We start from the raw sequence: 115,343 nt of genomic DNA, 5'->3' as shown, positions 1-115,343 counted from the left end.
AATGCGCAGAAGTTCTCTCTGCGGGATTTGTTAAGGCAGCCTCTTTATACTTATGAGTATAAAAAGACGGCAGAGCTGATGGTGGAGATGAGGAAAACCTCCAACAATATTATTATTGTTCTGGATGAATACGGCGCTACAGCAGGTCTGATTACTTTGGAGGATATGCTGGAGGAGATTGTTGGTGATATCCGGGATGAGTATGATGAGGACGAGGAGGACGAGGTAAAGGAGATTGCTCCTGACGAATATCTGGTCAGTGGTTCCGCTAAGCTGGATGATTTGAACGATCGTTTGGGCCTGGAACTGGAATCAGAGGACTACGACTCTATCGGTGGTCTTGTAATTGGTCTTCTGGAACACCTTCCGGAGGAGGGAGAGGAAGTTTCCTGTGAGAATATCCGCCTTGTGGTAGAGCATGTAGAGAAAAACAGAATTGATAAGATCCGGCTGTTTATTGAGCGGGAGGCAGAGAGTGAAGAGAAAAACAGACAGTCTGAGAGGGCTGCTGTTCATAGCATGGCAGGCGAGGCATAAAGCCCCGCCTGCTTTTGTGTCATAGGGAAAGTGTGTCCTATGACATAAAAACGTTCCGCGAGGATCGCCATAGGAAATTATGTTCTATGAGAACAAAAACGCTCTGTGGGGAAGCACGTGCGGTGAAAAAAGAGGTTTTTCCGAAAAGTGTCCACAGCCATATTCAGGTATGGAGATGTGCTAAGGACCCTGTAAAAAAGGTTTAGCTGAGGATTCCGCCAATAGCGCCTGCAGCGGTGCAAAGAAGCATCACGGTGGCTGTCCGGCTGGAAATAGGAGAAGCACCGTGACTTACTGCCTGGGAGAGAACAAAGAGTACTGCAAAATAAAGCAGTCCGCTGGAAAGTCCCCAGAAAAATCGTCGGCTTCCAGTTATTTTTCCGCATACAAAACCACCCGTCAGACAGGCAATGCCATAGACAGCGAAAACGGCCTGGTTGATTTGAGCCTCCTTTAGCTTTAATCGGTAGAGTGCGAAGGAAAGGGCTAAAAGCAGAAGGCCCGATACCATGTAGGAAACAAGAAGAGCGCGTATGAGCGCTCCTGTTTTGGAAGAATTCATGTAAGCAGCTTCCTTTTTGGGAGATTTACTTGATTTTATTCCAGGATGTCCCTGTTTATGACGGGGAAAGAAGGCACAAGGGGCTGAACGGAATTAAGATGTAAAAAAATGAAAAAGTATCTTGACAGCCATTTATAATCCGGATATAATGATATGGCGTGCAAAATCGCTTATATTTTTGCGCGTAAAAGCTGAAAGAAAAGAAACAGCAACCAACAGACAATATCACAGGAGGTGAAAAGAATGCCAACATTCAACCAGTTAGTGAGAAAGGGAAGACAGACAGCAGCAAAGAAGTCTACTGCACCGGCTCTGCAGAGAGGTTACAACTCCTTACAGAAGCGTGCTACTAACACTTCTTCTCCTCAGAAGAGAGGCGTCTGCACCGCAGTTAAGACTGCTACCCCGAAGAAGCCGAACTCTGCACTTCGTAAAATCGCCAGAGTACGTCTTTCCAACGGTATCGAGGTAACCAGCTATATTCCGGGTGAGGGTCACAACCTTCAGGAGCATAGCGTAGTTCTGATCCGCGGAGGAAGAGTAAAAGACTTACCAGGTACCAGATACCACATCATCAGAGGTACCCTGGATACCGCAGGTGTAGCAAACCGTAAGCAGGCTCGTTCCAAATACGGCGCTAAGAGACCGAAAGCAGCTAAGAAGTAATCAAAAGCTGCAAAGCTTCTGCGCAGCGTAAGCGCAGGAACGCAGGTTCCCGTTTCCGCCTTCTGGAGGAAAGTCAGGGAATGAATTGTACCACTAACGCAAGTAAAAAGTGATTGCGGAAGGCTTTTGGCGTTCCGTTATGTGCTGGAAGTTGATATTGACCTGTAGGTTGCAGGAAATATAAAATTACCGCACGAACACATTTTATGGAAACATGTGAGTACCGATGAGCTAATCAATTATTTATGATTAAGGAGGGAAGTAACGTGCCACGTAAAGGACATATTCAGAAAAGAGACGTATTGGCAGATCCTTTATACAACAACAAGGTTGTAACCAAGCTGATCAACAACATCATGCTGGATGGTAAGAAGGGTGTAGCCCAGAAGATCGTATACGGCGCATTTGCCCGTGTGGAAGAAAAGAGCGGCAAGCCGGCCCTTGAGGTCTTTGAAGAGGCTATGAACAACATTATGCCGGTTCTGGAAGTTAAGGCAAAACGTATCGGCGGCGCTACCTATCAGGTGCCGATCGAGGTTAAGCCGGAGAGAAGACAGACCCTGGCTCTGCGCTGGATCACCATGTTCTCCCGTAAGAGAGGCGAGAAGACCCAGGTTGAGAGACTGGCAAACGAGATTATGGATGCTGCAAACAATACCGGTGCATCTGTAAAGCGTAAAGAAGACATGCATAAGATGGCAGAGGCTAACAAGGCCTTCTCCCATTTTAGATTCTAATAGGAGGACAAAGCTTTGGCTGGAAGAGAATATCCGTTAGAGAGAACCAGAAATATCGGAATCATGGCTCATATCGATGCTGGTAAGACTACCACTACCGAGCGTATTCTGTATTACACTGGTGTAAACTACAAGATCGGTGATACTCATGAAGGTACCGCTACCATGGACTGGATGGCACAGGAGCAGGAGAGAGGTATTACCATTACTTCTGCAGCTACCACCTGCCACTGGACCCTGCAGGAAAACTGCAAGCCGAAAAAAGGCGCTCTGGAGCATCGTATCAACATCATCGATACTCCTGGACACGTAGACTTCACCGTAGAGGTTGAGCGTTCTCTGCGTGTACTGGACGGCGCTGTCGGTGTTTTCTGTGCTAAGGGCGGTGTAGAGCCTCAGTCTGAGAACGTATGGCGTCAGGCTGATACCTACAATGTACCCCGTATGGCATTCATCAATAAGATGGATATCCTGGGTGCAAACTTCTATGGAGCTGTAGAGCAGATTAAAACCAGACTGGGCAAGAATGCTATCTGCATTCAGCTGCCTATCGGTAAAGAAGATGAATTCAAAGGAATCATTGACCTGTTCGAGATGAAAGCTTACATCTACAACGATGATAAGGGCGACGACATCTCCATCATTGATATCCCGGAGGATATGAAGGATGACGCAGAGCTGTACCGCACTGAGCTGGTAGAGAAGATCTGCGAGCTGGATGATGACCTGATGATGCAGTACCTGGAAGGCGAGGAGCCGGCTGTTGAGGATTTAAAGAAAGTACTGCGCAAGGCAACCTGCGAGTGCGCAGCTGTTCCGGTATGCTGCGGTACTGCATACAGAAATAAAGGTGTTCAGAAGCTTCTGGATGCTATCGTAGAATTTATGCCGTCTCCGTTAGACATCCCGGCTATCAAGGGTGTTGATATGGATGGCAATGAGATCGAGAGACATTCCTCTGATGAGGAGCCTTTCTCCGCTCTGGCATTTAAGATTATGACTGACCCGTTCGTAGGTAAGCTGGCATTCTTCCGTGTGTACTCCGGTACCATGAATTCCGGTTCCTATGTTCTGAACTCTACCAAGGGTAAGAAAGAACGTGTTGGACGTATTCTGCAGATGCATGCAAACAAGAGACAGGAGCTGGAGAAGGTTTACTCCGGAGATATCGCAGCAGCTGTTGGTTTCAAGACCACCGGTACTGGCGATACCCTCTGTGACGAGCAGCATCCGGTAATCCTGGAGTCCATGGAGTTCCCGGAGCCGGTTATCGATATCGCTATCGAGCCGAAGACCAAAGCTGGTCAGGGCAAGATGGCAGAGGCACTGGCAAAACTGGCAGAGGAGGATCCGACTTTCCGTGCATCCACCAACCAGGAAACCGGCCAGACCATCATTTCCGGTATGGGCGAGCTGCATCTGGAAATTATCGTAGACCGTCTGCTGCGTGAGTTCAACGTAGAAGCAAACGTTGGTGCTCCGCAGGTAGCATACAAAGAGACCTTCACCAAGGCTGTTGATGTAGACAGCAAATATGCAAAGCAGTCCGGTGGACGTGGTCAGTATGGTCACTGTAAAGTACACTTTGAGCCCATGGATGCCAACGGCGAAGAGTTGTTCAAGTTCGAGTCTGCCGTTGTCGGCGGTGCTATTCCGAAGGAGTACATCCCGGCTGTCGGCGCTGGTATCGAAGAGGCTTCCAAGTCCGGTATCCTTGCTGGATTCCCGGTACTGGGTATCAAGGCTACTGTATACGATGGTTCCTACCACGAGGTAGACTCCAACGAAATGGCATTCAAGATTGCCGGTTCTATGGCATTCAAGGAAGCTATGCAGAAAGCAGGTCCTATTCTGCTTGAGCCGATCATGAAGGTAGAAGTAACCATGCCTGAGGACTACATGGGTGATGTTATCGGTGATATCAACTCCCGCCGTGGCCGTATCGAGGGTATGGATGATGTAGGCGGCGGTAAGATCGTAAGAGCGATGGTTCCGCTTTCCGAAATGTTCGGTTACTCCACAGACCTGCGTTCCAGAACTCAGGGTCGTGGTAACTACTCCATGTTCTTCGAGAAGTACGAGCCGGTTCCGAAGTCCGTACAGGAGAAGATCATCAGCGAGCATAAAAATTAATAGATTGTAATGCTTTGAGCAGCAGTCCGGAGGAAGCTGCAGGAAAAATATTCTTTCTCCGGCAGACTGCCGGCAGTACAAAATAGGCTTGAAAATATTGCAGAAATAGCATATAATAAAAAACAGCCTAACTATAAATTAAGCCCAAGAAGGGCCCAATTAAGGAGGACGTCATAAAATGGCAAAAGCAAAGTTTGAAAGAAACAAAGCGCATTGTAACATTGGTACCATCGGACACGTTGACCATGGTAAAACTACTCTGACCGCTGCTATCACCAAAGTTCTGTCTGAGAGAGTTGCTGGTAACACCGCTACCGATTTCGAGAATATCGATAAGGCTCCGGAAGAGAGAGAGCGTGGTATCACCATTTCTACTTCTCACGTTGAGTACGAGACCGAGCACAGACACTATGCACACGTTGACTGCCCAGGACATGCTGACTACGTTAAGAACATGATCACTGGTGCTGCTCAGATGGATGGCGCTATCCTGGTTGTAGCTGCTACCGATGGTGTTATGGCTCAGACCCGTGAGCACATCCTGCTGTCCCGTCAGGTAGGCGTACCGTACATCGTTGTATTCATGAACAAGTGCGATATGGTTGACGACGCTGAGCTGCTTGAGCTGGTTGACATGGAGATCCGTGACCTGCTGAACGAGTACGAGTTCCCGGGCGATGACACCCCGATCATTCAGGGTTCTGCTCTGAAGGCTCTGGAAGATCCGCACGGTCCGTGGGGCGACAAGGTTATGGAGCTGATGGATGCAGTTGATAGCTGGATTCCGGATCCGCAGCGTGAGACCGATAAGCCGTTCCTGATGCCTGTAGAGGACGTATTCACCATTACTGGTCGTGGTACTGTAGCTACCGGCCGTGTAGAGCGTGGTGTTCTGCATCTGAACGACGAGGTTGAGATCGTTGGTATTAAGGAAGAGACCAGAAAGACCGTTGTAACCGGTATCGAGATGTTCCGTAAGCTGCTTGACGAGGCTCAGGCTGGTGATAACATCGGTGCACTGCTTCGTGGTGTTCAGAGAACTGATATCGAGCGTGGTCAGGTTCTGTGTAAGCCGGCTTCCGTTAAGTGTCACAACAAGTTTACCGCTCAGGTATACGTTCTGACCAAAGACGAGGGTGGCCGTCATACTCCGTTCTTCAACAACTATCGTCCGCAGTTCTACTTCAGAACTACCGACGTTACTGGCGTTTGCGAGCTGCCGGCTGGCACCGAGATGTGCATGCCTGGTGATAACGTAGAGATGACCGTAGAGCTGATTCATCCGGTTGCTATGGAGCAGGGTCTGCGTTTCGCTATCCGTGAGGGTGGCCGTACCGTTGGTTCAGGCCGTGTAGTTTCTATCGTTGAATAATATCAGATAGAATATACTGAATTTTATAAAATCTAGATTTTAAAAGGGCTTTCCGCGTAAGCGGGAAGCCCTTTTTTAGGGCTCTTTGTCAAGAGTTGGGGTAAATTTATTTTTCGAGAGAGTGATGTGATGGTAAATTGTAAGGAAACTTCACAGATTTTTCAAACCACATCGGGTGAAACTGTGGTATACTTAATTACGCTGTCGGAATTCAGTCAGAATGTCTGGCAGCGTAAAAGAATTTTTCCGGAATGGAGAATCAGATAAATGAGAATACACAGATTGATGCCGGGTGTGCGGCGTTTCCTTCTGACCGTCCTTGCAGTGGGACTGCCCCTGACTTTTTCAGAGCCTGCCCATAAGTATGATTTTTCTATCCGCGTCTTTGGACCCGGCGAGGAAAATCTCTCTGTTAAGGATCCTTATGCCCGCTATCAGTGGGCACTGAAAAATGACGGAGAGCTTCAGTATGTAGAGATTAAAAACCGTTTTGAGGACAGCAATCCGGAATTGGCAGCTCATATTGATATGGCGAATAAGCTGGGACTTCCAGCCCCGGTTTCCGGACCGGACGCTTATAAGCAGGCGAAAATCACAGCGAGAAAAGGCGTTGATATTAATGTGCTTCCGGCCTGGAATCAGTATGATGCCAGTACAGAGCCCCGTCGGCCGGTAACGGTAGCTGTGATTGATACAGGAGTAGATGTAAGTCATCCGGATCTGCAGGGAAGCATCTGGGTCAATGAGGATGAGATACCGGATGATGGCATTGACAATGATCAGAATGGTTTTGTGGATGATGTAAATGGCTGGAACTTTTTTGACAACAGTAATCAGATTTACACAGGGAAAGAGGATACCCACGGAACCCATGCAGCAGGGACGATTGCAGCAACGAGAAAGGGAACGGGAATTGCCGGAATTGCGGACAATCAGTATGTAAAGCTGATGGTTTTGAAGGCTCTTGGCACAGAGTTTGGCGTAGGAGAAGAAGAGGATGTGATCAATGCCATCCGGTATGCGGAGGCTAACGGAGCAGAGATCTGCAATCTCAGCTTTGGGACAACTCATTATTATCCGGAGCTGGAAAAGGTGATGAGGGAGTCGAAGATGCTGTTTGTTGTAGCTGCCGGAAATGGTGATGAAGATGGAAATGGCATTGATATTGATGCAAATCCGGACTATCCCTCTTGCTTTGGCTTGGATAATGTGATTTCAGTTGCTAATCTGATCTTTGACGGGAATCTGGAACAAACCTCAAACTATGGGGTAAATAATGTGGATATTGCGGCTCCGGGAACTTATATTGTCAGCACAACAGCAGATAATTCCTACGGCTTTATGACAGGAACTTCCATGGCCGCTCCTATGGTAACGGGAGCAGCAGCATTTTTGTATTCCTATCGGACAGATATAGCCCTGGCAGATGTGCGCAGGATTCTGATGGAAACTGCCCGAAAGCTTCCAGGGCTGGAGGGAAAGATTCAGTGCGGCGGTGTAGTTAATGTATACAGTGCGATAAATTACGGGAAATAAGGGGTTCGTGCTTTATTGAGAGGCAGGAGAGAATCGCTGTACAGAGCTGTTCCTGAGATATGCTAAAAAGGAAAAAAGAATCTCCGGTAAATATCCGGCGCAGAGAAAGCGCAGAAATTTACCGGAGATTCTTCTTTGCGTAACTGGATTACCAGTTCTTTACAGTTTCGATTGCTGCTTTGATATCATGATACAGCTGAACCAGCTTCGGATCATCCAGAGCAACAGGAAGGAAGGGGAGTCTGGGATCTCCCATGGGACATCCATCCAGAGAAATAATTCCCTTTACTGCGCCATGCATGGATGGGAAGGAGCAGAGACGGTAAATCAAGGGTGTTACCAGGTTCTGAACCTGAGCAGCTTTTTCCCACTCTCCACGGTCAATCAGCTCATCAATTTTCATATACAGCTCTGGCATTGCACCGTAGGTTCCGCCGATTCCGGCATCAGCGCCAAGAAGTCTTCCGGCTGCATACTGCTCGTCCGGGCCGTTAAATACGATAAAATCTTTTCCGCCGGCCTGCTTGAAGCGAAGAATATCCTGAGCAGGATCAGAGGAACACTTAATGCCAGCAACCCGCGGGTTTTCCAGCATCCGGTTAAACAGATTCATAGAAAGATTGAAGCTGGTTAACTGGGGAATGTTGTAAATGAAAAATGGAAGATCTGCAGCTTCTGTGATAGCGGTCCAGTGACGGTAAACACTTTCCTCGCCCAGATGATAGTAAACGCAGGGAACTGCAGAGGTAGCAGCTGCGCCTATTTTTTCTGCATGGGCAGCCAGCTCGCAGGAATGACGGGTATCTGGGCATCCTACATGAACAATAATGTTCATATCCTGACCTACTTCATTTACAACTGTTTCGGCAACCAGCTTGCGTTCTTCGGTATCCAGCAGGAAGCCTTCACCGGTGCTTCCGCAGACATACATCTGCTTGATTCCTTTATCGCGGAAATAGCGGGATACAGCTTTTACAGCATTGACATCAACACTGCCGTCAGAGGTAAATGGTGTGTTAAGTGCAACAGTTACGTGTTTGAATTTGCTCACATCAAATTTGGACATGTTTTTCTCCACCTTTTTGATATAGTATTGGCAACAGTTCAGCCTTGCAAGGCTGAATTATTGCTAGTATTGCGGTTACGCTTTGCTTCTAGGGACATCATATCACCATTGAAAAGAGAAATCAATAAAATAAAAAAATATTTTTATATATTTGAAATTGGTTGAAAATATTTTTTTAACATGATATATTAAATCTAAGATATATTGGCAATTATTAATAGAATTTTTGAAAAAGGAGGAAGATTTTTTATGAATCAGTCAAATCAGGCAATCTTAAACCGGATCAAAGGAGGACTGGTGGTTTCCTGTCAGGCACTGAAAGAAGAGCCTCTGTACAGTTCTTATATTATGTCAAGGATGGCTTATGCAGCGATGCTGGGAGGAGCAGTCGGCATTCGGGCTAATACCATTGCAGATATTACGGAAATTAAGAAAACAGTAAGCCTTCCAATTATCGGAATTATCAAAGAAGTGTACGGAGACTGTGACGTTTATATTACACCTACCATGAAAGAAGTAGATGCGTTAGTTGAATGCGGAGTTTCTATTATTGCAGCAGATGCGACAGATTCTGATAAGCGGCCGCGCCCGGATGGAAAATCTCTGGATGAATTTTTTGGAGAAGTACGTGAAAAATATCCGGATCAGCTTTTTATGGCAGATTGTTCCAGCTATGAGGAGGGAATGCATGCCGCGGAAATAGGATTCGATCTGATTGGAACTACAATGAATGGCTATACGGCTTATACGAAGGGGACAGAGCTTCCCAATATAGAATTGATGAGACAGCTGGCAAGAGACTGTGGGAAACCGGTGATTGCAGAGGGTGGAATCTGGCTTCCAGATCAGCTGAAGGCAGCTTTGGATGCAGGTGTGCATGCAGCGGTAATCGGAGGTGCGATTACGAGACCGATGGAAATTACCAAGCGGTTTGTAGCAGCGATTCAGTAAGGAGTGAGTACCTATGGGAAAAATAGTGGCAGCACTGGATATTGGAGGGACCTCCATAAAATCCGGTCTTTGGAACGGAAGTGAGCTTCTCCGGACAGAGGAGTGGGATACCAACGCAAAAAATGGCGGTACCTATGTTATAAAGCGTGCCATAGAAATTCTGCGAAGCTATCAGCCCTTTGATGCGATTGGAATCAGTACCGCCGGTCAGGTGGATTCGTCTCGCGGATGCATTCGCTATGCGAATGAAAACATTCCCGGATATACAGGAATGGAAGTACGAAAGATTTTAGAAGAAGAGTTTCATGTTCCTGTTGCAGTGGAAAATGATGTAAATGCAGCAGCGATCGGAGAAGCAGCTTTTGGCGCAGGAAAAGAAGCAAAGGATTTTCTTTGTATTACCTATGGAACTGGAGTAGGCGGAGCGATTGTTATCAATGGAAGTGTCTACACAGGAAGTGCTTTTTCAGCTGGTGAATTTGGTGGGATTCTGGTTCATCCGGAGGCACGAACAGTGGGAAATCCGTTCAGCGGCTGTTACGAAAAGTATGCTTCAGCAACCGCATTAGTCGAAGCGGCAAAAAAATTTGATCCAGCTTTGGACAGCGGACGGAAGATATTTTCAAGATTTGAGGAGAATTCAGTCAGAGAGCTGATAGATGCCTGGATTGACGAGATTGTTTACGGACTGATAACGGTAATTCATATTTTTAACCCTTCCTGCATTGTGCTGGGCGGCGGTATTATGGCTCAGCCCTATGTAACAGAGCAGGTGGGAAAACGGATCCACAGTGAGATTATGGATAGCTTTTCCAATGTAAGAATTTGTCAGGCCCAGCTGGGAAATCAGGCAGGAATGCTTGGAGCAGCCAGTCTGGCCTGGAAGCTTTTGGATTTGGATAAGAGAGCATAGAAGCGGTGGAAGGAATGACAGATATACAGACATCATGAAGAGACAGGCTCTGTAAAAACGGAGCAAGGGAAAGGGGAATAAAACAATGGAAGGAGATTTCCTTATCAAGGTTCGGTCAGCCTATAATCAGCTGACAAAAGCAGAAAAGAAGGTCGCAAGTTTTATTATGCAGAATCCAAAGCAGGTTTTGTTTATGTCTATTACAGATTTGGCAGAGGCCTGCAGCGTGGGAGATACCAGTGTGTTCCGATTCTGCAAGACGATGGATTTGAAAGGGTATCAGGAATTTAAGATGATGCTGTCCTTGAGTCTCAGGGAAAGTGAAGAAGAGCCGGGGATGGAGGGAGACATTAGTCTGGATGACTCTTTCACAGAGGTTGCCAAGAAGGTATTGAATACCAACATGAACGCCTTGACAGAAACCTACTCTCTTCTGGATGAGAATTCCTTTTTTCAGGCAATTGATGCACTTCACCAGGCGAAGAGAATTTATTTTTTCGGTGTGGGTGCCAGTCTTCTGACAGCCTTGAAGGCGATGAATAAATTTCTGCGGATTGAACCGAAGGTATACTGTGTGCAGGATAGTCATATGCAGGCTATGGTAGCCTCGATGATGGGACCGGAGGATGTGGCAATGGTATTTTCTTATTCTGGTGCAACGAAGGATACCATTCATGTGGCAGAACTGGCAAAACAGGCGGGAGCGAAGATAATCTGCCTGACCAGGTTTGTGAAATCTCCGTTGACGTCATTCTCTGATATAACACTTCTTTCCGGCGCCAATGAAGGTCCTCTGCAGGGAGGCTCTACTTCTGCAGAGATCAGCCAGTTATTTTTGATTGATTTAATGTATACGGAATACTATCGCCGTTATTATGATGAATGCAGCAAAAATAACAAAAAAACATCTGGCTCAGTCATCGAAAAAATGTGTTAATAAAAAAAGTTTCCAAAAAGAAAATTGAAAAGAAATTTTTTTCATAAATTATTGACAAAAGAAAATTCCTATTCTATAATGGCTTTAGTGATTTTGATACGGATCTAAAAAGACATCTCAAAGGAGGAAATGTAATGAAAAAAATTTTATCAGTGGCATTGGTAGCAGCATTGGCAGCATCTACTCTGGCAGGCTGCGGAGGCGGAAAGGCAGAGGAAACAACAGCTGCCCCGGCAAAAACAGAGGCAGAAGCAGACAAGACAGAGGCGCCGGCCGCTTCTGAGGGTGCAGCAGCAGAGGCAACAGAAATTACCTGGTGGGCTTTCCCGACTTTTGGTGTAGATACTGGGTATGAGCAGGAGCTGGCTGATGCATTTACCGCAGCTCATCCAGAATATAAAGTTAAGGTAGAGTATATCGACTTTACCTCCGGCCCGGATAAGCTGACAGCAGCTCTTACCTCCGGGACAGCGCCAGATGTTCTGTTTGATGCTCCTGGACGTATTATTGAATTTGGTAATGCAGGATATCTGGTACCACTTGACGATATGTTAGATGAGCTGAAATCCGATTTAACCAGTGAATCTCTGGTTGAGACCTGCGTAGGTGCAGATGGTACTGCCTGGATGTATCCGATTTCTTCCTCGCCGTTCTATATGGGACTGAACAAAGAGGCACTGGAAAAGGCAGATGCTCTTCAGTATGTAAATCTTGAGGGGGATCGCACCTGGACAACTGACAATTTTGTAAAGATGTGCGAGGCCTTAAGAGATGCAGCTCCTACCCAGGTTCCGGCAATTGTTTACTGCGGCGGACAGGGCGGCGATCAGGGTACCCGTGCTCTTGTAAATAACTTATACAGCTCCTCTATCGTTGGTGAGGATGGCAAATGGAATATTGATGAAAATGGTGTAAAAGCTCTGGGACTGTTAAAGAGCATGTATGACAGTCAGGCGCTGGATGCAGGTTTTGATATGGCAGCAGCCGATGAACTTCAGAAATTCCAGCAGGAAACCTGTGCAATGACTTTCTGCTTTGGTACTTCAAATGAAGTAACCTATGCATCTGAGGACTTTACTCAGATTGCAGTTCCGTTCCCGTCCGAAGATGGAAAGCCGTCTCTGGAATATCTGGTTAACGGTTTCTGCGTATTTGATAACAAGGACGAGGCTCGTGCCGAGGCTTCCAAAGAATTCATCAAATTTGTATGTGATGATGCAGAATGGGGTCCCAAGAGTGTAGTAAAGACCAATGCATTCCCGGTACGTAAATCCTTTGGCGATCTGTATGAAGGCGATGAGCATATGGCACTGTTGGCTTCTTGGAGTCAGTACTATGGACCGTATTACAATACCAGGGCTGGTTTTGCAGCAATGCGTCCTCTGTGGTTCAATATGCTTCAGCAGGTATTTAATGGTACAGAACCGCAGACAGCAGCTGATGAGTTCAATACCTCTGCCAATGCAAACTGATTAAACTGACATTCTGATTGGCATCATATTTGCACTTGGAATCCTTTCCTCTGCTGAGTGCGGAGGAAAGGATTTTTTACCTTAATAAGCGCACAGGCCTCAAAAAAGAGACTGCGGCTTATGCTTTCGAAGAAAGGAAGAGTGGGAAAATGTCTAATAAAAAGCAAAAGGCTCCTGCCCGCAGTCTGGTTCTGCAGCGTCGGGAAACCATCGTTTCTTATCTGTTTTTACTTCCGGCACTGTTCTTTTTTGTAGGCTTTGTAATCACTCCTATGGCTATGGGGGTAATTACCAGCTTTACAGATGCAAGCTTTTCCAATCCCAAGGGACAGTTTGTGGGACTGAGAAACTATGCCCGGTTGTTTCAGGATAAGATTTTTATTAAGTCCGCGATTAACACCGTCATTATCGTAGTCGTTTCTGTGCCAGTAGTTACCGCATTTTCACTGTGGGTTGGTTCAGCCATTTATAAAATGAAATCAGGCGTTCGCTCTTTCTATCGCTGTGTATTTTATCTTCCGGTTGTTACTGGTTCTGTAGCAGTAACGGTTGTATGGAAATGGATGTTTGACAAATATGACGGCCTGCTGAATTACATCATTCGTGCTTTTGGCGGACAGCCGCTTCCCTGGACTTCCGGAGAAAATATGGCATTATGGTGTATTATCCTGATTCTTTTGACTACCTCCATTGGTCAGCCCATCGTTCTTTATGTCGCTGCATTAGGAAATGTGGATGTATCCCTGGAGGAAGCGGCGCGAGTAGATGGAGCAAATGATCTTCAGGTATTCTGGAGAATTAAATGGCCGTCCATTATGCCGACAACATTGTATGTAGCAGTTATCACCACGATTAACAGCTTCCAGTGCTTTGCACTGATTCAGCTTTTGACCTCCGGCGGTCCAAACTACAGTACCAGCACAGTTATGTATCTGCTTTATGAAATTGCCTTTAAGACAACGAAAGAATTTGGCTATGCAGATGCCATGGGTGTCGTTTTAGCGATTGTAATTGCTCTGTTCAGTGCCCTGCAATTTAAGGTCATGAACGGTGGAACTACAGAATAAGGAGGAGGGAGACAGCATGAAAAAGAAGAACACTTTGACACCATATCGTGTGATTTGCGCAGTGATTCTGGCTGTGCTCGCAGTATTTTTCCTCTTCCCCCTGTATTGGATTATTACAGGCTCTGTAAAGGAAAAAAGTGATATTATTATTAAATCCGGTGAAATGGTAAAATGGATTCCGACAACTATTACCTGGGATAACTATCAGAGATTGTTTAAAACAGGAACAGAGCTGTTTGGTATTGGAATGCCGATGGCGATTCGATGGCTGTTCAACAGTGTGTTTATTTCTGTTGTAGCGATGGGACTGACCTGTGCCACCTCTTCTCTGGCAGGATATGCCCTTGCCAAGAAGCGCTTCTGGGGAAAAAGTTTGATTTTTGGCCTGTTTGTGTGTGCAATGGCTCTCCCAAAGCAGGTTATTTTGATTCCCCTGATGTCAGAGATGTCCAATCTGGGTCTGTTAAAGAGCGTATGGGGCTCCATGTTTGCAGTTATTTTCCCGGTAGTAGGATGGCCCTTTGGCGTATTCCTGATGAAGCAGTTCTCAGAGAATATTCCAACCTCGTTGTTGGAGGCGGCCCGGATTGATGGGGCGAATGAATTCCGTACCTTCATTGAGATTGCATTTCCGATTATCAAACCAGGATTCGGTGCACTTGCTATTTTTACCTTCATCAATTCCTGGAACGAGTATCCGTTGCAGTTGGTTATGTTGACACAGAATGAGGCAAAAACGATTTCTCTTGGTATTGCCAGTAAGTTAAGTGAGATGTCCAATGATTTTGGCCTGATTATGGCTGGAGCAGCATTGGCAGCAGTTCCGATTATTATCGTATTCCTGTGTTTCCAGAAATACTTTACACAGGGAATTACTATGGGTGCAGTAAAGGGTTAATTATCATTCTGACTGATTGAAAACAGGTTTGATACAAAAGATTCTATCTGAAAAAAGACGGATTATTTTTCAGATAGAATCTTTTTTCATTAAAATCCAGTTAAAATACATGGCAGGTTTTCATTTTTGTCCGAACAGAAAGAAATATTATGTTACAATAGAAGCAGTCAGTATGAAAGCGGTTATTTATAGCAGCAATCTGTATGAAAACAGGAGGAGACGATATGTTATTTGAAATGCCGAAATACCATCACCCGGATTTTACAAAGCCGGAGTTTGTGAATGCGCCAGATGTAAAAATCGCCATTGCAGAGCAGGATGGAGTTGCACCGGAATATTATCACAGCACATCCATGTATCCGGAATATTTCAAAATTAACGGAAGATGGATTCTTGCAGAGGAAAGCCGCATGGATTCCAGTGTGGTTCTCTGTGATGACGGTCATCTGGAGGTAGTGGAAAATAGAAATATCAAAAAGGGCGATCAGGTGATTCTGGGGCGGACGGAAAAATGTGAAGAAGGGATCTATATGCACTGTCATGGATTTATAGACGAGACAGAGGCGTTGGAGGATCAGTTTGTCTTTCGTCAGGGACGAAGCCGGGAAACCTCTTATGCGCGGGATTATGATCGGCTCATGAGCTTGCTCAAATATGAAAAGGAACACGGTGGAAATGTAGTATGGGTTATGGGGCCGGCCTTTGCTTTTGATTATGATGCAAGAAGGGCTATGCAGGCAATGGTTGAGCATGGCTACGCTCAGGGGCTTCTGGCAGGAAATGCTCTGGCAACTCATGATTTAGAAGGCGCGCTGCTTCATACAGCATTGGGACAGGATATTTATACGCAGAAATCCCAGCCAAACGGACATTATAATCACCTGGATGTGATTAATAAAGTCAGACGCAGCGGTTCGATTGCACAGTTTATAGAAGACTACCACATTGACAACGGAATTATGTACAGTATTGTAAAAAATAAAATTCCTTTTGTCTTAACTGGATCCATTCGGGATGATGGTCCTTTGCCGGAAGTATATGGAGACGTATATGAGGGAGCGGCAGCTATGAGAGAACTGGTCAAAAAATCCACAACGGTTATCTGTCTGGCAACAATGCTTCACACCATTGCCACAGGCAATATGACACCGTCCTTCCGCGTTCTTCCAGGGGGAGAGATTCGTCCGGTATATCTTTATACTGTTGATGCAGATGAGTTTGTTGTGAATAAGCTGCTTGATCGAGGAAGTTTGTCTGCAACAACAATTGTTACTAATGTACAGGATTTTATTACCATAGTAGCAAAGGGTCTTGGGGTAATTGACTAGAGAACGAGTGCTTTATATAAAGTAGGGAGGAGCAAATGGGGGTTCACGTAAAAAGTGAAATAGGAACATTAAAGCGTGTTATGCTGCATCGTCCAGGAAGAGAACTGGAGCAGTTGGTTCCAGGGGAACTGGAACGGCTGTTATTTGATGACATTCCTTATTTGAAAACGGCAAGACAGGAGCATGACCAGTTTGCGGAGCTTTTGAGAAGAAATCATATAGAGGTTTTGTATCTGGAAGACTTGATGGCGGAGACATTAAAGCTAAATGAGCATTTAAAAGAGAAATTTATCGAGGAATTCATTTGCGACAGTGGAAATAATGCATATCTGAATAAGAAGGTATTAAAAAAATATCTAATGTCTATAGCTGATGAAAAAACACTGGTGGAAAAGACCATGGAAGGCATTTTTTTTGATGAAATTGCATCAGAAGGAAAAAATCCATTGGTAGATATGGTTCGTAATCACAAGCGCTTTCTTACGGATCCAATTCCTAATTTATATTTTACGCGAGATCCTTTTGCAATCATAGGAAATGGTGTAAGTATCCACAAAATGTATTCAGGTACGAGACGCAGAGAAACGATTTATGGAAAATATATTATGGAGCATCATCCTGATTTTGCAGGAACAGTGAATCAGTATTACAAGAGAAATGATTTGTTCAGTATCGAGGGCGGAGATATTTTGAATTTGAGCAATCGGGTTCTGGCAATTGGAATTTCTCAGAGAACAACGCCCGAGGCTATTGAATTGCTGGCAAAGAGGATCTTTGCAGATGAATATTCAGAGGTAGAAACAATTCTGGCATTAGATATCCCTAATATCCGTGCGTACATGCATTTAGATACAGTATTAACACAGGTGGACTATGATAAATTCACGGTTTATCCCGGTATTTTAGGAAGTCTCAGAATTTATGAAATTTGTAAGGGAGATAAAGAAGAGACATTAAATGTGTCAGAGTTAGAACAGAGTCTGGCAGTTATTTTAGCTACACATTTGGGATTAGATAAAATCACACTGATTCATTGCGGCGGTAAAAACGGCATAGCTTCTGAACGTGAACAGTGGAATGACGGTTCGAATACGTTAGCCATTGCTCCCGGAAAGGTGGTTGTGTATGATAGAAACAATATTACAAACCAGATTCTCCGGGAACATGGACTGGAGGTATTGGAAATTGCCAGCTCAGAGCTTTCAAGAGGAAGAGGAGGCCCGCGCTGCATGAGTATGCCGTTGGTGCGGGGAGATATTTAAAAGGAGGATTATTATGGGTGTAAATATTCGGGGAAAAAATTATCTGAAGCTTTTAGACTATACATCAGAGGAAATTAGATATCTTTTGGACTTATCAAAAAACTTTAAACAGATGAAAAGAACAGGCGTTTCTCATCGATATTTAGAGGGGAAGAATATTGTTTTATTATTTGAAAAAACCTCAACGAGAACAAGATGTTCTTTCGAGGTAGCTGGTATGGATTTGGGAATGGGGGTAACTTATCTAGATCCGGGCAGCTCTCAAATGGGGAAAAAAGAAAGTATAGCGGATACAGCACGAGTACTAGGTAGAATGTATGATGGAATTGAATATCGTGGATTTGATCAGGAATTGGTAGAGACTTTAGCAAAATATGCAGGAGTGCCTGTTTGGAATGGCTTGACTGATCAGTTTCATCCAACGCAGATGCTGGCTGATTTGTTAACCATTGAAGAAAAATTTGGATATTTAAAAGGTATTAATTTTACCTTTATGGGAGATGCCAGAAATAACATGGGAAATTCGCTAATGATTGCCTGTGCAAAAATGGGATTGAATTTTACAGCCTGTGCACCAAAGGAATTATTTCCAGCAGAAGAATTGGTAAAAATAGCAAGACAGATAGCAGAAGAAAACGGATGTAGTATTACTTTAACAGATGATGTAGAGAAAGGTACTTATAATGCTGACGTAATTTATACAGATATTTGGGTATCTATGGGTGAAGCCGATGAAATATGGGAAACTCGTATTAATCTTCTGAAAAAATATCAGGTGAATAAAGCGGTAATGGAACATGCCAAGAAAACAGCAATTTTTATGCATTGTCTTCCCTCTTTTCATGATACTAATACAACAATAGGTCAGATGATTGCACAGAGATTTGGCTTAAAAGAGATGGAAGTTACTGACGAAATATTTGAATCAAAGCAGTCAGTTGTATTTGATGAAGCAGAAAATCGCATGCATACCATTAAAGCCGTTCTTTATGCTACTCTCTGTTAAAGGGGGCAGTTTTATGAAAAAAAAGAGAATTGTAGTTGCATTAGGGGGCAATGCTCTGGGAAATTGTCCGGGTGAACAGATTCTTGCTGTCCGAAAAGCTGCAGAGGTCATAGCACTTTTAGTAGAACAGGGACATGAGGTTATTATTGGGCATGGAAATGGTCCACAGGTGGGAATGATAAATTCAGCTATGAATTATGCATCGGAATCAGATGATAAAATTCCAGCTATGCCATTTCCAGAGTGCGGAGCAATGTCTCAAGGCTTTATTGGTTATCACCTTCAGCAGGCATTAAATGAAGAATTATTGAAGAAAAAAATAAGCAAAACCGTAGTAAGTATTATTACTCAGGTTCTCGTGGATAAAAATGATAAGGCATTTCAGGATTATACAAAGCCGATTGGACGTTTTTATACAAAAGCTGATGCAGAAAAATTATCAAAAGAAAAAGGGTATTATTTTATAGAGGATTCTGGACGAGGTTATCGTCGGGCAGTACCGTCTCCGGTACCTCAGAGAATCATAGAGCTTTCTGCAATACGTCGTATGATTCAAAGCGGATTGATAGTGATTGCAGTAGGCGGAGGAGGCATTCCAGTTATTGAAGGAGAAGAGGGACTTCAGGGCATTGATGCAGTAATCGATAAAGACAGAGCATGTGAAAGACTGGCTATTGATTTAAAAGCGGATATTCTATTGATACTTACGGCAGTGGACTATGTATGCATTAATTATAATAGTCCCAATCAAACAGAATTGAAAAAACTGACAGAGTTAGAGGCAGAACAGTATATCAGAGAAGGTCAGTTTGGAAATGGAAGTATGCTTCCTAAGGTACAAGCGTGTCTTGGGTTTGTACATAGTTTACCAGGGAGAATGGCAGTAATTACATCATTAAATAATGCCGGTTTGGTTTTTAAGAACGATGTTGGTACAAGATTTTTTTCTGATCGGAATGTACTACAGAAGCCAGAGAAATCTATGGATGATTACGTAGTTTGTCTGGATAATATTTAATAATAAAAGATGATAAAAGGGCAAAGAGGAGAGAAACTTTGCCCTTTTTTATGGTAAAAAATCAGGAAATATTTTGTATGAACAAAAGTACAAAATCCTAAAAGAAAAGTGGGTTTTCGTACAATTGAAAAAAATAGTGTTTTTGATAAAATAAAAATATGTAAATATTCACAAAAAACAATGTTAAAAATGGTCGTGGTATGTTATTTTTGTGAAAAAAGTATCTATTTCAAAGAAAGGAAAAAAGATTATGAAAAGATGGAAAAAATTGATTAGTATTGGAATGGTAGCAACAATAGCTTTTTCTGCGACAGGATGCAGTGGCGGAAGTAAGGTAAAAGATGACAAAATTGTGTTGGGGTATATTGGACCATTAACAGGTGAATCAGCACTGTGGGGAGAGGTAGAATCCAATACTTTGAAGATGCTGGTAGAGGAAACGAATGCCAATGGTGGAATTATTGGAAAACAAATTGAATTAAAGATATATGACAATCGTGGTGATGCAGTAGAAACTACAAATGCGGCAAGAAAAGCATTACAGGCTGATGGTGTTGTTGCATTTATTGGCCCAGATAGTTCTTCAGGTGCTATTGCATTGGATGAGGTCTGTGAAGAGTATAAAGTTCCACATATTACAACTACTGGAACGAATTATAAAGTAACGCAGAAAGAAGATGATGGATCGGTACGCCCTTATGCATTCCGTGTTTGCCTTTCTGATCCACAGTTAGGTGATATTATGGGAGGATATGCCTTTGATAAATTGGGATATAAAAATGTTGCTATTCTTTATGAGATTAGTAGTGAATATTCATTAGGAATTACTCAAAATTTTACGGAGGCTTTTGAAGCAAAAGGCGGAAAGGTGACGATTACAGAAGCATACAAAACAGGCGATGTTGATTTTAGAGCACAGCTTTCTAAGATTAAGGAAATGGGTGAATTCGATGCGTTTATGGTTCCTGCAAATTATAAAGAAGTTGGCTTGATTGCAAAGCAAGCAAGAGCTTTAGGAATTGAACAGCCATTTCTTGGTGTAGATGCATGGATGATGCAGGATCTATTTGAAGTAGCGAAGGAGGAAGTTCAGGGTGCTGTGTTCCCGTGTGCAATGGATGTAAATGATCCGAATCTGCAGGAATTTAAGACCGCTTATCAAGAAAAATGGAACATGGATCCGGATAAGGGTGGTACAGATGCATATTTAGCATATGATTGCTTTGAACTTATTAAATACGCGATTGAAAAGGGCGGAGAAGCAACTCCGGAAAAGATTCGTGAGAATTTAGAAAATGCAAAAGATGTTCCCTGTCTGACCAGTGTAATTTCTATTGATCCGGAAACACATAACCCTGTTCGTACAGCAAGTATATTCAAAATTGAAGGTACGGAATTTGCGAAACTGGATGAGTATCGATTTGAATAATAGTCACCTGAAATGATACCAAGCTGCCACAGGGAGAGCATTATCTATGTGGCAGCCATTTGACTTTTAAATAGTAAAGGAGGAGAAAATTTGTTTTTTCAACAGTTAGTGAATGGTTTATCCATAGGAAGTATTTATGCATTGATGGCAGTTGGATATTCTTTGATATACAGTCTCTTAAATTTTACGAATTTTGCTCATAGTATTACAGTAACTATAGGAGCATTCTGTGCATTTTTCTTTTTAAGTAATTTGGTGCAGAATCTGTATTTAGGAATTGCCATTGCCGTGTTGGTTGCAGGCGGTCTGGCCATGCTGATAGAACTATTAGGCTATCGACCATTGCTTCAGAAAAAAGCCCGTCGAATTTATCTTTTGATTACTGGTTTGGGAATTTCTACTATGTGTGAGAATTTAATTATTATTTGTTTTTCCAGCCGTTTTCGAGTTTATCCGATAAACTTTTCTAATGAAAGTATCAATATTTTAGGAGCAAGTGTGGGACAAATTGATTTAATTATTTTCGTTGTCAGTATGATAGCTCTGATTGCAGTAGAATTATTTATTAGAAAATCCCGTGCAGGTCTTGCTATTCGAGGAGCGTCTTTTGATTTGGAAGCAACCTCGTTGATGGGAGTAAATGTACAGAAACTTATTTTAATTGTATTCATGATTGCAGGTTCCTTAGCAGGCTTAGCTGGAGCCTTGTTAGGTGCAAAATACACAGCATTTCCTACACTTGGAACAGCGATGACGAATAAAGCGTTTATAAGCTCTGTATTTGGTGGACTTGGAAGTATTCCGGGAGCTGTATTAGGAGCTATTTTACTGGGAGTGGGGGAAACAATGATTGCTAGTTATGTTTCTTCTTCTATGAGAGATATATTTGCATATTTACTTCTGGTGATTGTCCTATTTGTTCGTCCGTCTGGATTAATGGGGAAAGAAGCGGAAGATAAAGCTTAGGGAGGTGAAGATATGAATTATTGGCTTGGAGTTGCAACATTGACGGGAATTTATATGATTGCCATACTGGGAGTTTCTATTTTAACAGGTTTTACAGGACTTTTTTCTATGGGACATGCAGGCTTTATGGCTATAGGTGCCTATACATCTGCCCTGGTTACAAAGACTTTTCACCTTCCGGTTTTAGTGGGTGTATTTTTGGGGATGTTTACAGCGTTGGCTGTGGGATTATTAATCGGATATCCTACTTTAAAACTAAAAGGAGATTATTTTGTTATTGCTACATTAGGAATTGGTGAAGTAACAAAGCTGCTTATAGAAAATTTACCAAGTGTAACAGGCGGCGCCAGAGGTTTGACAGATGTTCCTAAGGGAACAACATTCCCCATGGTAGCAGTATTTCTAATTATTATTATATGGGGATTGCATAATTTTCTTCATTCAAAACAGGGAAGAAATTGTGTTGCAGTCAGAGAAGAGGAACTGGCAACGGCATCTATCGGAGCCAGTGTATCTAGTTATAAAATGTTGGCAATGGGGATCAGCTGTGCTTTGTGTGGAATATCCGGAGCATTATTAGCGCATTATATGCATTATTTAAACCCCACAATGTTTAATATGGTAAAATCCGATGAACTTGTAATGACAGTTATATTAGGTGGCTGCGGAAGTCTTACAGGAACAATTATTGCTTCTTTGATTTTGGTTCCACTGCCGGAAATTCTTCGGTTTGGTTCTGTTCAAGAATGGAGAATGGTATTTTATGGTCTTCTGGTAGTACTTGTTATTATATTTAAACCATCTGGTTTAATGGGAACAAAAGAGTTTAGTTTGCAGGGATTAAAGAGTGTATGTGGAAAAGTAACCTCCCACAGAAGGAGAGGTAATTGATGGGAAAAGAAGAAATTATTTTAAAATTTGAACATGTAGTAAAGCGGTTTGGAGGAATTACTGCATCAAATGATATTAATATTGATGTACCCAAAGGTAGTATTTATGGAATTATAGGGCCAAATGGTGCAGGAAAAACGACTCTGTTTAATATGGTGACAGGTGTGTATGATTGTACGGAAGGGGAAATTCGTTTTTGGGATCAAAAAATAAATGGACTGCCTACACATATTATTGCACAGAAAGGAATTGCTAGAACATTTCAGAATATTCGTTTATTTGGAGATTTAAGTGTATATGAGAATCTTTTAACAGCCTGTCAAAAAAATATTTCATATAGTCTTATGGATGGAATCCTTCGGACTAGGAAGTGCAGAAAACAGGAAGAGGAAATGCAAAAATATTGTAATACCCTTTTAAAAGAAGTAGGTCTTTATGAAATGAGAGATCAGAGAGCAAATAATCTCCCATATGGTATGCAGCGTCGTTTGGAAATTGCCCGTGCATTAGCTGTGAGACCTCAGATAATTCTTTTAGATGAGCCGGCAGCAGGAATGAATGAGGAAGAATCAGCACAGTTATCTGAATTTATTCGTACAATTCGTGATACAAAAGAGATTACAGTTGTTATTATTGATCATCACATGGATGTAATTATGTCAATCTGTGACAAGATTTCAGTATTAAACTTTGGAACCCTTCTTGCAGCAGGAAAGCCTTGGGAAATTCAAAATAATCCGGAAGTTATTTCTGCATATTTGGGGGTGGATGAATGATGAAAGTAGAAAATTTAAGTTTTTCTTATGGGAAAATACAGGCAATTCATGATGTGAGTTTTGAACTGGGACAAGGTGAAATTATGGCTATCGTAGGAGCAAACGGAGCCGGAAAATCTTCGTTAATGAAATGTATTGCAGGACTTTTGAAACCGCAAAATGGAAATGTCTATATGGATGGAGCAGCTTTAGAAGCGACACCGTACCAGGTGGTAGAAAAAGGAATTAGTCTTGTTCCTGAAGGCAGATGGATTTTTCCGAACCTGACAGTAGAAGAAAATCTTTTACTAGGAGGATATACAAACAAAAAGAGAGATGAGTTTTTAAAGCGTTCTTATGAAATGTTTCCAAGACTGGGAGAACGAAAAAAACAGAGAGCAGGGACAATGTCTGGTGGTGAGCAGCAGATGCTTGCTATTGCCAGAGGATTGATGTCGAATCCGAAGGTTTTATTACTAGATGAGCCTTCATTAGGTCTGGCTCCGTTGATTGTTAACGATATTATGGAAATCATAAAAAATATAAACAAAGAAGGAATTTCAGTGTTATTAGTTGAGCAGAATGCAAGAAAGGCGCTTGCAATTGCTCATCAGGCATGTGTTTTAGAGCAAGGAAGGATTGTAAAAAGAGGAACGGGTAAAGAATTGGCAGCAGATGAAAGTATTATTGCAGCATATCTTGGGAAATCAAAAAATGTCAGGAGGGATATTTAATGACAGAAAAAGTAGAAAGGGCAATGTTTGATTATTTTGGATTGGAGGGACAAACAGCAATTGTAACAGGAAGTGGAAATGGAATTGGACGTGCTACAGCAATTATGCTAGCAGATTTAGGTGCAAATGTTATGGTTTGTGATATAGAGACAGACAGTGCAAAAAAGGTAGAAGAAGAAATTTTGGGGCGAGGGGGAAAAGCTGTTTCTAACAGATGTGACGTAACTAAGCTGGAAGAAATTAAGGAAACTATTCGGAAAACGGTAGAGGCATTTGGAACAGTGGATATTCTGGTAAATAATGCAGCCGGATTTGGCGGTGGAAAGACATTTGATAAGATGACTTATGAGGAATGGGATCGATTGATTCGTATTAATCTGACAGGCGCCTATATGTTTACGAATGAAGTGCTTCCTTATATGGTAGAAAAACAGCATGGCAAGATCTGCATGGTAAGCTCTGGAGCAGCGCTAGGCTATGATTTTTCCGATCCACATTATGCAGCATCTAAAGCTGGAATGATTGGATTAGCGAAGGAACTTTCACAGGAGCTGGCGAAGCACAGAATTAATGTGAATGTACTGGGGACAGGATTAACAGATACTCGCATGGCACATTTGCCAGGACGTTCTTGGGAGGATGAAACAAAAGGACTTCCATGGTATCGTGTTGGAACTCCAAAGGATCAGGCGTCTGCAATTGTCTTTTTGGTATCAGAAGCTGCAGAATATATTACAGGTCAGGTGCTTTGCCCTAATGGTGGAGCGTGGATGTAGGAGGATTAAAAATGGAACGAGATTATTTGAAAATCACAGGCAGATCGGCAATTGTAACAGGAAGTGGACGGGGAATTGGACGAGCTACAGCAAGGGCGCTGGCGAACTATGGAGCTAGAGTTATGGTCTGCGATATAAATGATGAATGGGGAATGGAAGTAGTTAAAGAGATACGTGAAAACGGAGGAATTGCTGAATACTGTCATTGTGATGTGGCTGATACATTGCAGGTAAAGGAAATGGTAAAAGTTACAGTAGAAGCATTTGGAACAGTGGATATCCTGGTAAATAATGCAGGGATTGGAAGTGTTTCTTTACCGTTTGAGGAAATCACAGATGAACAGTGGGAGCAGATGATCAAGGTGGATTTGACCGCTCCGTTTTATGTATGTCGTGAAGTAATTCCATATATGAAAGAACAGAAGCACGGAAAGATTATTAATATCAGTTCTGGTTCTGGAATTATTGGATGTGAATTTTGCTCTCATTATGCATCTGCAAAAGCAGGGTTAATTGGTTTTACTCAGTCTATAGCAAAGGAATTGGCAATGGATAGGATTAATGTGAATGTTATTGCAGTTCCGACTACGCAAACGCCGATGCTAAAGGAAACAGAATTTGATATTTTTGTGGAAGATGAATTACGAGATATTCCGTGGGGACGAATTGGAGTCCCGGAAGATATTGCAGATATGGTACTCTATCTTTCTTCTGATTCTTCTGAGTATGTAACAGGACAGATTTTGGCACCGAATGGTGGTCGGCGTACACCTATTTAATTTCGGAGAGGAGTGAATCATATGATTTGGCCAAATGGCGCAAAGACTGCATTTTCATTGGGATTTGATATGGATGGTGACACTATATGGTTAAATAAAACCCGTAATCTTCCAAATGGGAATACATACTTAAAGGGACCATCTATTGGACGATATGGAACAAAAAAAGGTGCCTTGCATGTACTTGACATATTAGATGAATTTAATTTGAAAACTACATGGTTTATACCAGCAGATATTGTGGAGAGACATAGCGATGTAGTGGAAAAAATATTAGAGAGAGGCCATGAAATTGGCCATCATGGATTAGATCATACTGGTGAGTATGGAAAAAACTTTGAAGAGCAAAAGGAAAGAATTTTGAGATGTCAGGACATTTTTGAGAAATATACAGGATACCGAGCTGTAGGATTTAGACCAACAGGATATTTATTACCAGAAACCGAACGTTGGATTTATGGAGAAGGTGGATTTATTTATTCTAGTGCAGGGATTAGCGGAGAGGCTTGCGGTTACTATGAGATCGAGGGAACACCCACAGCTGCAGTAAATATTCCGTGTCGTGATGAGCAGATGGATGACTATGTTCAGACAGTTTTTCATTCGTATCCGGCAGTACTGGTAGGAATGCCAAGAATTGCTCTTTATGATAATGCTTATTATAACTGGGTACGGGAAGTTGAAGGGATGATTTGTTATGGAAATTCAGGTTCCAGTGCATTTCATCCTCAGATTGCAGGAACACCGGGAAGAGCAGAGGTATTCAGAAAGTTTTGTAAATATCTTGCGGAGAATGCTGATATATGGTGCACAACCTGCCGTGAGATTGCAGAGCATTATAAATTGATAATGGAGGGCAATGCATATGTTAAGTGAAAAAATAAAATGGCCGTCCGGATGTAGCTGTGCAGTAATGATAAGTGTGAATTTAGATGCAGAATTTTTTGGGAAAATATATTATCCGGATGTAGATGTAAATGAAGGAGATATCTTTAGACTTGGCCAAGTTAGTATTCGATATGGATTGCCAAAGCTTTTGGAAACATTAGAAAAATATGATGTAAAAGCTACATTTTTTATTCCAGGAGAAGTAGCGAGACGATATCCGGATGCAGTAAAAATGATTTTTCAGAAGGGACACGAAATCGGATGTCATGGAGATCAGCATGAGATTATGGCACATTTAAGTCTGGATGAGCAAAGGAATGTATTAGAACGAGCAACTAAAGAATTGAAAAATTTAACAGAGGTAGATGTGAAAGGATTCAGAATGCCAGAGGGAGAAATGAATTTGGATACATATCGTGCGTTAAAGAGTTTGGGTTATAGATATTCCAGTTCTCTTTCCGACGATGATATTCCTTATATAGAAAAAAACACAGGAATTCTGGAACTTCCGATTCATTGGGAATTATTTGATCTTCCTTATTTTACATTTACATTTGATCCCCCGATTCCTCCGGGGCAGGCACGATCGGCTCGAATGGATGATGTACTGGAAAACTGGTTTTATGAGTTGGAGGGTGCAAGGCGGTGGGGGACTCTTCTGAATCTTCAACTAGATCCACAGGCAATTGGTGAGCAGGGACGAATTTTTATGCTTGAAAAATTTCTGGATAAAGTGAAGGAAAGTGGTGATGTCTGGCTTACGAATGGTGGTGAGATTGCAGAGTATTTTGAAAAATAACAGGAGAGGAGATTATCATGTCGGAAGCAGTATTAAATGCATTAGCACAGCGTTTGGTTGAAATGACTTTATCAAAAACCAGATATGATTTGTGGGATTTGCAGTGGTATACAGAAGGGCCATTCTGGAGAAGAACGAGTATGCGCTATTCACGGGAATATAAAATTATTCCTGATTATGAAATTGCGGATGCGAAACATGGAATGACCTTGGAAAATATTGTGACAGAATCTGCGCTTCATATGGAAACATTAAAGGAGTTAAAAAAAACGGTGTCTCCAAAGGAATGTCAAAGAGCAGATTATTTATATGAGCATATGTGTCATATTAATCTTCGAAGCAGAATGCTTCTGGGAGAGAAGGTCGCGTTTGATCAGATGACGGATGGACTATACTGTCTGGTTGCTCCCAATTTTGATTATAAAAAATTTGATGCTATATTAGATAAGCTGAATCAGGCATTGCCAGGAACAGGAAGTGTTCAGGAGAAAATAACATCTTTCAGAAAGCGTCTGGCTATTCCACCGGACACACTTTTAAACGTAATTAAAATATCTACTCAGGTTTTTCATGATATTTCTGTAAAAAAAATGCATGTGACAGGAAATAGCATGCCAAGAATAAGAGTGAGAGAACTTCCTAGCAAGGATATGGTTTTCCTGTCTATTTTATTCGGATACGATTATAATCATTTAGAATATGAACGTAATTTTAATTTGTTATATCCATGGACTGTGGACAAAGTAGTAGAATATGTAGGACATGAGATGGAACCGGGACATTTAACGTATTTTGAAAAAAGGTTACAGACGATGATTGATACTTGTTGGCCGGAAATGTCGATAGTTTCCCAATTTTCATCTTCAAATTCTTTTAGTGAAGGTTCTGCACGTCATGCCATTATGATGAGTTTTGACAATAATCTGGATAAACTAGTTGATTTTGAAAAGGAGGTAATTTTCAGAAATGCCGGAATTGATGAAAAACTAACTGAATTGATGCCATTGTGGCATGAATACTGTGAGTTATCCGGCTATGGAAAATTGGAGGCCTCCAGAAAATTATGGGATGAAATCTGGGAAGAAGAGGATGCAGCAGCTTTTTTGGAACATTATGGATTTGCAGATCAAGGTGAAGGTGTAGAAACTGTTCGTAAAATGGCCACAGAGGATGATGGCCATTATGTAGCGCATGATTATGCTAGGGACGTAGTACGGGACTATTTTAATTCCGTAACAGATAATGTTGATGAGCAATGGAGTCTCTATGAAAAAATGTGCTGTGCACATATGTCGATGAGGCAAATAAAAGAAAAGACATATTGTGTAGATGATGGGTTGATAATTGCAAAATAGAGGATGAGGATTCCTGCAATTGCGCTTCACCAAGAAGAGTATCTATGGTATCATGGTAAACATAGATGGACGAAAACCAGTTGACGTTTAAAGGAGGCGCTTGCATACATGGAATTACTTCTTAACTCTTTTATTACTCATCAAATATTGGAACCGGTATTTCCTTCAGGTTTCAGAAATAATTCGCTGAAAATTAAGCATATTGGGATTTTTGAAAGGGGAAAGGAATTTGGCAGTAAATTGAAAAATAATATGCTGATTTTTTTCCCCGAAGATATTTCTTTTAGGGAGGTAGAGGGGCTCCATCTAGAAGAGCGGGGCTGTAGCGCTGTATTCTATAAAAATAGTATGGCATTGAGAGAAATGGAGGAGGTTCATTTTCCTGTTTTGCAAATCAGGGAGAAGAAACTGCTGTCTGAAGCAGTTGAAGAATGCTATGAACTTTTTTCTAGAGATAGAGAGAGTCTTGCACAGATCTCTCTGGAAACAATGGAAATATTGTCTTCGGAACTTGTAAAAAATCATGAGGAAGAAAAGAGCATTATAAAAATTGCGTCAAAGCTGCTGCATTGTCCAGTAACTTTTTCTACTCCAGATTTTCAACGTTCGCCTAGTCAGTTGAAGGAGTATCTGGTAGTTGTTCCTTTATGTGGAGAAACAGGGTTTGATTGGGATCAGGCTTTGGAAAATTTTTCACTGGATAAAGCTTCTTTTCATCCGGCTCTGGCAAAAGCTCCGGGAGGAGAAAGGCTGGCGGGATATAGGTATTACCCGAAGTGTTTAGATAATAGGGGGCTTCAGATTTTAATTTTTCCTGTATCTGATGAATCCTATCTATATGGATATCTTTATATGACTCAGGATATGAAGGAGCAGAAGCTTTCTATGGAACAGGTAGTTAAGCTGAGACAGATTTTAGCTTTGTTGAAGTTTGAAATCATAAAATCAAATGAGATTGCCAGAACGGTTAATCGTTATTATGATTTCTTATTAGATGAATTAATTGAATCGGATCGTACTGATTTCAGAAAGCTGATGGAAAAATATGGATTGATTCAAAAACCCATTTATGATCAGTATTTTGTTTTAATTGTGGGTAGAAGTCCGCAGGAGATATCGGATTCGCCGTTTCATGATCTAATGACGAGTCAGTTTTTTAATACAATGTATGATAAATTAGTAAAATCAATTGGAACAATTAATTTTTTTGTTTTTGAACGGAAGGATTATATTGTCACATTGATTCCCAAAGAATTAGCAGGAAAAGATAATGGTGCGCTTTATGCTGCAGTATCTACTTATAGAGAATTCCTGGCAGAGCAGTATCAGGGAATAGGAATTAGTGATGTAGTAGACACAGAAAAAATAAGGCAAGGATATCTCCAGGCATTAAAAGCATTAGCAGTATCACGACATTCTCGAGATAAGTCTCCGTGTTATTATGGTGAACTTGGAGTGCTGCGTTTCTTTTTTGATAACTCTAATAAACTAGATTTCGCTCCGCTCATGCAGGTATATGAAGAATATATAAAGCCTATTGCAGAATATGATAGTCAACATGGAGGGGAACTTCTATCTACACTTACAGCGTATATTACATACAGATGTTCACCTTCGGCAAGTTGTCAGGCTTTGTTTATTCATAAGAACACGTTATATTCTCGTTTGGATAAAATATCGCAGTTATTAGGAAAAAGTCTTTCCGATAGTGAAATTATTTTTAATATATCTTTTGGACTTAAGATACAGACTCTTCTTGAAACCGGAATCATACAGAAAACATTTGATATGTAGTAATATAGAATGGTAGTAATATTGAGAGGATGTGGCGAGATGAGTAAAATAATACAAATGCAGGAAGCGTTTCGTTCACTTCAGAATCTAAAGCAAATATGCAGCTATAATAGAGAGATGATCGATTGTCCAACCCGATGTTTAATACACCAGGAGGCTAGAATTTGGCTGATCGAAAGTGGAAGAGCAACTGTTAAGATACAAGAACAGAAATTTGAGCTTTCCACTGGAAATGTTGTTTCAATTCTTCCTTGGCAGATGACAGAAGTAATTCAAGTACATGAAAGTTTAAGATATGATATTATTGTTTATAATTATGAGTACTTTAATCATATAATTAAATCCTTATATAATATTGATAATGAATCATTTTGTCTTACCGGATTGTTGAAAAAAAACATGGTTTTATCTGTTCCTGAAGAAAAAAATCAGAATTTTCGAAATATAGTTTTTAATATACAAGAAGAGATGGGAATGGAATGTCTGCTGCGAGAAAGAGGAAATGATGCTACACCCTATGTCATTAATCAGGTAGTAGCATTGATACTGGAAATTATTCGATGGGGAGAATACAGACAGAGAATTTCGGAGCGGGAAAACAGAGAAATTGTAAAGAGTGATATTTTTTCTTATATTTTTGGCCATTTGAATGAGAAAATCACTTTAAAGCAACTTTCTAATTTATTTTATATGAGTGAATCTACGGTCAGTGCTTATATTACACAGACGACAGGACTGTCATTTTTTGATTTACTTAATGAAATGAGAGTGGTGAGGACGTTGGATTTTCTTGCATATACAGATTTGAATCTGGAAGAATTAGCGGAAATTCTTGGATTTGTAGATAGTGCCCATATTAGTCGTGTTTTTATGGCCAGGACAGGTTTGAAGGTAAGTGAGTATAGAAAAATATACGGGATTGTAAATGAACTTTCCAGAATAAAAATAAGTGAAGAGAATTATCAAATTGTTTCTTGCATTTATAGAAACTATGAGAAACCGTTGACAGCAAAAATAATAGCAGATCAGTTTCATATTTCTGTAAAAGAGGTGAACAGGATTTTGTTATACTTTGTAGAAATGAACTTTACAGAATTTTTGAATGATATCCGAGTAAACCGAGCTAGGCAGCTTCTTATAAAAACTCAACGAAGTATTCTTGAAATTGCCTTGGAAGTGGGGTATTTAAATGAAAAAACATTAACTAGAAATTTTTTAAAGAAATTTGCAATGACACCGGGGCAGTTTAGAAACAATACATTGGAAAAGATATTGTGGGAAAAAACCAAGGTCTCAGAATCCTGATGCCCGGATTCTGAGACCTTTAAATAAGGCACGTTGTTATTTTTTCTTTTTGTTCTTTCCGGAAGCGGCGTCTCTGGCTTTCCACTCGGCCAGCAGCCGTTCAAATTCTTCTTCCTCTCCGGACTGTATCAGACGTTTTCTGCGGGCTTCCCGGCGGCGGGCCAGGGCCTCGGCTTCTTTTCTGCGCCGGTAAACAATCCAGGCAGCAGCTGCTGCAATCAAACCAAGGACAAGAACGATTCCGACCCCTTTCATGATGATTCCCGGGGCAGCAGGGGTAAGCCCTCCTTTGGAGGAACCAGACAGATTGGATGGCGTTGCTTCCTCGGTCTCGGATACCTCCGTCTCTTCCGGTACAGTTTCCGGTTCTTCATCGCCTATCAGAACGCTGTCCTTTGCCATCAGATAGGCAGTTCCAATTACACGATCATTGTAGGTGTAGGTAAAAAGCGCAACAGCACGATCCGGGTGATTCTTAGGAAGAGGATCCAGGGAAAGCTCTGCGTCGCTGAAGGTAGAGCCCAAAGGAAGCGTGATTACGCTTTCCGGGTCAACCATCAGATCCGATGCCTGAAAGGAGCCGCGATCCAGATTGATGATTTCGTCTCCGGTTACATAACGGCTTTCATAATCTGCAATTACAGCATTCTGAAAGTTCCGGAAGCCAAAGGAAAGAAGCTCGGTGCTGTCAGTAAAATACTGCCGGGGCTGGCCCTTTAAGACAACAGAAACCAGTCTTCTGCCGTCTTTTTCTGCATAAGTAACCAGCGTATTTCCTGCGGCCTGAAGATAACCGGTTTTTCCTGCCTTTGCCGGGGAATAATAAAAATCATCGCCTTCTTTTAACAGGCGGTGTTCCTGATTGACAGTCAGACCGCCGGGATAATTGATAGTAGGAGCCAGCTTATGGTTTTTTACAGAACTGATCTCCAGAAGGGTTTCGTTCTGGTAGGCAGCCTGGGCAATCAGGGCCATATCGTAGGCAGTGACATACTGGGTATCGCCGTTCAATCCGGAAGGATTATCAAAATGGCTTTCCGTACAGCCCAGCTCGGCCAGCTTGTCATTCATCATATCCACAAAGGCCGGAATAGAACCAGCTACATGCTCAGCCAGGGCATTGGCTGCCTGATTGGCAGAAACAAGAAGAAGTCCGTAGAGGCAATCCTCTACAGTAAGGGTATCTCCGGGGACAACGCCCAGTTTGTTTCCGCTGTCAGATTCCACACTGTTGCAGGCGGTTTCTGTGAAAGTAACCATTTCATCCGGCTGCGCGTGTTCCAGAACGATCAGAGCAGTCAGAATTTTGGTAATGCTGGCAGGCGGGTATGGAACATGGATATTCTGTCCGAAGAGAATGGCTCCGGAATCGGCGTCCATAACGATTCCAGCTTCGGCCTGAATTCCTGTATCAGCCGGCCAGTCCGGTCTGGCCCAGGCAGTGCCGGTAAAAAGCTGGCAGGCCAGCAAAAGGCACAGTAATTGTTTTATCTTTTGTTTCAATGGAAAATTACCTCCAATTCTGATCAAATTCACACAATCTTATCATACCGTATTGAGGAGGATTATTCAAGAGAAAATCTGCCGGCCATTTGTTGTAATAGTTCAGCCTGAACTGTTACTATTTGTCTGAAAACAGTCTCCTTTTCCTGGTTTTCTGCGCTACAAATTGGTTCAAAATATTATTAAAATTCCTCTTCCAATCCAGAGGGTTTTGTAGTATGATATTACAGGACACCAGATATAGATAAAAATGGTGAAATAAAAAACAATATCTAGTATGCATCTCCCCTTTTTTCAGATAGATAGTATCTGTTCAGAACGGAGTATCTTCTTGTTCGGCAAAGCCGGACAAGAAGCATCGGAGATTCCTCCGATGTGAGAACTGGCAGGAAAATTCGCTTACAAGCAAGCTTGACACGAATTTTTCTGCTAGTTCTCCCGCCGCCCTGAATAGTTACGATAGATAGCGGAAAAGGGGAAAACGGCTGTCAGTCCGGCACAAGCGGGGGCTGACATTGAGGCATAATTATAGAAGTAAGGGAGCTGCAGGAAAATGGAAGTAAAGACCAACGTAATTAAAAGAAACGGCAAGGAAGTGTCTTTTGATATTTCTAAGATTGAGAATGCAATCCGGAAGGCAAACCAGAATGTAGAGCGGATTCATCAGATGAATGATTATCAGATCCGGGCAGTTGCAGACAACATTGCTCAGCAGGTTGGAGAATTCACCCACGCTGTGAACGTAGAGGATATTCAGGATATGGTAGAGACCGGCATTATGGAAATGCGCGGTTACGAGGTTGCGCAGAAGTATGTGCGTTACCGCTACAAACGGGAGCTGACCCGTAAGTCCAATACCACAGATAATGGAATCCTGTCTCTGATCGAGCATATCAATGAAGAAGTAAAGCAGGAGAATTCCAATAAAAACCCAGTGATCAACTCCACACAGAGAGACTATATGGCTGGTGAGGTCAGCAAGGATTTAAGCCGCCGGGTACTTCTGCCAGAGGAGATTGTACAGGCTCATGAGGCAGGAATTATCCATTTCCATGACACAGACTATTATGCTCAGAAGGAGCACAACTGCGATTTGATCAATCTGGAGGATATGCTTCAGAATGGTACGGTAATCAGCGAAACTATGATTGAAAAGCCCCACAGCTTCTTTACCGCCTGCAACGTAACGACACAGATTGTAGCTCAGGTGGCCAGCAATCAGTATGGCGGCCAGTCCTTTACCCTGTCTCATCTGGCTCCCTTTGTGGATGTCAGCCGTCAGAAGCTGAAAAGAAGCGTGACTGCAGAGCGCCAGGAATGCGGCGAATCCATGGATGAGGCTATTATCAATAAAGTAGTAGAGCGCCGTCTGCGGGAAGAGGTAAAGAGCGGAATTCAGACCATTCAGTATCAGTTGATTACTTTGATGACCTGCAACGGACAGGCTCCCTTTGTAACCGTGTTTATGTACCTGGACGAGGTTCCGGAGGGACAGACAAGAGACGACCTTGCCATGATTATTGAAGAAGTTCTGATCCAGAGAATGCAGGGCGTAAAAAATGAAAAGGGCGTATGGATTACACCAGCGTTCCCGAAGCTGATTTATGTGCTGGACGAGGACAATATTACTGAGGATTCCAAGTACTGGCATCTGACAGAGCTGGCAGCCAAATGTACAGCAAAGAGAATGGTTCCGGATTATATTTCTGCCAAGATTATGCGCCAGTTAAAGAGAGGCAATGTATATACCTGTATGGGATGCCGTTCCTTCCTGACTGTGGAGGATTCTCAGCGCAATCCCGATGGAAGCCACAAGTTCTACGGACGTTTCAACCAGGGTGTTGTGACCATTAACCTGGTGGATGTGGCATGTTCCTCTGAGGGAGATATGGATCGGTTCTGGGAGATTCTGGAGGAACGTCTGGAGCTTTGCCACCGGGCGCTTCGCTGCCGCCATGAGCGCCTTCTGGGCACTATCTCTGATGTAGCTCCGATTCTGTGGCAGAACGGCGCTCTGGCCAGACTGAAAAAGGGCGAAACCATTGATCGTCTGCTGTTTAACGGTTATTCCACCATTTCTCTGGGTTATGCAGGCCTTTACGAAATGTGCGTTCGGATGACCGGAAAATCTCATACTTCACCGGAGGGCAAGCCCTTTGCTCTGCAGGTAATGCAGAAATTAAATGACAAGTGTGCAGAGTGGAAGGTAGCGGAAAATATCAGCTATTCTGTGTACGGAACTCCTATGGAGTCCACTACCTACAAATTTGCCAAATCCCTGCAGAAGCGGTTTGGCATTATTCCGGGAGTAACGGATAAAAACTACATTACCAACAGCTACCATGTTCATGTGTCTGAGGAGATTGACGCTTTTGAGAAACTGAAATTCGAATCTGATTTCCAGAAGCTGTCACCGGGCGGCGCTATCAGCTATGTAGAGGTGCCCAATATGCAGAACAACATTCCGGCTGTTCTGACGGTTATGAAGTTTATTTATGACAACATTATGTATGCGGAGCTGAATACCAAGAGCGATTACTGCGAGTGCTGCGGCTATGACGGAGAGATTAAGATTGTGGAAGATGAGTCCGGTAAGCTGGTGTGGGAGTGTCCCAACTGCGGAAACCGGAATCAGGACAAGATGTCTGTAGCCAGAAGAACCTGCGGATATATCGGAACCCAGTTCTGGAACCAGGGACGGACTCAGGAGATTCGGGATCGGGTACTGCACCTGTAATGCAATGATTAAACAAAAATTTAGATTTCTGAAATAAAAAATCCGGCCAGTTCCTATTTATTGGGAACTGAGCCGGATTTTTTCCAAACCATCGTATATTCTTTTTCCCCTGTAGCTTCCTCCATTCCTTCTGACAGGACGGAAAAGCCCTCTCTGCCATAGAATGCGGCTGCCCGTGAGTTTTTCTGATAAACATTCAGGGAAAGCGTGTCATATTTCTGCTTCGTATAAGTTAAAAGCTGCCTTCCGATTCCGCAGGAACGGCAGTTTTTGGCTACGAAAATTCCGGCAATATAGTTGTCTATCATGCCAAGAAAACCCAGTATCTTTTCGTCTGTAACATAGACAAAAACCTTTGACTGGAGCAAGGCCTTTTGTACCTCGTGAAAATGAGAGCGCCAGTAACCATCCGGTACAAACGGATGCGCATCTTCATTGCCAGAAAGCCATATCTTCATAACCTGTTCAGTATCTGATGTCTGAAATTCTCGAATCACGTTTTTCCTCCTCACATTTATAAGATAGTTTCCAGATGTTTTTTTAATCCGTCGCGATATTTCTTTGTAAGAGCTAAATATTGCTGCTGTTCTTCCGGTGTCCACTCATTCCAGATCCTGTTTTCAATCTCATGGAGAGGACGTATTTTTTCTAATGAAAATTGTTCGCCTTTTTCAGTCAGGCAAAGAATGGTATTTCTGCCTTTCCCCTGTTCCAGATATACGATGTCCTCTTTTTCTAATCTGCGGACAGCAGAATTGATTGTCTGGCGGCTGATACCTGTAAGCTTACTTATCTCGCTTTGCAGACATTTTCCGCCTTTCTCGCAGAGTACATATAAAATATTTTGAACGCTGTCTGAAATACCCATTTTCACAGCTGCTTCATGGTATAAAGCATTAATTTCTCCGGCTAAATAGGTATATTGCTCTCTTTCCAGGTAGTGCATAGCTTCACCTCTTGTCTGATTTCGTACATTATGTATTATATCCGATTTCGTACATAAGTCAATAGCCTTTTTGAATACAGGAGTATTACGCTGGAGTTTATACATTTTTATTTCGCTGAACTTAAGTTTTCATGAATTCAGTTTCTGGATATTTACAGTAAAAATAAATCTTGATATATTGAAAATAGAAAAGCGGCAGGAACGACAGCTGTATTTCAGTGGAGTGTGAAAATGATGCGATAATCGTACATGTTGGGGAGGTCGGATAAAATGAATCGACAATTTATACAAGGTCTGTCTATCGATTGGAGTAAGATTGATTCCCACAGTTATTTACGAGAAATAGAAGCGATCAACCAATTGGAAGAGGTTGTTTTTGAAAAACCCATTACCTTTTTTGTGGGCGAAAATGGCAGCGGAAAATCAACGCTGCTGGAAGCTCTTGCGGTATCCTATGGATTTAATCCGGAAGGCGGCACGAAAAATTATTCTTTTTCAACCTATGATTCCCATTTTCCTATTTTGTTAGGAATACCCGATGCGCAGATTTTATCCTTTGATGGCGGTGCGGTACACGAGTGTGCTTATGAAGATACGGAGAGCTATAAGGTTACGGAAATGTTTATTAACAATCGTCATATTTTATTGAATAAATTGCTCTCGGAGTGAATCTGTAAGCCGGGAGTATTTCAAAAAGAATTTCTTTGATTCTGCAGACCTGGGAAACGATATTATTCGATTGAGAAAATATCGAAAGATTCGGAGGTGAGCTTATGAAATTCGTAGATCAGAACACATTTATCGTTTCATTACTGCTGGGGATCCTTGTAATTTACAAGGTATTATCCATTGATGGCTTTACTGATATCCTGTGGATTATTCTGATGGGGAGTTTAACCATTAAAGGTTTGAGGAGTTCATTTTCAAAGGAGTTACATGAACGGGACATAAGGCAGGCATATCAGAAGAAGGTTTTGTATCAGAATATTTTTGGGAAATTTGCGTATATTGCGCTAGATATTCCGCTGCTTACCATTATTTTAGCTGGAATTATTGCATACGTCAGTCCGGATGCAGCTATGTTCAAAGTGCTGATAGCTGTTTTTCTGGCATTTTCCGCGGGATATGCAGTATGGATCAATCTGTATATTGCAAAGCATAAGAAAAACGCTGTTGAAAGTGGAAATTGGGAGACAGAAAAATTAAATGCAGAGAAGGAAAGGGCCTGGAAGCGTTCGGATTTTTTTCATAATGTTATGTATTTTATTGCGGCTGTATTTCTGATTTTTTATTTCATTTTCGGAGATCCGGTTATTTATATCAATAATTACAAGTTGAAGACAGCGATGACAGAGCTTGAGAAAGATCGGATTACATTGGAGGAAACAGTGCCGTTTGAATGGACCAGAGTATATTCCTTTGGCCCGTATTTCCCTTTAAAGGATATTGAAAGAATCACTGGTTCAAAGAGTCCTGCACTTAATGACAGCGTGACTGAAGAGATGGAGAATTTGATATTTATGAATCATGGCAGAGTGGTTTCCAGTGTATGTAAACGTCCTTCGTCCACAGGATATTCATTAAATCTTGGCGCTAATGCAGTCACAGATTTTTGTAATGGCGACAACTATTCGCAGATGGATTATGGTGATTCCATTGAATTTGAAGTGACTTTGGAAAATGGAATGATCAATCTGACAGCTGTTGAACAGGAGTAAGTTTTTTTAATCAGAGAAGTCAGAAAAAAGGGGGGATAAAATGGAAATGATAATGCTTATGGTGCTGTTCTTTCTAGTATTTGTATTATTTGTTTTCTTTGCTGTCAGAAGCGGCAGAATTCAAAATTTACTAAAAAAATATCCGCAGCTTCCAAAGTATATTGTATTAGGATATACAGTATTTTGCGGGTGCTTTGAATATCCTTTACTGAATCGTCACAGCAGCACTGCCTTGGATTTTTCGAGATTATATTTGTTTTTTGTAAGCTACGGTCTAATCGCTTTTTTATTTTCAAGAATATATGGAATTGCAAAGGAGCGAAAGGTATATGCCTTAACCTTCCTGTTCACGGCAATCGGAATGGTCTGCAGGTATTTCCTGGAATTTGGTGAGGTATCAAATATATATAATTTCACATTTGTAAATATTGTCAGCTATTTATTGATAATTCCAACAGGAACGACAATAGCGTACCATTTTATCGGCAGAGAAATGAGAAAATAGCCGGATCTTTTTTCAGAGGAATGTGCCAGGAAAGAAGAAAAATATGCAGAGCATATGGCGAGCGACGAAATGTAAAATTCCAGTCTGCAGAAGAACGCAGATACACAAAAACGGGAGATTTGGAGGGAGGTCGAGAACGATTAAAAATATAAGAACTTATTTGTATACTTCCATTGGAGCAAGCCTTATTTTTATTTTGACTGCAGTATGGTATATGGAAGGTTCCTTTTATCCCGGGCCTCTGCCAATAGGAATTGTCGCTGGGATTGTTTTGTTGATTCAAATTGCCTTACTGATTCTTTGTATTAGAAATATTTTGACATTTAGATTTCAGTGGATAATTGCTTTGACGATGCTTATGAGTGGTTTTTCTATTCTGGGTACAGGTTTTTTCTTTATTGGCTGGTTCCTGTTTTTTATTGCTTGAAAAATTCAGTTTGTTGAAAATTTAAGAAAAATGCAAGTGGAAGAATGTCTTTTAGTGGATGTTGATTTAAAGCCGAGATGATAATATAAAAAAGAGAAAAGATGATGATGACGAGAAGTAAAGAGAGCAAACATATAATGGAATATATTAAGGTTACGAACGAAAATATTGAAAAAGAGCATATATGTTGTGCGATTTCGAATAGCAATGATATTCAGGTATCTTCAAAAAAAGCATGGTTGTCAGAACGGTTTGAAGATGGTTTAGTCTTTCTCAAAAGTGCAGAAAGAGGAAAGTGTTTTATTGAATATATCCCTGCTGAAAATGCATGGAATCCAATTTCTGCAGATGGATATATGTATATTGATTGTTTATGGGTTGCAGGTTCGTTTAAGGGGCATGGTTATTCATCAGATTTATTAAATGCTTGTATTGAGGACAGTAAAAATAAAGGAAAAAAGGGATTGTGTATTTTAGCAGCGGCAAAGAAAAAACCATTTTTAGCTGACCCTAAATTTCTGAAGTATAAAGGATTTCAAGTTTGCGATGAAGCTGGTAATGGTATTCAATTATGGTATTTTCCGTTTGTAGAAAATACAACATTGCCGCAATTCAAAGAATGTGCAAAACACCCCCATATTGAAGAAATGGGGTATGTTTTGTATTATACAAGTCAATGTCCGTTTAATGCGAAGTATGTTCCTGTAATTGAGGGGATTGCAAAAGAAAAAGCGATACCATTTAAAGCAATTCACTTGCAGAGTAAAGAAGAAGCACAAAATGCTTCGACACCAATCACAACATATGCATTATTTTTAGATGGAAACTATATCACGAATGAACCGATGAATGATAAGCGTTTTTTGAAATTAACGGAGGTACTGATATGATAGGTCTTGCGGTTGCATGTACGATTTTAGGTGGGATAGTGGGAGCATCTCTGGAACCTGTTTCGTTTTCAGTTTCTATTCCCATTGCAATTATGGGCGGCTTTATTATGAAAGAAATCAGAGACAAGAAAGACGAGAAATAAGAGAACCTGGAAGGCAGACGTCCCTCAAATTTAAGGCGGGAGGAAAATGGGATTAAACAAATTAACTAACCGAATTTATTTTTTAGAACATGATCCCGAGGTGGACAGGCCAGTGTTAGCTTATATCAAAGGCGATAAATTCTCTCTGGCAATTGATGCCGGATATTCGGCTTCTCATGTTCAGGATTTTTACAGAGAGATCGAAGCGGAACAGTTTAACAAACCGGATTTTACTGTGATTACACACTGGCATTATGACCATACCTTTGGGATGCATGCTATCAGCGGAATCAGCGTTGCCCATAATAAAACAAATGAGTTTCTCAAAGGCCAGCAAGAACAGGCAATGGATCCTGGCTATATCGAAATTCTGAAAAGAGAAGATATTCATTTTAGACAAGAGTATTGCGGACAAAATAAATTAAATATTGTACTGTCCGATGTGAGCTTTTCTGATAACATGACATTAGATTTAGGCGGTGTTACAGCCCGGATTTTTCATACGGTTTCCCCGCATTCAGAAGATACTGTTTGCATTTATGTACCGGAAGAAAAAGTTCTGTTTTTAGGGGATTCCACCAGTGAGGATTTCTTTAACGGTGGATATATGGACAGGGACAAACTGCAGGCTTTGATTCAGATGATTCAATCGACGGACTGTGACTGCTGTATACTCAGTCACTGCGAACCTCTCAGAAAGGCGGATTTACTCGATTATTTGTGCTCGATAGAGGTCTGAAAATTTCGGTTTGCTGAGTGGATAAGAGTTATATCCATCGGAATTTGGTGAGGAGGAATCTATGTGCGTATTCGGAAAGCGATATTTACTGTTTTAACAATAGTCTTTGGTTCCCTTGGACTGATGAATATAATGCCTTATGATATAACATTGCCAATAATGTTTATTTTTATGGGATTGACGCTCCTGACAAATGCAAAGGAGAGTTATGACGAGGGGGCAAAGAAGGATGCTATGATATTTGCGGGTGTAGCAATTTTTGTCTATGTAGTTACAGCATATAATTTGATAAGCAGATTTATGTAAATTAGAAGCTGGAGGTGGAAATACATGAATGATAAGATTTCGAAATGGTGCAATGTTATAAGTTTAGTTTTAATTGTGGGTTTTATTATAAAGACCATTTTTGACTATGGGAAATATTCAAGCACATTAAAATGAATTGCCGATGGTGTATGAGTTGCTGGACAGATATAAAAGCCAAAAAAGCATTTATGTCTTTCATTCAAGAACGGATATAGACGATTATTTATTAAAAACATTTGGTTGAAAGTTGAATTTAAAGGTGTGACAGCATGAATATAGACATATCCAAAACCAAAGCGTATTATCATTCCATATCAGAGTCCTCAATGTGTAATTGTAATTATTGCCGCAATTATAGATTGCAGATCAACGATTTCCAATTAAATTGCAGTATGTGATGTAACAGCCTGCTGAGGCTGTGGCATGATACTGTTATTTCCAGCAATCTGTCAAAAGCGGAATCCAGGGAGGGAGAATTTATGAGTTTAAAATTGATAAAAGGAAGTTACCAGTATAAGGAGCCGATTATTACTATGCTCAAAGAATGGAAGGAATATAACGATACCCATGATGTGAATTGTTCGCCATGGGCTATCTTCAAAAATAGCTATGATGATTTTGATTTTTATTTAAGCAATTTGGAAACAAGTGAGCCTAAAGACGGATGGGTTCCGGATTCTACTTTCTTTTGCTTCGATGAACAGCGAGATATCATGGTGGGAGCGGTAAATATCAGGCATTGTTTAAACGATCACCTTTTGTTATGCGGAGGCCATATTGGCGATGGAATCAGACCGTCTGAAAGAAGAAAAGGTTATGCCACTCAAATGATCGGACTTGCCTTAAAAGAATGCAGAAAAATCGGAATCAAAAAAGTATTGATGGTATGCGATAAAGATAATATTGGCTCTGCGAAATCTATTATAAGAAATGGCGGTATATTAGAAAATGAAGTGATAGAGAATGGAAAAATCAAACAGCGATATTGGATTGATTTAGAATGAATGATAACTCGGAAGTTGGATTTATTATGATAGGGGGTACGGAACACATGGATGAAAAAAGGAACTGGCAATCAAAAATTGCAGGGATATTTCTGATACTCCTAGGTTATTTTTTAGGCGGAAATGCCCCAAAAACGGGATATTGTTATGGCGATAGGGTATTCGAATTTTTGGGCTTGCCTGCATGGTCAGAGGGAATGACAGGAACGCATTTATCCGGGAATCATTGGTATTTTCATAATAATCGTTGGAATCGGACTGATTACTCCACGGAAAAAGAATATGCGCATTGTTATGTGGATTGCGGTGATTCTGCTTCTGCTTCTGCTTTTGATAAGTCTTCTTTAGCCTGTTCGCTTTCGAAAAATAGAGAAATAAATCTTGATATATTTGGAAATGGAAAAGCAGGGGATGGGAATCCTGACAGAAAGGGGAAGTGTTTGTGACAAGAATCAAAGCTTTGAACCGTTATCAAAAAGCTGTCCTGATCGTTATGGGAGTCATGATTTTGATTTTTACGGTTCTTTATTTCAGGACGATTTCAAGGGTTGGATTTGAATATCAGGATACAATTTTTGTGCCATATCAGGAGAATGGAAGTATGGTATATTCCGGCAAGTTTCAGGGAAAACAGTCTCATTTTACTGTGTCAGAGAAGAAAACCGTTATGTTTCAGTGGGGGGATATGGTATATGGGCCTTATACAGCGAAAGAGGATCCCGCGGCGATTCCAAAGGATGATGAGTTTGCAGAGGGGATGACCGGCGTGGCGCTTTATCAGGGGGAGGATATTCTGTTTCGCGGCGGAGTTTTGAAAACGGAGGACATCTATTGGTTGTATAATGAGGACGGCAGCCTGGAGAATCTCAGGCTTTCCTTTACTGGCAGCGACGGAATTGAGCGAGATGAATATGGAAATGAGATTGATTCTGTGCAGCCGACTGCAGATACGATACTGAAATTGATGGATGGGCCGGAGCTGATGCATAAAGGGGAATGGCTTATGTGGTTTGGCGCTGTCTGTGTCTGCATTCTCAATGGGCTTTCTATTTTGTTTGCAGATGAGCTGTTTCGTTGGAATCTTTCTTTCCAGATTCGCAATGCAGAACATGCGGAGCCGTCTGAAATGCAAATTGCAGGAAGATATATCAGCTGGACGGTTTTGACGATTATGGCCCTGGCGCTTTTTATCATGGGGCTTCAGTAACAGGAATTTTAACAGGCTCAGGAGCGAATCATTCAAAAAGGAGGACGTGTGATAAATGAAAAAAGGAATTGGAATTATCAGCTGCATCATTGGTATTTTATTGGCTGTGATTGGAGTTGTGATGAAGGTGAAAGGAACCATGGCTGTTTCTATTATTGGAGGGGCAGATGGTCCCACATCTGTTTTTGTTGCAGGAAAATTGAATGGAGATTTGTCTAATGCTCTTATTATTGCAGGAGCGATTGTATTGGGAATTGTTTTGCTTGTGTGCTGGAAGAAAAAGTCTTAAAAGCCTGAAGAAAAGGAGCGGAAAATGAAATTAAAGAACGTACTGATCGTTGTGAAGGATATAGAAAAATCCAGACAGTTTTACCATGACCTGTTCGGTCTTGATTTAATCCTGGATAATGACGGAAATATGATTTTGACGGAGGGACTTGTGCTCAAGGATGAAAAAATCTGGAAGGAGCTTTTGGGGAAGGAGATTCTTCCGGAAAGCAATTCCTGTGAGCTGTATTTTGAGGAACAAAACATAGAAGCATTTGCAGAAAAGCTGGAGAGGCTTTATCCTTCGATTCGATATGTGAATAAACTGGTTGTTCACAGCTGGGGACAGAAGGTCGTTCGTTTTTATGATTTGGATGGAAATCTGATTGAGGTAGGGACTCCAGTGTGATGAGATGGCTTAGGCTGAAAAGACGGCAGGGTGGTTTGCAGGAATCAATCAAAGACTGGTCAGGATCCTGTTGTCTGTGGTATAATGCTTGGTATAAAATCTGCGTAGAATGGAGGAAATTCATATGAGTACGAGAGCAGAATTAAAGGGAAGGGCGAAGAACTGCCTGAGGCAGTATTTTATGCCGGCGCTGCTGGTTTGTATCGTTCAGATGCTTCTGACAGGAACCTTACCGCTTCCAAGAATGGGTGTTTCCCTGAATGTCAATACTGTAGGAAGTGCGATTACAGGGGGCGGAGGCCTTGCAGAAACCCTGGGAGAGGGCGATCTGGGATATATGCTGATGGTGCTGCCTGTGCTTTTGATGGGAATGCTGTTTTCCTTTGCCATAGGGACTTTGTATTCCGTATTTGTCGGAAATGTGATTTATGTAGGATCCAGCCGGTATTTTATGGAAAGCAGAGAGTACGGACAGGATCGGGGAATCGGAAAGCTGTTTTACGGATTTAAAAGCGGAGCTTATCTGAATACGGTTTTTACTATGTTTATGATGAACCTGTTTATTTTTCTCTGGTCTCTGCTTCTGGTAGTGCCGGGAATTATCAAATCCTATCAGTATCGGATGGTTCCCTATATTATGGCGGAGAATCCCCAGATGAATTATCGGGACGCACTGGCTCTCAGCAGCCGCATGACAGAAGGCCATAAGCTGGAGCTGTTTATTCTGGAGCTGTCGTTTGTGGGATGGATAATTCTGGGAAGTCTTTTATGCGGAATCGGAGTGATTTTCGTTCAGCCTTATATTAATGCAACCTTTGCAGAGGTCTATGCAGAGATGCGAAAGGCATCAGGAGCAGCGGGACGGGAGCTGCCTGGATTTGGCCGTCCTGAGGACGATGCGCCGTATACCTATTATACAATGGAGTGATCCGGTCGGATCACTCCTTGCACCAAGGAGAAAATGATGGTATACTGTCGTGGTGAATTTGATGTAAAGTGCCAATCAGGAAGGAAAAGTCATGACTGAAAACTGTGAATACGCCATCCAGGTACAGGATGTAAGCAAGATATACCGGTTGTATGAAAAGCCGATTGATCGCCTGAAGGAATCCCTGAGTCTGACACATAAAAGCTATCACAGGGATTTTTTTGCCCTCAGCAACATCTCTTTTCAGGTGAAAAAGGGAGAAACCGTGGGCATTATCGGAACCAATGGATCCGGAAAATCTACAATCCTGAAGATTATTACCGGAGTGCTGACTCCTACAACGGGAAATGTTCGGGTAAGCGGAGTGATTTCCGCACTTCTGGAGCTGGGTGCCGGATTCAATATGGACTATACCGGAATTGAAAATGTATATATGAACGGTACGATGATGGGATTTACCCGCAGCCAGATGGATGAAAAGCTGCCGGAGATTCTGGAATTTGCCGATATCGGTGATTTTGTATATCAGCCGGTAAAAACCTATTCCAGCGGTATGTTTGTGCGGCTGGCTTTTGCGCTGGCAATTAATGTAGAACCGGAAATCCTGATCGTAGATGAGGCTCTGTCTGTGGGAGATGTATTTTTCCAGTCCAAGTGTTACCGGCGAATGGAAGAAATCCGAAAGCAGGGAACCACGATCCTTATGGTTACCCACGATATGGGCAGTGTTATTAAGTACTGTGACCGGGTAGTGCTTCTCAATAAGGGACACTATGTGGCAGAAGGCCCGGCCGGAAAAATGGTAGATTTATATAAGAAGATTCTGGCAAACCAGATGGATGCTCTGGAGGAGGAGCTGGCGGAGATGAATGATTTCTCCGGCGGAATGGACGGACGGGGAAGCAAGGCTGCCGGAGAGACGGACGAGAGCGAAGGAAGCTCGAAGGAAAGGGACGCAGACGGCAGCTCAAAATGCCTGTCTGGACAGGAAGTCCTTTCAGAAGACAAAAATCAGGGACTGATGAAGGATAAAATTTCCATAAATCCCAACCGTACAGAGTATGGAAATGGAAAAGCGGAGATTTACGATCTGGGTCTGTTTGATGAACGGGGCAATCTGACCAACCTGCTTCTGAAGGGCGAGTATTTTGAAATCAAGGAACGGATTCGTTTCTTTGATACCATTCAGGCGCCGATCTTTACTTATACGATTAAGGATAAAAAAGGCGCGGATTTGACCGGAACCAATACCATGTTTGAAGGCGCAGATGTAAAGCCGGTAGGGCAGGGAGATGAATATGAAGTAACCTTCCGTCAGAAAATGACGCTTCAGGGCGGGGAGTATCTGCTGAGTATGAGCTGCACTGGTTTTGAACAGGGAGAGCACACCGTATACCACCGGCTCTACGACATTGCCAGTATTACGGTGATTTCCAATAAGAACACAGTAGGCGTCTATGATATGGAGTCTGAGGTGGAAACGGTTTTAAGAAAAGGACAGGAACATGAAAAAAATTGACGATGAGATACAGCTCCTTTTAAAAGAGCACAATGGAAATATCCGAGAGATTCTGGAAGAGAACAGCCGTCTGGATTATCTGTATGCTCTTTCTGAACAGAGAGAGCTTTTGCTGGAGTGGTATGATTTTGACCCTGAGGGAGAGCTTCTTCAGATAGGCGCGGATTACGGAGCCATGACCGGGCTTTTCCGCACCAGTGTGGCTCAGGTAACGGTACTGGATGAGGATGCCAATGCCCTCCGCACTGTGGAATTGCGTTATCCCGGCGCAGCTAACATCCGGTATGAAAATGGTTCGCTTTTTGATTTGAAGGAAGAGCGCGCAGAGGGATTTGACTATGTGGTGTTTGCAGGTACTCTGCAGGCGCCCTATGAAGAACAGCTGCAGGCGGCTAAGGCATTGTTAAAGCCAGACGGGGTTTTGATTGTGGCAGTTCCCAATGCGCTTGGAATGAAATATTTTTCAGGAACAGCAGATGAAGCCAATGCTATGACAAAGGTGCAGCTGGCCCAGCTGCTGCCAGGGGGACGGTTCTATTATCCCATGCCTGATTACCGCATACCGGTCAGCATTTATTCGGATCAGTATCTTCCCAAGAAGGGAGATATGACCAGAGTGACTCCGGCCTATGATTACCCAAGATATCATATGATGGATATGGGACAGAAATTTGATACAGCCTGTGAGGCAGGCCTGTTTGATCTCTATGCCAACTCTTATCTGGTATTCTGGAGTAGCAGCCCGGAGCGCCTGGAAAATGGAGAGGATCCGATTTATGTAAAATACAACAAAACCCGAAAGGAAGTTTTCCAGATTAAAACCTGTATCTGCGAGGCTAAGAAAGAGGGAGGCCGCAGACGGTATGTGGAGAAGGCCGCTCTCAGTCTGGCAGGATCTGCTCATATTGATTCCTTCCGAAAAAAAGAGGAGGAGCTGATGCAGCAGCACCGGGTGCTGAAGGTGGCCAGTCCGGAATATCGCCCGGACAGGAATTCGGCATTTTTCCCCTATCTGGAGGGACAGACCTGGGCAGAAAAGCTGGGGCAGCAGATTTCCGGCGGACAGCTTCCTCTTGAGGCTCTGAGTCAGGCTCTGGATCAGGTTTATGATATCAGACCGGAATTCCGAAGCAGCTTTTTGAGAACAGAGGAGTTTGACGAGGTATTCGGTCAGGGTCTTTGTGAGGAGGAGCTGGCGCTTTTGGGGCAGGACACTGCCTGTCGTGTATCCAATATCGATGCTCTTTTTGAAAATATGCTTTTGACAGAGGATGGTATTTACTGTCTGGACTATGAATGGGTATTTTTATTCCCGGTTCCGGAGCATTTTGTAAAATATCGGATTCTGTATTATTTTTATGAGCAGTACAGCAGCGTTATGAAGCAGCTTTCTTTGGATCAGATCTTGTCTGCCTTCGGCATTACGCCGGAGATGGCAGAGGTCTACCGGAAGATGGAAGTGAATTTCCAGAATTATGTTCATGGGGAAAATCAGCAGCTGTATCTGGGCAATTATATGGTATATTCCAGAGGCGTTAAGGAAATCCGCCAGACAGAGAGTGATCTGGCCCGGGCAAGAGAGCGGATTGAGCAGATGAAGATCCACAGCCGGGAAAAGGATGTGACGATTCGGAAGATTACAGAGGTGCAGCGGCTTACCAACAACCATGTGACCAATCTGGAGGCGATTATCCGGGATCTGCGCCATGAAATTGATGAAATGGGCAAGACCCTGGCCTATTTAGACAAGCACGAGGCGCTGCTGTTCCGGCTTCGCAGGAAGCTGGGAGATGCCTTTAATAAAAAGTATCCCAAGGGAACGCCCCAGAGAAAGCGTCTGGCCTATAAAAAAGAATATGTGCTTCATCCTATTCGTTCCATGAAGCTGTATTCTACTCCAGAGGGAAAGAACCTGCGGGACGGAGATTTCCACATTGGAGAAATTTACAAGCAGCACGGACGTCTGAAATTTGAGCAGGTGGAGAATCCGGTAGTTTCTATCGTGATCCCTGTTTATAATCAGATTCATTATACCTATGCCTGTCTGGTTTCTATTCTGGAGCATACAAAGGATGTGCCTTATGAGGTGATTATTGCTGATGATGTGTCTACAGATGCTACAGAGCATTTATCTCAGTATGCAGAGGGACTTGTTATCTGCCGCAACACCACCAACCAGGGCTTTCTGCGCAACTGCAACAATGCAGCCCGCCATGCCCGGGGCAAGTATATTATGTTCCTGAATAACGATACGCAGGTGACGGAAAACTGGCTGAGTTCTCTGGTTGATTTGATTGAACGGGATCCTTCGATTGGTATGGTTGGTTCCAAGCTGGTGTACCCGGACGGCCGCCTTCAGGAGGCCGGCGGTATTATCTGGAGTGATGGTTCTGGATGGAACTACGGTCGTCTGGATGATCCGGATAAGCCGGAATACAATTATGTGAAGGATGTGGACTATATTTCCGGAGCGGCGATTTTGCTTTCCAATGAGCTGTGGAAGCAGATTGGCGGTTTTGATACCCGATTTGCTCCTGCTTACTGCGAAGATTCGGATCTGGCCTTTGAGGTGAGAAAAGCCGGATACCGCGTTGTATATCAGCCCCTTTCCAAGGTGATCCATTTCGAAGGAGTGTCCAACGGAACGGATGTGGAGGGAACCGGACTGAAGCGTTATCAGGTGGCCAATTCCCGGAAACTGAAGGAAAAATGGGCGGAGGAGTTTGCGAAGCAGTGTGAAAATGACGGCAATCCGGATCCCTTCCGTGCCAGAGAGCGCAGCATGGGCAAGCCTATTGTGCTGGTGGTGGATCACTATGTTCCTACTTATGATAAAGATGCCGGTTCTAAAACCACATACCAGTATCTGAAAATGTTTCTTAAGAAGGGCTTTGTGGTGAAATTCCTGGGTGATAATTTTATGCACGAGGAGCCATACACGACAGAGCTGGAGCAGATGGGAATTGAGGTGTTATACGGACCGGAATACCAGGTTAAGATTTGGGACTGGCTGAGAGAGCACGGAGATGATATTGATGTGGCTTACTTAAACCGTCCTCATATTGCCTCCAAGTATATTGATTATATTCTGGACAATACAGATATTAAGGTTATTTATTATGGTCATGATCTGCATTTCCTCAGAGAAAGCAGAGAGTATCAGATTACTGGGGATCCGAAGATTCGGGAGGATGCCGAGTACTGGAAATCTATTGAGCTGACTTTGATGAGCAAGGCAGCGGTTTCCTATTATCCGTCCTATATTGAGCGGGATGCGATCCGGGAAATCGATCCGACGATTTCTGTGAAGGATATTACAGCTTATGTATTTGATCAGTTTAAGGAAACCATTCAGGAAGACTTTGCAAAGCGGGAAGGTCTGCTGTTTGTCGGCGGCTTTGCCCATCCGCCGAATGCAGATGCGGTTCTGTGGTTCGCCCGGGATATTTACCCGCTGATTCGCCAGAAGATGGAAGAGGCAGGAGCTGCGGCGCCGGACTTCTATGTAGTAGGTTCAAAGGTAACGGATGAAATCCGGGCTTTGGAGCAGCCGGGCAATGGAATTATTATTAAGGGCTTCGTATCAGAGGAGGAGTTAGAGCAGCTGTATGCAGAGTGCAGAATCGTGGTTGTGCCTCTTCGCTACGGGGCAGGCGTAAAGGGAAAGGTTGTGGAAGCGATCTACAACGGCGCTCCGATTGTAACGACGTCCATCGGTGCAGAGGGAATTCCTCAGGTAGAGGATGTGCTTGTGGTGGAGGATGAGCCGGAACAGTTTGCTCAGGCAGTTGCAGAACTTTATCAGAATGAGGAAGCCTGCCGGGAATTGTGTGAAAGAACGCAGCGGTATATCAGGGAGCATTTCAGCATGGATGCTGCCTGGAGAGTCATTGAGGAGGATTTCTGCCGCAGATAAGAGGGCAGAGGAGGCGCTGGTTGCTGGCTTGCCGGTGAGCGGAAATTGTAACAGTTCAGCCTTGCATCTTCTTGCCCGCTTACAGCGGACAAGAAGCTTTAGGCGTCCGCCTTATGTGAATTCAGTCAGAAAAATTCTTATGAAAGTAAACTTTCAACGAGTTTTTCGGACTGAATCCCCGCAAGGCTGAACTGTTACCGGAAATTGTTATTTAATTATCGCTTGTCTTTCCTAATTATATGAAGTAAAATGAAAGCATCGGAGAGATTTCCGATGCTTTCTGGTTTTTATGTCATAGGAAAGCGCGTCCTATGACATAAAAACAATCCGCGAGGATCGCCATGGGTTGGAAGAGAATTTTGTCACAGAAGCGACCCGCTGCAGGCGGAGAAGCTCGCGAACTTCTTTCTTACAGAGAATTGCAGCCAGCAGAGTGGAATTGTGAACAGGATGCAAACTTTTACCGGGTTTGGCAGATTTGTGAGAATAAAGCAGAAGGCATCAGAATACGAAAATGAAGAAAGGAGAGTCTGCTCAAAACAGTTTGGGCGGCAGGAATGATATGCAGGCAGTATTTGATGATTCCTTAATTACAGGCAATAAGATGATTGACACACAGCACAAAGAGCTGATTGACCGGATTAACAAGCTTCTGATTCTTTGTGAGAATGAAAAGCCGGCAAAGCGGGAAGCAGTTGAGACTCTGGATTATCTGGCGGATTATGCAGAATTCCACTTTGGCGAGGAGGAAAAGCTTCAGGAGGAGATTGGTTATCCAGGTATTGCAGAGCATAAAAAGAAACACGAGGAGCTGCGCCAGGTGGTAAAGGATCTGTATGCGATGCTGGAGGAGCAGGAAGGTCCTACCGCTGCTTTTGTAGAGTCTGTGAATGAGAACGTGACCAACTGGCTTTATAACCACATTCGCGGTTTTGATCGCTCTGTGGCAGAGTACCGATTTATGAGAGATAACGAAAGTCGTATTTAATAGTAACAGCTAAAGTTTCAGACAGGAAAATGCGTTGAAAGTTTGTTTTCATAAGCGTTTTCCTGTCTGAATTTTTATAAGGCAGACGCCCGGTGTATCTTGCGGATTATGTGGGAAAGAACCCAGGATTGTGCAGGAATCGCGATTTTCTTTTAAAACTGCAAAAAGAGAGCCTAGTATTGTGCAAAAATCGCCTTTTCCTTTTAAAAATGCAAAATCCACACCTAGCTTGTGCAAAAATCGCGGATATCCATTAAAAATGCAAAATCCTCATATTATAATATAAAATCTACTCTATAAAGTGAACACGCAAAATATATCATTGGACTTCAATTAAAATCCCCCCACAGTGCAATTCGAAAATAATTCTTAGCAAGAAACTAAAAAAATATAAATTCTGTGAAAAAACTATGACCTCTATTGACATGGTGACAAGGTGTCATTATAATGAAAACTGTTTTTCGGAGTATAGATGACAACTTGTCACCTTTTGAAACAGGGCTGAAAAAAGCTGATGGAAAGAACCGGGAATGGAGCTTAGAAGCATCGGCAGAATCAGCCATGAAAATCAAAGAGGATGAAGGGAGGGGGAACAATGCCTACAGAACGGTTTCACCGTTTGCCGGAGGAAAAACGGCAGGCTATTCGGGCGGCGGCTGTTTTGGAGTTTGCAAGAGTACCATACGAGAAGGTGTCAATCAACCAGATTATCCACAATGCGGATATATCAAGAGGCAGTTTTTATACATATTTTGTGGATAAAAAAGATTTGCTGGAATATATTCTTTCTGATGGATTTGAGAATATGCTTCAGCTGTGTGAAGAGGAATTGGAGGCGAACGGAGGCGACTATTTTGGATTGCTGGAATGGCTGTTCCAGCGGCTGATAGATGAGCTTCAGGAAACAAAGACCATGATGGAGGTTGTTCGCAATGTGTTTACCAGCCAGGAGGGTGAAAGTCTTTTTGGCATGGATGGGGGGATGTTCCGGACCCGGCATTCGGGGAAGGACGAAGATATGAAGATGAACCAGTGGATATTTGAACGTCTTGATAGAAGCAGATATCCTTATGAAAAGCCGGAGGAATTTGATTCGCTTTTACGAATGGGAATGATGACCATGACATTTTCTGTTAAATGGTATGTCCAGAATATGGATAAGGCGGAAGAAGCAAAAAAGCACTTCCGGGATGATCTGGAGCTTTTGAAGTACGGTGCGTATCGAAATAAAAACTGAAAAATGAGGAGACAATCATGAAAAAGAAAATTGTAGTCGGAGGAATTGTAGTAGCAATCGCTGCAGTGGCTGCCATAACAGTGCCAAGGGCGCTGAAAAAGAATGCCCCTGTGGAAGAGGCAGCAATTCCGGTTGTGGATGTGCAGACACCAGAAACAGGAACCATTGAGCTGTTCCGTGAGTTAGTAGGAAGTGTGGAACCGTCAGATGTGGTTTATATTTACCCCAAAATGGCTGGTGAGGTGACGGAGGTATTTGTAAAAGCAGGAGATGTGGTAGAAGAGGGACAGCCTATTTGTACCATTGATACCAAACAGGTAGATGCGGCAAGACTGAGTTTGGAAAGTGCCACTCAGGCGCTGCAGGATGCCCAGACGAATCTGGCCCGTCAGCAGGCTCTCTTCCAGGCCGGCGATATTGCCAGCGCTATGCTGGAGCAGGCCCAGACAGCTGCAAAGAATGCTCAGATTCAGTATGATTCAGCAAAGCTGAATTATGATCATCAGATGGAATATGCGAATATTACGGCAACCATCAGCGGTAAGGTAGAAATCTGTGATATTGAGGTACATGACAATGTTTCTCAGCAGAATCTGATTACTGTAATTGCCGGTGAGGGAAGTAAATCCGTTTCTTTTGCAGTGCCGGAGAAAATTGCAAAACAGCTTAAGACAGGGGATTCTATCTATATTGAAAAAAATGGCTCTGAATATACAGGAACCATCAACGAAATCAGCAGCATGATTGATGCAGCTACTGGGCTGTTTCAGGTGAAGGCCTCTGTTGAAGACGGAGACGCACTGCCAACCGGCTCTTCGGTACAGCTGAAGGTTACTTCTGACAAACAGGAAAATGTCATGACTCTTCCGGTAGATACCGTTTATTATTCCGGCGGAGACGCATATTTATACCTCTATGAGGATGGAACGGTTCATCAGGTTCCGGTAGAGGTTGGTATTTATGATTCTGAGCGGGTGCAGATTCTGTCAGGTATCGATATGACAGATGAGGTTATCACCACCTGGAGTTCAGAGCTGTATGAGGGTTCTAAGGTACAGAAATCTCAGGCTGGAGATACAGCAGCTGAAGAGAGTGCAGCAGACCAGACAGATGCAGAAAATACCGATGCAGCAGGAGCTGCCAAGGCGGAATAAGGATAGGAGGAAACAGCTATGGGATTAACAAGATCGGTCCTGAAACGCCCGGTTACAACAGTGCTGGCAGTGCTGTGCCTGATTGTATTCGGTCTTCAGTCCGTATTTTCTTCAAAACTGGAGCTGATGCCGTCCATGGATATGCCGATGCTGATTATCGCAACCGTATATCCCGGTGCCAGCCCGGAGGATGTCAATGACCTGGTAACAACAGAAATCGAGGATGAAATCGGTTCTCTAAGCGGTGTCGATACGATTCAGTCTCAATCTATGGAAAATATGTCCTTTGTTATGATTCAGTATGATTATGGTAAGGACATTGATGAGGCTTATGATGATCTGAAAAAGAAGATGGATATCGTAGAGGCAACTCTTCCGGATGACTGCGAATCACCGGTCATTGCGGAGATGAACATTGATGATATGCCGGTCATGATGCTTTCAGTAAATCATAAAACGGAGCCGAACCTGTATAACTATGTAGATAATGTGATTGTTCCGGAAATTGAAAAAATCACGGATGTTTCCGATGTCAGCGTCAGCGGCGGTCAGGAGGAATATATTCAGATTCAGCTGATCCCGGAAAAACTGAAGCAGTATCATCTGGACATGAGTTCCATTGCTCAGTCTGTGGGAAGTGCAGATTTTACCTATCCGGCAGGCGATACCATTGTAGGTGGGCAGAAGCTGTCAGTCAGTGCAGGAACAGAATATAATACAGTGGATCTTCTGAAGCAGATTCCCATTACTCTTGGAAATGGCAATACCATTTATCTGGAGGATATCGCAAATGTAGGAATGGCCCTGGAGGATACCACAGGCGTAGCCCGCTATAATGGCCAGGATACCATTTCGATTGGTATTAAGAAGCTGCAGAGCGCTGCGGCTATGGATGTATCAAAGGCAGTGAATTCAACCATTGAAAATCTGAAAGCTCAGGATCCGAATCTGGATATGGTGGTGGTATATGACAGCAGTGATGATATTCAGGCGTCTTTAAAGAGCGTAATGGAAACCATGGTAATGGCAGTTATTATTTCCATGATTATTATTTTCCTGTTCTTTGGAGAAATCAAGGCATCTCTGATTGTTGGTACTTCTATCCCAATCTCTATTCTGGCAACGTTGATTGCGATGAGGGCAATGGGCTTTACCTTAAACGTAGTAACCCTTTCGTCCCTGGTGCTCGGTGTCGGAATGATGGTAGATAACTCCATTGTAGTTCTGGAAAGCTGCTTCCGTTCTACAGAGGGAAAGGGACTGGTAGGATACCGGGAGGCAGCCTTAAAGGGAAGCGGCGTTGTACTTCAGTCTATTATCGGCGGTACGGCAACCACCTGCGTTGTATTTATTCCTCTGGCTCTGCTGGAAGGAATGACAGGACAGATGTTTAAGCCTCTGGGCTTTACCATTGTATTCTGCCTGGTAGCTTCTCTAATCAGTGCAATGACCATTGTTCCTCTTTGCTACTGTATGTTTAAGCCTCAGGAAAAAGAAAATTCTCCGGTAGGAGGGCTCTTAAGAGCCATGCAGAACGGCTATCGCAATATTATGAAGGTTCTGCTGCCGAAGAAGAAAACCGTTATTTTAACTTCTGTAGCTTTGCTTGTGCTTTCTCTTTTTATGGCAACAAAGCTGCGTATGGAGCTGATGGTTGCGGATGATACGGGAACCATTGATGTCAGTATTGAAACTCGTCCCGGCCTGACTGTGGAAGAGAATGATAAGATTTATCAGAAAGTAGAGAACCTGATCAAGAATGATCCGGATCTGGATTCCTATATGCTGACTTCAGGCGGAAGCGGAATGAGCTTAAGTACAGGCGGCGCAACCTTAACAGCTTATTTAAAGGATGACCGTGAACGGGAAACGGATCAGGTTGTAAAAGAGTGGAAGAAACTGCTGAATCAGGTGACAGGCGCCAATATTTCTGTAGATGCATCCTCCTCTTCCTCCATGATGTCTTCTTCAACAGGAAAGGCTGAGTATATTCTTCAAAGCTCTCAGTACGATGAGCTGAAGGAGGCTTCTGATGAGATTGCCAATGCTCTGATGGAGCACGCAGATGTAAGCAAGGTGCACACGACACTGGAAAACGCAGCGCCGGTTGTCAAGCTGAACATTGATGCAGTAAAGGCAAACGCAGAAAATATTACACCTCTTCAGATTGCCGGAACAGTAAGCAGCATTCTGGGGGGCAAAGAGGCAACAACTCTGAAGATTGACGGCGAGGAGGTCAGTGTTAATGTAGAGTACCCGCCGGAACAGTACGATACCATTGACGAGCTGCAGGGTATTGTTCTGACAACCAACAGCGGCACCTCTGTTGCGTTAACAGATGTGGCAGATATTGTGTTTAAGGACAGCCCGGCTGCCATTGTAAGAAAGAACAGACAGTATCAGGTAACCATTACCGGTGAACTGACAACAGACGATCCCAGACAGGTAAAGGCTATTGAGACAAGGCTGTATCAGGATGTGGTAGAGAAACACATGGGACCGAATATTACCCGTGCAACAAATGCCATGGATGAGGCGATGCTGGAAGAATTTGGAAACCTGGGCGGAGCCATTGCCACAGCAATTTTCCTGGTATTCGTTGTTATGGCGGCACAGTTTGAGTCACCGAAGTTCTCAACCATGGTTATGACTACGATTCCATTCTCTCTGATTGGATCCTTCGGACTTTTGTACCTGTGTGACGTGCCCATCAGTATGGCATCTCTTCTGGGATTCCTGATGCTGGTTGGTACGGTAGTAAATAACGGTATTCTGTATGTAGATACGGTAAACCAGTACCGGCAGACAATGGATAAGGAGACGGCGCTGATTGAGGCAGGTGCAACACGTCTGCGCCCGATTCTGATGACAACACTGACGACAGTAGTATCCATGATTCCTATGGCTATGGCTTATGGCGACAGCGGAGAGAGTATGCAGGGTCTGGCACTGGTAGACGTAGGAGGTCTGATTGCCTCCACCATTTTGGCACTGTTAATGCTTCCGGTTTATTATTCTGTTATGAGCCGTAAGAAAAAACCGGAACCTCATTATGATTAATGATTAGTCACTATTGATAAGCATCTTTGGAGGGATTTGAATGAAAATCTGGAAACGAGCACTGTCCGTAAGCATCACAGGAGTGATGCTCGCGGCGGCGCCCATGACCGCTCTGGCAGCCAGCCCGGAATTCGCCAGAACTTCAGAGGAGTGGGCGAGATTAAGAGACAATAAAATGGAGTATGATGAGCTGGAGGATCTGATTGCGGAGTACAATACCACGGTTCAGACCAATCAGCTGGATTTGAATGAGTTCCGCAGAGATTACGGGGATACCAAGGATGATGTTTCTGACAAATACCGGGATATGGCAAACGAGATTTATGCCAATATTTCCTATCCGGATTCCGACGATCCTACTTATGGCTATGTGGTTGCTTCCATGCTTTCTGCTGAAATCCAGGCAAAAAATATGGAAAAGCAGGCAGATGATAACCTGGAGGACAGTGAAATCATCGGCTGGAACTACAAGCAGGCAGAAAAAACCCTGGTAACTGTGGCTCAGAGCAACATGGTGACCCTGGAGAAGAATCAGTTAAGTCTCAAGCAGGCTGAGATTGCAAGGGATCAGGCGCAAATGTCTCTGACCAGTGCAGAAACGAGAGCGGCTATCGGAACAGCGACACAGGTTGATGTGCTGAATGCCAGGGAAGCTCTTCAGACTGCAGAGCGGAATGTGGAATCTGCCAAATCAAATATTGAGAATGTACGGCAGAAGCTTCTGGTGATGACTGGGTGGACCTATGACGCTCAGCCGGAGATCTGCCAGGTGCCTGCAGCTGACGTGTCCCGGATTCAGGGAATGGATCCGGCGGCAGACAGGGAAAAGGCGCTGGAAAATAACTATACGCTTTTGGTAAATAAGAAAAAGCTGAAAAATGCAGAAAGCGGAACAACAAAGGAATCCCTGCAGAAGACGATTGCAGATAATGAGCAGAAAATCGGTTCTGCACTGGTAACCAATTATCAGAACGTACTGGCAGCCAAGCTGGCCTATGATCAGGCAGCCGCAGAGCTGGAGCTGGCGCGCCGGGATCTGCAGAGCATGGAGCTTCAGTTCCAGCAGGGAAAAGCCAGCCAGAACCAGCTTACCACTCAGCAGTATGATCTTCAGAATAAGGAGCTGGCAATGAAAACAGCAGATCTGAATCTGTTCCAGACTATGGAAACCTATGACTGGGCAGTAAAGGGTCTGGCCAGCGCAGCCTGATAGGGAGGTGGCAGTATGAAGCACAGAAAACGTGCCATTGCGGCAGTGACAGTATGTATGCTGGCAGTGACATCCGTACCGGCATTTGCCTATTCTCCTACAGGTCCCGGCGCTTCGCCTGAGGCTGGCAGATACAGTGAAGAGGAGCTGGCAAGACTCCAGGATAATGTTCTGGAATACAGTGAAATTCAAAACCGGGTAAGGGAATACAACCCAACGATTTCCCAGGTGTGGAAAACCTATGAAGATACGAGACAGGATTATGCCAATATGGTAACGGAGCTGGAAAGCCAGTATCAGGTGGTAAAGAATCTGGCAGACAGCTATGAGAGCGCCGGAGAAATGATGGGCAATCAGGTTCTGATTTCTACGGCAAAGCAGCTGAAAAAGGGATATCAGTCAACGATGGAGTCCATGGAAGACACCGTAAGCCAGTGGAACGATAACAAATCAACCGGTTCCATACGCAGCTATGAGAGGCAGATGACAGCGGGAGCCCAGCAGGCTATGATTGGCTATGATACGATTCGCCAGAATATAGCAACGCTGGAGACCATGGTACAGCTTTATGACAGACAGTATCAGATGTACACCCGTCAGAAAGAACTGGGACTGGCAACGGATAAAGATGTTCTTTCTTCCTATACCAGCTTTCTGTCAGCTCAGTCTCAGCTGGCATCTCTTAATAATCAGGCAGACAGTGTAAGAAGAAGTCTCTGCCAGCTGCTGGGATATGATCCGGAGACCAATCCGGAAATCCGTTCTCTTCTGGCCTTTGATATGACAAGGCTGGAGGGCATGAATCTGGAAGAAGATACAAAAAAAGCGATTGGCAATAACTATACGCTCATCAGCCAGAGAACCTCAGCGGCAGGAAAGACCAATGCCAAGAGGGAAAACAGAAATAAAATTCTGGATGAAGGCGATCAGAAGCTGACAATCGAAATGCAGCGGCTGTATCAGGATGTGATGGATAAAAAAGCTGCTTATGATGCGGCAGCGACCGGCTATCAGGCAGCAGAAGCCTCCTGGGGGGCGGCGCAGCGCCAGTATCAGAACGGGCTGATTTCTGAAATTCAGTATATTGGCCTTCAGCTTGCTTATTATCAGAAGAAGGCTGCCTTTGAGTCAGCCAATTTAAGTCTGTGGCAGGCTATGGAAAATTATGATTGGGGCATAACCGGACTGGCAGCAGTAGAGTAGTCCGGAGCCGGGGATTTGGAAAAGGAAAAGGACGGAAACAAACGAAAACGGAATTCAAAATCAGGACGATGATTCTCCAGGGCGAGATAGTCGTCCTGATTTATTTGATTCCGAAGCTGGCTTCTGCTTTCCTTGGGGATTTCCTTGCAGGCGGCATCCACAAAGCAGAACCGGGGATACAGGACGCACCACCAGTTATGCCCCTTCCCTTTTCCCAGCGTAATCCGGGCGGCATCGTACTCGCCACAGGGAATCACCATATTGTCGTATACTCTTGTGGGAAAATAGCACCGGGTAATTTCCAGCTCTGCTCCGTAAGGATAGCCGCGCTGTGCCAGATACTGGCTGGCAGTTTTTTCAATCGCAGCCTTCTGTTCTCTCAGGCAGCGGATGGTTTCCTTCTTGCCCTGTTCTGGGGGAAGAAGTTCCTGAATATAGTCCAGAATCAGACTGCGGACTTCCAGCTTGACCTGCTGGTCTGCAGAACTGTCGCTGTTTGCCAGAATATGAAAGCGAAGCAGAGAGGGAGCGATTCTCTGTGCCAGCGCTTCCCGCTGCTGCTGCACCTGATTCATGGAAAGAAGAAGCGCCATAAATAAAAATCCAAGTCCCAAAGCCAGCTGACGCCGGCAGAATTGATATGTTTTCATGAAAAACCTCCTTGTTTTGTGGTTGCTTTTTAAGTATTGACAAATATGATATAATTAAACGTAACGATTCAGGACAGTGGAAAATCAGGCGGAAAAGCCGGACAGGAAGAGGTCTGCTCCTGAATGGATGCGGATAATCCGAGGTTATAACCAAGCGGGAGGAAAAAAGAATGGATAAGAAAAAAATCGCAGTGCTGTTTGGCGGACAGTCTTCTGAGCATGTAGTGTCCTGTATGTCTGCTGCCAATGTGATTGAACAGATAGATACCTTAAAATACGATATGGTGCTGATTGGAATTACGGAGGAAGGCCACTGGCTGAAAACCGGGTCTGTAGAAGACATCCGTTCCGGCGCCTGGAGAGACAGCAGAGTGGAAGCGGTGATTTCACCGGATGCTACAAAGCAGTGCATTATGTATACAGAAGGTGATTGCCGTTGGGAGGAAAAGGTGGATGTGGTATTCCCCGTGCTTCACGGTCTTTACGGAGAGGATGGAACTGTGCAGGGACTGTTCTCTCTGGCAAAGCTGCCCTATGTAGGGTGCGGCGTGCTTTCTTCTGCAGTGTCTATGGATAAGTTATATACAAAGATCATTGTAGATGATCTGGGAATTCGTCAGGCGGCCTATGTGCCGGTTATGGTCTGGAAAATGAGACAGGATATGGAGCGGGTGATCCGTCAGGTAGAGGAACGGTTTGCTTATCCGGTATTTATTAAGCCTTCCAATGCAGGCTCATCCCGGGGGGTTTCCAAGGCGGAAAACAGGGAACAGCTGATTGCCGGACTGGAGGAGGCAGCCCGCCATGATCGGAAGATTCTGGTGGAGGAGACCATTATCGGCCATGAGGTAGAGTGTGCGGTATTAGGTGGCGGAGAAAAACCGGTACAGTCCTCCGGTGTGGGAGAGATTCTGGCAGCAGCAGATTTTTATGATTTTGACGCCAAATATTACAACGAGGAATCCCGTACTGTGATCAATCCAGAGCTGCCGGGAAATGCAGCTGAGAAGGTGAAAAAGGCGGCTGAGAAGATTTTCAATGCAGTAGATGGCTATGGTCTTGCCCGGGTAGACTTTTTCGTGACAGACAGCGGCGAGGTGATCTTTAATGAGATCAATACCATGCCTGGATTTACGGCGATCAGCATGTATCCGATGCTGTGGGAGGCTGCGGGAATTCCGAAAAAGCAGCTGATTGACCGTCTGATTGAGCTGGCCTTTGAACGGTAAAAGGAAGGGGCTCAGGAAGAGGTGACCATGATTCAGACAGACAGAAATGCGCCGGTAGGCGTATTTGATTCCGGAGTGGGAGGACTGACGGTAGCGAGAGAGATTATGCGTCAGATTCCGGAGGAGAGAATCGTATATTTTGGAGATACAGCCCGGGTGCCTTATGGAAACAAATCCAAAGATACCATACTCCGTTACTCCCGTCAGATTATCCGTTTTTTGCGGACCAGGGAAGTAAAGGCGATTGTGATCGCCTGCAATACGGCCAGCGCCTATGCTCTGGATACGGTGGCTGCAGAGTCGGATATCCCCATTATTGGTGTGATTAATGCAGGCGCCAGAACGGCAGTGCAGGCCACCAGAAACGGAAAGATCGGCGTGATTGGCACAGAGGGAACCATTGGCAGCGGGATTTATACCAGAGTGATGAAGCAGCTGAAGCCGGATATTCAGGTGACGGGAAAGCCCTGTCCGCTGTTTGTTCCCCTGGTGGAGGAGGGACTTCTCCATGATTCTGTGACAGATGAGATTGCTTCCCGGTATCTTAGTGTACTGAAAGGAAAATATATCGATACGCTGGTACTGGGCTGTACCCATTATCCGCTGCTGCGTTCTACTCTGCGCAGACTGATGGGAGAGGATGTGGTTCTGGTAAATCCAGCCTATGAAACAGCGATTGAGCTGAAGCAGCTTTTGGAAGAGCGGGGGCTTGAACGGGATGGAGCAGAACCGCTTCAGGGAGAAAAGTACCAGTTTTTTGTCAGTGACCTGGCAGAAAAGTTTACCAGCTTTGCCACTTCCATTCTGCCTAACGAGGTAAAGGAAACACGAAAAATTGATATTGAAAATTATTAAGGAAACCGGGGGATGCAGATGACGAAGGACGTTCTTATTAAAATCAGCGGGCTTCAGGCCATGGATGGAGAAAGCGATGATGTGGAAATCATTACGGCCGGCGATTATTTTCAGAAAAACGGCAAGCATTATATTATATATGAAGAGGCCATGGAGGGATTTGAAGGGACTATCCGCAATGTAATCAAGGTGACGCCCAGGAAAATGGACGTTTTAAAAAGCGGCGTAGCCACGGCTCACATGGTATTTGAGCAGGATCAGAAGGCGCTGACCAGATATGTGACGCCAATGGGCGAGATGGTAGTAGGATTTTCAACGAATCGGATTCAGCTGGAGGAGAATGAGAACAGCCTGAAGGTATCTGTGGATTATTCTCTGGATATTAATTATGATCATATTTCTGACTGCAGTATTGTGCTGGATGTATGTTCCAGAGAGGGAGCAAGTCTGGAGCTGTAGGAGCTGTAAGGGGAAGCCCTTTTGCGGAATCAAAAAACGGATATCAGAGTCCTCGTTTGTGGGAATTCTGATATCCGTTTTGTGTTGTGTCCTGAAAGCCGGTAATTATTTGTCTGCTTTCTTTTCTTTTTTGAATCTTGCAAAGAAACCCTTCTTTTTCGGCGGCAGAGTAGGAATTCCGCCGCGGACGCTCTTCACTTCAGTGATGTAGATGCCGCTTACCACTACCTTGGCCTCGGTCTTTACCGGAAGCATCTGGAAAGCACGTTCATCAGCCATCAGAGTCATCACCTTAGGTCCGACCTTGGCTTTTACTACGGGAACCTTTGCCCAGCGCATGTACTTGGGTGTCTGCTCGTAGACCATCTTGGGAAGTCCGGCGTCTTTGATCTTCATCTTCTTTTTGTCGATGACGAGCATGGATACGACCTGCTTGGACGCTTCCAGAAGCTGCTCCTGCTCCACCTGACGCTTCTCCAGCTTTCGGCCGAGAAAATACAGTACAGCCAGTACAATGGCGGCAATTACAAGAATTACCAGCACAACATTGAGAAAAGTACTCACGGGGTATACCTCCATCGTGTTCAATATGTAACAGGACATACCTGTTTCAATAGTATAGCATTTTTTAGGGAAAAATGCAAGGAAAAAATACTTGACACCTTGACAGGCTTATGATATTATGGAGTGTGCACTATTGTGGCATCATGGGCATTTTACGCCCAAAAATGCCGTAAAAATGATTAGAAAACAGGGGTGAAAATGTCAATGGAGAAAAGCAGAATGCGTCCGGTGACTTCCGGGAAAAGCGTTAGAATGAGCTACTCAAGACAGAAGGAAGTTCTTGAGATGCCAAACCTGATTGAGATTCAAAAAGACTCCTATCAGTGGTTCCTCGATGAAGGATTGAAGGAAGTGTTTGAAGATATCTCCCCAATCTCTGACTTTGCAGGTCATCTTAGCCTGGAATTTGTAGATTTCACATTATGTAAGGATGAAGTTAAGTATACGATCGAAGAATGTAAGGAGCGGGATGCTACTTATGCAGCTCCGCTGAAGGTTCGCGTAAGACTCTACAATAAGGATAAAGAAGAGATCAACGAGCATGAGATTTTTATGGGCGATCTTCCGCTGATGACGGATACCGGATCTTTTGTTATTAACGGAGCAGAGCGTGTTATTGTAAGCCAGCTGGTTCGTTCTCCCGGTATTTATTATGGAATTGGCCATGATAAGATCGGTAAAGAGCTTTATACCTGTACCGTGATTCCCAACCGGGGCGCATGGCTGGAGTATGAGACAGACTCCAATGACATTTTCTACGTGCGCGTGGACAGGACCCGTAAGGTGCCGGTAACGGTGCTGATTCGTGCCCTGGGCTATGGAACGAATGCGGAGATTACAGAGCTGTTTGGTGAGGAGCCCAAGCTTCTGGCTAGCTTCAGCAAGGATACATCTGAGAATTACCAGGATGGTCTTCTGGAACTGTACCGCAAGATTCGTCCGGGTGAGCCTTTATCCGTTGATAGTGCAGAGAGCCTGTTAAACAGCATGTTCTTTGACCCGCGTCGTTACGACCTGGCCAAAGTCGGCAGATATAAATTCAACAAAAAGCTTCATTTCAAAAACCGCATCAAGGGTCATGTTCTGGCAGAGACTGTAGTGGATGAAACCACTGGAGAGGTTCTGGCAGAGGCTGGAGCGCTGGTAGATAAGGAGCTGGCAGAGACTCTGCAGAACGCAGCTGTTCCCTATGTTATGATTCAGGGACCGGATCGCAACTACAAGGTGCTGTCTAACCGGATGGTTGATCTGGCTGCTTATGTGGATTTTGATCCGAAGGAAATCGGGATTGCAGAATTAGTATATTACCCGGTACTGAAAAACATTCTGGAAGAAGCTGGCGGAGATCAGGAGGCATTAAAGGTTCTGATTCACCGCAATATCAGCGAGCTGATTCCCAAGCATATTACAAAGGAAGATATCATTGCTTCCATCAACTATAATATGCATCTGGAAGGCGAGATCGGCAATGCAGATGATATTGACCATCTGGGCAACCGTCGTATCCGTGCCGTTGGCGAGCTGCTTCAGAACCAGTATCGTATCGGTCTGTCCCGTATGGAGCGTGTGGTAAGAGAACGTATGACAACTCAGGATATGGACGGCATCACGCCCCAGTCCCTGATCAATATTAAACCGGTCACTGCAGCAGTGAAGGAGTTCTTTGGAAGCTCCCAGCTGTCTCAGTTTATGGATCAGAATAACCCGCTGGCTGAGCTGACCCACAAGAGACGTCTGTCCGCTCTGGGACCTGGCGGTCTGTCCAGAGATCGTGCCGGATTCGAGGTGCGAGACGTACACTACACCCATTACGGACGTATGTGTCCTATCGAGACTCCTGAGGGACCCAACATCGGTCTGATCAACTCTCTGGCAACCTATGCAAGAGTCAATCAGTACGGCTTTATTGAGGCTCCGTACCGAATTGTCGATAAGACAGACCCGATGAATCCTATTGTTACAGATGATGTGGTTTATCTGACAGCAGATGAAGAGGATAACTTCATTGTTGCACAGGCAAACGAACCGCTGGATGAGGAAGGTCACTTCATTCACAATAACGTTTCCGGACGTTTCCGTGAGGAGACTTCTGAATTCCAGAAGAAGGCGATTGATTTGATGGACGTTTCCCCGAAGATGGTATTCTCCGTGGCAACCTCCATGATTCCTTTCCTGGAGAACGATGACGCAAACCGTGCGCTGATGGGATCTAACATGCAGCGTCAGGCCGTACCGCTGCTCAGCACAGAGGCTCCTGTTGTAGGAACCGGTATTGAGGCAAAGGCAGCTGTTGACTCTGGCGTGTGCGTAGTGGCAAAGCACGCAGGTGTGGTTGAGCGTTCCGCATCTAACGAGATTATTATCAAGCGGGATGACAACGGCGGCCGTGATGTTTATCATCTGACCAAGTTTAAGAGAAGCAACCAGTCTAACTGCTATAACCAGAAGCCGATTGTATATAAGAATGATCATGTAGAGGCCGGCGAGGTAATCGCTGATGGTCCTTCTACTCAGAACGGTGAGATCGCTCTGGGTAAGAACCCTCTGATTGGCTTTATGACCTGGGAGGGTTATAACTACGAGGATGCGGTTCTGCTTTCTGAACGTCTGGTTCAGGAAGATGTATATACTTCAGTTCATATTGAGGAATACGAGGCAGAAGCCCGTGACACTAAGCTGGGACCGGAAGAGATTACCCGCGATGTTCCCGGTGTTGGTGATGATGCGTTAAAGGATCTGGACGAGAGAGGAATTATCCGTATCGGTGCAGAGGTTCGTGCCGGAGATATTCTGGTTGGTAAGGTTACGCCTAAGGGAGAGACAGAGCTGACTGCTGAGGAGCGTCTGTTAAGAGCGATCTTTGGTGAGAAGGCAAGAGAGGTTCGCGATACTTCTCTGAAGGTGCCGCACGGCGCATACGGAATTATCGTGGATGCAAAGGTATTTACCAGAGAGAACGGCGATGAGCTGGCTCCTGGCGTAAATCAGACTGTCCGCATCTACATTGCTCAGAAGCGTAAGATTTCTGTAGGTGATAAGATGGCTGGACGTCACGGAAACAAGGGTGTTGTTTCCCGTGTGCTTCCTGTTGAGGATATGCCGTTCCTGCCGAATGGACGTCCCCTGGATATCGTTCTGAATCCTCTGGGCGTACCGTCCCGTATGAATATCGGACAGGTGCTGGAGATTCACTTAAGCCTGGCTGCAAAGGCTCTTGGCTTTAACATTGCGACACCGGTATTTGACGGTGCAAACGAGATTGATATTATGGATACCCTGGAGGTTGCCAACGATTATGTCAACACTTCCTGGGAGGAATTTGTAGAAAAATATAAAGACATCCTGAAACCGGGCGTTATCGATTACCTGGGAGCACATCTGGAGCACAGAGAGCTTTGGAAGGGCGTTCCTTTAAGCCGTGACGGTAAGGTAAGACTTCGCGACGGACGTACCGGCGAATATTTTGACAGCCCGGTAACCATCGGACACATGCATTATCTGAAGCTGCATCACCTGGTTGACGATAAGATTCATGCCCGTTCCACCGGCCCATACTCTCTGGTTACTCAGCAGCCTCTGGGCGGTAAAGCTCAGTTCGGCGGACAGCGTTTCGGAGAGATGGAGGTTTGGGCTCTGGAGGCGTATGGTGCATCCTATACCCTGCAGGAGATCCTGACTGTGAAGTCTGATGATGTTGTCGGACGTGTGAAGACCTACGAGGCGATTATCAAGGGTGAGAATATCCCTGAGCCGGGAGTTCCGGAGTCCTTTAAGGTTCTGTTAAAAGAGCTTCAGTCTCTGGGCCTGGATGTCCGTGTACTGCGTGACGACAATACTGAAGTAGAGATTGGTGAAAACGTAGATTACGATGAGACCGATCTGCGGTCCATTATTGAAGGCGACCGTCACTACAACCGGGAGGAATCCTTCGGTGACTACGGCTATCAGAAGCAGGAGTTCGAAGGCGGAGAGCTGGTTGATGTAGACGAGGACAGCAGTGATGATTTTGACGAGGATATGGATTCCATTGATTTGGATTTCGATGACTCTGACGAAGAATAATAGAAGGGAGTATCGCTCATGCCTGAGACAAATGAAACTTATCAGCCATTGACATTTGACGCCATTAAGATTGGCCTGGCTTCCCCGGAAAAGATTCTGGAGTGGTCCCACGGCGAGGTAAAAAAGCCTGAGACTATTAACTACCGGACCTTAAAGCCCGAGCGGGACGGTCTGTTCTGTGAGCGTATTTTCGGACCCAGCAAGGACTGGGAATGTCATTGCGGCAAATATAAAAAGATCCGTTATAAAGGCGTAATCTGTGACCGATGCGGTGTAGAAGTAACCAAGGCCAGTGTCCGCAGAGAGCGTATCGGCCACATCCAGCTGGCCGCTCCTGTGTCCCACATCTGGTATTTTAAGGGAATCCCCAGCCGGATGGGACTGATCCTGGATATTTCTCCCCGTATTCTGGAGAAGGTGCTGTATTTCGCATCCTATATTGTCCTGGACCAGGGACAGACCAGCCTGCAGTATAAGCAGGTTCTGTCTGAGAAGGAGTACCGGGAGGAAGTGGAGAAATGGGGCTACGGCTCCTTCCGCGTGGGAATGGGCGCAGAGTCCATCCTGGAACTGCTGCAGGCGATTGACCTGGAGAAGGAGTCTGAGCAGTTAAAGAAAGAGTTAAAGGACGCCAGCGGCCAGAAGAGAGCCCGCATTATTAAGCGTCTGGAGGTTGTTGAGGCCTTCCGTAATTCCGGAAACAAGCCGGAATGGATGATCATGACCGTAATTCCGGTAATTCCGCCGGATATCCGTCCTATGGTACAGCTGGACGGCGGCCGTTTTGCTACCTCTGACTTAAATGACTTATACAGAAGAATTATCAACAGAAACAACCGTCTGGCCCGTCTGCTGGAGCTGGGCGCACCGGATATTATTGTTCGTAACGAGAAACGTATGCTTCAGGAGGCTGTGGACGCTCTGATCGACAACGGCCGCCGGGGCAGACCGGTTACCGGCCCGGGAAACCGTGCGTTAAAGTCTCTTTCCGATATGCTGAAAGGTAAGCAGGGACGTTTCCGTCAGAACCTGCTTGGTAAGCGAGTTGACTATTCCGGACGTTCCGTTATCGTTGTAGGACCGGAGTTAAAGATTTATCAGTGCGGTCTTCCTAAAGAGATGGCGATTGAGCTGTTTAAGCCCTTCGTTATGAAGGAGCTGGTTCAGAACGGAACTGCACACAATATCAAGAGCGCAAAGAAGATGGTAGAGCGCCTGCAGACAGAGGTATGGGATGTGCTGGAGGATGTTATTAAAGAGCATCCTGTTATGCTGAACCGTGCGCCTACTCTGCACAGACTGGGTATTCAGGCATTCGAACCGATTCTGGTAGAAGGTAAGGCAATCAAGCTGCATCCGCTTGTATGTACCGCGTTCAATGCGGACTTCGACGGTGACCAGATGGCTGTACATCTGCCCCTGTCTGTAGAGGCCCAGGCAGAGTGCCGCTTCCTGCTTCTTTCTCCCAACAACCTGCTGAAGCCGTCTGATGGTGGTCCTGTAGCGGTTCCGTCTCAGGATATGGTTCTTGGTATTTACTACCTGACCCAGGAGCGCCCAGGTGCAAAGGGTGAGGGCAAGATCTTCAAGAGCGTAAATGAAGCAATTCTTGCTTATGAAAACGGAGTTGTTACTCTGCATTCCAGGATCAAGGCCCGTGTGACAAAAACCATGCCTGACGGCACGGTTCACAGCGGCGTGGTAGAATCTACAGTAGGACGTTTCATTTTCAATGAGATTATTCCGCAGGATCTGGGATTTGTAGACAGAAGTGTGGAGGGAAATGAACTGCTTCTTGAGGTAGACTTCCATGTAGGAAAGAAACAGCTGAAGAAGATTCTGGAGAAGGTTATTAATGTACATGGCGCTACTCAGACTGCTGTAACCCTGGATGATATTAAGGCCATTGGTTACAAATATTCTACCAGAGCAGCCATGACGGTATCTATTTCTGATATGACGGTGCCGGAGTCCAAGCCGAGACTGATTGCTGAGGCACAGGCTACCGTAGACCGGATTGCAAAGAACTACCGCCGCGGTCTGATTACCGAGGAGGAGCGTTATAAAGAGGTTATTGAAACCTGGAAGACAACGGATGATCAGCTGACCCACGATCTGCTGACCGGCCTGGATAAGTATAACAACATCTACATGATGGCTGACTCCGGAGCTCGAGGTTCTGATAAGCAGATTAAACAGCTGGCAGGTATGCGAGGATTGATGGCCGATACAACCGGTCACACCATCGAGCTGCCAATCAAGTCCAACTTCCGTGAGGGTCTGGACGTACTGGAGTACTTCATCTCTGCTCACGGTGCTCGTAAAGGTCTGTCCGATACGGCGCTGCGTACAGCGGACTCTGGTTACCTGACCCGTCGTCTGGTTGACGTATCTCAGGATCTGATTGTCCGTGAGGTAGACTGCTGCGAAGGCAAGGAGATCCCCTACATGGAGATCAAGGCATTCTCTGACGGTAAGGAAACCATCGAGAGCCTGCAGGAGCGTATTACCGGACGTTATATTGCAGAAACCATTACCGACCCGGATACCGGTGAGGTTGTTGTAAAGGCAAACCACATGTGTACACCGAAGCGTGCTGCAGCGGTGATGAAGGTATTAGAGAAGCTGGGACGTGATTCCGTAAAGATCCGTACTGTTCTTACCTGTAAGTCTCATGTGGGAATCTGTGCAAAGTGCTACGGCGCAAACATGGCTACAGGACAGCCGGTTCAGGTTGGTGAGGCAGTTGGTATCATTGCTGCACAGTCTATCGGTGAGCCTGGTACTCAGCTGACCATGCGTACCTTCCATACGGGCGGTGTTGCCGGTGGCGATATTACACAGGGTCTTCCTCGTGTCGAGGAGCTTTTTGAGGCCCGTAAGCCGAAGGGACTTGCTATTATTTCCGAGTTCGGCGGCGTGGTAAATATTAAAGATACAAAGAAGAAGCGTGAGATTGTTGTTACCGATACAGAAACCGGCAACTCCAAGACCTATCTGATTCCTTACGGTTCCAGAATTAAGGTTCAGGACGAGCAGGTGATTGAGGCCGGTGATGAGTTGACCGAGGGTAGTGTCAATCCGCACGATATCCTGAAGATTAAGGGCGTTCGCGCAGTTCAGGACTATATGCTTCGCGAGGTACAGCGAGTTTACCGTCTGCAGGGTGTAGAAATCAACGATAAGCACGTTGAGATGATTGTGCACCAGATGTTAAAGAAGATCAAGATCGAGGAAAGCGGAGACAGCGATGTGCTTCCGGGCGTATCCATGGACGTTCTTGACTTTAACGAGATGAACGAGGCTCTGATTGCAGAAGGCAAGAAGCCGGCAGAGGGCAAGCAGGTTATGCTGGGTATTACCAAGGCATCTCTTGCAACAGATTCCTTCCTGTCAGCTGCATCCTTCCAGGAGACTACCAAGGTTCTGACTGAGGCTGCAATCAACGGTAAAGTGGATCACCTGATCGGTCTGAAGGAGAACGTTCTGATTGGTAAGCTGATTCCGGCTGGTACTGGAATGAAGCGTTATCGTTCCGTTAAGCTGGATACTGACGAGGTTCTGAAGGATGACGAGATTCTTCTGTCTGAGGATGAGGATGATGAGAACCTGATCCTGCCAGAGGATGATGGCGATAGTCTGGATGAGGCTGCGGAAGTATTTGAGATTGATGATACAGAAATAGACGAATAAAGATGTGTGAAAACCCCGGCGCTGGTGACAGCGCCGGGGTTTCTTGCGTTCAGTAGGAAAAATTCGCAGGTGAGATTCTTCTTTTGCAGATGAACGGAAGGGGGTAAATTGCATTGCAGTGTCTGTCTGAGACAGAGAATTCGCAAGAAAGAGCAGTTTCCTCTGATTTCTATTGACAGTAAAAAAAGGGCTGTTATACTATATCTGGTGAGAAGACATACTAGAATTAGTGTTTTTCATGTCATAGGGTATGCCTGTGACATAAAAACGCTCCGCGGGGATCTCCATGGATTGGAGGAGAATTGGGCTGATGAGACGACCCGCCGCAGGCGGAGAAGCTCGCAAGCGAGCTTCTTTCTTAAAATATCAGAGTTTTTAAGAAAGATCTGAAAACGGAAAGAGGATCTTTTATATAAAAAATAGAAGGCAGAGGAGTTGCATGGAGAGGGAAAGAAGTACAGTCAGGAGGAATTCGGCAGAAAGAAACTGGCCGACATTGTCTCCGACAGAACAGTCAAACCGGGTGGCTGGAGGTAAGTCTGGGCAGAAAAATGGCCGGTCTGCAGTCGGAGGCGGAACCAAAAAGAAGGCAGGAGAAGGCGGTGGAAGCGGCCAGAAAAGAGCGGCAGGGGAGAAAACCGGAAGCGGCCAGAAAAGAGCGGCGGGAGAGAGAAGCGGAAGCGGCCAGAGAAAAGCATCAGGAGAGAGAAGCGGAAGCGGACAGAAAAAAGCTGTGGGAGAAGGAAGTCGGCAGCTGAAAAAGGCCCAAAGCCAGCCGGAGGTTATGACAATTCGCTCGGGAATGAGAGGAACCGCATACACAAATTCAGGGCAGGAAGGTCGAAATCAGGGATACAGCAGAGCAACAGGAGGTCAGAACCGGGTCCAGGGACACAGCACGGCTGCAGGAGGCCGGAACCGAGCTCAGGGATACAGCGCGGCTGCAGGAGGCCAGCGTCGTGTTTCGAGCCGCTATCTGGGAGAGGATGAGCTGCGTCGGATGCAGAATCGCCATACACAGAACAGGAAAACCAGTCAGGAAAAACGCCGCCACAGTGCCCGCAGAAGCCGCCATCTAATTTATGCAGGAATGGCTGCTGTCTGTGTGCTGGTTCTGTTTTTGGCTGCAGGCCGAATTGGAAAGAGAAATTCAGCTGAGGCTTCAGGACAGTCCGACATGATTCTGGCAGAAAATAAAAAAACGACTGACGGAACAGACCTGGAGGCAGCCAATGTGTCAGATACAGGAGAAAGAGGAACAGCGCCGCCAGATATTCCTGCGAAAAGCTGGACGAATCATCTTCCGGATATTGGAGCGATGTACGGAATTTATGTCAATCAGGTAGGATGGAGTCATTTTTTTGCAGACAATTCTTATTGCATGGCGCCGGTCAATCAGTTTATTACAGCTTTTCGTGCGACTGTTCATAACCAGCCAGAGGATATGACAGGTACCATTGCCTATCGGGTAAATTTGAGTGGAAGCGGCTGGCTGGATTGGGTTGAGGATGCCAGAGAGGGCGGCTCCTCTCAGGGAGCCATGCCTTTAGAGGCAGTCAGTATGAAGCTGACAGGAGAACTGGGCGAAAATTACGATGTTCTTTACAGTGTTCTTCAGAATCAGCAGTGGACAGACTGGATGAAGAACGGAGAGGAGGCAGGCGTCAGCGGAGCAGGACTGCGGCTTGACGGAATTCGGATTTCCATTGTGAAGAAAAACGAAGGTGGAAATACCTATGCAGGAAATATTGATCCGACAAAGCCGATGCTTGCTTTGACCTATGATGACGGTCCCTCTGTACACGCAACTCCGAGAATTCTGGCAGCTTTGGAGAAGTACAACAGCAGAGCCACATTTTTTATGGTAGGAAAACAGGCGGAAAAGCGGATGGATGTAGTCAAAAAAATGGAGGAGCTTGGATGTGAGGTGGCAAATCATACCTACGATCATACGCTTATGACCAAGGTTCCGCCGGAAGAGCTGGCCAGTCAGCTGGCGCGGACCAATCAGGTGGTATCAGATGCCTGTGGAGTTTCCCCGGTGCTGATGCGGCCCTGCGGAGGCGCAAGAAGCGAGGCGGGAATGAATATTGTAGGAGCTATTTCCATGCCGGCCGTGCTCTGGTCCATTGATACGCTGGACTGGAAAACAAGAGATGCGCAGACAACAATTCAGACTGTGTTGGAGCAGGCAAAGGACGGAGACATTATTCTGATGCATGACCTTTATGAGACCACAGCCGATGCCAGCGAGGTTCTGATTCCGGAGCTAGTCAACCGGGGCTTTCAGCTGGTAACGGTCAGTGAGCTGGCCTCTTACCGTGGGGGGATGCTTCCCGGCCATACCTACAGCAGATTCCGTCCACAGTGAAAACAGGGAACTTTAGCTTGCACACTATGACAAGATATGATATAATTTCGTTGAATTCTAAGCATAGCATAGGAGGCGAAACGTATGAAGCACGTAAAGACTTTAAATAACAAGACTCTGAAAGAGTCCATGAAAAAGGGCGGCTGCGGCGAGTGCCAGACTTCCTGCCAGTCTGCATGCAAGACTTCCTGCACCGTTGGCAACCAGAGCTGCGAGAATCCGAACAGATAATGATCGGACAGCGCTTCAAGCCAAGATAAGGAAGCCAAAAGATCCCCTATGGTCCCGGATCGTAGGGGATCTTTTTCGTTCATAGGAAAGCGCACCCTGTAAGAGAACAGCTGAAAGATAAGGAGAGATATAGTGATTCATCAGTACAAAAACAACGGATACAATATTGTTATGGATATTTCCAGTGGCTCCGTCCATGTAGTGGACGATGTAGTTTATGATGCAGTAGAGCTGTTAGAGCCGGTAATGGGCGAGCTGCGCAAGCCGATGGCTATTCCGGCAGATGCCAAAGCGCGGGTTCTGGATCTGCTGTCTCAGTCCTACAACCGCTCTGACGCAGAGGAGGCGCTGGATGAGGTTCAGGCTCTGATTGATGCAGAGGAGCTGTATACCGCAGATGTTTATCAGGAGTATGTAACAGATTTTAAGCAGCGCAAAACTGTCGTAAAGGCGTTGTGTCTGCATATTGCCCATGACTGTAACCTGGGCTGCAAATACTGCTTTGCAGAAGAGGGCGAGTATCATGGCAGACGGGCTCTTATGAGCTTTGAAGTAGGAAAAAAGGCTCTGGATTTCCTGATTGCCAATTCCGGCAATAGAAGAAATCTGGAAGTAGACTTTTTCGGCGGCGAGCCGCTGATGAACTGGGAAGTGGTAAAGCAGCTGGTTGAGTATGGCCGCTCTCAGGAAGAAGCCCATGGAAAGCACTTCCGTTTTACAATTACCACCAACGGTGTGCTGTTAAATGATGAAATTATGGATTTCTGCAATAGGGAAATGAGCAATGTGGTTATGAGTCTGGACGGCCGCAAGGAGGTCAACGACTTGATGCGTCCTACCAGAAACGGTCATGGCAGCAGCTATGATATTATTGTTCCCAAGTTCCAGAAGTTTGCAGAGAGCCGTGCCGGAAAGGATTATTATGTGCGTGGCACCTTTACCCGCAACAATCTGGACTTTTCCGAGGATGTGAAGCATTTTGCGGATCTGGGCTTTGAGCAGATGTCTATTGAGCCGGTTGTGGCTTCTCCGGAGGAACCCTACGCAATTCGTGAGGAGGATCTGCCGAAGATTCTGGAAGAGTATGATAAGCTGGCTGTGGAATATATTAAGCGTAAAAAAGAGGGAAGAGGCTTTAACTTCTTCCACTTTATGATTGATTTGAATCAGGGACCCTGTGTAGCCAAGCGTCTGTCTGGCTGCGGTTCAGGAACAGAGTACCTGGCAGTTACGCCCTGGGGAGATCTTTACCCCTGTCATCAGTTTGTAGGACAGGAGGAGTTCCTGATGGGAAATGTTGATACGGGAGTTACCCGGACTGATATTCGGGATGAATTTAAACTCTGCAATGTGTACGCAAAGGAAAAATGCCGGAAGTGCTTCGCCAGATTTTACTGCAGCGGCGGATGTGCGGCCAATTCCTACAATTTCCACGGCTGCATTACCGATGCCTATGATATTGGCTGTGAAATGCAGAAAAAGAGAATTGAGTGTGCCATTATGATTAAGGCTGCCCTGGCTGAAGAGGAATAAGGAGAGGAGAAATGAGATGAAAAGCAGTAAAGGAAAGGGGCTTATTGGCCTGCTGATTCTGCTGATTGCAGTGGGGCTTTTTGGCTTCCTGGGTTATGATACCATGGATGACATTAAGCTGGGACTGGATCTGGCAGGCGGTGTCAGCATTACTTATCAGGCAGTAGAGGAAGAGCCTGGTCAGGAAGAAATGTCGGATACCATTTATAAGCTTCAGCAAAGAGTACAGAATTACAGTACTGAGGCAGAGGTTTACCAGGAAGGAAATAACCGGATCAATATTGATATTCCGGGAGTATCCGATGCCAATGCGATTCTGGAGGAGCTGGGTAAGCCCGGTTCTCTGATTTTTGCCGATGAAAACGGTCAGGTGCTGTTGACTGGTGATCAGGTGGCTTCTGCCAAGGCAGGAGTGATCGATCAGGGCGGCGGCGCGAAGGGATACATTGTCAGCCTGACCTTTACCGAAGAAGGAAGCAAGGCCTTTGCAGATGCAACGGCAGCCAATGTAGGAAAGCGGATTGCCATTATTTACGATGGACAGATTTATTCCAATCCGGTTGTTCGGGAAGCTATTTCCGGAGGACAGTGCCAGATCGACGGTATGGCAGACTATGAGGAGGCCAATGACTTGGCTGCAACCATCCGTATCGGTTCTCTGTCCCTGGAGCTGGAAGAGCTGCGCTCTAATGTAGTAGGTGCAAAGCTGGGACAGGAGGCTATTTCCACCAGTTTAAAGGCAGGCGCTGTGGGCTTTGGGATTGTGGTTGTATTTATGATTGCCGCATATCTGATTCCCGGCGTGGCAGCTTCTATTGCCCTGGCTCTGTATGTAGGTCTGATCGTGATTCTTCTGTCTGCCTTTGAGGTGACTCTGACCCTTCCGGGTATTGCGGGAATTATCCTTTCCGTAGGTATGGCAGTGGATGCGAACGTCATTATCTTTACCCGTATTAAGGAAGAGCTGGGTGTGGGAAAAACCGTTCATTCTGCGATTAAGACAGGATTTAACAAGGCGCTTTCTGCAATCGTAGACGGAAATATCACTACCCTGATTGCAGCGGCTGTTCTGTATTTCCGCGGTTCCGGAACAGTAAAGGGATTTGCAACAACGCTTGCAATTGGTATTGTACTGTCCATGTTTACCGCCCTGTTTGTAACAAGAGGAGCGCTGATGGCCCTTTACCATCTGGGCTTTGATCAGGCTAAATTCTACGGAATTAAGAAGGACGGACGTGTTTGGAATTTCCTGGGAAAGAAGAAGCTTTGCTTCCTGATTTCTATTGTTATGGTAGTGGCTGGATGGGCGGCAATGGGCCTGAATCGTACCCAGACCGGAAAAGCTTTGAATTATGGAATGGACTTTACTGGCGGAACCTCCACCAATGTTACCTTTAATGAGGATCTAAGCCTAGAGGATATTTCTTCCAAGGTAGTTCCTGTGGTATCCAAGATTACTGGTGATGCAGATGTGCAGACCCAGAAGGTGGCAGGCACAAACGAGGTAATTATCAAGACCAAGACCCTGAATGTGGATCAGAGACAGGCTCTCGAAGACGCTATGGTAGAAAACTTTGGCGTTGAGGCAGAAAAGATTACGGCAGAAAGCATTTCCGGCGCAGTCAGCGCGGAGATGAAGCAGGATGCTCTGTGGGCTGTGATCGTGGCTACGATTCTGATGCTCCTTTACATCTGGTTCCGGTTTAAAAATATTAAGTTTGCAGCCAGTGCAATTCTGGCTCTGGTACACGATGTGCTGGTAGTGCTGACCTTCTATGCAGTGGCCAAGTGGTCCGTCGGATCTACCTTTATTGCATGTATGCTGACTATTGTGGGATATTCCATTAATGCGACCATTGTTATCTTTGACCGTATTCGTGAAAACCTGGCAGCAGGCAGAAATAAGGAAACTCTGGAGGAGCTGGTAAATAAGAGCATTACCCAGACTGTTACCAGAAGCATTAATACATCGCTGACAACCTTCATTATGGTATTTGTATTGTACTTAATGGGTGTGTCTGCCATCCGTGAATTTGCTCTTCCTCTGATGGTCGGCATTGTATGCGGTACCTACTCTTCTGTATGCGTGACAGGAGCTCTGTGGTATGTAATGACAACCCGTAAGAAAAAGGCAGCAGCAGACAAGTAACTTTGATGTTTAAAACAGAAATGGGAATTGTATGAAATATCAACTGATTACAACAGACGGACGGGCAAAAAGAGCTCAGGTCCAGACGGTTCACGGAACCATTCAGACACCGGTATTTATGAACGTAGGAACAGTAGGCGTAATCAAAGGCGCGGTTTCTACGGACGATCTGCGCCAGATCGGCACGCAGGTGGAGCTGTCCAACACCTACCACCTGCATGTGAGAACCGGGGATAAACTGATTAAGGAGTTTGGCGGACTTCACAAATTTATGAACTGGGACAGACCCATTCTTACAGATTCCGGCGGATTCCAGGTATTTTCCCTGGCAGGTCTGCGCAAAATCAAGGAAGAGGGCGTTTATTTCCAGTCTCACATTGACGGCCACAGGATTTTTATGGGGCCGGAGGAAAGCATGCAGATTCAGTCCAACCTTGGCTCCACCATTGCCATGGCCTTTGATGAGTGCCCGCCCAGCCGCGCAGATTTCTCTTATATCCAGAATTCTGTGGATCGGACAACGAGATGGCTAGAACGGTGTAAAAAGGAGATGGCAAGGCTGAATGGCCTGCCGGATACCATCAACAAAGAGCAGCTTCTGTTTGGAATCAACCAGGGCGGTGTGGTGGATGAGATTCGAATTAATCATGCAAAAACCATAGCAGCCATGGATTTGGACGGCTATGCCTTGGGCGGTCTGGCAGTGGGAGAAACCCATGAAGAGATGTATCACATTCTTGATGTAACGGTTCCTCACCTTCCCCAGAATAAGCCCACTTATCTGATGGGCGTAGGAACGCCGGCCAATATTTTGGAGGCGGTAGACCGGGGCGTAGACTTCTTTGACTGTGTATATCCGTCACGAAACGGACGCCACAGCCATGTATATACCAATTATGGAAAATTAAACCTTCTGAATCAGAAATATGAGCTGGATCACAGACCGATTGAAGAGGGCTGTCAGTGTCCGGCCTGCCGCTCTTATTCCAGAGCCTATATCCGGCACCTGTTTAAGGCAAAAGAAATGCTGGGAATGAGATTATGTGTCTTGCATAATTTGTATTTTTATAATACAATGATGAAAGAGATTCGCGACGCAATCGAGGAGCACCGGTATGCTGATTATAAAGCAGAAAAGCTGGAGCGTATGGCCCGTGGAGAACAGGGCTGACGTGTCTGGCGCCGGATTCCGATGAATCAAAAAAGAATATAAGGCTGCCTGAAGCGAGGCGGCAGCAGCCTGAGGAGGAAGCACTTATGTTAACAGCAACTGGAGGAATGTCACCTATGTTTTTAATCGGCTACATTATCTTTTTCTGCGCACTGATGTATTTTATGGCAATTCGCCCGCAGCAGAAAGAAAAGAAAAAACAGCAGGCACTGCTGGCCAGCGTAGCAATCGGCGACAGTGTACTGACAACAGCAGGATTTTACGGTGTAATTATCGACATGACCGATGATACTGTGATTGTAGAGTTCGGAAGCAACAAGAACTGCCGGATTCCTATGCAGAAAACCTCGATCGTGCAGGTAGAAAAACCGGAAGTATAAGAGAAGAGTCGTTGAAGTGCTCAAAAATACCGCTCTGTGATGCATAAGCATCATGGAGCGGTATTTTGATTTCTCGAGAAATTTTTGTGAGATGGATGAAATGGCTACTTCTCCCACCGCCCTGATGCGCCGCAGGGCAGCGCAAGTCCGGATTCTTTAACAGGGAGTCCGATTTCCTGAGCGTCCACATGACCTCCAAACTTCGGAACAATTTCCGTAGACATCATATAGGTAAGTACAGCAGGAGCCAGTCCTGTTGTATAGGAGTTAATCAGGAAAAACAGAGGCTCATCGGAAAGAAGTTGAACGCACAGCTTAACCAGAGGATGGATGGCGTCTTCGATTTTCCAGATTTCTCCTTTGGGTCCCCGTCCGTAGGAAGGAGGATCCATGATAATGCCATCGTAGTGGTTTCCACGACGGATTTCCCGTTCAACAAATTTTACACAGTCATCAACCAGCCAGCGGATAGGCGCATCGGCGAGACCGGAGGAAACTGCATTTTCCTTGGCCCATCCAACCATGCCTTTGGAGGCATCTACATGGGTTACAGAGGCTCCTGCAGCAGCTGCAGCCAGCGTGGCTCCGCCAGTATAGGCAAACAGGTTCAGAACCTTTACCGGGCGTCCTGCCTGTCTGATTTTGTTTCCGAACCAGTCCCAGTTGACAGCCTGTTCCGGAAATAGTCCGGTGTGTTTAAAACTGAAGGGCTTCAGATTGAAGGTAAGGTTTTTGTAAGAGATGGACCACTGCTGAGGCAGATCAAAGAATTCCCATTCTCCGCCGCCTTTTGCACTCCGGTGATAATGTCCGTTTTTATGGCGCCATCCCACATGGTTTTTGGGGGTATCCCAGATAACCTGAGGATCCGGGCGAACCAGGAGATATTCTCCCCATCGTTCCAGTTTTTCTCCTTTAGAACAGTCGATGACCTGATAATCTTTCCAGCCGTCTGCTAACCACATAATTTATTCCAGCCTTTCCGGGAGATATAAGCTGCTCCCTCTGTTTTTCATAGGTTTTGTATGCTGATATTACTTGCTGTGCAGGAAAAAGCCTGCTTTCTGCCTTCCATTATACAGAGAACAGGGGCTTTCCGTCAAGAAGTTCCCGGTAGATGCAGTTTTGCGATTTTGCATCAGGGAAAGGAACTGGAGGCAGAAATTGTAAGAAAAATCGTAAGAAATTACGGATGTTTTTTATTGAATAATTTCCTATAACTTGTTAAAATGGAAGGTAGATGTATCAGAGGAATGAGTTAAAGGAGAATTTTTACAAATATGAAGAAGAAAAGTTGGGTGGTTCTTGCCCTTGCAGCCTCAGTCAGTCTCGGCAGCGGAATTTCGGCCATGGCGGCTACGGGATGGGTGCAGGAAGGCAGCAACTGGGCATACTACAATTCTGCAGGCAGCCGAGAGTACAATGAGTGGAGAAAGGGAGGCGACGGATACTGGCGCTATCTGAATGGAAATGGTGTTATGGCGGTGGATTCCTGGGTAGACAATGATGATTACTATGTGGACTCCAACGGCATTATGGTGGCCGGGAAGTGGCTGCAGGTTCCCAATTCTGATGCAGACACCGGTTATGACTGGTATTATTTCAACAGTACCGGAAAGTGTATGAAAGAGCGCTGGGAGAAGATTAATAATAATTGGTATTATTTTGATGATACAGGACTGATGCAGACTGGCTGGGTTCTGGATGATATGTATTACTGTGGTTCCAATGGCGTGATGCAGACCGGTTGGCAGAGACTGGCGCCTCCGGATGGATACGAGGATGAGGAAGAGGACAACGGTGGTCCCTTTGAGACAGAGGATGACGGCAAGTACTGGTATTATTTTAATTCTAACGGAAAAAAAGTGGTTCCAGACAGCGATGGAGATAATGTCAAGCAGAAGAAAATCAATGGAGAATACTATTGTCTGAGAGAGGACGGGGCCATGCAGACTGGCTGGGTCTGTGTAACTGGTGATGAATCTGACTCCATTGCAGATTACCGGTTTGTAGATGCCAATGGTCAGGTTCGCTCTGGCTGGTATACAGCAGAGCCCCCGGAGAATCTTCAGGATCAGTACGATTACGATGTGGAGTGGTTTTACTTTAACAGCAAGGGAGAACCGAAGACGGGGCCGAAGATTGGTTCAGCCCACAGCAGTGATTTGGAAAAGATCAACGGCAACACCTACCTGTTTGGACCAAACGGCGTTCCGGTATACGGAATTCAGAAGGTATATTTGGATCGGGATGAATCAGAATATACGGCGTATTACTTCGGCAATCGTTCCCAAAGCAGTATGCTCCGCGGAAAACAGAAGATTGACGATGGCGGAGAAATGAGGGAATATTATTTTACCTCCACAGGCCGAGGTTATACAGGCGTATATAATAACTACCTATATTATATGGGAAAGCTTCAGAAAGCAGATTCTGGAAGCAAATATGAGGTATTTACCATTCAGGATGGAGACAGCAGCAAGAATTATGTGATTAATACTTCCGGTCGTATTGCGAAAAATACAACCGTAAAGGATCGGGATGGCATTAAGTATAAAACCAACAGCGGCGGCGTTCTGATTGAAGAGGATGGAGACAGAGTTGAGGGCGGTACTTACTCAAGTCCAGAGGAACCGGACTGGAGCTCCTGGAACGAATAGGCCATCAGCAGTTTACTGCAAAGACTGAAAATAGAAAAAGTGCTTTTTCAGGAGAGATCCTGGGGAGGCACTTTTTTCTATGGACCGGAAAAAACTTAAAAAAATTCAAAAAAACACTTGCATTTCCGAAAAACCTATGATAATATGGAAAAGCTGTGACATGATAGCGATGAAGCGCGAGGTTGCTGCCTTAGATATGGCAGGTTTTCCGTGGAGCGAATGTCAAGTTAGGAAACTGACGACAAGTCACTGTACCAATTTAACAGCTGTAGGAACTAAGGTAATGCAGTAACGCAGTGTGAGTCCACCGCGACACACACGGAGATGTGTACAGTCACCGCTTGTCGTACTTCAAACAAAAGTGCGAAAAGGAGGCGACTTTTTTTATGGCAAGTCAAGTAATGAGAATCACATTAAAAGCTTATGATCATCAGTTAGTTGATCAGTCTGCTGGAAAAATCATCGAGACCGTAAAGAAGACAGGGGCTCAGGTGAGTGGACCGGTGCCGTTACCCACAAAGAAGGAAGTAGTAACTATCCTGAGAGCGGTACACAAATACAAAGATTCCAGAGAGCAGTTCGAGCAGAGAACTCACAAAAGACTTATCGATATCATCACCCCGAGCCAGAAGACAGTAGATGCTCTGTCCAAGCTGGAAATGCCGGCTGGTGTTTATATCGACATCAAAATGAAACAGAAATAACTTTAGTATGATTGCCTCAAAAGGGTAATCCGCTGTAAGGAGGAAATGAAATGAAGAAAGCTATTTTAGCTACCAAAGTCGGAATGACCCAGATCTTCAACGAAGATGGCGTTTTAGTTCCGGTAACTGTTCTTCAGGCAGGTCCCTGCGTAGTAACCCAGGTTAAGACTGAAGAGAACGATGGCTACAAGGCCGTACAGGTTGGTTTTGTTGACAAGAGAGAGAAACTGGTCAGCAAGCCGGTTAAGGGACACTTTGACAAGGCTGGTGTCGCTTATAAGAGATTTGTTAGAGAATTCCGTCTCGACAATGCAGAAGAGTATTCTGTAAAAGATGAGATTAAAGCTGATATCTTCGCTGCAGGCGACAAGATTGATGCAACTGCTGTTTCCAAGGGAAAAGGATTCCAGGGCGCTATCAAGAGACACGGCCAGTCCCGCGGACCGATGGCTCATGGTTCCAAGTACCATCGTCATGCAGGTTCCAATGGTGCATGTTCTGACCCGAGTAAGGTATTCAAGGGCAAAAAGATGCCGGGCCACATGGGCAGCAAGCGTGTAACTGTTCAGAATCTGGAAGTTGTTAAGGTTGACGCTGAGAACAATCTGATTCTGGTTAAGGGTGCTGTTCCCGGACCGAAGAAATCCTTAGTGACAATCAAAGAAACAGTGAAGGCTTGATTGCTTTGACGAGAAAGGAGGAACACTTAAAATGGCAAACGTATCCGTTTACAATATGGAAGGTAATGAAGTAGGCAAGATGGAGTTAAACGATGCTGTATTTGGTGTAGAGATTAACGAACACCTGGTACACATGGCAGTAGTTGCACAGCTTGCTAACAAGCGTCAGGGTACTCAGAAGGCAAAAACCCGTTCTGAGGTTTCTGGCGGTGGAAGAAAACCGTGGAGACAGAAAGGAACCGGACATGCACGTCAGGGTTCAACCAGAGCTCCGCAGTGGACCGGCGGCGGTATCGTATTCGCTCCGACCCCGAGAGATTACACCATCACTCTGAACAAGAAAGAGAAGAGAGCAGCATTAAAGTCCGCTCTGACCAGCAGAGTACAGGAGAACAAGTTCATCGTTGTTGACGAGCTGAAGCTGGATGAGATTAAGACCAAAAAGTTCCAGAACGTACTGAACAACCTGAAGGTTTCCAAGGCTCTGGTAGTAGTTGGCGATGACAGCGACAACGTAGTAAAGTCTGCTAAGAACATCCCGACCGTAAAGACCGCTTATGTCAATACCATCAACGTATATGACATTCTGAAATACAACACTGTAGTGGCTACCAAGACCGCTGTTGCAAATATCGAGGAGGTGTACGCATAATGGCAAACATTCAGTACTATGATGTCATTCTCAAACCGGTTGTTACCGAGAAGAGCATGAATGCTATGGCAGAGAAGAAATACACTTTCCTGGTTCACACCGAGGCAAACAAGAGCATGATCAAAGAAGCTGTTGAGAAAATGTTCCCGGGAACCAAAGTGAAGAGCGTTAATACCATGAACAACGAAGGCAAGAACAGAAGAAGAGGTATGACCTTCGGCAAGACTGCTGCTACCAAGAAAGCTATTGTACAGCTGACCGAGGACAGCAAGGAAATCGAAATTTTCGCAGGTCTGTAAGCTGCAGAGCTTTCGGGCTAAAGAATAGACACTATACAGCGGGATGATAAATCAAACCTATATCGCGCTGTGATAAGAGATACACGCGGATGCGTTGATGAAATTCAGCAAAGCGTGTGAGATTGAACACCCTGCGGGTATCGAAGTATGCCCGACAACAGGGGGTTGAGGACGAAAGGAGTTATAATCATGGGAATTAAAACATATCGCCCATATACACCTTCCAGAAGACATATGACCGGTTCTGACTTTAAGGAAATCACCAAGTCTACTCCGGAGAAGTCTCTGGTTACTTCTTTAAAGAAGAACGCTGGACGTAATAACCAGGGTAAAATCACTGTGAGACACCGTGGCGGCGGCTCCAGAAGAAAATACAGAATCATCGACTTTAAGAGAAACCACAAGGATGGCATTCCGGCAACTGTAATCGGTATCGAGTACGATCCGAACAGAACTGCTAACATTGCTCTGATTTGCTACGCAGACGGCGAGAAGTCCTATATCCTGGCTCCGGCTGGTCTGACCAACGGCATGAAGGTTATGAGCGGTGAGAATGCAGAGGCTAAGGTTGGTAACTGCCTGCCGTTAGCAAACATCCCGGTTGGTGCACAGATTCACAACATTGAGCTGTATCCGGGCAAGGGCGGTCAGCTGGTTCGTTCCGCTGGTAACTCTGCTCAGTTAATGGCTAAAGAAGGCAAATATGCAACCTTAAGACTTCCTTCCGGCGAAATGAGAATGGTTCCGATCATCTGCCGCGCTACCATCGGTGAAGTAGGCAATGGTGACCACAACCTGATCAACATCGGTAAGGCTGGTAGAAAACGTCACATGGGTATCCGTCCTACTGTCCGCGGTTCCGTTATGAACCCGAATGACCATCCGCACGGTGGTGGTGAAGGTAAGACCGGTATCGGCCGTCCGGGTCCTTCCACTCCTTGGGGCAAGCCTGCTCTGGGTCTGAAGACCAGAAAGAAAAACAAGCAGTCTAATAAGCTGATTGTAAGAAGACGCGACGGAAAGACCATTAAATAATAAGGAGGATCTAAACCTATGGCACGTTCATTAAAAAAAGGACCATTTGCAGATGCGCACTTACTGAAAAAAGTTGACGCAATGAACGCAGCAGGACAGCATCAGGTAATTAAGACCTGGTCCCGCCGTTCCACAATCTTCCCGCAGATGGTTGGACATACAATTGCAGTTCATGATGGCAGAAAGCATGTTCCGGTATATGTTACCGAGGATATGGTAGGCCACAAGCTGGGTGAGTTCGTAGCTACCAGAACTTACAGAGGACACGGAAAAGACGAGAAGAAATCCAAACGTTAACCGTCAGGACTGAAAGGAGGTTATTAGCAATGGCTAAAGGACATAGAAGTCAGATTAAGAGAGAGAGAAATGCCCAGAAGGACACCAGACCGAGCGCTAAGCTGTCTTACGCACGTGTTTCTGTTCAGAAGGCATGCTTCGTATTAGATGCCATCAGAGGCAAAGATGTGCAGACTGCACTTGGTATTGTAACCTACAATCCCAGATATGCTTCTTCTTTAATTAAAAAATTACTGGAATCAGCAGTAGCTAATGCTGAGAACAACAACAACATGGATCCGGCTAAGCTGTATGTAGAAGAGTGCTTCGCAAACAAGGCTCCGACCATGAAGAGAGTAAAACCGAGAGCACAGGGCCGCGCTTACAGAATCGAGAAGAGAACGAGCCACATTACTGTTGTGCTGAATGAAAGATAGGAGGCAAATATGGGACAGAAAGTTAATCCACACGGCATTAGAGTCGGTGTTATTAAAGACTGGGATTCCAAATGGTACGCTGAAGGCAACTTCGCTGATTGCCTGGTAGAGGATTACAATATCCGTACCTTCCTGAAGAAGAGACTGTACAGCGCCGGAATCTCCAAAATCGAGATCGAGAGAGCTTCTGACAGAGTAAAAATCATCATCTACACCGCAAAGCCGGGCGTTGTTATCGGTAAGGGCGGCGCTGAGATTGAGAAGCTGAAAGGCGAAGTTCAGAAGATGACCGATAAGAAAGTATTTATCGACATCAAGGAAATCAAGAGACCGGATCGTGATGCACAGCTGGTAGCTGAGAGCATTGCTCAGCAGCTGGAAAACCGTGTATCTTTCCGCCGCGCTATGAAGTCTACCATGGGCCGTTCCATGAAGGCTGGCGTTAAGGGAATCAAGACCGCAGTTGGCGGACGTCTTGGCGGTGCTGATATCGCACGTACCGAGTTCTACAGCGAGGGTACTATTCCGTTACAGACATTAAGAGCAGATATTGACTATGGTTTCGCTGAGGCAGATACCACCTACGGCAAGCTTGGCGTAAAGGTTTGGATCTACAAAGGCGAGGTACTTCCTACTAAAGGAAAAAAGGAAGGGAGCGATAAATAATGTTAATGCCTAAGAGAGTAAAGCGCCGCAAACAGTTCCGTGGAACTATGACCGGTAAGGCTTTAAGAGGAAATGTAATCAACTACGGTGAGTACGGTCTGGTAGCTACCGAGCCGTGCTGGATCAAGTCCAATCAGATTGAGGCAGCCCGTGTTGCTATGACCCGTTATATCAAACGTGGCGGTAAAGTATGGATCAAGATTTTCCCGGACAAACCGGTAACTGCAAAGCCGGCTGAGACTCGTATGGGTTCCGGTAAGGGTGCTCTGGAGTACTGGGTTGCAGTAGTGAAACCGGGCAGAGTAATGTTTGAGATCGCAGGCGTATCCGAAGAGGTTGCCCGCGAGGCATTACGTCTGGCTATGCACAAGTTACCCTGCAAATGCAAGATCGTTGCTAAGGCAGATTTAGAAGGCGGTGATAACAGTGAAAACTAATAAATTTGTAGAAGGTTTACAGGCAAAATCAGCTGCAGAGTTACAGGAAGAATTAGTAGCTGCTAAGAAAGAGCTTTTCAACTTAAGATTCCAGAATGCAACCAACCAGTTAGATAATACCAGCAGAATTAAAGAGGTTCGCAGAAACATCGCTAGAATCCAGACTGTTATTACAGCAAAGTCCAAACTGGTGTAAGGTTTGAAAGGAGAACATGACCGTGGAGAGAAATTTAAGAAAAACCCGCGTTGGTAAAGTCGTAAGCGACAAGATGGATAAGACCATCGTAGTTGCAATTGAAGACCACGTAAAGCATCCTTTATACGGAAAAATCGTTAAAAAGACCGTTAAATTAAAAGCACACGATGAGAACAACGAGTGTGGCAAGGGCGATACCGTTAAAGTTATGGAAACCAGACCGCTGTCCAAGGACAAGAGATGGAGACTGGTTGAGATTATCGAGAAAGCTAGATAATAAAAGAAGCGGTGCGAAGCAGCGTTTCGCTACGCAAACGTAACGAAGTGTAGTTCGTGGTTCCCGTATAGGAGAACTGGCGACAAAGGAAGGAGTATTCAGGTATGATTCAGCAGGAAACCAGACTGAAGGTTGCCGATAACACCGGAGCAAAAGAATTACTGTGCATCCGCGTTATGGGCGGCTCTACCAGAAGATATGCAAATATCGGTGATATCATCGTTGCTTCCGTTAAAGATGCAACACCAGGCGGCGTTGTAAAGAAGGGCGATGTTGTAAAGGCCGTTGTAGTACGTACCGTTAAGGGCGCACGCCGTAAAGACGGTTCTTATATTAAGTTCGATGAGAACGCAGCAGTTATTATCAAAGATGACAAGACCCCAAGAGGAACCCGTATCTTTGGGCCGGTAGCAAGAGAATTACGTGAGAAGCAGTTCATGAAGATCGTATCTCTGGCTCCGGAAGTACTGTAAGGAGGTGCCGACTGTGCAGAAAATTAAGAAAGACGACCTGGTAAAGGTTATCACAGGAAAAGATAAAGATAAAACCGGTAAAGTCCTTCACGTAAAAGGCGGCAAGGTTACCGTTGAGGGCTGCAACATGGTTACAAAGCACTCCAAACCCAGTGCTGGTAATCCCCAGGGTGGCATTATCCATCAGGAAGCTGCTATGGACATCTCCAATGTAATGCTGATGGTTGACGGCAAAGCAACCCGTGTTGGCTTTGAAGTAAAAGACGGCAAGAAGGTTCGCGTAGCTAAGGCTACCGGCAAAGTAATTGACTAATTGCAGGGAGGAGGAACGAGAGTTGGCTAGATTAAAAGAACAGTATCAGAACGAAATGGTAGACGCTCTGATCAAAAAATTTGGATATAAAAACATCATGGAAGTCCCGAAGCTTGATAAGATCGTTATCAACATGGGCGTTGGTGAAGCAAAAGAAAACGCTAAGGTTCTGGACTCTGCAGTTAGAGATTTGGAGCTGATTACCGGACAGAAAGCCGTTACCACCAAGGCAAAGAAATCCGTTGCAAACTTCAAAATCAGAGAAGGCATGGCTATCGGATGTAAGGTTACCCTGCGTGGTGAGAAGATGTACGAGTTCGCAGATCGCCTGATTAACCTGGCTCTGCCCCGTGTACGTGACTTCCGCGGCGTAAACCCCAACGCATTTGATGGCAGAGGAAACTACGCTCTGGGTATCAAAGAGCAGCTGATTTTCCCGGAGATCGAGTACGATAAGGTTGACAAGGTAAGAGGTATGGACATTATCTTCGTTACCACTGCTAAGACTGACGAAGAGGCTCGTGAACTGTTAACATTATTTAACATGCCGTTTGCAAAATAACAGGAGGAAAGATCCATGGCAAAGACTTCTATGAAGATTAAGCAGCAGCGTCCGGCTAAGTTCTCCACCAGAGAATATAACCGTTGCAGAATCTGCGGACGTCCGCATGCATATTTAAGAAAATACGGTATCTGCCGTATCTGCTTCAGAGAATTAGCATACAAGGGACAGATCCCTGGTGTGAAGAAAGCAAGCTGGTAGGCCGAAAGCAGATTAAGCGAGAACAAGCCGTCAGGCAAAGGTCGAGCTTAGTGCCAGGCCCATCCCGAAACTTAGCGAGACTGAGCCGAAAGGCGAAAGTCGAGCTTGGTTGAGCGGGTAAGAGGTCCAGAGTGGAAACCAACCAACATAAATACAGGAGGAATTCTATCATGACAATGAGTGATCCGATTGCAGATATGCTTACAAGAATCCGTAATGCAAATACTGCGAAACATGATACTGTAGACGTACCGTCTTCCAAGATGAAGCTGGCTATCGCCGACATCCTGGTAAAAGAGGGTTACGTAGAGAAATATGATATCGTAGAGAACGGTGCGTTCAACAACATTCGCATCACCTTAAAGTATGGCGCTGATAAGAATGAGAAAATCATCAGCGGCATCAAGAAAATTTCCAAGCCGGGTCTGCGTGTATACGCAAACAAGGAGAACCTGCCGAAGGTTCTGGGCGGTCTGGGAATCGCTATCCTGTCCACCAACCAGGGCGTTATTACCGATAAGGAAGCACGCAGACTGGGCGTAGGCGGAGAGGTTCTGGCTTTCGTTTGGTAATATTACATTACAAAAGTATCTAAATAGAACTGAAAACAGAAAGCGCTTCGCGCGCTTTCCGAAAATTTAAGTAGGAGGTAACAGGCATGTCACGTATTGGAAGAATGCCAATCGCAATCCCCGCAGGTGTAACTGTAACGATTGCTGAGAATAATAAAGTGACTGTAAAAGGTCCGAAGGGCACTCTGGAGAGAGAGCTGCCGGTAGAAATGGACATCAAGGAAGAAGATGGACATATTGTTGTAACTAGACCCAATGACTTAAAGAGAATGAAATCTCTGCATGGTCTGACAAGAACTCTGATCAACAACATGGTAGTTGGTGTAACCAACGGCTATGAGAAGGTTCTGGAGATCAACGGTGTAGGTTACAGAGCTTCTAAGCAGGGCAAGAAATTAACCCTTAACCTGGGCTATTCTCATCCGGTAGAGATGGAAGATCCGGAAGGTCTGGAGACCGTTCTGGAAGGTCAGAATAAGATCACGGTTAAAGGTATCGATAAAGAAAAAGTTGGCCAGTACGCTGCTGAAATCAGAGACAAGAGAAGACCTGAGCCGTATAAGGGCAAAGGTATTAAGTATGCTGATGAGACTATCAGACGTAAAGTTGGTAAGACTGGTAAGAAATAATTAAGGAGGATGCAGAAATGGTTAGCAAGAAATCAAGAAGCGAAGTTCGCGTGAAGAAACACGAGAGAATGCGTAACCGCTTTGCAGGTACTGCAGAGAGACCGCGTCTGGCTGTGTTCAGAAGTAATAATCATATGTATGCTCAGATTATTGACGATTCAGTCGGCAATACTCTGGTAGCAGCATCTACTGTAGAGAAAGCTGTAAAGGCAGAGCTGGAGCACACCAACGATACCGACGCAGCAGCTTATGTTGGAACTCTCATTGCTAAGAGAGCACTGGAAAAGGGAATCGAAGAGGTTGTATTTGACCGCGGCGGTTTCATTTACCAGGGTAAGATTCAGGCACTTGCAGATGCAGCCCGTGAGGCTGGTCTGAAATTCTAGTAGAGAGGAGATCGGCATGAAGCGTACAATTATTGACCCAAGTCAGTTTGAATTAAATGACAACGTAGTAGCAATCAAGCGTGTATCCAAAACTGTAAAAGGCGGCCGTACCATGAGATTCTCTGCTCTGGTAGTAGTAGGCGACGGCAACGGCCATGTTGGTGCAGGTCTTGGTAAGGCTGGTGAGGTTCCGGAAGCAATCCGCAAAGGAAAAGAAGCAGCTATGAAGAATCTGGTAGAGATTCCGGTTGACGAGAACAAGAGCATTCCGCATGACCACATCGGTAAGTTCGGCAGCTCTTCCGTACTGCTGAAGAGAGCTCCGGAAGGTACCGGTATCATCGCTGGCGGTCCGGCTCGTTCCGTACTGGAACTGGCAGGTATCAAGAACATCCGTGCAAAATCTCTGGGTTCCAACAACAAGACCAACGTAGTACTTGCTGTACTGAGCGGTCTGACTGAGCTGAAGACTCCGGAAGAGTTTGCAAGACTTCGCGGCAAATCTGTTGAAGAGATTTTAGGCTAAGGAGGACAATGAAATGGCAGAGAAGTTAAAAGTAACGTTAGTCAAATCTCCTATCGGTGCTATCCCGAAGCAGAGAGCAACTGTTGAGGCTCTGGGCTTACGGAAACTGAACAAGACTGTTGAGCTTCCGGATAATGAGGCTGTTAGAGGCATGATTTGGCACGTAAGACATTTAGTGAAAGTAGAAGAGATCTAATATAGACGTAAGGAGGTGCAACGCAATGGATTTATCCAATTTACAGCCTGCTGTTGGTTCCAAGCACAGCGATAATTTCAGAAGAGGACGCGGTCATGGTTCAGGCAACGGAAAGACTGCCGGTAAGGGCCACAAGGGTCAGAAGGCACGTTCTGGAGCTACCAGACCGGGATTTGAAGGCGGTCAGATGCCCTTATACAGACGTCTCCCGAAGAGAGGATTCAAGAACCGCAACACTAAGACCATCGTTGGTATTAACGTAAGCGCTCTGGAGTGCTTCGAGAACGATGCAGTTGTAACTGTTGAGTCCCTGATGGAGTGCGGAATCGTAAAGAATCCGAGAGACGGTGTGAAACTCCTGGGTAATGGTGAATTAACCAAAAAGCTGACCGTAAAAGTTAATGCATTCAGCGAGGGTGCAAAGGCAAAAATTGAAGCTTTAGGTGGAACCTGCGAGGTGATCTAATATGTTAAAGACACTCCGTAATGCATGGAAGGTAAAGGAGATCAGACAAAAGCTGATCTTCACCTTCATGATGCTGGTAGTGATCCGCTTTGGTTCTGAACTGCCGATTCCTGGAGTAAAAACGGACTTTTTTGCGGACTTTTTCGCAAGTCAGTCCAATGATGCATTTGGCTTCTTCAATGCAATGACAGGTGGATCCTTTACCTCTTTGTCGGTATTTGCATTGAGTATTACCCCATATATTACATCTTCCATTATCATGCAGCTGCTGACTATTGCGATTCCGAAGCTGGAAGAGATGCAGCGTGACGGTGAAGATGGAAGAAAGAAGATTGCCGAGTATACTCGTTATCTGACAGTTGGTCTGGCTCTGATTGAATCCACCGCTATGGCGATTGGATTTGGCGGAAGAGGACTTCTGCTTAGTTATGATGTATGGAGCATTCTGATTGCGGTAGCCACAATGACTGCCGGCAGTGCGTTCCTGATGTGGATTGGTGAGCGTATTACGGAGAAAGGCGTAGGCAATGGTATTTCCATTGTACTGCTTTTCAATATTATTTCCTCTCTTCCTGCAGATGTAAACACAATTTACAGTGTATTTTTAAGAGGGAAAAACATCGGTGCAACTGTGACCATTGCCATTCTTGTTCTGGCGTTTGTATGTGCTATGTTTGCATTCGTTGTAGTTCTTCAGGATGGTGAACGGAGAATTCCCGTTCAGTATTCAAAAAAGATGGTAGGCAGAAAGCTTGTGGGCGGCCAGTCCTCCCACATTCCGCTGAAGGTGAATACCGCAGGCGTTATTCCGGTAATTTTTGCATCTTCCATTATGTCCTTCCCGGTTGTGATAGCACAGTTCTTCCAGCCGGATTATACCACAATCGGCGGCAAAATCCTGATGATGTTAAATTCTTCATCCTGGTTCCGTCCTGATATGCCCTGGTATTCTGTGGGTCTGGTGATTTATCTTGTATTGATTGTGCTGTTTGCATATTTCTATACATCCATCACCTTCAACCCTCTGGAAGTGGCAAACAATATGAAGAAGTCCGGCGGCTTTATCCCGGGTATCCGTCCTGGAAAGCCGACTTCCGATTATCTGAACAAGATTCTGAATTACCTGGTATTTATCGGTGCTGTCGGTCTGATTATTATCAGCGTCATCCCGATTATGATTTCCGGACTGTTTTCTGTAAGTCAGCTTTCGTTCATGGGAACCTCACTGATCATTATCGTCAGTGTTATTCTGGAAACGATTAAGTCGATTGAATCTCAGATGATAGTTCGAAACTACAAAGGCTTTTTGAACGATTAATACAGAGAGCTGCTGCACATTATGGGCAGCGGCTTTCTTGCATATGGAGAAAAGGAGGATGTGACAATATGAAGATCATCATGTTGGGTGCTCCCGGAGCAGGAAAAGGCACCCAGGCCAAGAAAATTGCGGAACAATACGGAATTCCCCATATTTCTACTGGAGATATTTTCCGTGCCAATATTAAAGGCGGAACAGAGCTGGGCATGAAAGCCAAATCCTATATGGATCAGGGACAGCTGGTTCCGGATGATGTAACAATTGGAATGCTGCTTGACCGTATCAGCCAGGCAGACTGCGAAAGCGGTTATGTACTTGATGGCTTCCCCAGAACAATTCCTCAGGCAGAAAGTCTGACAGAGGCTTTAAAAGCCCTTGGAGAAAAAATGGATTATGCCATTGATGTAGATGTGCCGGATGAGGCTATTGTAACCAGAATGTCTGGACGCAGAGCCTGCCTTGCCTGCGGAGCAACCTACCATATTGTCTACAATCCCACAAGGCAGGAGGGAATCTGTGATGCCTGCGGCGAAAAGCTGGTTCTGAGAGATGATGATAAGCCGGAAACGGTTCAGAAACGTCTTACCGTATATCATCAGCAGACTCAGCCGCTGATTGAGTATTACAAAACTGAAGGAATCCTGCACACGGTAGACGGAACAAAGAATTTAAATGAAGTATTTAAAGACATCACCGATGTCCTGGGGGCGTAATTATGTCAGTAACCATTAAATCTGCAAGAGAAATTGAATTGATGCGTCAGGCTGGAAAAATCCTGGCAAGCGTACATGAGGAGCTGGGAAAGGCTCTTTGTCCTGGAATGAGCACCATGGACATTGATCGGCTGGGAGAAAAGCTGATCCGCAGCCATGGTTGCATCCCTTCTTTCAAAAACTATAACGGTTATCCTGCGTCTATCTGCGTTTCTGTGAATGACGAGGTTGTACATGGGATTCCCAGTAAGCACCGGATTATCCGGGAAGGCGATATTGTCAGCCTAGATGCAGGTGTGATTTATCACGGCTATCACTCTGATGCAGCTCGTACTCATGCAATCGGGAAAATTACACCGGAGGCGGAAAAACTGATTCAGGTTACCCGCGAAAGTTTTTTTGAAGGAATCAAGTTTGCAAAAGCAGGCAATCATCTCAATGATATCTCATCTGCCATCCAGGCTTATGCAGAGAGCTTTGGCTATGGAGTGGTAAGAGATTTGGTGGGACATGGGATTGGAGATCATCTTCACGAGGAGCCGGAGATTCCCAACTTTGCACAGAAGCGTAAGGGAATCCGTCTGATGCCCGGTATGACACTTGCGATTGAACCAATGATCAATGCAGGTCGTCCGGATGTTGTGTGGATGGATGATGACTGGACAGTAGTGACTGATGACGGTTCTTTGTCAGCCCATTATGAGAATACAATTCTGATCACAGAGGGCGAACCGGAGATTCTTTCTCTGTAATAAAGGCGGTGGAAGCGTGAAACTTAAGCCAGGCTGCCTTTGCAGATCCCTTGCAGGAAATGACAGGGATCGATACTATATCATAATAGACGACCAAGGGGATTATGCAGCAGTCGCAGACGGAGAGAAAATGACTGCAGCCAGTCCCGGACGGAAAAACAAGAAGCATATCCAGGCAGAGAAAACGCCGGTTTTATCCGGCTCTTCTCTGACGGATGAAGCAATCAAAGCCATTACTGCAATTAGGAGGTAAACCCATGTCAAAAGCAGACGTAATTGAAATCGAAGGAACTGTTGTAGAGAAGCTCCCCAATGCCATGTTTCAGGTTGAACTGGAAAATGGCCATCAGGTTCTGGCCCACATCAGCGGAAAGCTGCGGATGAATTATATCCGTATTCTGCCGGGCGACAAGGTAACCATCGAATTATCTCCCTATGATCTGACCAAGGGCCGGATTATCTGGAGAGATAAATAAGAAAAAGACCGGAAAAATCCGGTTTTTTTATGATTTTTTTTACAAAAAAGTACTTGCATAATAGAAAACATAATGTTATACTATTATGGCGACTTTGTTGAGATACCGGGTGAAGTTTGTCTAAAATTGCGCCCGGATAAACCAATATGTCCGGCTAGTCGGATATATGCAACTGGAAACGCCCCGGCCTGTGGAACCGACATAGTTTCAGAAAGCAGGGCGGCTTAGAGGAAAGGAGAATTGCCGTGAAGGTGAGATCATCAGTAAAACCGATTTGCGAAAAGTGCAAAATCATCAAACGCAAAGGCAGTATCAGAGTAATCTGTGAAAATCCTAAGCACAAGCAGAGACAAGGTTAACAAACAAAAAGTAATAGGAGGTGTACGACACACATGGCTCGTATCGCAGGTGTTGATTTACCAAGAGAAAAACGTGTTGAGATCGGTCTGACTTATATCTACGGTATCGGTAGAACAAGTTCAAATCGCATTCTTGCTGAGGCAGGCGTGAATCCGGACACTCGTGTCAAGGATCTGACCGATGACGAAGTTAAGAAGCTGGCAGCAATCATTGCTGATTCTCAGATGGTTGAGGGTGACTTACGTCGTGAGATCGCTATGAACATCAAGAGACTGCAGGAGATCGGCTGCTATCGTGGTATCCGTCACAGAAAAGGTCTGCCGGTTCGTGGTCAGAAGACCAAAACCAATGCAAGAACTCGCAAAGGTCCCCGTAAGACTGTTGCAAACAAGAAGAAATAATAAGCATCGCACAATTTAGAACGATGCAGTTCTCTGGACGAGTGGACAGAGAACAGAAAGTAACGTGTAGTACGAATCAGGTTGCATGTTTTAAAAACAGGAAACAGGATTCAAGTAAGAAGAAAGTAGGTTAGTTTAAAATGGCTAAAAAGGTGTCCACTAGTAAAAAAGTGACAAAAAAGCGTGTAAAGAAAAACGTTGAACGCGGACAGGCACATATCCAGTCTTCTTTTAACAATACAATCGTTACCTTAACTGACGCGCAGGGTAACGCACTGTCTTGGGCAAGCGCTGGTGGTCTGGGATTCAGAGGTTCAAGGAAATCTACTCCATATGCAGCACAGATGGCTGCAGAGACTGCTGCTAAAGCAGCTTTAGTACATGGTTTAAAATCTGTAGACGTTATGGTTAAAGGTCCTGGTTCAGGCCGTGAAGCAGCAATCCGTGCACTTTCTGCATGCGGTATCGAAGTAACTAGCATTAAGGACGTAACTCCCGTTCCGCATAACGGATGTCGCCCGCCAAAACGTAGAAGAGTCTGATAGGAGGTACTAAAAGTGGCAGTAGATAGAGTTCCTGTTCTTAAAAGATGCAGATCTCTTGGATTAGATCCGATCTATTTAGGAATTGATAAAAAGTCAAACAGAGAATTAAAGAGAGCAAATAGAAAAATCAGCGAGTATGGCCTTCAGCTGCGTGAAAAGCAGAAAGCAAAGTTCATCTATGGCGTTCTGGAGAAACCGTTCCGCAACTACTACACCAAGGCTGAGAAGATGGAAGGCCAGACTGGTGAGAACATGATGATTCTGCTGGAGAGAAGACTGGACAACGTTATTTTCCGTATGGGATTTGGCCGTACCCGTCGTGAGACCAGACAGATCGTTGATCATAAGCACATCCTGGTAAACGGCAAGTGTGTAAACATTCCGTCCTACCTGGTAAAAGCAGGTGATGTAATCGAAGTGAAAGAGAAAGCAAAATCTGCTCAGAGATATAAAGATGTTCTGGAAGTAACCTCCGGCCGTCTGATTCCGGCTTGGCTGGATGTTGACCAGGAGAACTTAAAGGGCGTTGTTAAAGAACTGCCCACCAGAGATGAGATTGATGTTCCGGTAAACGAAATGCTTATCGTCGAGTTGTACTCCAAATAATAAAAGCTGGCAGGCCTTAGGGCCGCAGCAGCGTTTGATACGCAGACTGTTCTCTGGATTTTTTCAGAGAACATCCATGGAGTGCGAAATAACCCTCGATAGAAAACCCAAAAGGAGGGGCTATAGTCGTGTTCGATTTTGAAAAACCAAACATTGAGATTGTTGAAATTTCAGATGATAAGAAATATGGCAAGTTTGTAGTTGAACCGCTTGAGAGAGGCTACGGCACCACATTAGGCAATTCTCTTCGCAGAATTATGCTTTCATCTTTACCCGGTGCAGCAGTCAGTCAGGTGAAAATCGACGGCGTTTTGCATGAGTTCAGTTCCATCCCCGGAGTAAAAGAGGATGTGACTGAGATTATCATGAACATCAAGAGCTTATCTATTAAGAACAACAGCGACAGCAATGAAGTAAAAACCGCTTACATCGAATTTGAGGGTGAAGGCGTGATTACTGCAGCTGATATCCAGGCTGACCCGGATATCGAAATCATGAATCCGGATCAGGTGATTGCTACCTTAAGCGGCGGCACAGACAGCAAGTTCTATATGGAGCTGACCATCACCAAGGGCCGTGGATATGTAAGCGCTGATAAAAATAAAAACGAAGAGCTGCCTATCGGCGTAATTGCGATTGACTCCATTTACACTCCGGTAGAGCGTGTTAATATGGCGATTGAGAATACCCGTGTGGGACAGGTTACCGATTACGATAAGCTGACCCTGGACGTTTACACCAACGGAACTCTGGCTCCCGATGAGGCAGTCAGCCTTGCTGCAAAGGTGTTAAGCGAGCATCTGAATCTGTTCATTGATCTGTCTGAGAATGCCAAGACCGCAGAGATCATGGTAGAGAAGGAAGACAATGAGAAAGAGAAAGTGCTTGAGATGAACATTGATGAGCTTGAACTTTCCGTTCGTTCCTACAATTGCTTAAAGAGAGCTGGAATCAATACTGTGGAGGAGCTGTGCAACAGAACTCCGGAGGATATGATGAAGGTGAGAAACCTTGGCCGGAAGTCTCTTGAAGAGGTTCTTGCTAAGTTAAAAGAGCTTGGATTGCAGCTGAATCCCAGCGAAGAGTAAAGAAAAGGTGCCAGTTTCCATAAGTCCGATGATGCAGGAAACGGGTACAGAAAATATGATGGTGATGCGGTCCGGTAAGACCAAAGGGCACGGTACTGCACTCCCGACTATCAGGAGGAAAATAAAATGGCAGGTTATAGAAAGCTTGGAAGAACTTCCAGCCAGAGAAAAGCAATGATCCGCAGCCAGGTAACTGCACTGCTGTATCATGGAAGCATCAAGACCACTGAGGCAAGAGCAAAAGAGATCCGTAAGGTTGCTGAAGGTCTGATTGCAATGGCTGTTAAAGAGAAAGATAACTTTGAGACTGTTACCGTTACCGCTAAGGTTGCCCGCAAGGACAAAGACGGTAAGAGAGTCAAAGAAGTTGTAAACGGCAAGAAGGTTACCGTTTATGATGAAGTTCAGAAGGAAATCAAGAAGGATAATCCTTCCAGACTGCATGCTAGACGTCAGATGCTGAAGGTTCTGTACGATGTAACAGAAGTTCCGACAACTGCTGCTGGCAGAAAGAAAAACACCAAATCCGTAGATCTTCCGGCAAAGCTCTTTGATGAGATTGCTCCGAAGTACGTTTCCCGTAACGGTGGATATACCCGTATCGTTAAGATCGGTCAGCGTAAGGGCGACGGTGCTATGGAAGTTCTGTTAGAGCTGGTATAATAACTATTAGAAGAGCTGGTGCTGATGCACTAGCTCTTCTTTTCTTTCTTTTCTTTCAATACGGTAAGAATATCGTAAGTTGACGTTACAACTAATGGCATTTATAATGAAATTAGAAACAACATTAACTGTATTGCTTTTATACAGTGTAGATAGAAAAGCGAGGGAAGATTTATGAAGAAAGAAAGCAGACATGTATGGGCGTTGTTGCTGGCGGCAGCCCTCACACCGGCGGGGATGATTACATCTCTTGCGGCTGAGCGGACCATTTCCAGTGTGACAATTCGAATTGATTCAGAGCTCGAAGCTGGGAGTACATTACCTGGTATTGGATGGAGCAATGCAGGAAGCAGTGAGCAGGCCTCGGATGGCGAGATTTTAGTAACGAATTCCTCTAGAAAGTATGATATTACAGATGCAGAGTGGACTACTTCCACATCAAAGACCATGGGGGTGGGAGATACCCCGGAGATGAAGGTGACCTTGACGCCCCGGGATGAAGGGAACGATGAATACCAGTTTAAAGGGACTTACCGCTCCAGCAATGTCAGTGTCCGCTACGGCAATTTCATCAGCGCCTCAAAAAAGGACGGTAATCTGATTGTAAAGCTGAGAGTAAGGGCGATTGAGGGAACCTTTGCTCCGCCAGAGGATGCCTACTGGAAGGACGGCAGCCGCGGCACTGCCCGTTGGGAAGAGCCGGAGGAAGGCGGAACGGGAAAGTATGAAGTTGTTTTAAAACGAGGTTCGAACAAGATTCATACTGCAGAGACCACCTCACACAGCTATAATTTTTATCCCTATATGACAAGAGAAGGCACTTATACCTTCCGGGTACGCTGCATTGCCAAAAGCGGAAAGCAGGAGGATTATGGGGAAAGCAGTGAGTGGGTAGAATCTGATGAGATCTATCTGGCAGAGGAAGATGTATCAGATGGAAGCGGACAGAATAACGGAGGTTCCGGAACAGGTCCCGGATCCAGTGCAAAGGTTGGCTGGCAGCGCTCTGGAAACACCTGGTACTACTATTATCCTGACGGTTCTTATCAGAAGAACGGCTGGGCACAGGTAGCAGGAAAATGGTATCTGTTTGATAATGACGGACGGATGCTGACCGGTTGGCAGAACCGCAACAATCAGACCTATTACTTAACGGAAAATGGCGATATGGTGATTGGATGGGTTCTGTGGAATCATCGCTGGTACTATATGAATCCAACTCAGGATGCATTTTTAGGATGTATGCTGAGAGACCGTTGGGCAACCGTGGATGGAAAGACTTACTGGTTTACCAGTGATGGTTCTATGGCAGAGGGATGGTATCAGGTGGAAGGAAACTGGTATTATTTCTACCCAGGAAGCGGACATAAGGCAGTGAATACCTGGATCGATACCTTCTATGTTAATGAGAACGGAGTATGGATTCGGTAGAACTGCATATAGAAGAGAAACAGGATAAAGGATAGAAGAAAAGCAGATGTGGCAGAATAACGAATACTGCCGCATCTGCTTCTTTTACTTTACAGGAAAGTTTGTTCAGTGAAATAAAAAACGCACAACAAAGAACGCTGTGCGGCGGAAGAAAATTGTTCACAGAAGCGATCTGTTGCGGGCGGAGGGAAGCTCTGCTTATGCCTTCACCCTGGAGTAAATCGTCTTGGAGCTGACGCCATTTAATTTGCCCACCTTGCCGGAAAGAGCGGATATGATGTTCTGGGGAGCATCCAGAGCAATGCTGATAATGCTGAGTTCTTTTTCCCGGTAGGGGATTCCCATGCGTCCGATAATATACTGCCGGTAGTCATGGAGAATGTCATTGAGTGTGTCAACAGATTCCGGATTTTCTACCACAATACCTATCATGGCAATCCGGTGCTCCTGATTTGGGGAAGACAGCTTTTCCATAGAGTCTCCTTTCTTGCGCTGGAAAACATACAGAGAAAAAAGCCATACCAGACGGAATGGTACAGCAGGATACATAACTGTATTGTACTACAGCGCAAGAGATTGCGCAACAGCTCTTGACTGTTAATCTGAGATAGCGTAAAATTGGTAACAGTTTAGAGGCCGCAAGGCGAAAAACAGAAAACATGAGGACTGCACAGAAAGGATCCGATATGGGGATTATCAAAGCTTCTAAATTAATATATGATTATATCCGCAGAGATGAGGAGGATCATGAGGAGGAGGTCAGCCGTGCCATTGATCAGCTGACTTTGGATATACAGCAGGGAGATTTTGTGGCAATTTTGGGCCACAATGGATCTGGAAAATCAACCTTTGCAAAACAGGTCAACGGAATTCTTCTTCCGACAGAGGGAACCGTGTGGATTTCCGGCATGGATACCAGAGATGACAGCCACATCTGGGATATCAGAAAAACAGCAGGAATGGTATTTCAGAATCCGGACAACCAGATTATCGGAAATATTGTAGAGGAGGATGTAGGTTTTGGACCGGAGAACCTGGGCGTTCCTACAGATGAAATCTGGAAAAGGGTGGATGAAAGTCTGGAAGCAGTGGGAATGACCGCTTACCGGCTGAAATCGCCAAATAAGCTGTCAGGAGGTCAGAAACAGCGGGTAGCCATTGCAGGAGTGATGGCTATGCGGCCCCAGTGCATTATTTTAGATGAGCCTACGGCTATGCTGGATCCTAACGGACGTAAGGAGGTTATTGCCACCCTTCATGAGCTGAATCAGAAGGAGGGAATTACGGTGCTTCTGATTACTCATTATATGGAAGAGGCGATTGATGCAGACAGAATTATTGTAATGGATGACGGACGGCTGGTTATGGATGGAACACCCCGGGAGATTTTTTCGAGGGTAAAGGAACTGAAGGAATACCGGCTGGATGTGCCCCAGGTAACAGAGCTGGCATGGGAACTGAAAGAGGCGGGAGTGAAGCTTCCGGCAGGGATTCTTACAATGGAGGAGCTGATGGCAGAGCTGCTTCCGCTGTTTCAGGAAAAGTATCCCAAACAGGTAAAGTTGGAGGAAAAATAACATGGCAATCCGGGCAGAACATTTGAATTTTCTGTATGGGGAAGGGACTGTTTATGAGCAGTATGCCCTGAAGGATGTGAATTTTGAAATTGAAGACGGTCAGTTTATTGGATTGATTGGCCACACTGGCTCAGGAAAGTCTACGCTGATACAGCATTTAAACGGACTTCTGCGGGCCAGCAGCGGGGCGCTTTATTATAATGGAGAAAACATTTACCAGGACGGCTATGACATGAAAAAGCTGCGCAGCAAAGTCGGATTGGTATTCCAGTATCCGGAGCACCAGCTGTTTGAGGTTGATGTATTTTCGGATGTGTGCTTTGGTCCGAGAAACCAGGGACTGGAAAAGGAAGAGATTGAACAGCGGGCAAGAGAGGCTTTACAGCAGGTAGGGCTGGAAGAGAGATTCTGGACCCAGTCTCCTTTTGAGCTTTCAGGCGGTCAGAAACGGCGGGTAGCTATTGCCGGAGTTCTGGCAATGAAGCCAGAGGTGCTGATTTTAGATGAGCCTACGGCAGGACTGGATCCCAAAGGCCGGGATGAAATTCTGGATGAGATTGCGGCTCTTCACAGAGAAAAACGGATGACTATCATTCTGGTATCCCACAGCATGGAGGATGTGGCCCGGTATGCAGATCGGATTATGGTTATGAATCATGGGGAAAAGGCGTTTGACGCACCGCCCAAGGAGGTATTTCGCCATTACAAAGAACTGGAACAGATTGGGCTGGCAGCGCCGCAGATTACGTATATAGTACACAGCCTGAGAGATCATGGCGTTCCCATTGCCGATGATATTACAACGGTAGAAGAAGCGAAGGAGGCAATTCTGGAGCTTTTAGACAGTCCGGACAAAGCCCGAAACGGGAGAAAGTTGAGCGAATAAGTATGATACGAGATATTACCTTAGGACAATATTATCCGGTGGATTCGGTGATACACCGTCTGGATCCCAGAACCAAGCTGTTTGGAACTCTGATATTTATTGTGTCCCTGTTTTTGGCAGACAGTCTGATTGGCTATGGAATCGCCACAGTGTTTCTGTTTAGTGCCATTCATTTATCAAAGGTTCCTTTCAAATTTATTGTGAGAGGACTGAAAACCATTGTTGTACTGCTGCTAATCAGTGTCAGCTTTAATCTGTTTCTTACACCAGGTACGGTGCTGTTTCAGCTTGGATTTCTGAAGCTCACGTGGGAAGGACTGAGAATGGCTGGATTTATGGCCTTGCGGCTGATTTATCTGGTTATTGGTTCTTCGATTATGACACTGACTACAACTCCGAATCAGCTGACAGACGGACTGGAAAAAAGCCTTGGTTTTCTGAATAAGGTGGGGGTTCCGGTGCATGAGGTTTCCATGATGATGTCTATTGCCCTGCGTTTTATTCCAATTTTGGTGGAGGAGACCGACAAAATCATGAAGGCGCAGATGGCCCGGGGAGCAGATTTTGAAAGCGGAAACCTGATTCAGAAGGCAAAAAGCATGGTGCCGCTACTGGTGCCGCTGTTTATTTCTGCATTTCGCCGAGCAACGGATCTGGCCATGGCTATGGAAGCGCGCTGCTATCACGGCGGCGTGGGAAGAACGAAAATGAAGCCGTTAAAATATGCGTCCAGAGATCGGATGACCTATGTGGTTTATGCAGCCTATCTGGTTTTGATATTTGTTTTTGGACGGTAATAGGCCGGGAAGCATATTCTATGAGAGGAAGAGAGTGGACGCCCAACGCTTCCTGTCTGTTGTAAGAGGGCGGGAAGATGAATGGCTGAATTGTTACGAATTTTATCCGGAACAGGGTAGTAGGAAAGAAAGTAGAGACAAATTTATGAAACGTGTTAAATTGGTGGTGGCCTACGACGGAACGAACTATTGCGGATGGCAGCTGCAGCCTAATGGTGTGACCATTGAAGAGGTGCTGAATCGGGCGTTGACAGAGCTTTTAAGAGAGCCGATCATGGTGATTGGAGCCAGCAGAACGGATTCCGGCGTTCATGCCAGAGGAAATGTGGCGGTTTTTGATACAGAAAACCGGATGCCTGCAGATAAAATCTGTTTTGCCTTAAATCAGCGTCTTCCAGAGGATATCCGGATTCAGTCCTCTGAGGAGGTTCCTCTGTCCTGGCATCCCAGAAAGGCCAACTGTATAAAAACTTATGAATATAAGATCCTCAACAGGAAGATCGCCATGCCTCTGGAACGGCTGTATTCCCACTTCTGTTATTTTCCTCTGGATGTGGAAAAAATGCGCCAGGGTGCGGCGTATCTGGTGGGAGAGCATGATTTTAAAAGCTTTTGCACCGTGCGTTCCCAGGCGGAGGAGACTGTGCGTACCATTTACAGTCTGGATGTAACCAGAGATGAAGGGGATATGATTACAATTCGCATCAGCGGAAGCGGATTTCTTTACAATATGGTTCGGATCATAGCTGGAACCCTGATGAAGGTAGGAATGGGCGTTTATCCCCCAGAGCATGTGGAGGAAATTCTGGAAGCGAGGGATCGGCAGCAGGCAGGTCAGACGGCTCTGGCCAGAGGCCTGACGCTGGTGAACATGGAATATGAAAAAGAACTTCCACGGTGGTGTCACAGCCAAAACCGGCATTGGAATTATCATATTCTCCAGTCCCATATCAAAGATGAGAAAACAGCATTTTTCCTGGTAGAACGGTGCAGAGACGAGGAGTGGGAACGGCTTCTTCGGCGAACGATTCACCATGCTTTTCAGAACGGCGCAGAGCTGGTCTGTGTGGCGGATCTGGAAAAGGGACGACTAAAATCAGGAGACCGATATGGGTATTATGTAATAGAGGGAAGAGATTCAATTTCTGTGGAGACAGCTCTTTTGCTTCTGGATGAGGAAGAGCAGAAGGAAATTCAGAAAATCGGTTCTCCCACATCAGAGGAATGGTTTGGCGCTGTGGACGGCGGAAAACAGGAAGCGTGAGCCAGAAGCTCTGATTCCAGTCAGACAGGGCAGATAGAAAACGCAAAAATGCAGAAAAACCTTGAAAACACTGGAAGAAAACCCTTGACACGCGTGAATGTGTGGGATATAATGTATAACTGTGACGTTAGGTGGAAATGCTTAAGCCAAAGCCCCGGAGTAGGCATTTTACTATAAAGCTGATTAAGAATCATGTAGTTTAACAGGAGGTTAACCAATGAAGAGTTTTATGGCTAGTCCAGCGACGATTGAGAGAAAATGGTACGTAGTAGATGCTACCGGATATACATTAGGACGTTTGGCTTCAGAAGTAGCAAAGGTTTTAAGAGGTAAAAACAAACCGATTTACACCCCGCACGTAGATTGCGGCGATTATGTAATCGTTGTAAATGCAGACAAAGTGAAAGTAACCGGCAAAAAGCTGGATCAGAAAGTATATTACAGCCATTCCGATTATGTGGGCGGCATGAAAGAAGCTACCCTGCGCGAGATGATGGACAAGAAGCCGGAGCGCGTAATCGAGCTGGCAGTTAAGGGTATGCTTCCGAAGGGACCTTTAGGAAGAAGTATGATTACCAAGCTTCATGTATATGCAGGTCCGGAGCATGAGCACGCAGCTCAGAAGCCGGAAGCTCTGGAAATCAAATTTTAATTAAAGGTACTGAAAGGAGGAAGTTATCATGGCAAATAAATATTACGGAACAGGAAGAAGAAAAAAATCCATCGCAAGAGTATATCTGGTACCGGGTACCGGTAAGATTACTATCAATAAAAGAGACATCGACGAGTATCTGGGTCTGGAAACCTTAAAGCTGATCGTACGTCAGCCGCTGGTTGCTACCGAAACCACAGATAAGTTTGATGTTATGGTAAACGTTCGCGGCGGCGGTTTCTCCGGACAGGCAGGCGCTATCCGTCACGGCATTTCCAGAGCTCTGCTGCAGGCAGACGCTGACTTCAGACCGGTTCTGAAGAAAGCTGGCTATCTGACCAGAGATCCGCGTATGAAAGAGAGAAAGAAATACGGTCTCAAGGCAGCTCGTCGCGCGCCTCAGTTCAGCAAGAGATAATCTGCTGTTCAAACCGTATCAAAATGGTTCAAAAACCCCGGAAAATCAAGGTTTTCCGGGGTTTTACTATATCTAAATGGGCTGATATAGTTTGACCAAATTTAGCAAAACGAGAGCCGTTTTCACCCAATTTTTAGTGGTCCGCAAGTGGTTAACCGGCCAAAAAGAGGGCAAAAAGAGGGTCAAGTGGTGCCCAAAGTGGTTAACCGAGAGCCGATTTTGGGGTGTTTTTGGAGGTACTTTTCAGCCTGCCTTCCCCTCGTTTTGGGCTGTGGCAGTTTGGCATAGTTTGACCTAATTTGAATAATTGAATATGAATTTGATGTAGCACTCAGTATAAAATGACTGGGTGCTTTTTTCATTTCAGGAACTCGTATTCCGGCCATAGAAAGAGCCGTCACTTCACTTTTAATTTTGAAGTGGCGGCTTTTTCTATTTCCAGAAGCAACAGCAATAATCAGAAATGAGGTGAAGTCAATGAACACGCAAATCATCGCCATCGCCAACCAGAAGGGCGGTGTTGGCAAGACAACAACCTGTGCCAACTTGGAATCGGTTTAGCGCAGGCTGGAAAGAAAGTCCTGCTGATCGACGGAGACCCGCAAGGTAGCCTGACTATCAGCCTGGGTAATCCCCAACCGGACAAGCTGCCCTTTACGCTGTCGGATGCTATGGGGCGTATCCTGATGGATGAGCCGCTTCGTCCCAGCGAGGGTGTCCTGCACCATCCAGAGGGTGTAGACCTGATGCCTGCGGACATCCAGTTATCCGGTATGGAAGTATCCCTGGTCAATGCCATGAGCCGTGAGACTATCTTGCGGCAATATCTGGACACGCTGAAGGGGCAATACTCCCATATCCTCATCGACTGCCAGCCCTCCCTGGGGATGCTCACAGTCAATGCGCTGGCCGCTGCGAACAGGATCATAATTCCCGTTCAGGCGGAGTATCTGCCCGCCAAAGGGCTGGAACAGCTGCTCTCCACGGTAAACAAGGTAAAGCGGCAGATTAACCCCAAGCTCCAGATAGACGGTATCCTGCTGACGATGGTGGACAGCCGAACCAACTTTGCCAAAGAGATCTCCGCGCTCCTGCGGGAGACCTATGGCAGCAAGATCAAAGTATTCGGCACAGAGATTCCCCACTCTGTCCGGGCAAAGGAAATCAGTGCAGAGGGAAAAAGTATTTTCGCCCATGACCCTGGCGGCAAGGTGGCAGAGGGGTATCGAAATCTGACGAAGGAGGTGTTGAAACTTGAAAAGCAGCGCGAAAAAAATAGAACTGGCCTCGGTAGATGATCTGTTTTCCACCGAAGAAGGCCGCCAGGATGCAAAGCTAGAGAAGATTCAGGAAATTCCTTTGTCTGAACTGCATCCGTTTAAGAACCACCCATTCAAAGTCAAGGATGACGAAGCCATGATGGAGACCGCTGACAGTATCAAGCAGTATGGCGTTCTAGTTCCGGCGATTGCCCGACCGGACCCGGAGGGCGGCTATGAGCTGGTAGCCGGACACCGGCGGCACAGAGCCAGTGAGCTGGCAGAAAAGGAGACTATGCCGGTCATTGTCCGTAATCTGGATGATGATGCCGCCACGATCATTATGGTTGACAGCAACTTGCAGCGAGAAAGCCTGCTCCCCAGTGAAAGGGCATTTGCTTACAAGATGAAGCTGGATGCCATGAAACACCAGGGAGAGCGAGTTGATTTAACTTGTGCCCAAGTTGGGCACAAGTTGGATGGTAAGAAGTCCAGAGATATTTTGGCCGAACAAGTTGGGCAGAGTAAAAATCAAATTCAGCGTTATATCCGTCTGACAGAGCTGATTCCTGAATTGATGGATATGGTGGATGAAAAGAAGATTGCCTTGAACCCTGCCTATGAGCTGTCCTTTCTCAAAAAGGAAGAACAGGTAGATCTGCTGGACGCGATGGACAGCGAACAGGCTACCCCTTCCCTTTCCCAAGCCCAGCGGCTCAAGAAATACAGTCAGGAGGGGCATCTGACCCTCGATATGATGCGTGTCATCATGGGTGAGGAAAAGAAAAGTGATCTGGACCGAGTGACATTTACCTCTGACACTTTGCGGAAGTATTTCCCTAAAAGCTATACGCCCCAGCGGATGCAGGAAACCATCATCAAGCTGCTGGAGGCATGGCAGAAAAAGCGTCAGAGAGACCAGGAACGATGAAAGGAGCCGCCTATGAGGGATATTTCAGCCCGTGAGCTGAAAGGACACAACATTCTCGCCGTAGAGAGGTTTTGGGATAACACCCGCTGGATGATCGAGTTTTCCGTCCTGCGTCCCAGCACTGCTTACGGCAGCCCCGGAGATGAAATGCGGCTGTTTTTGACTGAGGACGGGTATCAGGCCGCCCTGCAAAGCCAGCAGCGCCGGGAGATCAAGATCAAGCGTTACGCTCGTGTGATTGAGGGACATATCCTCGATTTCAAACCGGGAAAACGCCGCCGCTCATAAACCCATACAACGAAAGGAAAGGAATGACTATGTGTACGGTAAAGGAAATTCAAGAAGCAATCCGGGAAGATTGCAAATCTCAGCATGACATGGATTCAACGGATATTGACCGCGTGATGCAAACACTTCCTTTCGCCCAGGAGGAGCCATTTACAGAGGCGTGTCCCCAAAAGCCGCTGTTTTGGTTCTATGCAAAAAAATTTGAAAAGCGTTGAATACCGCAATTCTTTGAAATGAGGATTGCGGTTTTTTTGTACCCAAAATTCGGAAGGAGTGAGGTCGATGGCCGTTTTTCGTATTGAACGGACCCGTGATTATACCGTGATGAGCAATCATCATTTACGAAATGCAAACCTGTCGTTAAAAGCCAAGGGGCTGCTTTCCATGATGCTGTCTTTGCCAGAGGACTGGAATTACACCACCCGTGGCCTTGCAAAGATATGTAAGGAGGGCGTGGATGCCATCGGTGCTGCCCTGCGTGAACTGGAAGGAGCCGGATATATCGTGCGCCATCAGAGACGCGATAAAAGTGGGCGGATCACAGATACCGAGTATGTCATCTATGAACAGCCCCAGCCAAATATGTCCCGGCCGGATACGGCTTCACCAGATACGGAAAACCCGGATATGGTAAAACCGGATACGGAAAAGCCCGCAGAATTAAATATAGAGAAATCAAATACAGAAAAACCAATTACTTATGGATCAAGTACCGATTCCATTCCCTTCCGGGAAACAGCGGCGGCAAGACCGCCGGAACGGAAAGGAAGAGCTGCGATGTCTGTCACAGAGATAGAAAATTATCGGGAATTGATTTTGGAGAATATCGAGTATGACTGCTTGAAGCAGCGTTATCCTCTCTACCTGGATGACTTGAATGAGATCGTAGAGCTGTTAGTAGAAACGGTCTGTGCCAAACGAAAGACCACCCGGATCTCTGGTGCGGACTTTCCTCACGAAATTGTACGCTCTCGCTTTTTGAAACTGGACAGCTCCCACATCGAGTTTGTCATGGACTGTCTGCAAAAGAACACCACCTAGGTACGCAACATGAAGCAGTACCTGCTTGCGGTGCTGTTCAATGCTCCTACCACCATGAACAATCACTTCACTTCATTGGTCAACCACGATATGCACGCAGGCGGCTGGTAAAGGCCGCCTTTTATTATGCCAAAGGAGGCACGACATGAACCAGATGGAAATTTTCAAAAACCCGGAGTTTGGCAGTATGCGAGTCATCGAAGAAAACGGCAAATACCTGTTCTGCGGAACGGATGTGGCCGCTGCGCTGGGGTACAGCAATTCCCGCGATGCAATTATCCGCCATTGTAGGTATGTCGTGAAACGCGACGCACCTCACCCACAAAGCCCTGACCGCAAAATCAGTATGACTTTTATCCCCGAAGGAGATTTGTACCGCCTGATTGTTCACAGCAAATTGCCATCGGCAGAACGGTTTGAACAGTGGGTATTCGATGAGGTCCTGCCTACCATTCGCAAGCACGGGGCCTATCTCACAAAAGAGAAGCTATGGGAGGTAGCTACTTCCCCGGAGGCTCTGATGAAGCTCTGCTCAGACTTGTTGGCTGAGCGTGAAGCGAATATTTCTCTGCGTAAGGAAAATGCACAGCTGGAGGGCAAAGCCGCTTTCTATGACCTGTTCATCGACTTAAAGGACAGCACCAATCTCAGGACTACTGCCAAAGAGCTGGATGTGCCGGAGCGCCGGTTTGTTCGGTTTCTTCTGGAAAAGCGGTTTGTGTACCGTACTGCATCCGGCAATGTTCTGCCTTATGCCAATGTGAAAAATGCAGGGCTGTTTTGCGTCAAAGACTACTGCAACCACGGTCATACCGGTTCCTACACGCTGGTCACGCCCCAGGGCAAGCTCTACTTTGCCCAGCAGCGGGAGATGATCTTGCTGGTCTCATAAGAACGGAAAGGAAGTGGGTTTTATGCAGGAAGGCAAAACAATCGGTCAGCTGATGGAGGAAATGCGCCAGAAGGCCGGGAAAGGGTGCAGCTGCCCCTTTTCTCTTGAACAGGATGATCCGTGAGCCTTATGTCAATAAACTTTCGCGGCATATCCTCACAGTCGGCGATACCGCCTGCTCCGGTATTCCACGGTTCTATTGACAATAGCTCCGCTCCGGTATGGAAGTACTAGCTTTCTGCATATTCAGGATGGTCTGCTGACCCAGGAAGATGAGGAGTTGCCATTTGCCCGGCATATTGTCGGCACCCTGCAGTATCTCTACTTCGTTGAGGACTTTGAAGTTATTGTGTTTATGTGGGCGAAGGAAGTTATAGTAAGCAACCCAGAGGGCAAGGTCATAGTTGGCACCGTCGATGTTATCGAAACCGTTTGTGTGACGGTAAGAAGTCTTATAGGTGCGGTTCAATCACTCAATCATCTGTTTGAAAGGGCGGTGTTCCGTAGAAACAGCATCGTCGTTGGTAAGTCCAATTACCTGAGTGATTTTGAAGGTAAAGTCTTTTCCAAACTTCTTTACGAATTCCATTGCAGCGAGTGGGTAAGCACTGTATCCATCTGCAATGAACTTAAAATTCTCCGGCAGTTTTATGATCCCCTGGAATGCCATACGCATGGCCAGGATGCAGGGGCCGACACCACGATTATCAGAGACCTGGTAGCCGATGATGGATCGTGTAGCGGCATTCATGATGAGCCAGATATAGGTCTTGATACCCCGGATTTTTATATAGGTCTCATCCGCAGTGAATACACTCCCCTTTTCGTAGGGGTACAGATCGACAAAGGGTTTGATACAGATGGCAGCGGTCTTGCAGTAGTTAGCGATCTGCTGGTGGGAAATGCTGATGTTATACAGGTCTTTTAAAGCCTGTGATGTCTTGCGCAGGGAAAGTCCCAGATTGACATGCAGCGTTAGGCATAAGGACATGACATGGGCATTGTGCTTACTGAATTTCAGGGAAGAAGCATTCTTTGGCAGGGTAGTTAAGTCCATGCTGAAAAAATCCATCGTGAACTCACGGTAGATATAATGGAGCTTATATTTATTTTTACCGTAATCTTCTTTCAGGTCTTTCGTATCCACTTTTTTGAGGTTGTGGAGATAGTAAGGGCATTTGGGATTGACACACTTATGAATGACAAAGTGCCTGCGGTCTTTCTTGGGCACCAGAGAGTTCCCGCAATGCGGACAGCGCAGTTTCACAGAGGAAAAGCGGCTTTCATCGGGAGAGAATCTTGCATTGCAGACCTTACAGAGGAGTTGTCCCTTAGAACCGTTATTTTTGTACAGAAAGAGCTTTGGTGCATTACAGCGGGGACAGCTGCAGGCGTCAGGAATATCACATTCAGAGCGGCGGCTGACAGGGCGGATCTTCTTGCCATAGCGTTGTTTGTAGTAAGTAAGGGATGAGCTCCTTAATAAGTCCAGTCCTGGTGGAAGTCGGTAATCAAAGGGAGTTCATCAATCTTGAACTTTTGGTACTTTGGGGAATGGGAATCATCAAAGGCCCACTGCTTAAGGGGGATATATCTGCAAATGAAGTTGATTAACCAGCAGTTTTGGCGATAAAGGTCTTGAATTGTCTGGAGTAAATACAGTATAATGTCCATGAGCATTGTCTCTTTTTGGTTGATGGAATTTTGGTCGAGGACATTATACCAGAAAAGGGAGGTCAATGCTCTTTTTATTTGCAGCTTCCCATAAAATCAAGGTTTTTAATAGATTTAAACAATAAAAAACAGGTAGCTTTTGACACTACCAGACTAATATGGAGGAAAATGAAAATGGAGAAGCCGAATATTTTAATTTCGACAATCAGCCCGGTAAGAGGCAAGAAAATAAATGCGATTGATAGACATTCAAAATATATAGTAAAGGTTTTAGCACCAACGGATTTATCGGAAGCACTTTTTGACTACGCAGAATGTTTTTTTGAAGCAGCACATAGGATAACTGAATTTATTTTGCATGCAGAGTACCCAGATATAGGGAAACTTGATACATATTTCTTTTCTATTGCATTTCTTTACAGACATTGCATTGAATTGGGACTAAAGGCGATTGGATTTCAATACATTCAGGATAAAGATGATCGAAAGAAATTTGTTAAAAATACAAGACATAATCCATCTGAAATTTTATCAGTATTAATGGAGAAATGTTCTTGGCTAAGGCCGAAAGAAGAACTGCAATGGATACAAAGGTATTTTGCAGACTTGTCGCAAAAGGATAGAGAATCAGATTCATTCCGCTATCCATTTCACATCATATGGGAACCGGATGATTGGGGGGGTGATGGTAAATTTGCAATTAAAATAGTTTTTGATGAACAGACTCATATTGATTTAGAGAAGTTTGCGAACAAATTTGGAGCTGCTTATGAGATTATAAAAAAGTGGTACAACAAGGATGAAGAAAGTGCTACTGAATGGAAAGAAGTTGATCCAGTGTTTATAGAAATAGGAGGATACTATTATAGTCAATCGGTTGTAGGATATAAGTATAATAGAGCGCAATTCTATTCGTATACTAAAGCGTATTTGGAAACAGCAAATTACTTAAAATGGTATATGCAACAGGAGACCGATAGGGAGAGATCTGATTGTAGCAAACGCCTGTTTCTTCCAATGTGCTATTTATATAGGAATTGTGTGGAACTTAGTTTGAAAACTATATGGTTTCAGGATATTGGGGAGGATTTTCAAACGAAGTGTAAATGTATGCTGGATAATAAACATAGCATTATAGGAATGTGGAAAAAGATTAAACCATATGTTTTGGGAGCTGCTAGAGGAACTAGTGATGAAGAATACATAGATGTTATAGAAGATTATTGTATGCAAGTTCATACGTTTGATAGTGATGCAAATAAATTTAGGTATCCGATGTCAAATAGTATGCAAGTGTATTTTTCTTTTAATAAGAGATTTGATTTCATAGAGATCGGTAATTTTTTTGAAGCTTTGAATAATATCCTCGATGGCATTGATAGTAAGCTGAATGATATGTAAATGATATGTATGAGATAGAAGCAGAAGATTATTCGGAAATGATGTCATGCATGGATTATTATTGATTTCGGATTAACAAATATATACAGTATGTAATTAGACGGAGCAGGAAATCTGAAAAAAGGTCTCCTGCTTTTTTTCTGCCCAAAATGAGGTGGTAAAATGCCACCCCATCCACCAATTACCGAAAGGAGGGACACGAAATGCCCTGTCCACACAACGAAATCACGATTGTTCAGCGCAGCCAGCGACAGTCTGCGGTTGCCGCCGCTGCTTACCAGAGTGGCGAAAAACTATTCTGTGAATATGACCAGTAAGTGAAGCACTACCCGGAAAAGCGTGGTATCGTCTACAATGAAATCCTGCTCCCGGCAAATGCCCCACGGTCGTATGCAGACCGCAATACTTTATGGAACGCCGCCGAGGCGGTGGAAAAACAATGGAACTCCCAGCTTGCAAGGCGGTGGGTGCTTACCATCCCCAGAGAGATACCGCCCGACCAGTAAGCTGTCCTTGTCCGGGAGTTTTGTGAGCAGCAGTTTGTTTCAAAAGGCATGATCGTTGACTTTGCTATCCATGACCCCCATCCGCCGGGACACAACCCCCACGCCCATGTCCTGCTGACTATGAGGGTAATGGACGAACATGGAAAATGGCTTCCCAAGAGCCGCAAGGTTTATGACCTTGACGAGAATGGGGAACGGATTAAACTTCCGTCCGGCAGGTGGAAAAGCCACAAGGAGGATACGGTTGACTGGAACGACCAGAAGTATTGTGAAATCTGGCGGCATGAATGGGAGGTCATCCAAAATCGCTATCTGGAAGCCAATGACCGCCCGGAGCGTGTGGACTTGCGTTCCTATGCCAGACAGGGGCTTGATATTATCCCCACTGTCCATGAAGGGGCTGCTGTCCGGCAGATGGAAAAGCGTGGTATCCAGACGAATATCGGCAACCTGAACCGGGAAATCAGAGCCGCCAACCGCCTGATGAAGTCCATCCGGCAGCTTATCCAAAACCTCAAAGGCTGGATTACCGAGCTGGGCGAAAAACGGAAGGAGCTGCTTGCACAAAAAGCGGCGGAGGAAGCGACACTTCTTCCCAATCTGCTGATGAAGTATATGGAGATACGAAAGGAAGAACGGAAGGACTGGACAAGGGCTGGACAGAACCGGGGGACTTCACAGGACTTAAAGGCAGTCAGCGAAGCCCTGTCCTATCTCCGGCAAAAGGGGCTTTCCACTGTGGAGGACTTAGAAGCATTTCTGGAATCTTCCGAGAAATCAGCCGCAGATTACCGCAATCAGATGAAGCCAAAGGAAACCCGAAGCAAAGTGATTGACGGGATTCTTGCCAGCCGGACAGACTGCAAGGAATGTAAGCCTGTCTATGAGAAGTACCAGAAGAGACGGCGTGGAATCTTGGTGGCTAACTTGGTGGATAGCTTGGTGGGTGTCACCATCTAAGTTATCATGGGTTTGTATGCGAGAATGGAAAGAAGATGGAGCAACCCTTGGAGAATAAGTGATGAACAATGTTCTGGGGAATGGCTCTTTGATCAGTACAAGGTGTACGGAGGATTTCTAAGAGAAAATCAAATCGGAAATGCAGGATTGGCCTGGAGCACAGGAGACTGTGCAGGAAATCCTGAAAGGGGACGAGTAGAAAAAAGAGCGGCTGTATGAGCAGGAAGTGCAGAAGGAAGAAGAAAATAGACAGAGCAGTTGATGATGGAATGTCCGGTGCAGTGTGGGTGCAATGCTCATGTTGCATCGGTTTTTTTTGTAAAAATAATTTTTAATAAAGTTGATTCTTAACTGCTCTTAACTCAAATATTACATCTTAACTCAAAAAGAGTTATAACACAGAAAAAGAGTTAAGATTGCAGGTGATGACATGGAATATCTCGATAAAGTTCTGGGAGTCAAGGTTACCTATGAGGATGTAGAGTTTAAGCATTTGCCCAATTTTA

At 45.0% G+C, this 115,343-nt stretch carries 116 protein-coding genes and 5 pseudogenes (2 of these 121 cut by a window edge); 110 read left to right on the top strand and 11 right to left on the bottom strand.

Annotation, left to right across the window (positions count from 1 at the left end):
- Positions 1-537, top strand: partial view of a CNNM domain-containing protein gene (locus ACESON_RS04950; RefSeq protein WP_177958187.1) — the 3' end only. The gene continues 792 nt to the left of window position 1, outside the view; only the last 537 of its 1,329 coding nucleotides appear in the window; the start codon falls outside the window, past its left edge; its stop codon occupies positions 535-537.
- A 202-nt stretch (positions 538-739) separates the two neighbouring features.
- On the opposite strand, the gene ACESON_RS04945 is transcribed toward ACESON_RS04950, so the two are convergent.
- Positions 740-1,099: a TIGR04086 family membrane protein gene (locus ACESON_RS04945; protein ID WP_177958186.1), complete on the bottom strand. Its 360-nt coding sequence runs from the start codon at positions 1,097-1,099 to the stop codon at positions 740-742.
- Between the two features lie 243 nt (positions 1,100-1,342).
- On the opposite strand from ACESON_RS04945, the gene rpsL reads away from it, so the two are divergent.
- The 5 genes from rpsL (at position 1,343) to ACESON_RS04920 (ending at position 7,543) form a co-directional block, all read left to right on the top strand.
- Positions 1,343-1,765 carry a 30S ribosomal protein S12 gene (gene rpsL / locus ACESON_RS04940; protein ID WP_177958185.1) on the top strand — a complete coding sequence of 141 codons (423 nt, stop codon included), beginning with the start codon at positions 1,343-1,345 and terminating at the stop codon, positions 1,763-1,765.
- A 266-nt stretch (positions 1,766-2,031) separates the two neighbouring features.
- Positions 2,032-2,502 (top strand): 30S ribosomal protein S7, encoded by a 471-nt coding sequence (gene rpsG / locus ACESON_RS04935; protein ID WP_177958184.1) that lies wholly within the window; start codon positions 2,032-2,034, stop codon positions 2,500-2,502.
- 15 nt (positions 2,503-2,517) lie between these two features.
- Positions 2,518-4,635 (top strand): elongation factor G, encoded by a 2,118-nt coding sequence (fusA, locus tag ACESON_RS04930; protein WP_177958183.1) that lies wholly within the window; start codon positions 2,518-2,520, stop codon positions 4,633-4,635.
- A gap of 178 nt (positions 4,636-4,813) precedes the next feature.
- The gene (tuf, locus tag ACESON_RS04925; RefSeq protein WP_177958182.1) at positions 4,814-6,007 is read left to right on the top strand and encodes an elongation factor Tu; all 1,194 of its coding nucleotides are present in this window, start codon (positions 4,814-4,816) and stop codon (positions 6,005-6,007) included.
- A 267-nt stretch (positions 6,008-6,274) separates the two neighbouring features.
- Positions 6,275-7,543, top strand: a complete 1,269-nt coding sequence (locus tag ACESON_RS04920; protein WP_373108727.1) for a S8 family peptidase — start codon at positions 6,275-6,277, stop codon at positions 7,541-7,543.
- Between the two features lie 148 nt (positions 7,544-7,691).
- Here ACESON_RS04920 and ACESON_RS04915 read toward each other — a convergent pair whose 3' ends face one another.
- A complete protein-coding gene (locus ACESON_RS04915) occupies positions 7,692-8,609 on the bottom strand; it encodes a dihydrodipicolinate synthase family protein (RefSeq protein WP_177958180.1) in 918 nt (305 codons plus the stop codon).
- A 249-nt stretch (positions 8,610-8,858) separates the two neighbouring features.
- On the opposite strand from ACESON_RS04915, the gene ACESON_RS04910 reads away from it, so the two are divergent.
- The 22 genes from ACESON_RS04910 (at position 8,859) to ACESON_RS04805 (ending at position 31,932) form a co-directional block, all read left to right on the top strand.
- Positions 8,859-9,560, top strand: coding sequence for an N-acetylmannosamine-6-phosphate 2-epimerase (locus tag ACESON_RS04910; protein ID WP_373108726.1), 702 nt, complete (start codon positions 8,859-8,861; stop codon positions 9,558-9,560).
- A gap of 13 nt (positions 9,561-9,573) precedes the next feature.
- Positions 9,574-10,473 (top strand): ROK family protein, encoded by a 900-nt coding sequence (locus ACESON_RS04905; protein ID WP_177958178.1) that lies wholly within the window; start codon positions 9,574-9,576, stop codon positions 10,471-10,473.
- Positions 10,474-10,558: 85 nt separating this feature from the next.
- Positions 10,559-11,410, top strand: a complete 852-nt coding sequence (locus ACESON_RS04900; RefSeq protein ID WP_177958177.1) for an SIS domain-containing protein — start codon at positions 10,559-10,561, stop codon at positions 11,408-11,410.
- A gap of 134 nt (positions 11,411-11,544) precedes the next feature.
- Positions 11,545-12,882 carry an extracellular solute-binding protein gene (locus ACESON_RS04895; RefSeq protein WP_177958176.1) on the top strand — a complete coding sequence of 446 codons (1,338 nt, stop codon included), beginning with the start codon at positions 11,545-11,547 and terminating at the stop codon, positions 12,880-12,882.
- A 149-nt stretch (positions 12,883-13,031) separates the two neighbouring features.
- Positions 13,032-13,949, top strand: a complete 918-nt coding sequence (locus ACESON_RS04890) for an ABC transporter permease subunit (RefSeq protein WP_177958175.1) — start codon at positions 13,032-13,034, stop codon at positions 13,947-13,949.
- A gap of 16 nt (positions 13,950-13,965) precedes the next feature.
- Complete coding sequence (locus ACESON_RS04885) at positions 13,966-14,847, top strand: ABC transporter permease subunit (RefSeq protein WP_177958174.1); 882 nt, start codon at positions 13,966-13,968, stop codon at positions 14,845-14,847.
- Positions 14,848-15,071: 224 nt separating this feature from the next.
- A complete protein-coding gene (locus tag ACESON_RS04880) occupies positions 15,072-16,175 on the top strand; it encodes a hypothetical protein (protein WP_177958173.1) in 1,104 nt (367 codons plus the stop codon).
- 35 nt (positions 16,176-16,210) lie between these two features.
- Positions 16,211-17,437 carry an arginine deiminase gene (gene arcA / locus ACESON_RS04875; protein ID WP_177958172.1) on the top strand — a complete coding sequence of 409 codons (1,227 nt, stop codon included), beginning with the start codon at positions 16,211-16,213 and terminating at the stop codon, positions 17,435-17,437.
- A 13-nt stretch (positions 17,438-17,450) separates the two neighbouring features.
- Positions 17,451-18,443, top strand: a complete 993-nt coding sequence (gene argF, locus ACESON_RS04870; RefSeq protein ID WP_177994023.1) for an ornithine carbamoyltransferase — start codon at positions 17,451-17,453, stop codon at positions 18,441-18,443.
- Between the two features lie 13 nt (positions 18,444-18,456).
- A complete protein-coding gene (gene arcC / locus ACESON_RS04865; RefSeq protein WP_373108725.1) occupies positions 18,457-19,461 on the top strand; it encodes a carbamate kinase in 1,005 nt (334 codons plus the stop codon).
- Between the two features lie 250 nt (positions 19,462-19,711).
- On the top strand, positions 19,712-20,890 hold the full coding sequence (locus ACESON_RS04860) for an ABC transporter substrate-binding protein (RefSeq protein WP_373108724.1): 1,179 nt from the start codon (positions 19,712-19,714) through the stop codon (positions 20,888-20,890).
- Between the two features lie 90 nt (positions 20,891-20,980).
- Entirely contained in the window at positions 20,981-21,856 is an 876-nt protein-coding gene (locus tag ACESON_RS04855) for a branched-chain amino acid ABC transporter permease (RefSeq protein WP_177994021.1), read from the top strand.
- Between the two features lie 12 nt (positions 21,857-21,868).
- Positions 21,869-22,747, top strand: a complete 879-nt coding sequence (locus ACESON_RS04850; protein WP_373108723.1) for a branched-chain amino acid ABC transporter permease — start codon at positions 21,869-21,871, stop codon at positions 22,745-22,747.
- Positions 22,747-23,523, top strand: a complete 777-nt coding sequence (locus ACESON_RS04845; RefSeq protein WP_373108721.1) for an ABC transporter ATP-binding protein — start codon at positions 22,747-22,749, stop codon at positions 23,521-23,523. Before ACESON_RS04850 ends, ACESON_RS04845 begins: the two co-directional genes overlap by 1 nt.
- A complete protein-coding gene (locus ACESON_RS04840) occupies positions 23,520-24,236 on the top strand; it encodes an ABC transporter ATP-binding protein (protein ID WP_373108720.1) in 717 nt (238 codons plus the stop codon). Before ACESON_RS04845 ends, ACESON_RS04840 begins: the two co-directional genes overlap by 4 nt.
- Positions 24,236-25,012, top strand: a complete 777-nt coding sequence (locus tag ACESON_RS04835) for an SDR family NAD(P)-dependent oxidoreductase (RefSeq protein WP_373108719.1) — start codon at positions 24,236-24,238, stop codon at positions 25,010-25,012. The genes ACESON_RS04840 and ACESON_RS04835 overlap by 1 nt, the downstream gene beginning before the upstream one ends.
- An 11-nt stretch (positions 25,013-25,023) precedes the next feature.
- On the top strand, positions 25,024-25,791 hold the full coding sequence (locus tag ACESON_RS04830; RefSeq protein WP_373108718.1) for an SDR family NAD(P)-dependent oxidoreductase: 768 nt from the start codon (positions 25,024-25,026) through the stop codon (positions 25,789-25,791).
- A 21-nt stretch (positions 25,792-25,812) separates the two neighbouring features.
- On the top strand, positions 25,813-26,667 hold the full coding sequence (locus tag ACESON_RS04825) for a polysaccharide deacetylase family protein (RefSeq protein ID WP_177994016.1): 855 nt from the start codon (positions 25,813-25,815) through the stop codon (positions 26,665-26,667).
- The gene (locus ACESON_RS04820; protein ID WP_373108717.1) at positions 26,657-27,478 is read left to right on the top strand and encodes a polysaccharide deacetylase; all 822 of its coding nucleotides are present in this window, start codon (positions 26,657-26,659) and stop codon (positions 27,476-27,478) included. Before ACESON_RS04825 ends, ACESON_RS04820 begins: the two co-directional genes overlap by 11 nt.
- Before the next feature lie 17 nt (positions 27,479-27,495).
- Positions 27,496-28,833 (top strand): hypothetical protein, encoded by a 1,338-nt coding sequence (locus ACESON_RS04815; RefSeq protein WP_373108716.1) that lies wholly within the window; start codon positions 27,496-27,498, stop codon positions 28,831-28,833.
- A gap of 108 nt (positions 28,834-28,941) precedes the next feature.
- Positions 28,942-30,627, top strand: a complete 1,686-nt coding sequence (locus ACESON_RS04810; protein ID WP_373108715.1) for a PucR family transcriptional regulator — start codon at positions 28,942-28,944, stop codon at positions 30,625-30,627.
- Positions 30,628-30,666: 39 nt separating this feature from the next.
- Entirely contained in the window at positions 30,667-31,932 is a 1,266-nt protein-coding gene (locus ACESON_RS04805) for a helix-turn-helix transcriptional regulator (protein WP_373108714.1), read from the top strand.
- Positions 31,933-31,968: 36 nt separating this feature from the next.
- Here the strand turns inward: ACESON_RS04805 and ACESON_RS04800 are convergent, their stop codons facing one another.
- A complete protein-coding gene (locus ACESON_RS04800) occupies positions 31,969-33,435 on the bottom strand; it encodes a D-alanyl-D-alanine carboxypeptidase family protein (protein ID WP_373108713.1) in 1,467 nt (488 codons plus the stop codon).
- Between the two features lie 553 nt (positions 33,436-33,988).
- Between ACESON_RS04800 and nrdD the strand changes: the two genes are divergently transcribed.
- Positions 33,989-36,172: an anaerobic ribonucleoside-triphosphate reductase gene (gene nrdD / locus ACESON_RS04795; protein ID WP_373108712.1), complete on the top strand. Its 2,184-nt coding sequence runs from the start codon at positions 33,989-33,991 to the stop codon at positions 36,170-36,172.
- A gap of 53 nt (positions 36,173-36,225) precedes the next feature.
- Here nrdD and ACESON_RS04790 read toward each other — a convergent pair whose 3' ends face one another.
- Both ACESON_RS04790 and ACESON_RS04785 read right to left on the bottom strand, forming a co-directional pair.
- On the bottom strand, positions 36,226-36,669 hold the full coding sequence (locus ACESON_RS04790; RefSeq protein ID WP_373108711.1) for an N-acetyltransferase: 444 nt from the start codon (positions 36,667-36,669) through the stop codon (positions 36,226-36,228).
- 17 nt (positions 36,670-36,686) lie between these two features.
- Positions 36,687-37,118 carry a MarR family winged helix-turn-helix transcriptional regulator gene (locus tag ACESON_RS04785; protein WP_373108710.1) on the bottom strand — a complete coding sequence of 144 codons (432 nt, stop codon included), beginning with the start codon at positions 37,116-37,118 and terminating at the stop codon, positions 36,687-36,689.
- Positions 37,119-37,388: 270 nt separating this feature from the next.
- On the opposite strand from ACESON_RS04785, the gene ACESON_RS04780 reads away from it, so the two are divergent.
- The 21 genes from ACESON_RS04780 to ACESON_RS04680 all read left to right on the top strand — a co-directional run bounded on the left by ACESON_RS04780 (position 37,389) and on the right by ACESON_RS04680 (position 59,948).
- Positions 37,389-37,787, top strand: coding sequence for an AAA family ATPase (locus ACESON_RS04780; protein WP_373108709.1), 399 nt, complete (start codon positions 37,389-37,391; stop codon positions 37,785-37,787).
- A 104-nt stretch (positions 37,788-37,891) separates the two neighbouring features.
- Entirely contained in the window at positions 37,892-38,836 is a 945-nt protein-coding gene (locus ACESON_RS04775; RefSeq protein ID WP_373108707.1) for a hypothetical protein, read from the top strand.
- A gap of 40 nt (positions 38,837-38,876) precedes the next feature.
- Positions 38,877-39,341 (top strand): hypothetical protein, encoded by a 465-nt coding sequence (locus tag ACESON_RS04770; protein WP_373108706.1) that lies wholly within the window; start codon positions 38,877-38,879, stop codon positions 39,339-39,341.
- Between the two features lie 564 nt (positions 39,342-39,905).
- Positions 39,906-40,658: a GNAT family N-acetyltransferase gene (locus ACESON_RS04765; protein WP_373108865.1), complete on the top strand. Its 753-nt coding sequence runs from the start codon at positions 39,906-39,908 to the stop codon at positions 40,656-40,658.
- The gene (locus tag ACESON_RS04760; RefSeq protein ID WP_373108705.1) at positions 40,655-40,801 is read left to right on the top strand and encodes a hypothetical protein; all 147 of its coding nucleotides are present in this window, start codon (positions 40,655-40,657) and stop codon (positions 40,799-40,801) included. The genes ACESON_RS04765 and ACESON_RS04760 overlap by 4 nt, the downstream gene beginning before the upstream one ends.
- A 46-nt stretch (positions 40,802-40,847) precedes the next feature.
- Positions 40,848-41,540 carry an MBL fold metallo-hydrolase gene (locus ACESON_RS04755; protein WP_373108704.1) on the top strand — a complete coding sequence of 231 codons (693 nt, stop codon included), beginning with the start codon at positions 40,848-40,850 and terminating at the stop codon, positions 41,538-41,540.
- 63 nt (positions 41,541-41,603) lie between these two features.
- Positions 41,604-41,846 carry a hypothetical protein gene (locus ACESON_RS04750; protein ID WP_373108703.1) on the top strand — a complete coding sequence of 81 codons (243 nt, stop codon included), beginning with the start codon at positions 41,604-41,606 and terminating at the stop codon, positions 41,844-41,846.
- Between the two features lie 479 nt (positions 41,847-42,325).
- A complete protein-coding gene (locus ACESON_RS04745) occupies positions 42,326-42,850 on the top strand; it encodes a GNAT family N-acetyltransferase (RefSeq protein ID WP_373108702.1) in 525 nt (174 codons plus the stop codon).
- Between the two features lie 47 nt (positions 42,851-42,897).
- A complete protein-coding gene (locus ACESON_RS04740; RefSeq protein WP_373108701.1) occupies positions 42,898-43,296 on the top strand; it encodes a hypothetical protein in 399 nt (132 codons plus the stop codon).
- Complete coding sequence (locus ACESON_RS04735; RefSeq protein ID WP_373108700.1) at positions 43,293-44,057, top strand: hypothetical protein; 765 nt, start codon at positions 43,293-43,295, stop codon at positions 44,055-44,057. The genes ACESON_RS04740 and ACESON_RS04735 overlap by 4 nt, the downstream gene beginning before the upstream one ends.
- Positions 44,058-44,112: 55 nt before the next feature.
- Positions 44,113-44,346: a sodium ion-translocating decarboxylase subunit beta gene (locus ACESON_RS04730; RefSeq protein ID WP_373108699.1), complete on the top strand. Its 234-nt coding sequence runs from the start codon at positions 44,113-44,115 to the stop codon at positions 44,344-44,346.
- Positions 44,347-44,370: 24 nt separating this feature from the next.
- Positions 44,371-44,733, top strand: a complete 363-nt coding sequence (locus ACESON_RS04725) for a VOC family protein (protein WP_373108698.1) — start codon at positions 44,371-44,373, stop codon at positions 44,731-44,733.
- A gap of 124 nt (positions 44,734-44,857) precedes the next feature.
- Positions 44,858-45,661 (top strand): DUF975 family protein, encoded by an 804-nt coding sequence (locus ACESON_RS04720; RefSeq protein WP_177958839.1) that lies wholly within the window; start codon positions 44,858-44,860, stop codon positions 45,659-45,661.
- A gap of 91 nt (positions 45,662-45,752) precedes the next feature.
- Complete coding sequence (locus ACESON_RS04715; protein ID WP_177958838.1) at positions 45,753-47,180, top strand: Wzt carbohydrate-binding domain-containing protein; 1,428 nt, start codon at positions 45,753-45,755, stop codon at positions 47,178-47,180.
- Positions 47,167-51,096 carry a glycosyltransferase gene (locus ACESON_RS04710; protein ID WP_373108697.1) on the top strand — a complete coding sequence of 1,310 codons (3,930 nt, stop codon included), beginning with the start codon at positions 47,167-47,169 and terminating at the stop codon, positions 51,094-51,096. The genes ACESON_RS04715 and ACESON_RS04710 overlap by 14 nt, the downstream gene beginning before the upstream one ends.
- Positions 51,097-51,658: 562 nt before the next feature.
- Positions 51,659-52,084 (top strand): bacteriohemerythrin, encoded by a 426-nt coding sequence (locus ACESON_RS04705; protein WP_373108695.1) that lies wholly within the window; start codon positions 51,659-51,661, stop codon positions 52,082-52,084.
- A gap of 595 nt (positions 52,085-52,679) precedes the next feature.
- The gene (locus ACESON_RS04700; RefSeq protein ID WP_177958835.1) at positions 52,680-53,321 is read left to right on the top strand and encodes a TetR family transcriptional regulator; all 642 of its coding nucleotides are present in this window, start codon (positions 52,680-52,682) and stop codon (positions 53,319-53,321) included.
- Positions 53,322-53,338: 17 nt separating this feature from the next.
- Positions 53,339-54,475 (top strand): efflux RND transporter periplasmic adaptor subunit, encoded by a 1,137-nt coding sequence (locus ACESON_RS04695; RefSeq protein ID WP_373108694.1) that lies wholly within the window; start codon positions 53,339-53,341, stop codon positions 54,473-54,475.
- Between the two features lie 18 nt (positions 54,476-54,493).
- Positions 54,494-57,535, top strand: a complete 3,042-nt coding sequence (locus ACESON_RS04690; RefSeq protein ID WP_177958911.1) for an efflux RND transporter permease subunit — start codon at positions 54,494-54,496, stop codon at positions 57,533-57,535.
- 40 nt (positions 57,536-57,575) lie between these two features.
- Entirely contained in the window at positions 57,576-58,745 is a 1,170-nt protein-coding gene (locus ACESON_RS04685; protein WP_373108693.1) for a TolC family protein, read from the top strand.
- 15 nt (positions 58,746-58,760) lie between these two features.
- The gene (locus ACESON_RS04680) at positions 58,761-59,948 is read left to right on the top strand and encodes a TolC family protein (protein WP_373108692.1); all 1,188 of its coding nucleotides are present in this window, start codon (positions 58,761-58,763) and stop codon (positions 59,946-59,948) included.
- Here the strand turns inward: ACESON_RS04680 and spoIIR are convergent.
- Positions 59,909-60,598 carry a stage II sporulation protein R gene (spoIIR, locus tag ACESON_RS04675; protein WP_373108691.1) on the bottom strand — a complete coding sequence of 230 codons (690 nt, stop codon included), beginning with the start codon at positions 60,596-60,598 and terminating at the stop codon, positions 59,909-59,911. The two genes, ACESON_RS04680 and spoIIR, sit on opposite strands and share 40 nt — an antisense overlap.
- 170 nt (positions 60,599-60,768) lie before the next feature.
- Here spoIIR and ACESON_RS04670 point away from each other — a divergent pair, with 170 nt between their 5' ends.
- Genes ACESON_RS04670 through ACESON_RS04660 form a run of 3 tightly spaced genes read left to right on the top strand, consistent with a single transcriptional unit; the run spans position 60,769 to position 63,141 of the window.
- Positions 60,769-61,827, top strand: coding sequence for a D-alanine--D-alanine ligase family protein (locus ACESON_RS04670; RefSeq protein ID WP_373108689.1), 1,059 nt, complete (start codon positions 60,769-60,771; stop codon positions 61,825-61,827).
- Positions 61,828-61,854: 27 nt separating this feature from the next.
- Positions 61,855-62,682: a glutamate racemase gene (gene murI / locus ACESON_RS04665; protein ID WP_177958439.1), complete on the top strand. Its 828-nt coding sequence runs from the start codon at positions 61,855-61,857 to the stop codon at positions 62,680-62,682.
- 18 nt (positions 62,683-62,700) lie between these two features.
- Positions 62,701-63,141, top strand: coding sequence for a DUF1934 family protein (locus ACESON_RS04660; protein WP_177958444.1), 441 nt, complete (start codon positions 62,701-62,703; stop codon positions 63,139-63,141).
- A gap of 105 nt (positions 63,142-63,246) precedes the next feature.
- Here the strand turns inward: ACESON_RS04660 and ACESON_RS04655 are convergent, their stop codons facing one another.
- Positions 63,247-63,720 (bottom strand): hypothetical protein, encoded by a 474-nt coding sequence (locus tag ACESON_RS04655; RefSeq protein ID WP_373108688.1) that lies wholly within the window; start codon positions 63,718-63,720, stop codon positions 63,247-63,249.
- Between the two features lie 189 nt (positions 63,721-63,909).
- Here ACESON_RS04655 and ACESON_RS04650 point away from each other — a divergent pair, with 189 nt between their 5' ends.
- From ACESON_RS04650 to yajC, 8 genes are all read left to right on the top strand, one after another.
- Positions 63,910-67,767, top strand: a complete 3,858-nt coding sequence (locus ACESON_RS04650) for a DNA-directed RNA polymerase subunit beta (protein ID WP_177958438.1) — start codon at positions 63,910-63,912, stop codon at positions 67,765-67,767.
- 18 nt (positions 67,768-67,785) lie between these two features.
- Complete coding sequence (gene rpoC, locus ACESON_RS04645; protein WP_177958437.1) at positions 67,786-71,460, top strand: DNA-directed RNA polymerase subunit beta'; 3,675 nt, start codon at positions 67,786-67,788, stop codon at positions 71,458-71,460.
- A gap of 439 nt (positions 71,461-71,899) precedes the next feature.
- Complete coding sequence (locus ACESON_RS04640; RefSeq protein ID WP_373108685.1) at positions 71,900-73,831, top strand: polysaccharide deacetylase family protein; 1,932 nt, start codon at positions 71,900-71,902, stop codon at positions 73,829-73,831.
- 84 nt (positions 73,832-73,915) lie between these two features.
- Complete coding sequence (gene scfA, locus ACESON_RS04635; protein ID WP_177958000.1) at positions 73,916-74,062, top strand: six-cysteine ranthipeptide SCIFF; 147 nt, start codon at positions 73,916-73,918, stop codon at positions 74,060-74,062.
- A gap of 132 nt (positions 74,063-74,194) precedes the next feature.
- Positions 74,195-75,595: a thioether cross-link-forming SCIFF peptide maturase gene (scfB, locus tag ACESON_RS04630; protein ID WP_177958001.1), complete on the top strand. Its 1,401-nt coding sequence runs from the start codon at positions 74,195-74,197 to the stop codon at positions 75,593-75,595.
- Positions 75,596-75,611: 16 nt separating this feature from the next.
- The gene (gene secD, locus ACESON_RS04625; RefSeq protein ID WP_177958002.1) at positions 75,612-77,744 is read left to right on the top strand and encodes a protein translocase subunit SecD; all 2,133 of its coding nucleotides are present in this window, start codon (positions 75,612-75,614) and stop codon (positions 77,742-77,744) included.
- A gap of 31 nt (positions 77,745-77,775) precedes the next feature.
- Positions 77,776-78,915 (top strand): tRNA guanosine(34) transglycosylase Tgt, encoded by a 1,140-nt coding sequence (tgt, locus tag ACESON_RS04620; protein ID WP_177958003.1) that lies wholly within the window; start codon positions 77,776-77,778, stop codon positions 78,913-78,915.
- An 86-nt stretch (positions 78,916-79,001) separates the two neighbouring features.
- Complete coding sequence (gene yajC / locus ACESON_RS04615) at positions 79,002-79,295, top strand: preprotein translocase subunit YajC (protein ID WP_177958004.1); 294 nt, start codon at positions 79,002-79,004, stop codon at positions 79,293-79,295.
- Positions 79,296-79,399: 104 nt separating this feature from the next.
- Here the strand turns inward: yajC and ACESON_RS04610 are convergent, their stop codons facing one another.
- Positions 79,400-80,260 carry a class I SAM-dependent methyltransferase gene (locus ACESON_RS04610; protein WP_177958005.1) on the bottom strand — a complete coding sequence of 287 codons (861 nt, stop codon included), beginning with the start codon at positions 80,258-80,260 and terminating at the stop codon, positions 79,400-79,402.
- Positions 80,261-80,575: 315 nt separating this feature from the next.
- Between ACESON_RS04610 and ACESON_RS04605 the strand changes: the two genes are divergently transcribed.
- The 34 genes from ACESON_RS04605 to ACESON_RS04440 all read left to right on the top strand — a co-directional run bounded on the left by ACESON_RS04605 (position 80,576) and on the right by ACESON_RS04440 (position 100,291).
- Positions 80,576-81,955 carry a cell wall-binding protein gene (locus tag ACESON_RS04605; RefSeq protein WP_373108684.1) on the top strand — a complete coding sequence of 460 codons (1,380 nt, stop codon included), beginning with the start codon at positions 80,576-80,578 and terminating at the stop codon, positions 81,953-81,955.
- A gap of 386 nt (positions 81,956-82,341) precedes the next feature.
- On the top strand, positions 82,342-82,659 hold the full coding sequence (rpsJ, locus tag ACESON_RS04600; protein WP_177958007.1) for a 30S ribosomal protein S10: 318 nt from the start codon (positions 82,342-82,344) through the stop codon (positions 82,657-82,659).
- A gap of 50 nt (positions 82,660-82,709) precedes the next feature.
- On the top strand, positions 82,710-83,339 hold the full coding sequence (gene rplC, locus ACESON_RS04595) for a 50S ribosomal protein L3 (RefSeq protein ID WP_177958008.1): 630 nt from the start codon (positions 82,710-82,712) through the stop codon (positions 83,337-83,339).
- Positions 83,340-83,370: 31 nt separating this feature from the next.
- Positions 83,371-83,991: a 50S ribosomal protein L4 gene (gene rplD, locus ACESON_RS04590; RefSeq protein ID WP_177993671.1), complete on the top strand. Its 621-nt coding sequence runs from the start codon at positions 83,371-83,373 to the stop codon at positions 83,989-83,991.
- Entirely contained in the window at positions 83,991-84,290 is a 300-nt protein-coding gene (gene rplW / locus ACESON_RS04585; RefSeq protein WP_177958010.1) for a 50S ribosomal protein L23, read from the top strand. Before rplD ends, rplW begins: the two co-directional genes overlap by 1 nt.
- 189 nt (positions 84,291-84,479) lie before the next feature.
- Entirely contained in the window at positions 84,480-85,325 is an 846-nt protein-coding gene (rplB, locus tag ACESON_RS04580) for a 50S ribosomal protein L2 (RefSeq protein WP_177958011.1), read from the top strand.
- 18 nt (positions 85,326-85,343) lie between these two features.
- Entirely contained in the window at positions 85,344-85,622 is a 279-nt protein-coding gene (gene rpsS, locus ACESON_RS04575) for a 30S ribosomal protein S19 (RefSeq protein ID WP_006782235.1), read from the top strand.
- Between the two features lie 29 nt (positions 85,623-85,651).
- Positions 85,652-86,038, top strand: coding sequence for a 50S ribosomal protein L22 (gene rplV / locus ACESON_RS04570; RefSeq protein ID WP_177958012.1), 387 nt, complete (start codon positions 85,652-85,654; stop codon positions 86,036-86,038).
- Positions 86,039-86,047: 9 nt separating this feature from the next.
- Positions 86,048-86,704: a 30S ribosomal protein S3 gene (rpsC, locus tag ACESON_RS04565; protein WP_177958013.1), complete on the top strand. Its 657-nt coding sequence runs from the start codon at positions 86,048-86,050 to the stop codon at positions 86,702-86,704.
- On the top strand, positions 86,704-87,141 hold the full coding sequence (rplP, locus tag ACESON_RS04560) for a 50S ribosomal protein L16 (RefSeq protein WP_177958014.1): 438 nt from the start codon (positions 86,704-86,706) through the stop codon (positions 87,139-87,141). The genes rpsC and rplP overlap by 1 nt, the downstream gene beginning before the upstream one ends.
- Positions 87,131-87,337 carry a 50S ribosomal protein L29 gene (gene rpmC / locus ACESON_RS04555; RefSeq protein WP_177958015.1) on the top strand — a complete coding sequence of 69 codons (207 nt, stop codon included), beginning with the start codon at positions 87,131-87,133 and terminating at the stop codon, positions 87,335-87,337. Before rplP ends, rpmC begins: the two co-directional genes overlap by 11 nt.
- A gap of 22 nt (positions 87,338-87,359) precedes the next feature.
- Positions 87,360-87,614, top strand: a complete 255-nt coding sequence (gene rpsQ / locus ACESON_RS04550; RefSeq protein ID WP_373108683.1) for a 30S ribosomal protein S17 — start codon at positions 87,360-87,362, stop codon at positions 87,612-87,614.
- A gap of 104 nt (positions 87,615-87,718) precedes the next feature.
- Positions 87,719-88,087, top strand: a complete 369-nt coding sequence (gene rplN, locus ACESON_RS04545) for a 50S ribosomal protein L14 (RefSeq protein WP_087221116.1) — start codon at positions 87,719-87,721, stop codon at positions 88,085-88,087.
- A 13-nt stretch (positions 88,088-88,100) separates the two neighbouring features.
- Positions 88,101-88,400 (top strand): 50S ribosomal protein L24, encoded by a 300-nt coding sequence (gene rplX / locus ACESON_RS04540; RefSeq protein ID WP_177958017.1) that lies wholly within the window; start codon positions 88,101-88,103, stop codon positions 88,398-88,400.
- A 22-nt stretch (positions 88,401-88,422) separates the two neighbouring features.
- Positions 88,423-88,962 (top strand): 50S ribosomal protein L5, encoded by a 540-nt coding sequence (rplE, locus tag ACESON_RS04535; protein WP_177958018.1) that lies wholly within the window; start codon positions 88,423-88,425, stop codon positions 88,960-88,962.
- 15 nt (positions 88,963-88,977) lie between these two features.
- Positions 88,978-89,163: a type Z 30S ribosomal protein S14 gene (locus tag ACESON_RS04530; RefSeq protein WP_002566501.1), complete on the top strand. Its 186-nt coding sequence runs from the start codon at positions 88,978-88,980 to the stop codon at positions 89,161-89,163.
- Positions 89,164-89,333: 170 nt separating this feature from the next.
- Positions 89,334-89,735, top strand: a complete 402-nt coding sequence (rpsH, locus tag ACESON_RS04525; RefSeq protein WP_177958019.1) for a 30S ribosomal protein S8 — start codon at positions 89,334-89,336, stop codon at positions 89,733-89,735.
- Positions 89,736-89,821: 86 nt separating this feature from the next.
- Positions 89,822-90,364, top strand: a complete 543-nt coding sequence (gene rplF / locus ACESON_RS04520) for a 50S ribosomal protein L6 (RefSeq protein ID WP_177958020.1) — start codon at positions 89,822-89,824, stop codon at positions 90,362-90,364.
- Positions 90,365-90,381: 17 nt separating this feature from the next.
- Entirely contained in the window at positions 90,382-90,750 is a 369-nt protein-coding gene (gene rplR / locus ACESON_RS04515; protein ID WP_177958021.1) for a 50S ribosomal protein L18, read from the top strand.
- A gap of 16 nt (positions 90,751-90,766) precedes the next feature.
- Positions 90,767-91,276: a 30S ribosomal protein S5 gene (rpsE, locus tag ACESON_RS04510; RefSeq protein WP_177958022.1), complete on the top strand. Its 510-nt coding sequence runs from the start codon at positions 90,767-90,769 to the stop codon at positions 91,274-91,276.
- A 13-nt stretch (positions 91,277-91,289) separates the two neighbouring features.
- Positions 91,290-91,472: a 50S ribosomal protein L30 gene (rpmD, locus tag ACESON_RS04505; protein ID WP_177958023.1), complete on the top strand. Its 183-nt coding sequence runs from the start codon at positions 91,290-91,292 to the stop codon at positions 91,470-91,472.
- A 25-nt stretch (positions 91,473-91,497) separates the two neighbouring features.
- Positions 91,498-91,938, top strand: a complete 441-nt coding sequence (rplO, locus tag ACESON_RS04500) for a 50S ribosomal protein L15 (protein WP_177958024.1) — start codon at positions 91,498-91,500, stop codon at positions 91,936-91,938.
- A gap of 1 nt (position 91,939) precedes the next feature.
- Positions 91,940-93,256 (top strand): preprotein translocase subunit SecY, encoded by a 1,317-nt coding sequence (secY, locus tag ACESON_RS04495; RefSeq protein ID WP_177958025.1) that lies wholly within the window; start codon positions 91,940-91,942, stop codon positions 93,254-93,256.
- 68 nt (positions 93,257-93,324) lie between these two features.
- Positions 93,325-93,969, top strand: coding sequence for an adenylate kinase (locus ACESON_RS04490; RefSeq protein WP_177958026.1), 645 nt, complete (start codon positions 93,325-93,327; stop codon positions 93,967-93,969).
- 2 nt (positions 93,970-93,971) lie between these two features.
- Complete coding sequence (map, locus tag ACESON_RS04485; RefSeq protein ID WP_177958027.1) at positions 93,972-94,721, top strand: type I methionyl aminopeptidase; 750 nt, start codon at positions 93,972-93,974, stop codon at positions 94,719-94,721.
- A gap of 16 nt (positions 94,722-94,737) precedes the next feature.
- Positions 94,738-94,974: a hypothetical protein gene (locus ACESON_RS04480; protein ID WP_177958028.1), complete on the top strand. Its 237-nt coding sequence runs from the start codon at positions 94,738-94,740 to the stop codon at positions 94,972-94,974.
- Between the two features lie 4 nt (positions 94,975-94,978).
- A complete protein-coding gene (gene infA, locus ACESON_RS04475; protein ID WP_054333082.1) occupies positions 94,979-95,197 on the top strand; it encodes a translation initiation factor IF-1 in 219 nt (72 codons plus the stop codon).
- Between the two features lie 245 nt (positions 95,198-95,442).
- Positions 95,443-95,556 (top strand): 50S ribosomal protein L36, encoded by a 114-nt coding sequence (rpmJ, locus tag ACESON_RS04470; protein ID WP_003497809.1) that lies wholly within the window; start codon positions 95,443-95,445, stop codon positions 95,554-95,556.
- Positions 95,557-95,589: 33 nt separating this feature from the next.
- Entirely contained in the window at positions 95,590-95,958 is a 369-nt protein-coding gene (rpsM, locus tag ACESON_RS04465; RefSeq protein WP_177958029.1) for a 30S ribosomal protein S13, read from the top strand.
- A gap of 140 nt (positions 95,959-96,098) precedes the next feature.
- Positions 96,099-96,500, top strand: a complete 402-nt coding sequence (gene rpsK / locus ACESON_RS04460) for a 30S ribosomal protein S11 (protein WP_177958030.1) — start codon at positions 96,099-96,101, stop codon at positions 96,498-96,500.
- A 15-nt stretch (positions 96,501-96,515) separates the two neighbouring features.
- Entirely contained in the window at positions 96,516-97,109 is a 594-nt protein-coding gene (rpsD, locus tag ACESON_RS04455; RefSeq protein WP_177958031.1) for a 30S ribosomal protein S4, read from the top strand.
- Between the two features lie 128 nt (positions 97,110-97,237).
- The gene (locus tag ACESON_RS04450; RefSeq protein WP_177958033.1) at positions 97,238-98,197 is read left to right on the top strand and encodes a DNA-directed RNA polymerase subunit alpha; all 960 of its coding nucleotides are present in this window, start codon (positions 97,238-97,240) and stop codon (positions 98,195-98,197) included.
- A 126-nt stretch (positions 98,198-98,323) separates the two neighbouring features.
- Positions 98,324-98,860, top strand: coding sequence for a L17 family ribosomal protein (locus tag ACESON_RS04445; protein WP_177958034.1), 537 nt, complete (start codon positions 98,324-98,326; stop codon positions 98,858-98,860).
- Between the two features lie 174 nt (positions 98,861-99,034).
- On the top strand, positions 99,035-100,291 hold the full coding sequence (locus ACESON_RS04440; protein WP_373108679.1) for an N-acetylmuramoyl-L-alanine amidase family protein: 1,257 nt from the start codon (positions 99,035-99,037) through the stop codon (positions 100,289-100,291).
- 198 nt (positions 100,292-100,489) lie between these two features.
- Here the strand turns inward: ACESON_RS04440 and ACESON_RS04435 are convergent, their stop codons facing one another.
- Positions 100,490-100,765, bottom strand: a complete 276-nt coding sequence (locus ACESON_RS04435) for a TM1266 family iron-only hydrogenase system putative regulator (protein WP_177958036.1) — start codon at positions 100,763-100,765, stop codon at positions 100,490-100,492.
- A 212-nt stretch (positions 100,766-100,977) separates the two neighbouring features.
- On the opposite strand from ACESON_RS04435, the gene ACESON_RS04430 reads away from it, so the two are divergent.
- The 6 genes and pseudogenes from ACESON_RS04430 to rpsI all read left to right on the top strand — a co-directional run bounded on the left by ACESON_RS04430 (position 100,978) and on the right by rpsI (position 105,885).
- Positions 100,978-101,868 (top strand): energy-coupling factor transporter ATPase, encoded by an 891-nt coding sequence (locus ACESON_RS04430; protein WP_177958037.1) that lies wholly within the window; start codon positions 100,978-100,980, stop codon positions 101,866-101,868.
- 1 nt (position 101,869) lies between these two features.
- The gene (locus tag ACESON_RS04425; RefSeq protein WP_177958039.1) at positions 101,870-102,754 is read left to right on the top strand and encodes an energy-coupling factor transporter ATPase; all 885 of its coding nucleotides are present in this window, start codon (positions 101,870-101,872) and stop codon (positions 102,752-102,754) included.
- Positions 102,755-102,756: 2 nt separating this feature from the next.
- A complete protein-coding gene (locus tag ACESON_RS04420) occupies positions 102,757-103,551 on the top strand; it encodes an energy-coupling factor transporter transmembrane protein EcfT (RefSeq protein ID WP_177958040.1) in 795 nt (264 codons plus the stop codon).
- 145 nt (positions 103,552-103,696) lie between these two features.
- Positions 103,697-104,434, top strand: a pseudogene (truA, locus tag ACESON_RS04415) (tRNA pseudouridine(38-40) synthase TruA); the annotation flags it as partial.
- 598 nt (positions 104,435-105,032) lie between these two features.
- Entirely contained in the window at positions 105,033-105,467 is a 435-nt protein-coding gene (rplM, locus tag ACESON_RS04410; RefSeq protein WP_177958044.1) for a 50S ribosomal protein L13, read from the top strand.
- A gap of 25 nt (positions 105,468-105,492) precedes the next feature.
- The gene (gene rpsI, locus ACESON_RS04405; RefSeq protein WP_177958047.1) at positions 105,493-105,885 is read left to right on the top strand and encodes a 30S ribosomal protein S9; all 393 of its coding nucleotides are present in this window, start codon (positions 105,493-105,495) and stop codon (positions 105,883-105,885) included.
- Positions 105,886-106,067: 182 nt separating this feature from the next.
- On the opposite strand, the gene ACESON_RS04400 is transcribed toward rpsI, so the two are convergent.
- Positions 106,068-106,430: a hypothetical protein gene (locus ACESON_RS04400; protein ID WP_373108876.1), complete on the bottom strand. Its 363-nt coding sequence runs from the start codon at positions 106,428-106,430 to the stop codon at positions 106,068-106,070.
- On the opposite strand from ACESON_RS04400, the pseudogene ACESON_RS04395 reads away from it, so the two are divergent.
- The 6 genes and pseudogenes from ACESON_RS04395 to ACESON_RS04370 all read left to right on the top strand — a co-directional run bounded on the left by ACESON_RS04395 (position 106,363) and on the right by ACESON_RS04370 (position 110,296).
- A pseudogene (locus tag ACESON_RS04395) lies at positions 106,363-107,183 on the top strand (ParA family protein). The gene ACESON_RS04400 and the pseudogene ACESON_RS04395 overlap by 68 nt on opposite strands.
- Complete coding sequence (locus ACESON_RS04390) at positions 107,140-108,075, top strand: ParB/RepB/Spo0J family partition protein (protein WP_373108678.1); 936 nt, start codon at positions 107,140-107,142, stop codon at positions 108,073-108,075. The pseudogene ACESON_RS04395 and the gene ACESON_RS04390 overlap by 44 nt, the downstream one beginning before the upstream one ends.
- Before the next feature lie 12 nt (positions 108,076-108,087).
- A complete protein-coding gene (locus tag ACESON_RS04385) occupies positions 108,088-108,363 on the top strand; it encodes a DUF5720 family protein (protein ID WP_006775625.1) in 276 nt (91 codons plus the stop codon).
- 29 nt (positions 108,364-108,392) lie between these two features.
- Positions 108,393-108,578 carry a hypothetical protein gene (locus tag ACESON_RS04380; protein WP_373108677.1) on the top strand — a complete coding sequence of 62 codons (186 nt, stop codon included), beginning with the start codon at positions 108,393-108,395 and terminating at the stop codon, positions 108,576-108,578.
- Between the two features lie 67 nt (positions 108,579-108,645).
- A pseudogene (locus tag ACESON_RS04375) lies at positions 108,646-109,515 on the top strand (DUF6017 domain-containing protein).
- A 34-nt stretch (positions 109,516-109,549) separates the two neighbouring features.
- Positions 109,550-110,296 (top strand): BRO family protein, encoded by a 747-nt coding sequence (locus ACESON_RS04370; RefSeq protein ID WP_373108676.1) that lies wholly within the window; start codon positions 109,550-109,552, stop codon positions 110,294-110,296.
- 196 nt (positions 110,297-110,492) lie between these two features.
- Here ACESON_RS04370 and ACESON_RS04365 read toward each other — a convergent pair.
- Positions 110,493-111,970 (bottom strand): annotated as a pseudogene (locus tag ACESON_RS04365) (DDE-type integrase/transposase/recombinase).
- Positions 111,971-112,144: 174 nt separating this feature from the next.
- On the opposite strand from ACESON_RS04365, the gene ACESON_RS04360 reads away from it, so the two are divergent.
- From ACESON_RS04360 to ACESON_RS04350, 3 genes and pseudogenes are all read left to right on the top strand, one after another.
- Positions 112,145-113,371, top strand: a complete 1,227-nt coding sequence (locus ACESON_RS04360; RefSeq protein ID WP_373108675.1) for a hypothetical protein — start codon at positions 112,145-112,147, stop codon at positions 113,369-113,371.
- A gap of 203 nt (positions 113,372-113,574) precedes the next feature.
- Positions 113,575-114,777 (top strand): annotated as a pseudogene (mobQ, locus tag ACESON_RS04355) (MobQ family relaxase); the annotation flags it as partial.
- A gap of 490 nt (positions 114,778-115,267) precedes the next feature.
- On the top strand, positions 115,268-115,343 hold the beginning of the coding sequence (locus ACESON_RS04350) for a MarR family transcriptional regulator (protein ID WP_373108674.1). It continues 884 nt past the right edge of the window; the window shows 76 of its 960 coding nt (coding positions 1-76); the start codon lies at positions 115,268-115,270; its stop codon lies beyond the right edge, outside the window.

This window comes from Lachnoclostridium sp. Marseille-P6806, assembly GCF_964238185.1.
Lineage (GTDB): Bacteria > Bacillota > Clostridia > Lachnospirales > Lachnospiraceae > Brotaphodocola.
Note: the sequence above shows the minus strand (reverse complement) of the source record. Positions and strands in the feature narration are given on the sequence as shown.

Coding starts and splice junctions, on each gene's coding strand:
- ACESON_RS04945 (WP_177958186.1), bottom strand. CDS start 1,099: ATGAATTCTTCCAAAACAGGAGCGCTCATACGCGCTCTTCTTGTTTCC.
- rpsL (WP_177958185.1), top strand. CDS start 1,343: ATGCCAACATTCAACCAGTTAGTGAGAAAGGGAAGACAGACAGCAGCA.
- tuf (WP_177958182.1), top strand. CDS start 4,814: ATGGCAAAAGCAAAGTTTGAAAGAAACAAAGCGCATTGTAACATTGGT.
- ACESON_RS04920 (WP_373108727.1), top strand. CDS start 6,275: ATGAGAATACACAGATTGATGCCGGGTGTGCGGCGTTTCCTTCTGACC.
- ACESON_RS04915 (WP_177958180.1), bottom strand. CDS start 8,609: ATGTCCAAATTTGATGTGAGCAAATTCAAACACGTAACTGTTGCACTT.
- ACESON_RS04910 (WP_373108726.1), top strand. CDS start 8,859: ATGAATCAGTCAAATCAGGCAATCTTAAACCGGATCAAAGGAGGACTG.
- ACESON_RS04905 (WP_177958178.1), top strand. CDS start 9,574: ATGGGAAAAATAGTGGCAGCACTGGATATTGGAGGGACCTCCATAAAA.
- ACESON_RS04900 (WP_177958177.1), top strand. CDS start 10,559: ATGGAAGGAGATTTCCTTATCAAGGTTCGGTCAGCCTATAATCAGCTG.
- ACESON_RS04895 (WP_177958176.1), top strand. CDS start 11,545: ATGAAAAAAATTTTATCAGTGGCATTGGTAGCAGCATTGGCAGCATCT.
- ACESON_RS04890 (WP_177958175.1), top strand. CDS start 13,032: ATGTCTAATAAAAAGCAAAAGGCTCCTGCCCGCAGTCTGGTTCTGCAG.
- ACESON_RS04885 (WP_177958174.1), top strand. CDS start 13,966: ATGAAAAAGAAGAACACTTTGACACCATATCGTGTGATTTGCGCAGTG.
- ACESON_RS04880 (WP_177958173.1), top strand. CDS start 15,072: ATGTTATTTGAAATGCCGAAATACCATCACCCGGATTTTACAAAGCCG.
- arcA (WP_177958172.1), top strand. CDS start 16,211: ATGGGGGTTCACGTAAAAAGTGAAATAGGAACATTAAAGCGTGTTATG.
- argF (WP_177994023.1), top strand. CDS start 17,451: ATGGGTGTAAATATTCGGGGAAAAAATTATCTGAAGCTTTTAGACTAT.
- arcC (WP_373108725.1), top strand. CDS start 18,457: ATGAAAAAAAAGAGAATTGTAGTTGCATTAGGGGGCAATGCTCTGGGA.
- ACESON_RS04860 (WP_373108724.1), top strand. CDS start 19,712: ATGAAAAGATGGAAAAAATTGATTAGTATTGGAATGGTAGCAACAATA.
- ACESON_RS04850 (WP_373108723.1), top strand. CDS start 21,869: ATGAATTATTGGCTTGGAGTTGCAACATTGACGGGAATTTATATGATT.
- ACESON_RS04845 (WP_373108721.1), top strand. CDS start 22,747: ATGGGAAAAGAAGAAATTATTTTAAAATTTGAACATGTAGTAAAGCGG.
- ACESON_RS04840 (WP_373108720.1), top strand. CDS start 23,520: ATGATGAAAGTAGAAAATTTAAGTTTTTCTTATGGGAAAATACAGGCA.
- ACESON_RS04835 (WP_373108719.1), top strand. CDS start 24,236: ATGACAGAAAAAGTAGAAAGGGCAATGTTTGATTATTTTGGATTGGAG.
- ACESON_RS04830 (WP_373108718.1), top strand. CDS start 25,024: ATGGAACGAGATTATTTGAAAATCACAGGCAGATCGGCAATTGTAACA.
- ACESON_RS04825 (WP_177994016.1), top strand. CDS start 25,813: ATGATTTGGCCAAATGGCGCAAAGACTGCATTTTCATTGGGATTTGAT.
- ACESON_RS04820 (WP_373108717.1), top strand. CDS start 26,657: ATGTTAAGTGAAAAAATAAAATGGCCGTCCGGATGTAGCTGTGCAGTA.
- ACESON_RS04815 (WP_373108716.1), top strand. CDS start 27,496: ATGTCGGAAGCAGTATTAAATGCATTAGCACAGCGTTTGGTTGAAATG.
- ACESON_RS04810 (WP_373108715.1), top strand. CDS start 28,942: ATGGAATTACTTCTTAACTCTTTTATTACTCATCAAATATTGGAACCG.
- ACESON_RS04805 (WP_373108714.1), top strand. CDS start 30,667: ATGAGTAAAATAATACAAATGCAGGAAGCGTTTCGTTCACTTCAGAAT.
- nrdD (WP_373108712.1), top strand. CDS start 33,989: ATGGAAGTAAAGACCAACGTAATTAAAAGAAACGGCAAGGAAGTGTCT.
- ACESON_RS04785 (WP_373108710.1), bottom strand. CDS start 37,118: ATGCACTACCTGGAAAGAGAGCAATATACCTATTTAGCCGGAGAAATT.
- ACESON_RS04780 (WP_373108709.1), top strand. CDS start 37,389: ATGAATCGACAATTTATACAAGGTCTGTCTATCGATTGGAGTAAGATT.
- ACESON_RS04775 (WP_373108707.1), top strand. CDS start 37,892: ATGAAATTCGTAGATCAGAACACATTTATCGTTTCATTACTGCTGGGG.
- ACESON_RS04770 (WP_373108706.1), top strand. CDS start 38,877: ATGGAAATGATAATGCTTATGGTGCTGTTCTTTCTAGTATTTGTATTA.
- ACESON_RS04765 (WP_373108865.1), top strand. CDS start 39,906: ATGGAATATATTAAGGTTACGAACGAAAATATTGAAAAAGAGCATATA.
- ACESON_RS04760 (WP_373108705.1), top strand. CDS start 40,655: ATGATAGGTCTTGCGGTTGCATGTACGATTTTAGGTGGGATAGTGGGA.
- ACESON_RS04755 (WP_373108704.1), top strand. CDS start 40,848: ATGGGATTAAACAAATTAACTAACCGAATTTATTTTTTAGAACATGAT.
- ACESON_RS04745 (WP_373108702.1), top strand. CDS start 42,326: ATGAGTTTAAAATTGATAAAAGGAAGTTACCAGTATAAGGAGCCGATT.
- ACESON_RS04740 (WP_373108701.1), top strand. CDS start 42,898: ATGGATGAAAAAAGGAACTGGCAATCAAAAATTGCAGGGATATTTCTG.
- ACESON_RS04730 (WP_373108699.1), top strand. CDS start 44,113: ATGAAAAAAGGAATTGGAATTATCAGCTGCATCATTGGTATTTTATTG.
- ACESON_RS04725 (WP_373108698.1), top strand. CDS start 44,371: ATGAAATTAAAGAACGTACTGATCGTTGTGAAGGATATAGAAAAATCC.
- ACESON_RS04720 (WP_177958839.1), top strand. CDS start 44,858: ATGAGTACGAGAGCAGAATTAAAGGGAAGGGCGAAGAACTGCCTGAGG.
- ACESON_RS04715 (WP_177958838.1), top strand. CDS start 45,753: ATGACTGAAAACTGTGAATACGCCATCCAGGTACAGGATGTAAGCAAG.
- ACESON_RS04710 (WP_373108697.1), top strand. CDS start 47,167: ATGAAAAAAATTGACGATGAGATACAGCTCCTTTTAAAAGAGCACAAT.
- ACESON_RS04705 (WP_373108695.1), top strand. CDS start 51,659: ATGCAGGCAGTATTTGATGATTCCTTAATTACAGGCAATAAGATGATT.
- ACESON_RS04700 (WP_177958835.1), top strand. CDS start 52,680: ATGCCTACAGAACGGTTTCACCGTTTGCCGGAGGAAAAACGGCAGGCT.
- ACESON_RS04695 (WP_373108694.1), top strand. CDS start 53,339: ATGAAAAAGAAAATTGTAGTCGGAGGAATTGTAGTAGCAATCGCTGCA.
- ACESON_RS04690 (WP_177958911.1), top strand. CDS start 54,494: ATGGGATTAACAAGATCGGTCCTGAAACGCCCGGTTACAACAGTGCTG.
- ACESON_RS04685 (WP_373108693.1), top strand. CDS start 57,576: ATGAAAATCTGGAAACGAGCACTGTCCGTAAGCATCACAGGAGTGATG.
- ACESON_RS04680 (WP_373108692.1), top strand. CDS start 58,761: ATGAAGCACAGAAAACGTGCCATTGCGGCAGTGACAGTATGTATGCTG.
- spoIIR (WP_373108691.1), bottom strand. CDS start 60,598: ATGAAAACATATCAATTCTGCCGGCGTCAGCTGGCTTTGGGACTTGGA.
- ACESON_RS04670 (WP_373108689.1), top strand. CDS start 60,769: ATGGATAAGAAAAAAATCGCAGTGCTGTTTGGCGGACAGTCTTCTGAG.
- murI (WP_177958439.1), top strand. CDS start 61,855: ATGATTCAGACAGACAGAAATGCGCCGGTAGGCGTATTTGATTCCGGA.
- ACESON_RS04660 (WP_177958444.1), top strand. CDS start 62,701: ATGACGAAGGACGTTCTTATTAAAATCAGCGGGCTTCAGGCCATGGAT.
- ACESON_RS04655 (WP_373108688.1), bottom strand. CDS start 63,720: ATGGAGGTATACCCCGTGAGTACTTTTCTCAATGTTGTGCTGGTAATT.
- ACESON_RS04650 (WP_177958438.1), top strand. CDS start 63,910: ATGGAGAAAAGCAGAATGCGTCCGGTGACTTCCGGGAAAAGCGTTAGA.
- rpoC (WP_177958437.1), top strand. CDS start 67,786: ATGCCTGAGACAAATGAAACTTATCAGCCATTGACATTTGACGCCATT.
- ACESON_RS04640 (WP_373108685.1), top strand. CDS start 71,900: ATGGAGAGGGAAAGAAGTACAGTCAGGAGGAATTCGGCAGAAAGAAAC.
- scfA (WP_177958000.1), top strand. CDS start 73,916: ATGAAGCACGTAAAGACTTTAAATAACAAGACTCTGAAAGAGTCCATG.
- secD (WP_177958002.1), top strand. CDS start 75,612: ATGAAAAGCAGTAAAGGAAAGGGGCTTATTGGCCTGCTGATTCTGCTG.
- tgt (WP_177958003.1), top strand. CDS start 77,776: ATGAAATATCAACTGATTACAACAGACGGACGGGCAAAAAGAGCTCAG.
- yajC (WP_177958004.1), top strand. CDS start 79,002: ATGTTAACAGCAACTGGAGGAATGTCACCTATGTTTTTAATCGGCTAC.
- ACESON_RS04610 (WP_177958005.1), bottom strand. CDS start 80,260: ATGTGGTTAGCAGACGGCTGGAAAGATTATCAGGTCATCGACTGTTCT.
- ACESON_RS04605 (WP_373108684.1), top strand. CDS start 80,576: ATGAAGAAGAAAAGTTGGGTGGTTCTTGCCCTTGCAGCCTCAGTCAGT.
- rpsJ (WP_177958007.1), top strand. CDS start 82,342: ATGGCAAGTCAAGTAATGAGAATCACATTAAAAGCTTATGATCATCAG.
- rplC (WP_177958008.1), top strand. CDS start 82,710: ATGAAGAAAGCTATTTTAGCTACCAAAGTCGGAATGACCCAGATCTTC.
- rplD (WP_177993671.1), top strand. CDS start 83,371: ATGGCAAACGTATCCGTTTACAATATGGAAGGTAATGAAGTAGGCAAG.
- rplW (WP_177958010.1), top strand. CDS start 83,991: ATGGCAAACATTCAGTACTATGATGTCATTCTCAAACCGGTTGTTACC.
- rplB (WP_177958011.1), top strand. CDS start 84,480: ATGGGAATTAAAACATATCGCCCATATACACCTTCCAGAAGACATATG.
- rpsS (WP_006782235.1), top strand. CDS start 85,344: ATGGCACGTTCATTAAAAAAAGGACCATTTGCAGATGCGCACTTACTG.
- rplV (WP_177958012.1), top strand. CDS start 85,652: ATGGCTAAAGGACATAGAAGTCAGATTAAGAGAGAGAGAAATGCCCAG.
- rpsC (WP_177958013.1), top strand. CDS start 86,048: ATGGGACAGAAAGTTAATCCACACGGCATTAGAGTCGGTGTTATTAAA.
- rplP (WP_177958014.1), top strand. CDS start 86,704: ATGTTAATGCCTAAGAGAGTAAAGCGCCGCAAACAGTTCCGTGGAACT.
- rplN (WP_087221116.1), top strand. CDS start 87,719: ATGATTCAGCAGGAAACCAGACTGAAGGTTGCCGATAACACCGGAGCA.
- ACESON_RS04530 (WP_002566501.1), top strand. CDS start 88,978: ATGGCAAAGACTTCTATGAAGATTAAGCAGCAGCGTCCGGCTAAGTTC.
- rpsH (WP_177958019.1), top strand. CDS start 89,334: ATGACAATGAGTGATCCGATTGCAGATATGCTTACAAGAATCCGTAAT.
- rplF (WP_177958020.1), top strand. CDS start 89,822: ATGTCACGTATTGGAAGAATGCCAATCGCAATCCCCGCAGGTGTAACT.
- rplR (WP_177958021.1), top strand. CDS start 90,382: ATGGTTAGCAAGAAATCAAGAAGCGAAGTTCGCGTGAAGAAACACGAG.
- rpsE (WP_177958022.1), top strand. CDS start 90,767: ATGAAGCGTACAATTATTGACCCAAGTCAGTTTGAATTAAATGACAAC.
- rpmD (WP_177958023.1), top strand. CDS start 91,290: ATGGCAGAGAAGTTAAAAGTAACGTTAGTCAAATCTCCTATCGGTGCT.
- rplO (WP_177958024.1), top strand. CDS start 91,498: ATGGATTTATCCAATTTACAGCCTGCTGTTGGTTCCAAGCACAGCGAT.
- secY (WP_177958025.1), top strand. CDS start 91,940: ATGTTAAAGACACTCCGTAATGCATGGAAGGTAAAGGAGATCAGACAA.
- ACESON_RS04490 (WP_177958026.1), top strand. CDS start 93,325: ATGAAGATCATCATGTTGGGTGCTCCCGGAGCAGGAAAAGGCACCCAG.
- map (WP_177958027.1), top strand. CDS start 93,972: ATGTCAGTAACCATTAAATCTGCAAGAGAAATTGAATTGATGCGTCAG.
- infA (WP_054333082.1), top strand. CDS start 94,979: ATGTCAAAAGCAGACGTAATTGAAATCGAAGGAACTGTTGTAGAGAAG.
- rpsM (WP_177958029.1), top strand. CDS start 95,590: ATGGCTCGTATCGCAGGTGTTGATTTACCAAGAGAAAAACGTGTTGAG.
- rpsK (WP_177958030.1), top strand. CDS start 96,099: ATGGCTAAAAAGGTGTCCACTAGTAAAAAAGTGACAAAAAAGCGTGTA.
- ACESON_RS04445 (WP_177958034.1), top strand. CDS start 98,324: ATGGCAGGTTATAGAAAGCTTGGAAGAACTTCCAGCCAGAGAAAAGCA.
- ACESON_RS04440 (WP_373108679.1), top strand. CDS start 99,035: ATGAAGAAAGAAAGCAGACATGTATGGGCGTTGTTGCTGGCGGCAGCC.
- ACESON_RS04435 (WP_177958036.1), bottom strand. CDS start 100,765: ATGGAAAAGCTGTCTTCCCCAAATCAGGAGCACCGGATTGCCATGATA.
- ACESON_RS04430 (WP_177958037.1), top strand. CDS start 100,978: ATGGGGATTATCAAAGCTTCTAAATTAATATATGATTATATCCGCAGA.
- ACESON_RS04425 (WP_177958039.1), top strand. CDS start 101,870: ATGGCAATCCGGGCAGAACATTTGAATTTTCTGTATGGGGAAGGGACT.
- ACESON_RS04420 (WP_177958040.1), top strand. CDS start 102,757: ATGATACGAGATATTACCTTAGGACAATATTATCCGGTGGATTCGGTG.
- rplM (WP_177958044.1), top strand. CDS start 105,033: ATGAAGAGTTTTATGGCTAGTCCAGCGACGATTGAGAGAAAATGGTAC.
- ACESON_RS04385 (WP_006775625.1), top strand. CDS start 108,088: ATGAGGGATATTTCAGCCCGTGAGCTGAAAGGACACAACATTCTCGCC.
- ACESON_RS04380 (WP_373108677.1), top strand. CDS start 108,393: ATGTGTACGGTAAAGGAAATTCAAGAAGCAATCCGGGAAGATTGCAAA.
- ACESON_RS04370 (WP_373108676.1), top strand. CDS start 109,550: ATGAACCAGATGGAAATTTTCAAAAACCCGGAGTTTGGCAGTATGCGA.
- ACESON_RS04360 (WP_373108675.1), top strand. CDS start 112,145: ATGGAGAAGCCGAATATTTTAATTTCGACAATCAGCCCGGTAAGAGGC.